98 protein-coding genes, 2 tRNA genes and 1 other RNA gene (2 of these 101 cut by a window edge) are annotated in these 115,343 nt (G+C 58.5%); 45 read left to right on the plus strand and 56 right to left on the minus strand.

Annotation, left to right across the window (positions count from 1 at the left end; translation table 11 throughout):
- The 9 genes from OHL20_RS14735 to ftsA form a co-directional block, all read left to right on the plus strand.
- Nucleotides 1-221, plus strand: partial view of a hypothetical protein gene (locus OHL20_RS14735; protein WP_263383935.1) — the 3' portion only. Its footprint begins 424 nt before the window's first position; the window shows 221 of its 645 coding nt (coding positions 425-645); its start codon lies off the left edge, out of view; its stop codon occupies nt 219-221.
- 116 nt (nt 222-337) lie between these two features.
- Nucleotides 338-1,474, plus strand: coding sequence for a phospho-N-acetylmuramoyl-pentapeptide-transferase (gene mraY, locus OHL20_RS14740; protein WP_263383936.1), 1,137 nt, complete (start codon nt 338-340; stop codon nt 1,472-1,474).
- 47 nt (nt 1,475-1,521) lie between these two features.
- Entirely contained in the window at nt 1,522-2,880 is a 1,359-nt protein-coding gene (murD, locus tag OHL20_RS14745; RefSeq protein WP_263383937.1) for a UDP-N-acetylmuramoyl-L-alanine--D-glutamate ligase, read from the plus strand.
- A gap of 13 nt (nt 2,881-2,893) precedes the next feature.
- Nucleotides 2,894-3,985: a putative lipid II flippase FtsW gene (gene ftsW / locus OHL20_RS14750; protein ID WP_263383938.1), complete on the plus strand. Its 1,092-nt coding sequence runs from the start codon at nt 2,894-2,896 to the stop codon at nt 3,983-3,985.
- The gene (gene murG / locus OHL20_RS14755) at nt 3,986-5,080 is read left to right on the plus strand and encodes an undecaprenyldiphospho-muramoylpentapeptide beta-N-acetylglucosaminyltransferase (RefSeq protein WP_263383939.1); all 1,095 of its coding nucleotides are present in this window, start codon (nt 3,986-3,988) and stop codon (nt 5,078-5,080) included. It abuts the gene before it with no gap.
- Nucleotides 5,081-5,169: 89 nt separating this feature from the next.
- Entirely contained in the window at nt 5,170-7,596 is a 2,427-nt protein-coding gene (locus tag OHL20_RS14760) for an Orn/Lys/Arg family decarboxylase (protein ID WP_263383940.1), read from the plus strand.
- Nucleotides 7,597-7,683: 87 nt separating this feature from the next.
- Nucleotides 7,684-9,081, plus strand: a complete 1,398-nt coding sequence (gene murC, locus OHL20_RS14765) for a UDP-N-acetylmuramate--L-alanine ligase (protein ID WP_263383941.1) — start codon at nt 7,684-7,686, stop codon at nt 9,079-9,081.
- A 135-nt stretch (nt 9,082-9,216) separates the two neighbouring features.
- Nucleotides 9,217-10,569, plus strand: coding sequence for a cell division protein FtsQ/DivIB (locus tag OHL20_RS14770; RefSeq protein WP_263383942.1), 1,353 nt, complete (start codon nt 9,217-9,219; stop codon nt 10,567-10,569).
- Nucleotides 10,566-11,795 (plus strand): cell division protein FtsA, encoded by a 1,230-nt coding sequence (gene ftsA, locus OHL20_RS14775; RefSeq protein ID WP_263383943.1) that lies wholly within the window; start codon nt 10,566-10,568, stop codon nt 11,793-11,795. The genes OHL20_RS14770 and ftsA overlap by 4 nt, the downstream gene beginning before the upstream one ends.
- On the opposite strand, the gene OHL20_RS14780 is transcribed toward ftsA, so the two are convergent.
- The 10 genes from OHL20_RS14780 to OHL20_RS14825 all read right to left on the minus strand — a co-directional run bounded on the left by OHL20_RS14780 (nt 11,792) and on the right by OHL20_RS14825 (nt 24,337).
- Nucleotides 11,792-12,892, minus strand: coding sequence for an SDR family oxidoreductase (locus OHL20_RS14780; RefSeq protein WP_263383944.1), 1,101 nt, complete (start codon nt 12,890-12,892; stop codon nt 11,792-11,794). The two genes, ftsA and OHL20_RS14780, sit on opposite strands and share 4 nt — an antisense overlap.
- 45 nt (nt 12,893-12,937) lie before the next feature.
- The gene (tsaE, locus tag OHL20_RS14785) at nt 12,938-13,375 is read right to left on the minus strand and encodes a tRNA (adenosine(37)-N6)-threonylcarbamoyltransferase complex ATPase subunit type 1 TsaE (protein ID WP_263383945.1); all 438 of its coding nucleotides are present in this window, start codon (nt 13,373-13,375) and stop codon (nt 12,938-12,940) included.
- Nucleotides 13,372-14,958 (minus strand): NAD(P)H-hydrate dehydratase, encoded by a 1,587-nt coding sequence (locus OHL20_RS14790; RefSeq protein ID WP_263383946.1) that lies wholly within the window; start codon nt 14,956-14,958, stop codon nt 13,372-13,374. The genes tsaE and OHL20_RS14790 overlap by 4 nt, the downstream gene beginning before the upstream one ends.
- A 31-nt stretch (nt 14,959-14,989) precedes the next feature.
- Nucleotides 14,990-16,183 (minus strand): penicillin-binding transpeptidase domain-containing protein, encoded by a 1,194-nt coding sequence (locus tag OHL20_RS14795; protein ID WP_396272573.1) that lies wholly within the window; start codon nt 16,181-16,183, stop codon nt 14,990-14,992.
- Nucleotides 16,184-16,349: 166 nt separating this feature from the next.
- Nucleotides 16,350-17,888, minus strand: a complete 1,539-nt coding sequence (gene ftsZ / locus OHL20_RS14800; protein ID WP_263383948.1) for a cell division protein FtsZ — start codon at nt 17,886-17,888, stop codon at nt 16,350-16,352.
- Between the two features lie 180 nt (nt 17,889-18,068).
- On the minus strand, nt 18,069-18,869 hold the full coding sequence (locus OHL20_RS14805; protein ID WP_263383949.1) for a class I SAM-dependent methyltransferase: 801 nt from the start codon (nt 18,867-18,869) through the stop codon (nt 18,069-18,071).
- 3 nt (nt 18,870-18,872) lie between these two features.
- Nucleotides 18,873-19,244, minus strand: coding sequence for a metal-sulfur cluster assembly factor (locus OHL20_RS14810; protein ID WP_263383950.1), 372 nt, complete (start codon nt 19,242-19,244; stop codon nt 18,873-18,875).
- Between the two features lie 2 nt (nt 19,245-19,246).
- The gene (locus OHL20_RS14815; RefSeq protein WP_263383951.1) at nt 19,247-20,179 is read right to left on the minus strand and encodes a polyprenyl synthetase family protein; all 933 of its coding nucleotides are present in this window, start codon (nt 20,177-20,179) and stop codon (nt 19,247-19,249) included.
- Nucleotides 20,180-20,195: 16 nt separating this feature from the next.
- Nucleotides 20,196-21,803, minus strand: a complete 1,608-nt coding sequence (locus OHL20_RS14820) for a hypothetical protein (RefSeq protein ID WP_263383952.1) — start codon at nt 21,801-21,803, stop codon at nt 20,196-20,198.
- 35 nt (nt 21,804-21,838) lie between these two features.
- Nucleotides 21,839-24,337 carry a penicillin acylase family protein gene (locus tag OHL20_RS14825; protein ID WP_263383953.1) on the minus strand — a complete coding sequence of 833 codons (2,499 nt, stop codon included), beginning with the start codon at nt 24,335-24,337 and terminating at the stop codon, nt 21,839-21,841.
- A gap of 273 nt (nt 24,338-24,610) precedes the next feature.
- Between OHL20_RS14825 and OHL20_RS14830 the strand changes: the two genes are divergently transcribed.
- Nucleotides 24,611-26,236 (plus strand): Na+/H+ antiporter, encoded by a 1,626-nt coding sequence (locus tag OHL20_RS14830; protein ID WP_263383954.1) that lies wholly within the window; start codon nt 24,611-24,613, stop codon nt 26,234-26,236.
- A 2-nt stretch (nt 26,237-26,238) separates the two neighbouring features.
- On the opposite strand, the gene OHL20_RS14835 is transcribed toward OHL20_RS14830, so the two are convergent.
- Complete coding sequence (locus tag OHL20_RS14835; protein ID WP_263383955.1) at nt 26,239-27,249, minus strand: CPBP family intramembrane glutamic endopeptidase; 1,011 nt, start codon at nt 27,247-27,249, stop codon at nt 26,239-26,241.
- Nucleotides 27,250-27,402: 153 nt separating this feature from the next.
- On the opposite strand from OHL20_RS14835, the gene OHL20_RS14840 reads away from it, so the two are divergent.
- Nucleotides 27,403-28,380, plus strand: coding sequence for a DHH family phosphoesterase (locus tag OHL20_RS14840; protein ID WP_263383956.1), 978 nt, complete (start codon nt 27,403-27,405; stop codon nt 28,378-28,380).
- Between the two features lie 49 nt (nt 28,381-28,429).
- Here the strand turns inward: OHL20_RS14840 and rseP are convergent, their stop codons facing one another.
- From rseP to OHL20_RS14865, 5 genes are all read right to left on the minus strand, one after another.
- Nucleotides 28,430-29,782, minus strand: coding sequence for an RIP metalloprotease RseP (gene rseP / locus OHL20_RS14845; RefSeq protein ID WP_263383957.1), 1,353 nt, complete (start codon nt 29,780-29,782; stop codon nt 28,430-28,432).
- 57 nt (nt 29,783-29,839) lie between these two features.
- Nucleotides 29,840-31,036 (minus strand): 1-deoxy-D-xylulose-5-phosphate reductoisomerase, encoded by a 1,197-nt coding sequence (gene dxr, locus OHL20_RS14850; RefSeq protein ID WP_263383958.1) that lies wholly within the window; start codon nt 31,034-31,036, stop codon nt 29,840-29,842.
- A 51-nt stretch (nt 31,037-31,087) separates the two neighbouring features.
- Nucleotides 31,088-31,951 (minus strand): phosphatidate cytidylyltransferase, encoded by an 864-nt coding sequence (locus OHL20_RS14855; RefSeq protein ID WP_263383959.1) that lies wholly within the window; start codon nt 31,949-31,951, stop codon nt 31,088-31,090.
- Nucleotides 31,952-32,033: 82 nt separating this feature from the next.
- The gene (locus OHL20_RS14860; protein WP_263383960.1) at nt 32,034-32,957 is read right to left on the minus strand and encodes an isoprenyl transferase; all 924 of its coding nucleotides are present in this window, start codon (nt 32,955-32,957) and stop codon (nt 32,034-32,036) included.
- A gap of 179 nt (nt 32,958-33,136) precedes the next feature.
- The gene (locus OHL20_RS14865; protein WP_263383961.1) at nt 33,137-33,670 is read right to left on the minus strand and encodes a helix-turn-helix domain-containing protein; all 534 of its coding nucleotides are present in this window, start codon (nt 33,668-33,670) and stop codon (nt 33,137-33,139) included.
- A 185-nt stretch (nt 33,671-33,855) separates the two neighbouring features.
- Here OHL20_RS14865 and OHL20_RS14870 point away from each other — a divergent pair, with 185 nt between their 5' ends.
- On the plus strand, nt 33,856-34,467 hold the full coding sequence (locus OHL20_RS14870; RefSeq protein WP_263383962.1) for an HD domain-containing protein: 612 nt from the start codon (nt 33,856-33,858) through the stop codon (nt 34,465-34,467).
- On the opposite strand, the gene OHL20_RS14875 is transcribed toward OHL20_RS14870, so the two are convergent.
- Nucleotides 34,464-34,814 carry a DUF3592 domain-containing protein gene (locus OHL20_RS14875; protein WP_263383963.1) on the minus strand — a complete coding sequence of 117 codons (351 nt, stop codon included), beginning with the start codon at nt 34,812-34,814 and terminating at the stop codon, nt 34,464-34,466. The two genes, OHL20_RS14870 and OHL20_RS14875, sit on opposite strands and share 4 nt — an antisense overlap.
- Nucleotides 34,811-35,446, minus strand: a complete 636-nt coding sequence (pncA, locus tag OHL20_RS14880) for a bifunctional nicotinamidase/pyrazinamidase (protein WP_263383964.1) — start codon at nt 35,444-35,446, stop codon at nt 34,811-34,813. The genes OHL20_RS14875 and pncA overlap by 4 nt, the downstream gene beginning before the upstream one ends.
- A 51-nt stretch (nt 35,447-35,497) precedes the next feature.
- Here pncA and OHL20_RS14885 point away from each other — a divergent pair, with 51 nt between their 5' ends.
- The 4 genes from OHL20_RS14885 (at nt 35,498) to OHL20_RS14900 (ending at nt 40,371) form a co-directional block, all read left to right on the plus strand.
- The gene (locus OHL20_RS14885) at nt 35,498-37,231 is read left to right on the plus strand and encodes an acyl-CoA carboxylase subunit beta (protein WP_263383965.1); all 1,734 of its coding nucleotides are present in this window, start codon (nt 35,498-35,500) and stop codon (nt 37,229-37,231) included.
- Nucleotides 37,232-37,566: 335 nt separating this feature from the next.
- The gene (locus tag OHL20_RS14890) at nt 37,567-39,825 is read left to right on the plus strand and encodes a transferrin receptor-like dimerization domain-containing protein (RefSeq protein ID WP_263383966.1); all 2,259 of its coding nucleotides are present in this window, start codon (nt 37,567-37,569) and stop codon (nt 39,823-39,825) included.
- Between the two features lie 199 nt (nt 39,826-40,024).
- Nucleotides 40,025-40,111, plus strand: a tRNA-Leu gene (locus tag OHL20_RS14895).
- Nucleotides 40,112-40,191: 80 nt separating this feature from the next.
- Nucleotides 40,192-40,371 (plus strand): hypothetical protein, encoded by a 180-nt coding sequence (locus OHL20_RS14900; RefSeq protein ID WP_263383967.1) that lies wholly within the window; start codon nt 40,192-40,194, stop codon nt 40,369-40,371.
- Between the two features lie 316 nt (nt 40,372-40,687).
- Here OHL20_RS14900 and OHL20_RS14905 read toward each other — a convergent pair whose 3' ends face one another.
- From OHL20_RS14905 to OHL20_RS14930, 6 genes are all read right to left on the minus strand, one after another.
- Nucleotides 40,688-42,238 carry a hypothetical protein gene (locus OHL20_RS14905; RefSeq protein WP_263383968.1) on the minus strand — a complete coding sequence of 517 codons (1,551 nt, stop codon included), beginning with the start codon at nt 42,236-42,238 and terminating at the stop codon, nt 40,688-40,690.
- A gap of 418 nt (nt 42,239-42,656) precedes the next feature.
- Nucleotides 42,657-42,851: a helix-turn-helix transcriptional regulator gene (locus OHL20_RS14910; protein ID WP_263383969.1), complete on the minus strand. Its 195-nt coding sequence runs from the start codon at nt 42,849-42,851 to the stop codon at nt 42,657-42,659.
- Nucleotides 42,844-43,269: a hypothetical protein gene (locus OHL20_RS14915; protein WP_263383970.1), complete on the minus strand. Its 426-nt coding sequence runs from the start codon at nt 43,267-43,269 to the stop codon at nt 42,844-42,846. The genes OHL20_RS14910 and OHL20_RS14915 overlap by 8 nt, the downstream gene beginning before the upstream one ends.
- Before the next feature lie 305 nt (nt 43,270-43,574).
- A complete protein-coding gene (locus tag OHL20_RS14920; protein ID WP_263383971.1) occupies nt 43,575-46,298 on the minus strand; it encodes a TonB-dependent receptor in 2,724 nt (907 codons plus the stop codon).
- 1,366 nt (nt 46,299-47,664) lie between these two features.
- Entirely contained in the window at nt 47,665-47,973 is a 309-nt protein-coding gene (locus tag OHL20_RS14925) for a hypothetical protein (RefSeq protein WP_263383972.1), read from the minus strand.
- 209 nt (nt 47,974-48,182) lie between these two features.
- Entirely contained in the window at nt 48,183-48,602 is a 420-nt protein-coding gene (locus OHL20_RS14930) for a hypothetical protein (RefSeq protein WP_263383973.1), read from the minus strand.
- A gap of 400 nt (nt 48,603-49,002) precedes the next feature.
- On the opposite strand from OHL20_RS14930, the gene OHL20_RS14935 reads away from it, so the two are divergent.
- The 5 genes from OHL20_RS14935 (at nt 49,003) to OHL20_RS14955 (ending at nt 52,908) form a co-directional block, all read left to right on the plus strand.
- Nucleotides 49,003-49,470 (plus strand): hypothetical protein, encoded by a 468-nt coding sequence (locus OHL20_RS14935; protein ID WP_263383974.1) that lies wholly within the window; start codon nt 49,003-49,005, stop codon nt 49,468-49,470.
- Nucleotides 49,471-49,984: 514 nt separating this feature from the next.
- Nucleotides 49,985-50,689, plus strand: coding sequence for a hypothetical protein (locus tag OHL20_RS14940; protein WP_263383975.1), 705 nt, complete (start codon nt 49,985-49,987; stop codon nt 50,687-50,689).
- 357 nt (nt 50,690-51,046) lie between these two features.
- Nucleotides 51,047-51,138 (plus strand) — tRNA-Ser (locus OHL20_RS14945).
- 450 nt (nt 51,139-51,588) lie between these two features.
- Entirely contained in the window at nt 51,589-52,344 is a 756-nt protein-coding gene (locus OHL20_RS14950) for a hypothetical protein (protein ID WP_263383976.1), read from the plus strand.
- A gap of 138 nt (nt 52,345-52,482) precedes the next feature.
- The gene (locus OHL20_RS14955) at nt 52,483-52,908 is read left to right on the plus strand and encodes a hypothetical protein (RefSeq protein WP_263383977.1); all 426 of its coding nucleotides are present in this window, start codon (nt 52,483-52,485) and stop codon (nt 52,906-52,908) included.
- 243 nt (nt 52,909-53,151) lie between these two features.
- On the opposite strand, the gene OHL20_RS14960 is transcribed toward OHL20_RS14955, so the two are convergent.
- Nucleotides 53,152-54,078 carry an oxidoreductase gene (locus OHL20_RS14960; protein WP_263383978.1) on the minus strand — a complete coding sequence of 309 codons (927 nt, stop codon included), beginning with the start codon at nt 54,076-54,078 and terminating at the stop codon, nt 53,152-53,154.
- Nucleotides 54,079-54,149: 71 nt separating this feature from the next.
- Between OHL20_RS14960 and OHL20_RS14965 the strand changes: the two genes are divergently transcribed.
- Nucleotides 54,150-54,794, plus strand: coding sequence for a TetR/AcrR family transcriptional regulator (locus tag OHL20_RS14965; protein ID WP_263383979.1), 645 nt, complete (start codon nt 54,150-54,152; stop codon nt 54,792-54,794).
- Nucleotides 54,795-55,092: 298 nt separating this feature from the next.
- Here the strand turns inward: OHL20_RS14965 and OHL20_RS14970 are convergent, their stop codons facing one another.
- The 3 genes from OHL20_RS14970 to OHL20_RS14980 form a co-directional block, all read right to left on the minus strand.
- Entirely contained in the window at nt 55,093-56,367 is a 1,275-nt protein-coding gene (locus OHL20_RS14970) for an RNA polymerase sigma factor (RefSeq protein ID WP_263383980.1), read from the minus strand.
- 69 nt (nt 56,368-56,436) lie between these two features.
- Nucleotides 56,437-57,141, minus strand: a complete 705-nt coding sequence (locus OHL20_RS14975) for a hypothetical protein (RefSeq protein WP_263383981.1) — start codon at nt 57,139-57,141, stop codon at nt 56,437-56,439.
- A 79-nt stretch (nt 57,142-57,220) separates the two neighbouring features.
- Nucleotides 57,221-57,580: a YciI family protein gene (locus OHL20_RS14980; protein WP_263383982.1), complete on the minus strand. Its 360-nt coding sequence runs from the start codon at nt 57,578-57,580 to the stop codon at nt 57,221-57,223.
- Between the two features lie 368 nt (nt 57,581-57,948).
- Between OHL20_RS14980 and OHL20_RS14985 the strand changes: the two genes are divergently transcribed.
- The 4 genes from OHL20_RS14985 (at nt 57,949) to OHL20_RS15000 (ending at nt 61,156) form a co-directional block, all read left to right on the plus strand.
- The gene (locus tag OHL20_RS14985; protein ID WP_263383983.1) at nt 57,949-58,113 is read left to right on the plus strand and encodes a hypothetical protein; all 165 of its coding nucleotides are present in this window, start codon (nt 57,949-57,951) and stop codon (nt 58,111-58,113) included.
- Between the two features lie 152 nt (nt 58,114-58,265).
- Nucleotides 58,266-58,442 (plus strand): hypothetical protein, encoded by a 177-nt coding sequence (locus OHL20_RS14990; protein WP_263383984.1) that lies wholly within the window; start codon nt 58,266-58,268, stop codon nt 58,440-58,442.
- Between the two features lie 350 nt (nt 58,443-58,792).
- On the plus strand, nt 58,793-58,978 hold the full coding sequence (locus OHL20_RS14995; RefSeq protein ID WP_263383985.1) for a hypothetical protein: 186 nt from the start codon (nt 58,793-58,795) through the stop codon (nt 58,976-58,978).
- Between the two features lie 555 nt (nt 58,979-59,533).
- Entirely contained in the window at nt 59,534-61,156 is a 1,623-nt protein-coding gene (locus tag OHL20_RS15000) for an amidase (RefSeq protein ID WP_263383986.1), read from the plus strand.
- A 222-nt stretch (nt 61,157-61,378) separates the two neighbouring features.
- Here the strand turns inward: OHL20_RS15000 and OHL20_RS15005 are convergent, their stop codons facing one another.
- Nucleotides 61,379-62,788: a hypothetical protein gene (locus OHL20_RS15005; RefSeq protein WP_263383987.1), complete on the minus strand. Its 1,410-nt coding sequence runs from the start codon at nt 62,786-62,788 to the stop codon at nt 61,379-61,381.
- A 264-nt stretch (nt 62,789-63,052) separates the two neighbouring features.
- On the opposite strand from OHL20_RS15005, the gene OHL20_RS15010 reads away from it, so the two are divergent.
- Both OHL20_RS15010 and OHL20_RS15015 read left to right on the plus strand, forming a co-directional pair.
- The gene (locus OHL20_RS15010) at nt 63,053-66,469 is read left to right on the plus strand and encodes a TonB-dependent receptor (RefSeq protein WP_263383988.1); all 3,417 of its coding nucleotides are present in this window, start codon (nt 63,053-63,055) and stop codon (nt 66,467-66,469) included.
- Between the two features lie 92 nt (nt 66,470-66,561).
- Entirely contained in the window at nt 66,562-67,914 is a 1,353-nt protein-coding gene (locus OHL20_RS15015; RefSeq protein ID WP_263383989.1) for an alkaline phosphatase family protein, read from the plus strand.
- A gap of 10 nt (nt 67,915-67,924) precedes the next feature.
- On the opposite strand, the gene OHL20_RS15020 is transcribed toward OHL20_RS15015, so the two are convergent.
- The 5 genes from OHL20_RS15020 to OHL20_RS15040 form a co-directional block, all read right to left on the minus strand.
- Nucleotides 67,925-70,039 (minus strand): FUSC family protein, encoded by a 2,115-nt coding sequence (locus tag OHL20_RS15020; RefSeq protein WP_263383990.1) that lies wholly within the window; start codon nt 70,037-70,039, stop codon nt 67,925-67,927.
- Nucleotides 70,040-70,042: 3 nt separating this feature from the next.
- The gene (locus OHL20_RS15025) at nt 70,043-71,257 is read right to left on the minus strand and encodes an efflux RND transporter periplasmic adaptor subunit (RefSeq protein WP_263383991.1); all 1,215 of its coding nucleotides are present in this window, start codon (nt 71,255-71,257) and stop codon (nt 70,043-70,045) included.
- A 3-nt stretch (nt 71,258-71,260) separates the two neighbouring features.
- Nucleotides 71,261-71,548 carry a YtcA family lipoprotein gene (locus tag OHL20_RS15030; protein WP_263383992.1) on the minus strand — a complete coding sequence of 96 codons (288 nt, stop codon included), beginning with the start codon at nt 71,546-71,548 and terminating at the stop codon, nt 71,261-71,263.
- Nucleotides 71,545-72,972: a TolC family protein gene (locus tag OHL20_RS15035; protein ID WP_263383993.1), complete on the minus strand. Its 1,428-nt coding sequence runs from the start codon at nt 72,970-72,972 to the stop codon at nt 71,545-71,547. Before OHL20_RS15035 ends, OHL20_RS15030 begins: the two co-directional genes overlap by 4 nt.
- A gap of 130 nt (nt 72,973-73,102) precedes the next feature.
- Entirely contained in the window at nt 73,103-73,300 is a 198-nt protein-coding gene (locus OHL20_RS15040; RefSeq protein WP_263383994.1) for a hypothetical protein, read from the minus strand.
- 528 nt (nt 73,301-73,828) lie between these two features.
- Between OHL20_RS15040 and OHL20_RS15045 the strand changes: the two genes are divergently transcribed.
- Nucleotides 73,829-74,290, plus strand: coding sequence for an NUDIX domain-containing protein (locus tag OHL20_RS15045; RefSeq protein WP_263383995.1), 462 nt, complete (start codon nt 73,829-73,831; stop codon nt 74,288-74,290).
- Between the two features lie 85 nt (nt 74,291-74,375).
- Here the strand turns inward: OHL20_RS15045 and OHL20_RS15050 are convergent, their stop codons facing one another.
- From OHL20_RS15050 to OHL20_RS15060, 3 genes are all read right to left on the minus strand, one after another.
- The gene (locus OHL20_RS15050) at nt 74,376-74,579 is read right to left on the minus strand and encodes a hypothetical protein (protein WP_263383996.1); all 204 of its coding nucleotides are present in this window, start codon (nt 74,577-74,579) and stop codon (nt 74,376-74,378) included.
- 132 nt (nt 74,580-74,711) lie between these two features.
- Nucleotides 74,712-75,854, minus strand: a complete 1,143-nt coding sequence (locus OHL20_RS15055) for a citrate synthase (protein ID WP_263383997.1) — start codon at nt 75,852-75,854, stop codon at nt 74,712-74,714.
- Between the two features lie 93 nt (nt 75,855-75,947).
- Nucleotides 75,948-77,021 carry an NAD(P)/FAD-dependent oxidoreductase gene (locus OHL20_RS15060; RefSeq protein ID WP_263383998.1) on the minus strand — a complete coding sequence of 358 codons (1,074 nt, stop codon included), beginning with the start codon at nt 77,019-77,021 and terminating at the stop codon, nt 75,948-75,950.
- A 131-nt stretch (nt 77,022-77,152) separates the two neighbouring features.
- Here OHL20_RS15060 and OHL20_RS15065 point away from each other — a divergent pair, with 131 nt between their 5' ends.
- The 4 genes from OHL20_RS15065 to OHL20_RS15080 all read left to right on the plus strand — a co-directional run bounded on the left by OHL20_RS15065 (nt 77,153) and on the right by OHL20_RS15080 (nt 81,519).
- Nucleotides 77,153-77,983 (plus strand): hypothetical protein, encoded by an 831-nt coding sequence (locus tag OHL20_RS15065; RefSeq protein WP_263383999.1) that lies wholly within the window; start codon nt 77,153-77,155, stop codon nt 77,981-77,983.
- 655 nt (nt 77,984-78,638) lie between these two features.
- Nucleotides 78,639-79,817: an acetyl-CoA C-acetyltransferase gene (locus OHL20_RS15070; RefSeq protein ID WP_263384000.1), complete on the plus strand. Its 1,179-nt coding sequence runs from the start codon at nt 78,639-78,641 to the stop codon at nt 79,815-79,817.
- A 35-nt stretch (nt 79,818-79,852) separates the two neighbouring features.
- Nucleotides 79,853-80,617 (plus strand): class I SAM-dependent methyltransferase, encoded by a 765-nt coding sequence (locus OHL20_RS15075; RefSeq protein WP_263384001.1) that lies wholly within the window; start codon nt 79,853-79,855, stop codon nt 80,615-80,617.
- 281 nt (nt 80,618-80,898) lie between these two features.
- A complete protein-coding gene (locus OHL20_RS15080) occupies nt 80,899-81,519 on the plus strand; it encodes a hypothetical protein (protein WP_263384002.1) in 621 nt (206 codons plus the stop codon).
- A gap of 193 nt (nt 81,520-81,712) precedes the next feature.
- Here the strand turns inward: OHL20_RS15080 and OHL20_RS15085 are convergent, their stop codons facing one another.
- Together OHL20_RS15085 and OHL20_RS15090 are read right to left on the minus strand one after the other, a co-directional pair.
- On the minus strand, nt 81,713-83,203 hold the full coding sequence (locus tag OHL20_RS15085) for an L-serine ammonia-lyase (protein ID WP_263384003.1): 1,491 nt from the start codon (nt 83,201-83,203) through the stop codon (nt 81,713-81,715).
- 31 nt (nt 83,204-83,234) lie between these two features.
- The gene (locus OHL20_RS15090) at nt 83,235-83,588 is read right to left on the minus strand and encodes an MmcQ/YjbR family DNA-binding protein (RefSeq protein ID WP_263384004.1); all 354 of its coding nucleotides are present in this window, start codon (nt 83,586-83,588) and stop codon (nt 83,235-83,237) included.
- A 78-nt stretch (nt 83,589-83,666) separates the two neighbouring features.
- On the opposite strand from OHL20_RS15090, the gene OHL20_RS15095 reads away from it, so the two are divergent.
- The 4 genes from OHL20_RS15095 (at nt 83,667) to OHL20_RS15110 (ending at nt 89,616) form a co-directional block, all read left to right on the plus strand.
- Nucleotides 83,667-85,259, plus strand: coding sequence for a YifB family Mg chelatase-like AAA ATPase (locus OHL20_RS15095; RefSeq protein ID WP_263384005.1), 1,593 nt, complete (start codon nt 83,667-83,669; stop codon nt 85,257-85,259).
- A gap of 354 nt (nt 85,260-85,613) precedes the next feature.
- The gene (locus tag OHL20_RS15100; RefSeq protein WP_263384006.1) at nt 85,614-85,835 is read left to right on the plus strand and encodes a DNA-directed RNA polymerase subunit omega; all 222 of its coding nucleotides are present in this window, start codon (nt 85,614-85,616) and stop codon (nt 85,833-85,835) included.
- Nucleotides 85,836-86,016: 181 nt separating this feature from the next.
- The gene (gene rho / locus OHL20_RS15105) at nt 86,017-87,267 is read left to right on the plus strand and encodes a transcription termination factor Rho (protein ID WP_263384007.1); all 1,251 of its coding nucleotides are present in this window, start codon (nt 86,017-86,019) and stop codon (nt 87,265-87,267) included.
- A gap of 300 nt (nt 87,268-87,567) precedes the next feature.
- A complete protein-coding gene (locus OHL20_RS15110; protein ID WP_263384008.1) occupies nt 87,568-89,616 on the plus strand; it encodes a putative bifunctional diguanylate cyclase/phosphodiesterase in 2,049 nt (682 codons plus the stop codon).
- On the opposite strand, the gene OHL20_RS15115 is transcribed toward OHL20_RS15110, so the two are convergent.
- A complete protein-coding gene (locus tag OHL20_RS15115) occupies nt 89,613-90,275 on the minus strand; it encodes a riboflavin synthase (protein WP_263384009.1) in 663 nt (220 codons plus the stop codon). The two genes, OHL20_RS15110 and OHL20_RS15115, sit on opposite strands and share 4 nt — an antisense overlap.
- 9 nt (nt 90,276-90,284) lie before the next feature.
- Entirely contained in the window at nt 90,285-91,433 is a 1,149-nt protein-coding gene (gene ribD, locus OHL20_RS15120; protein WP_263384010.1) for a bifunctional diaminohydroxyphosphoribosylaminopyrimidine deaminase/5-amino-6-(5-phosphoribosylamino)uracil reductase RibD, read from the minus strand.
- A 246-nt stretch (nt 91,434-91,679) separates the two neighbouring features.
- On the opposite strand from ribD, the gene OHL20_RS15125 reads away from it, so the two are divergent.
- Nucleotides 91,680-92,186: a hypothetical protein gene (locus OHL20_RS15125; protein ID WP_263384011.1), complete on the plus strand. Its 507-nt coding sequence runs from the start codon at nt 91,680-91,682 to the stop codon at nt 92,184-92,186.
- Between the two features lie 15 nt (nt 92,187-92,201).
- On the opposite strand, the gene ftsY is transcribed toward OHL20_RS15125, so the two are convergent.
- The 7 genes from ftsY to OHL20_RS15160 all read right to left on the minus strand — a co-directional run bounded on the left by ftsY (nt 92,202) and on the right by OHL20_RS15160 (nt 99,257).
- Nucleotides 92,202-93,215, minus strand: a complete 1,014-nt coding sequence (gene ftsY / locus OHL20_RS15130; protein WP_263384012.1) for a signal recognition particle-docking protein FtsY — start codon at nt 93,213-93,215, stop codon at nt 92,202-92,204.
- Between the two features lie 93 nt (nt 93,216-93,308).
- The gene (locus OHL20_RS15135; protein WP_263384013.1) at nt 93,309-93,527 is read right to left on the minus strand and encodes a hypothetical protein; all 219 of its coding nucleotides are present in this window, start codon (nt 93,525-93,527) and stop codon (nt 93,309-93,311) included.
- Nucleotides 93,528-93,604: 77 nt separating this feature from the next.
- Nucleotides 93,605-94,597, minus strand: coding sequence for an NAD(P)H-dependent glycerol-3-phosphate dehydrogenase (locus OHL20_RS15140; protein WP_263384014.1), 993 nt, complete (start codon nt 94,595-94,597; stop codon nt 93,605-93,607).
- Nucleotides 94,594-95,205 (minus strand): glycerol-3-phosphate 1-O-acyltransferase PlsY, encoded by a 612-nt coding sequence (gene plsY, locus OHL20_RS15145; protein ID WP_263384015.1) that lies wholly within the window; start codon nt 95,203-95,205, stop codon nt 94,594-94,596. Before plsY ends, OHL20_RS15140 begins: the two co-directional genes overlap by 4 nt.
- Nucleotides 95,206-95,247: 42 nt before the next feature.
- Complete coding sequence (locus OHL20_RS15150) at nt 95,248-96,513, minus strand: competence/damage-inducible protein A (protein WP_263384016.1); 1,266 nt, start codon at nt 96,511-96,513, stop codon at nt 95,248-95,250.
- Nucleotides 96,514-96,786: 273 nt separating this feature from the next.
- On the minus strand, nt 96,787-97,983 hold the full coding sequence (locus OHL20_RS15155; RefSeq protein WP_263384017.1) for a PAS domain-containing protein: 1,197 nt from the start codon (nt 97,981-97,983) through the stop codon (nt 96,787-96,789).
- Nucleotides 97,984-98,186: 203 nt separating this feature from the next.
- The gene (locus OHL20_RS15160) at nt 98,187-99,257 is read right to left on the minus strand and encodes a Vgb family protein (protein ID WP_263384018.1); all 1,071 of its coding nucleotides are present in this window, start codon (nt 99,255-99,257) and stop codon (nt 98,187-98,189) included.
- Between the two features lie 197 nt (nt 99,258-99,454).
- On the opposite strand from OHL20_RS15160, the gene OHL20_RS15165 reads away from it, so the two are divergent.
- Both OHL20_RS15165 and OHL20_RS15170 read left to right on the plus strand, forming a co-directional pair.
- Complete coding sequence (locus tag OHL20_RS15165) at nt 99,455-99,916, plus strand: hypothetical protein (RefSeq protein ID WP_263384019.1); 462 nt, start codon at nt 99,455-99,457, stop codon at nt 99,914-99,916.
- 244 nt (nt 99,917-100,160) lie between these two features.
- Nucleotides 100,161-100,541, plus strand: a complete 381-nt coding sequence (locus OHL20_RS15170) for a VOC family protein (protein WP_263384020.1) — start codon at nt 100,161-100,163, stop codon at nt 100,539-100,541.
- A 9-nt stretch (nt 100,542-100,550) separates the two neighbouring features.
- On the opposite strand, the gene OHL20_RS15175 is transcribed toward OHL20_RS15170, so the two are convergent.
- The 4 genes from OHL20_RS15175 to OHL20_RS15190 form a co-directional block, all read right to left on the minus strand.
- Nucleotides 100,551-101,057: a phosphatidylglycerophosphatase A family protein gene (locus OHL20_RS15175; RefSeq protein ID WP_263384021.1), complete on the minus strand. Its 507-nt coding sequence runs from the start codon at nt 101,055-101,057 to the stop codon at nt 100,551-100,553.
- A gap of 11 nt (nt 101,058-101,068) precedes the next feature.
- Nucleotides 101,069-102,226 carry an FUSC family protein gene (locus OHL20_RS15180; RefSeq protein WP_263384022.1) on the minus strand — a complete coding sequence of 386 codons (1,158 nt, stop codon included), beginning with the start codon at nt 102,224-102,226 and terminating at the stop codon, nt 101,069-101,071.
- A gap of 179 nt (nt 102,227-102,405) precedes the next feature.
- The gene (locus tag OHL20_RS15185) at nt 102,406-104,064 is read right to left on the minus strand and encodes a hypothetical protein (RefSeq protein WP_263384023.1); all 1,659 of its coding nucleotides are present in this window, start codon (nt 104,062-104,064) and stop codon (nt 102,406-102,408) included.
- A gap of 253 nt (nt 104,065-104,317) precedes the next feature.
- Nucleotides 104,318-106,057, minus strand: coding sequence for a MutS-related protein (locus OHL20_RS15190; protein ID WP_263384024.1), 1,740 nt, complete (start codon nt 106,055-106,057; stop codon nt 104,318-104,320).
- Between the two features lie 170 nt (nt 106,058-106,227).
- Between OHL20_RS15190 and ffs the strand changes: the two genes are divergently transcribed.
- From ffs to OHL20_RS15205, 3 genes are all read left to right on the plus strand, one after another.
- Nucleotides 106,228-106,325, plus strand: an RNA gene (gene ffs / locus OHL20_RS15195) — signal recognition particle sRNA small type.
- A gap of 569 nt (nt 106,326-106,894) precedes the next feature.
- Complete coding sequence (locus OHL20_RS15200) at nt 106,895-107,887, plus strand: beta-ketoacyl-ACP synthase III (RefSeq protein ID WP_263384025.1); 993 nt, start codon at nt 106,895-106,897, stop codon at nt 107,885-107,887.
- A gap of 88 nt (nt 107,888-107,975) precedes the next feature.
- Complete coding sequence (locus tag OHL20_RS15205; protein ID WP_263384026.1) at nt 107,976-108,656, plus strand: DUF2306 domain-containing protein; 681 nt, start codon at nt 107,976-107,978, stop codon at nt 108,654-108,656.
- Between the two features lie 246 nt (nt 108,657-108,902).
- On the opposite strand, the gene OHL20_RS15210 is transcribed toward OHL20_RS15205, so the two are convergent.
- From OHL20_RS15210 to OHL20_RS15225, 4 genes are all read right to left on the minus strand, one after another.
- Nucleotides 108,903-109,604 (minus strand): YqaA family protein, encoded by a 702-nt coding sequence (locus OHL20_RS15210; RefSeq protein WP_263384027.1) that lies wholly within the window; start codon nt 109,602-109,604, stop codon nt 108,903-108,905.
- 133 nt (nt 109,605-109,737) lie between these two features.
- Entirely contained in the window at nt 109,738-110,598 is an 861-nt protein-coding gene (locus OHL20_RS15215) for a menaquinone biosynthetic enzyme MqnA/MqnD family protein (protein ID WP_263384028.1), read from the minus strand.
- A 40-nt stretch (nt 110,599-110,638) separates the two neighbouring features.
- Nucleotides 110,639-111,151: an RICIN domain-containing protein gene (locus OHL20_RS15220; protein WP_263384029.1), complete on the minus strand. Its 513-nt coding sequence runs from the start codon at nt 111,149-111,151 to the stop codon at nt 110,639-110,641.
- A 45-nt stretch (nt 111,152-111,196) separates the two neighbouring features.
- On the minus strand, nt 111,197-112,735 hold the full coding sequence (locus OHL20_RS15225) for a GGDEF domain-containing protein (RefSeq protein ID WP_263384030.1): 1,539 nt from the start codon (nt 112,733-112,735) through the stop codon (nt 111,197-111,199).
- A 227-nt stretch (nt 112,736-112,962) separates the two neighbouring features.
- On the opposite strand from OHL20_RS15225, the gene dprA reads away from it, so the two are divergent.
- Nucleotides 112,963-114,087 carry a DNA-processing protein DprA gene (dprA, locus tag OHL20_RS15230; protein WP_263384031.1) on the plus strand — a complete coding sequence of 375 codons (1,125 nt, stop codon included), beginning with the start codon at nt 112,963-112,965 and terminating at the stop codon, nt 114,085-114,087.
- Between the two features lie 252 nt (nt 114,088-114,339).
- Nucleotides 114,340-115,343, plus strand: partial view of a type I DNA topoisomerase gene (topA, locus tag OHL20_RS15235; protein WP_263384032.1) — the 5' portion only. It continues 1,921 nt past the right edge of the window; 1,004 of the gene's 2,925 nt are visible here — the first part of the coding sequence; its start codon is at nt 114,340-114,342; the stop codon falls past the right edge of the window.

A 115,343-nucleotide genomic window follows, 5' to 3' on the forward strand; every position in this document is an offset into this window, starting at 1 on the left:
TCGAGGCGCCGTCGGGTCCGTGGTTGAAGGGCTTTATGGCCGAGACCTCGGAACGCCTGAAGCAGGTGGAAGACGGAGAGCGCAGTAAGGGGCCAGACTTATTTCCTGTTGCCGAGGAGTTAGTGCGGCAGGCCGAGGATGCGGATCACGACACCCATCTTGCGTTCGAGCTGGTGATGGCTGCGGATGCGCTCTGCTTTGCGCTGGAGAATGGTCTATAGGGTGGTACATCCTGTTTCTCTGATGGATAGAGCAAGCGGCTGGACGCGACGACTGTTAAGATAGCCCTGACCCCTGCGGCGCATCGAGGAAGGCCGCGGGTCCTGAGGCGGACGTTTTGCTCTATTGGCTGCTGTACCAGAAGCTCTTTCCTTACTTTCGGCTGTTCCGCATCTTTCGCTATCTCACGTTTCGCACGGTCTTTGCAAGCCTGACGGCGTTGCTGATTGGCTTGCTGATCGGGCCGTTCGTCATCGAGCGGCTACGCGAGTTTCAGATCGGCCAGTACATTCGCGAAGATGGTCCGCAGTCCCATCAGAAAAAAGGCGGCACCCCGACGATGGGCGGGGTATTGATCTGCATCTCGATCCTGGTGCCGACGCTGCTGTGGTCGGACCTGTCGAACCCGTTTGTGTGGCTGATTGTGCTTTCGACGACGGCGTTCGGAGCGATCGGATTTACGGATGACTACATTAAAACCGTTCGACGGAACAACAAAGGACTTTCTGCCCGGCAGAAGCTTGGACTGCAGTTCTTAGCGAGCGCTGCGGTCGCGGTCGCCCTTACCGTGATGGACATGCATGGGGAGTATTCGACGCGGCTGGTCGTGCCATTTTCAAAGCGGTTTCGGCCGGACCTGGTCTGGCAATGGTTGGGTCATATTCCCCACATGGGGTGGCTTGCGTTCCTGCCGTTTGTCATATTCGTGATGCTGGTCATCACCTTCTCGAGCAACGCCGTGAACCTTACGGACGGGTTGGACGGGCTCGCGATCGGATGCACGATCATTGCGGCGGGTGCGCTAACGGTGCTGACTTATGTGAGCGGGCATGTTGTCTTCTCGGACTATCTCGAGCTGCAGCGGATGCCAATGGTGAGCGAGCTAACGATCTTCTGCGGGTCGATGGTGGGAGCCAGTATTGGTTTCCTTTGGTACAACGCCCATCCGGCTGAGGTATTTATGGGCGATGTCGGGAGCCTGGCGCTTGGTGGCGCGATCGGGACCGTAGCGGTGATCATCAAGCAGGAGTTGCTGCTGCCTTTTATTGGCGGTGTGTTCATCATGGAGGCGGTCAGCGTGATGCTGCAGGTAGGGAGTTACAAGCTGCGGGGCGGAAAGCGTATCTTTCGAATGGCCCCGCTGCATCATCATTTTGAGTTGGGTGGATGGTCGGAGTCGAAGGTGATTGCGCGGTTCTGGATTTTGGCGCTGGTGTTTGCGCTGCTGGCACTGACTACATTGAAGCTGCGCTGAGTCTCGTGGCGGTCGCAAAGAATAAGCAGGACCGATTTAGGAGAGACATGGAACTGAAGGGTAAGCGGGTGTTGGTAGTGGGACTGGGGAAGTCGGGGCTGGCGGCGGCCCTGTTTCTTCGGGAGCAGGGGGCGCGGGTTACGGTGAGCGACACGCGAAGCTCGGTGGCCCTGGCGGGAGAAATCCCAGCGCTGCTGGAGGCGGGGATCATGGTGGAGGCGGGCGGCCATGGGCTGTTGACCTTTCGGCGGCAGGATTTGATTGTGGTCTCTCCGGGGGTGCCGCTGGATACGCCTGAGGTGAAGCAAGTGATGGCGTTTGGGCTACCGGTGATTGGGGAATTGGAGCTGGCAAGTCGGTATCTGCATGGACAGGTGGTGGCGATTACAGGGTCGAATGGAAAGACGACGACGACGAGCCTGGTCGGAAAGATCTTTGCGGATGCCGGGCGATCTACACAGGTAGGCGGCAACATTGGGCTGCCCGTAATCGAGTTGATCGAGAAGAGTACGGCGGAGACGGTGAATGTGCTCGAGGTTTCTAGCTTCCAACTCGAGACCGTGGTGGACTTTCATCCGCAGATCGCGGCGATCCTGAACCTGACGCCGGATCATCTGGACCGGCATGGGAGCTTTGAGAAGTATGCCGCGGCGAAGGAGAAGATCTTTGCTCGGCAGACCACTGAGGACGCGCTGATCCTGAATGCGGATGATCGTGCGGTACAGATGTGTGCGGGTAAGACGAAGTCGCGGGTCTTCTGGTTCAGCGGAACGAAGGTCGTGCGGCAGGGCGCGTTTGTGCGTGACGGCGTAGTCGCGTTTATCGGGAAGGAGGCTGGGACTACCGAGCCGGTCATGCCTGTTTCGGAGATTGCTTTGAAGGGCGCGCATAACATCGAAAATGTGCTGGCGGCGGTGTGTATGGCTCGTGTGGCCGGGATCTCGGCGGACAGCATACGGTCCTCGGTGGCGAGCTTTAAGGCCGTCGAGCATCGGCTGGAGTTCGTGGCGAAGGTCTCAGGGGTTGCGTATTTCAATGATTCAAAGGCGACCAATGTCGATGCGGCGATGAAGGCCGTAGCTTCGTTTGAAGGTGGGGTTCACCTGATCCTTGGGGGCAAGGACAAGAACTCTGACTACGCTCAACTGGCTCCGCTGCTGCGGGAACGAGTGAAGGCTGTTTATACCATTGGTTCGGCGAGCGAAAAGATTGTGCGGCAGCTTGAAGGAGTCGTGAAGATGGTGACAGCCGAAACATTGGAGAACGCCGTCGCGGCTGCTGCGGAAGCGGCTGAGCAGGGCGATACGGTACTGCTGGCACCGGCCTGTTCGAGCTTCGATCAATTTGAGAACTACGAGCATCGCGGCCGCGTGTTTCGCGAGCTTGTGCATGGATTATCGACGTAAGGGTGTGGCGTAGATGGCGAAGCGGGTTGGCGTCGATAAGTGGCTCTTCGGAACGGTGCTGCTGCTGGTGTTGTTTGGGCTTGTCATGGTCTTCTCCGCTTCGGCGGTGATGGCGCAGGCAAAGTACGGCTCGCCGTATCGATTTGTAACGTGGCAGGCGATCTGGGCGCTGCTGGGCCTGATTGCGATGGCAGTATTAATGCGGGTGGACTATCGACGATTCAACAGTCCCCGTGTGGTGTTTCCTGCAGTCGCCGTGACGACGTTACTGCTGCTTGGCGTGTTCGCGATGGGTGGAATGAACGGAGCGCATCGCTGGATTCGGTTTGCAGGCGTGACGCTGCAGCCGTCGGAACTGGCCAAGCCGGTGATTGTGCTATTTCTCGCGTATTTTCTGCAGACGCGGATTCACCAGATGGATGACTTGAAGGGTACGATTCTGCGGGCTGTGGCAGCGCCGCTCTTCTTCGTCGTGTTGATTTTGAAAGAGCCAGACCTCGGCACCGCGATGGTGTGCGTTGCGGTGATGGCGCTGATGCTGTATCTGGCAGGAGTACAGACGCGCTATTTTGCAATTGGTGCCGTGATGGCGACGCCTGTGCTGTATTTCATGCTGTTTCATGTGGCGTGGCGGCGTGCCCGCATGCTGGCGTTCATCGATCCTGAGGCCGATCCTCGCGGGACAGGATTCCATATCCTGCAATCGCTGATCGCGGTGGGAACGGGCGGCTTTCATGGATTGGGTTTGATGGAGGGACGGCAGAAGCTGTTCTATCTACCAGAACCGTTTACGGATTTTATCTTTGCAAACGTATGCGAGGAGCTTGGGCTGATCGGCGCGGTGCTGGTGGTCGGTTTGTTTGTGGTCCTGGGATATCGCGGGCTGCGGGCGGCGTTCCTGTCGACTGATCCATTTGCGCGATTCCTGGCGTTTGGAATTACTACGGCGGTGTTGATCCAGGCGTTCTTCAATATGAGCGTGGTCCTGGCGCTGCTGCCGACAAAGGGAATTACATTGCCGTTTATCTCGGACGGCGGCACTTCGGTATTTATCACGCTTGCCAGCATGGGCGTTCTGCTGAACGTGACGCGCGAGATCGATTAGTTGGCGAGTGACAGGGAATTGCGGGTTCTGATCGCTGGTGGTGGCACAGGTGGGCATGTGATCCCCGCACTGGCGATTGGACGCGAGTTGCGCGATGTTGCAGGGGCCGAGGTGCGCTTTGTGGGTACGGCGCGCGGCCTCGAGACGAGGCTGGTTCCCGAGGCTGGATTCCCACTCGAATTGATCCACGTAGGGCAGCTCAAGAATGTTAGCGTTATGACGCGGCTGCGGACGCTTACAGATCTGCCAAGGGGCTTGCTGCGGTGCGTCGCGCTGCTGCGAAGCTATCGGCCACAGGTGGTCGTGGGCGTAGGAGGGTATGCCTCCGGGCCGGCAATGATGGCCGCCATTCTGCTTGGAATTCCAACACTGGCTTTTGAGCCGAATGCGGTACCTGGGCTGGCGAACCGTCTTGTGGGAAGGTTTGTTACAGCGGCAGCAGTCAACTTCGCTCTGACTCAGCGGTATTTTCGGGGCGCGGTCGTGACGGGGATCCCGGTGCGGCGCGCCTTCTTTGACATTCAGCAGAAAGCAGAGGGTGAGGCTCCACGGCTGCTGGTCTTCGGTGGCAGCCAGGGGGCTCGCGTGCTGAACCAGGTGATGCCGAAGATCGCAGCGCGGCTGCTGGTGAACGTTCCCGGCCTTACGATCGTGCACCAAACCGGACCCCATGGCGAGGCGTCGACCCGCGAGGCTTACGAGGCAAGCGGTGCAGACCCGGCGTGCTGGCAGGTAAGCGCTTATCTGAACGAGATGCCAAAGCAGTTTGCGGAAGCCGACCTGATCTTTTGCCGAAGTGGAGCGAGCACGATGGCGGAGCTGGGAGCGGCGGGAAAGGCCTCGATCCTGGTTCCGTTTCCACAGGCTGCGGACGACCACCAACGAAAGAATGCCGAGGTCTTTGCTGGAGCTGCTGCGGCATTAGTGGTGCTTGAGTCTGACCTGGAGCCGGAAATGCTCTTTACCCACCTGCGGAACCTGCTGGGAAATCCAACGGAGTTGCACCGGATGGGACAGAGAGCGAGGGCGCTGGCCCTGCCGGATGCGCTCGGAGTCATCGGGCGACTGGTCGTCTCGATCGCACGGCGGAGTTAGGCCGCGATACCCCGGCTGCGGCGCCCTGTCACATGCCAGAAATATCCTTTGGCGATTCCTTGTAACATCGAAGGTGAAGTGAGAGGTGTATGAGCGAAGGCCGTTGGGTGCTGTTGATTGCAAGTGAGGTGGGTGGTACGGATTCAGTATCGGACCGGGCGATGGAACGCCTTGTCGATGCGATAGGCGAAGAGGGCTACGAGGTCGTCAGGACCTCGACGCCGGAGGACGGCTTGTCGCTCGTCACCTCCGATCCTTCGCACAGTGCCATTCTGCTGGACTGGGACCTTGAAGGAGAGAATCAGTTTGATGAGCCTGCCGCGCTGAAGATCCTGCGCGCGGTTCGTCGCCGCAACAAAAAGATTCCGATCTTTCTGATTGCTGACCGCACGCTGGTGAGCGAGCTTCCGCTGGAAGTGGTGAAGCAGGTTCACGAATATATCCACCTCTTTGGCGACACACCAGCCTTTATCGCCAATCGTGTTGACTTCGCCATTGAGCGCTATCACGAGCAGTTGCTGCCGCCGTACTTCCGCGAGTTGAAGAAGTACAACGACCAGGGAGCATATTCGTGGGACGCACCCGGTCACATGGGTGGTGTGGCATTCCTAAAGCACCCGATTGGCATGGAGTTCCACAAGTTCTTCGGCGAGAACATCATGCGGTCGGATCTTGGGATTTCGACGGCTCCGCTGGGCTCATGGCTCGACCACATTGGACCTCCGGGCGAATCGGAGCGCAATGCTGCGCGGATTTTTGGCGCGGACTGGACCTTCTATGTGCTGGGCGGTTCGTCGACCTCGAACCAGATTATCGGCCATGGCGTGATCGCACAGGACGACATCGTCCTGGCGGATGCGAACTGCCACAAATCCATCTGTCACTCGCTGACGGTGACGGGCGCGCGGCCGGTCTACATGAAGCCAACGCGCAACGGCTACGGCATGATCGGCCTGGTCCCGTTGAAGCGGTTTCATCCCGACTTCATCAAGGGATTGATTGAGAAGAGCCCCCTGACGGTTGGAGCACGGTCGCAGGTGCCGACGTACGCCGTGGTAACAAATTCGACCTACGACGGACTCTGCTATGACGTGAATCGGGTGGTGACGGAGCTGGCGAAGTCGGTCCCGCGAATTCACTTCGATGAGGCGTGGTACGCCTACGCGAAGTTTCACGAGATCTACCAGGGTCGGTTTGCGATGGGCGTACCGGACGACATGCCGGAACGACCGGCGATCTTTGCGGTGCAATCGACACACAAGATGTTGGCGGCGTTCTCCATGGGTTCGATGATCCATGTGAAGCTTAGCCCGCGCGCTCAACTCGACTTCGATCAGTTCAACGAAGCGTTCATGATGCACGGGACAACCTCACCCTTCTACCCGCTCATCGCGTCCCTTGATGTAGCAGCGGCGATGATGGATGACCCCGCCGGACCGACGCTGATGAGCGAGACGCTGCAGGATGCGATCAGCTTCCGCAAGGCGATGTCTTCGATTGCGCACAGGCTGCGCGAGGCTGAGGAGGGCTGGTTCTTCCGGCTCTATCAGCCCGAACACGTCTTCGATCCGCTCGATGGAAAGACCTACCTGATTGAAGAGGCTGCGGACGGCCTGCTCACAAATCGTTCGAGTGCCTGGACGCTGAAGGCTGGCGAAGAGTGGCATGGCTTTCTGGACGAAGACATCGCAGATGACTACTGCATGCTCGACCCGACCAAGGTAACAATCCTGACGCCCGGTGTAAATGCGCAGGGTGTGGTCAGCGAGTGGGGAATCCCTGCGGCGATACTCACTGAGTTCCTGGATGGTCGACGAGTCGAAATCGCGCGCACAGGCGACTACACCGTCCTTGTGCTCTTTTCGGTTGGAACCTCGAAGGGTAAATGGGGCGCGTTGCTTGAGAACTTGTTCGAGTTCAAGCGCCTTTACGACTCTGAGGCGCCGCTTGAAGAGGCGATGCCGGAGCTTGTGTCGCGCTTCCCGCATCGGTATCGAAACGTGAGCCTCAAGGAGCTGTCGGACGAGATGCACCTCGTCATGGGTCAGTTGAATCTGTCCGGGCTGGTCAATGAAGCGTGCGATGAAGATTTTGACCCAGTCTTAACGCCGGCGCAGACGTACCAGAAGCTGCTCCGGAACGAGACCGAGAAGATCCGCTTCAGCGATATGGCCGGGCGAATCGCCGCGGTGATGTTGGTGCCGTATCCTCCGGGCATTCCGATGAGTATGCCGGGCGAGCGCCTAGGTGGTCCGGACAGCCCGGTCATCAAGCTGATCCTCGCGATGGAAGAGTTCAGCAAGCGGTTCCCTGGATTTGAGCGCGAAGTGCACGGCATCGAGGTGGATGCCGAGGGCAATTACTGGATGCGCAGCGTCATCGAAGCCCAGGGTAAACGCCGGAATGGTAACGGCAAGCACCGGCCGCCAAGCTCGGCTCCGCCAGTGAAGAAGCGGAAGCGTGCGGTGACGCCGCCCCTGAGTGAACCGCCGCACGGTCCGAATACAGAGCGGTAAGTCTGCTCCGGCGCACAAGCCACACTGATAGAGTGGAAGGCTATGTGCCGGAGCGACTCCGCGCCTCTGAAAGCGAGATGTTGCCCCATGTTTGTGCCTGGTCATTTTCTCTTAGCTTCCTCGCAGCGCGTCCACTTCATTGGGATCGGCGGCATTGGAATGAGCGGTATCGCGGAGATACTCCTCACGATGGGTTACCCGGTGTCGGGTTCCGATCTGCGTCGCTCGACGGTTACGGACCGGCTTGAGAGCATGGGCGCGCGCATCTTTGAGGGCCATGTCGCCCTGAATGCTGCGGCGAGCGATGTCGTGGTGACCAGTTCTGCTGTCTCCACAACAAATCCCGAGGTCGTGGAGGCACGTGCGCGCAAGATTCCTGTGATCCAGCGTGCGGAGATGCTCGCCGAATTGATGCGGTTGAAGTACGGAATTGCCGTGGCGGGCATGCACGGCAAAACAACAACCACGTCGATGATCGCGGCTGTGCTGGCAGGCGGGGGGCTTGATCCCACCGTGGTGGTCGGCGGCCGAGTCAATGCACTCGGCTCGAATGCGCGCCTGGGGAACTCGCAGTATCTTGTCGCGGAGGCGGACGAGAGCGATCGATCCTTTCTCAAGCTATCGCCAATCCTGGCGGTCATCACCAATCTGGATCGCGAGCACATGGATTGCTATCGCGATATGGATGATGTCGAGGCGGCCTTTGTTGAGTTTATGGACAAGGTTCCGTTCTATGGAGCGACGACGGCTTGCGTCGACAATGCGATGCTGCGTGCCGTGCTGCCGCGAATCAAGCGGAAGGTCTACACCTATGGTGAGAGTGCGGATGCCGATTTCCGCCTGCAACTCCTCGCCAAAGAGCCGCACTGCCATGCCACCTTTGAAATGAACTACAAAGGGCTCGTGCTTGGGCCGTTTCATCTCCATGTGCCCGGGCGGCATAACGTGATGAACGCTGCGGCTGCAGTGGCGATTGGCATTCAGCTGGGCGTGCCGCCTGACCAGATCGCTGCCGGACTGGAGACGTTCCGCGGAGTCGATCGCAGATTTCAGCAGAAGGGAATCGTTCGGGGAGTCGCTGTGGTCGACGACTACGGCCATCATCCAACCGAGGTTCTGGCGACCCTGCAGGCCGCTCGGGAGTGCGGGTACAAGCGCGTCCATGTGCTCTTCCAGCCTCACCGGTACACCCGAACGCGGGACCTGATGCCGGAGTTTGCGGCGGCCTTCAAGGATGCTGACACGGTGCAGGTCCTCGATATTTATGCAGCCAGTGAGTCGCCGATTCCCGGGGTCGACGCACCTGCACTGGTAACGGCAATCGCTGCTACCGGCTCGACAAAGGTCGCCTACGCCCCGGGCGTCGGCGATGCGGTGGCGGCGCTTGTAGCTCAGGCACAAGTCGGCGACGTGATCCTGACCCTTGGTGCGGGGAGCGTCTCCCATGCCGGAGGGCTGCTGCTTTCCGAGTTGGGGAAGTCCTGACGAGTTCCTGAGTCGATACTCCCCAAAGAAGGTGGCCGCGCTTGAAAGCCAGCAGGATATAGTCAGGGTGGCGATTCTTCGCGGCCTTGCTCAGGCGTGCGATCAGGAAACCTCATACCGAAGCGCGGAACGGCAATGCTGGATGAGCCGGAGCAGGACTACGCTCCATCATCCTCGCGGTCCGGCGCTCCCCGGCGGGCCTCATCGAGGACGCCAGCGAATCCGCGCCACGACTATGGTGAGGACTTCGCAGGCGAGTATGACGGTGCTCGTCCGCCGGACGAGAGTCGCCCACGCCAGCGAAGCCTGAAGCTGAAGGTACGTACGCGTGTGCCCCAGAGCCTTGCTGGCCGCATCGCCACAGGTCTGGCTCTCCTGCTCATTCTGGGGACCGGGATCGCGCTGCTGATGCTGACCCGCACCTTCCTGCTCCACGACAGCCGCTTCATGATTCACTCGCGCTCGGCCATCGAGATTCAGGGCAACAAGCACCTGACGCAGGCCCAACTGCTCGATATCTTTGGCGATGATATTGATCGAAACATCTTTCGTGTCTCCCTCACAGATCGGCAGGCAGAGCTGGAAGCTTTGCCGTGGGTGCAGCACGCGACGTTGATGCGGCTACTTCCAGGCCGTCTTCGTGTTTCGGTTGTTGAGCGCATTCCGGTAGCTTTTGTCCGGCAGGGCAGCCACATTGGCCTGGTGGATGGGAATGGTGTGCTGCTCGACATGGCACCCTCCGGGACAGCGGCCCAGACCGAACCCCACTACTCGTTTCCGGTTGTGAGCGGCTTGTCCGCCAACGACCCGGCGTCTACACGCGCGGCGAGGATGAAGATCTACGAGCGGTTCCGGTCAGACCTGGATTCGTCGGGCGAGAAGGTCTCCGAAGTGTTGAGCGATGTTGACCTCTCGAATCCTGAAGATGTGAAGGCACTGATCCCGGCAAACTCTTCCGAGATCCTGGTGCACTTCGGTGACGATCACTTCCTTGAGCGCTATCGTCGCTTTCAGGAACATCTGCCTACATGGCATACACAGTATCCAAATCTTGCCTCCGTGGATATGCGCTACGAGCGAGAGGTGGTGCTGGACATGGCAGGCTCCGCCGCCGCAAAGGCTGATGTGGTAACTAACGTGAAACCGGCGACGCCAACGGTAAAACCGGTCGCCGCAGTACCTCATCCTGCTATCGTGCGCGGGATTAAAAAAGCGCCAGTGAAGCCGACGGTTCATCCTCTGGTGAAAGCATCGTCGCACAAGCCGGTAGGAGCGCCCAAAGCAAAGCCTCATGCGGCTGCACCGGTCAGCAAGCCTGTCGTGAAGCCCGCCACACCGGCAGCGGCCATCCCAGTGGCGAGTGCGCCTCAACCTGCGGCTTCGTCTGCCAGCGCTGCAGCCCGCAGCGGTTATCTTGCAAAGCCGGCGGCAGGTAAGCCAGCGATTTCGACTGTTCCATCTCATGCTCCCCAGGTACCCTCGCGATGAATCAGAAGCAGACCAACTTAATAACCGTTCTCGATGCCGGCAGCCAGAAGAGCATCGTCCTCGTCGCGGAGTTGCAGGATGGCGTCCTTCGCTATCGCGGCCACGGCATCGAGCCGTCGCTCGGGATGCGCAAGGGACTGATCGCCGAGCTTGGCCCTGCTGCCGAGGCGATCAATCGCGCCGCGCTGACTGCAGAGCGCATCGCCAAAGAGGGAATCGAGACGGCGGTAGTCGGCATTGGCGGCACGCATGTTCGGGGTGTCAACAGCCGGGGCGGCATCAGCATGGGTAGCCGCATGCGCGAGATTACGCGCGAAGAGGTGAAAGCAGCCGTCGACCGCGCGCGGTCCGTTGCCCTGCCTCCTGATCGCGAGGTGCTGCATCTCCTGCCGCAGGAGTTCATTCTTGACGACCAGGCCGGTATTCACGATCCGATGGGCATGGTGGGGAACAAGTTAGAGGTCAATCTGCATCTTTCGACCTGCTCGGGTGGTATTGCCCAGAGTGTGGTGACATGCGCGAATCGAGCCGGGCTCGAAGTCGAAGATACCGTCTACGAAGGGCTGGCCGCAGCCGAGGCAGTTCTTTCGCCCGACGAGCGCGAGCTTGGTGTCTGCGTCATGGACATCGGGGCAAGCACGACGGAGCTAGCAGTTTTCTTCGAAGGATCGATCGCTCATACCGCTGTACTTCCGATTGGTGGCGATCATTTTACGAATGACCTTGCTGTCGGCCTGCATGTAAGCGTGCAGGAGGCCGAGCAGTTGAAGCATGTCTATGGAAACTGCGTTGTCACCTCCGTGCCGCAGCTAAACGAGATTGAGATTGGTGGTGATCTGTCTGTCTCGGGCGGTCAACCGGCACGCATGGTGCGGCAGCGGTTCCTTGCAGAGATTCTTGAGCCACGTGCGCGTGAATTGTTTACCCTGCTCCGCAATAACCTGCGTGATGGTGGGGTTCTCGAAGCGCTGGGTGCTGGTTGCGTGCTTACAGGCGGCGGAGCCAACCTTGCCGGTCTGCTCGACAATGCTGAGAGTCTGCTGCGGGTTCCCGCTCGGATTGGATATCCCGTACCCCTCTCGCGCATGCCGCCTGAGCTTGCAAAGCCGGAGTATTCGGCAGCCATCGGGATGCTGCTATATACCCACCGGACACAGATCCGGCGGGCCAGCGAGGAGCAGGGACTTCGAGCGAAGCTGAAGGCAATCTTTGCCGGCAGCTTCTAGTCGAAGGATGGGATGATGCGGTCGCGCCTGAGCCGGTCGAAGAGGCTGGTAAAGGATGTCGGCGTGTCCTGATAGATCTCAAATCCGAGCTTTCTGCTCTTGCTCATATCGTTCACGCATTCAAGCTCGCGCCCCAGATCTCCGTCGGTATGCCACCACGATGCAAGCTTGTCGACATTCGGCTCGGCAAGACCATACTTCGCTGCCATCGTCTTCCAGATAGAACCTGCACCGGCCATACGCGGGGCGAGCGGTGAGATGGGTTCCGGTGGCCCTGACGCCTCCACCCCAAAGTAAGCGGCAAGCTGCGGCCACAGCCAGCGCCAGCGGAATATGTCGCCGTTGACCACATTGAAAGCCTGATCGCGGGCCTGCGGAGCGGTCGAAGCCCACTCAAGATGCTGCGCAAGCAGTAGTGCGTCCGTGACGTCGGTCAACGCGTTCCATTGCAGATGAGAGCCGGGGAAGATGAAGGGCTGACCAGTCTCGCGGCAGATCGACGCATACACTGCAAGTGTGACACCCATGTTCATCGCATTGCCGAGTGCATAGCCGATCATGCTGTGCGGCCGGTGAACGCTCCATCCAAACCCGCCGCGCTTTGCAGCCGCGAAGAGGACATCTTCCTGGGTGTAATAAAAGTTCTCACCGGGCAGACGCGGCGTGTCTTCGCGGAAAGGCGTCTCCGCTGACGTTTGCCCGTAGGCCTCGAAGGGTCCGCGATACTGTTTCGTCCCTGTGACGAGAGCCGCATGGGTAAGCTGGCTTGTACCTTCCAGTGCAGCGAAGAGGTTCTCGATCATTGCGCCGTTTACCTTAACGTTCTCCGTTTCGGTCTCCTGCCGCAGCCAGGTACAAAAGAAGACGTGCGACACCTTGATGCCGCTTAGCGCGTCACGAAGAGAACTCGGCTTCAGCAGGTCAGCGGCTACGGGGAGAATATCGGGGGATGTGCCGGGGTTACGGGCAAGCCCGTAGACCTTCCAGCCGTTGGACGAAAGATGTGCAGCAAGGTTTCTGCCAGTAATGCCAGTCGATCCGACGACTAAGGCGGTGCGTTGCTCCGTACCCGAGATGCTGGTTGATGCGGTATCCATCTACATACAGATGCTGTAGGAGCTGAGAAGACGCTGGTGAGAAGCCTACTTTACGCGCACAAAGAACATCCGCTCATCACCGTCGCCGTGTTCGATGGCGATTTCTCCATCGGCTCTGGCGACGATGCTTGGGAACTTCTCGCCCCACTCGACGAGGACGAGTGCATCAGGTTCGGCGGCCATCTCATCGATGCCAAGCGTCAGAAGCTCGCGCTCGGTTTCGAGACGATACAGATCCAGATGATAGAGGCGAATTGTTTTGCCCTGATAGGAATGAACGAGCGTAAACGTCGGACTGGTGACATCCTCTGGCTCGGCCGCACCAAGGAAAGTGGCGATTCCTTTCACCAGCGTGGTCTTGCCGGCACCCAACTCCCCGCGAAGCACGATCAGCTTTGGGGCAGGAAGCATAAGCTCGGCGACATTCTGACCGATGGCCAGCGTGCCGTTGACGGAGCGCGTCTTGAATCTGCGTTCGATCATGTGTGAAGGCCAGTCAGCCACGTAAAGCCGTTTGCGTCTTTAACTCGATAGCGAAAGGCATCGGTTAGATGAGCAAGCGTATCGGTTGCGAGAACAGTGTGCTCGTCCATAGCGTGCGCGGCAAAGTCGGCGGCGAGTCCATGGAGGTAGACCGCAGCCTCAACAGCACGCGCGACATCGGTGGGGAACTGGCCAAGCATCGCGGCGACAATGCCTGTGAGGATATCCCCGCTACCACCCTTGGCCATCGCCGGATTGCCCGTGGTGTTGACGGCAATCGCCCCATCAGGGTGGGCTATCATGGTGCGCCACCCTTTCAGAATCAACGTCACCTGGTGCTTCGTTGCAAACTCGCGGGCAAGGTTGATCCGGTCAGACTCGACCTCTTTCACCGTCTTGCCGAGCAGTCGCGCCATCTCGCCGGGATGAGGTGTCAGCACAACGGTTCGGCCGTTGCCGTCGAGTAGCTCGGTGCGGCCTGCAAATGCGTTGAGTGCATCGGCATCAATGACGAGGGGCAGCGTCGTCTTAGCGACCAACTGTCGTGCAAATTCAGAGGCCTCGCCATCGGTCGAGAGCCCGGGACCTATTGCCAGAACCTTGATACCCTTCAGTAATTTCTCGAGCTTCGTATCTTCGAGATTGGAGAGAGAAGCCGCACCTGCAACCTCCTCAAGCGGAGTCACCATGAGTTCGGGAGTGATGAGGGCTACCGTGTTCATGATCGAGATCGGTACCGCAGTCGTCACAAGGCCCGCGCCGGTGCGAAGCGCGGCTAAGGAAGACATCGAAGGTGCGCCCGCTTTCCCGTAGCTTCCGCCGATCAGCAGGATATGACCGAACTTACCCTTGTTCGAATTGACGTCGCGCGGAGCCTCGGCAATTGCCTTCGAGCTTCCGGCCCAGCTAAGGCCAGAGGTGGATTGAATTGCTTCTGCAGGAGAACCGATCGCAGCGACGACGACGGGGCCGAAGGTGCGCTCCGTAAGGTGACCAAAGACGTGCGCCATCTTCGACGTCGTAAACGTCACCACGGCGTCTGCGCGGAAGGCGCCCTCGGCGTTCTGTGAGGTGGAGTCGGCATCCCATCCGGACGGCAGATCGACAGCGACAACCGGGGTCTTCCGTTTGGTTAAGAGATCTCGTGCTGTGACGGCCAGACCGCGCAGTGGAGGCTTGAATCCCGTGCCAACCACGGCATCGATAAAAAGGTCAGTGTCCTCAAAAGCAATGAGCAACGCGGCTTCATTGGGGATCTCGATGATCTCTGCATGAGGGGTGGAATGCTGAAGCTGTGCAAACGCGGATGCTGCTTCACCCTTCAGCTCACCGGGGCTACCCAGCAGAAGAACGCGCATCTGGCGTCCCGCCTGGGCTAGAGCGTGCGCTGCAACAAAGCCATCGCCCCCGTTGTTACCCTTGCCGCACAGAATCGATATACGAGAGGCGTCTGGATACTGGCTGAGGCAGAACGTGGCTACAGCACCTCCAGCAGCAGCCATAAGGTCGGACAGAGGGATGGCGAACTCCTCCGCAGAGCGCCGGTCGATGGCGCCCATCTCTTCTGCGGTGACTATCTTCATGATCTCTCCAGACGATTGGTGCCAGTGCTGCTTAGCGCGTGCCGTTCAGTGCGACTGTCTGAACCTTGGGCGTGAAGTAGCTCTTATCGTAGAGAGCGCGATAGAACTGCCCAGTCAGTTCAGCGGCTTTTGGTCCAAAGGTTGGTCGTCCACCTTCGAGAAAAATCACCGTAACGATACGACCAGTCGGCGTCTCGGCATAGGAACCGAACCAGCCGAACCGGGTCCCGTTGTTCGAGCATGTACCCGTCTTCCCCATCACGGGAAATTCGCTGAAGTTGGCTTTGAGGGAACGGGCCGTTCCATTATTTACGGCGCCAGCCATGCCAGGGATGATCTCCGGGAGGATCGGCGCAATGTTCAGGATGCGCTTTACCTTCGGGTTGAAGCTTGCAACCTGCTCCTGCGTCTCAGGATGCTGCAGATAGTACAACGTGCCACCGTTCGCGATGGCCGAGACGATTGCGCCGAGTTGCAGAGGCGTCATCGAGATGCTCTCGCCAAATGAGCACATCCGTCCTACGCCGCCCATCTTCTGCGGTAGTTCCTGGTCGGGATAAATGCCGAGTTGTTCGCCCTGAATCTGATAGCCGGCGAGTTCGCCGAGGCCAAACTCATTCGCGTAGTGCTTCACGCGCTCGAAGCCAAGCGTACGGCCCAGGACCTCAAAGAAAGGATTGATCGATTTAGCAAGTGCGTAAGTCAGGTCGACCCGATATCCGCCACCAAGGCTTACTGGAGTGTCCCTCTTGATCAGGCCTTCTTCAAGCGCAGCCAAAGCGACGGTCAGCTTGATAGTCGAGCAAGGTTCTGCCCCGCTTGAGAGTGCGAGCTTCTGATTTACCATCGCGAGAATGCGCCCGCTCGATGGATCGATTGCGAGAGCCGTGCCGTTCATGTTTCCGAGAGCCTGAATGGCTGCTGCACGTACGGTCGGATCTTCTCCAGCGGTAACATCGCCCAGTGTCAGGTTGTCCGCGTTCTCTGCGAAGGAGCTTGCTGAAAAGCGTTCCGAATAGCGTGTACGGCGAACCGCAAGAACAGCTCGTCCGCCCCGTCTGCCCCGCGCACCGCGTACCGTGACCACGACCTTCGAGCCTCGGGCGCGGCTTACTTTCCCATGCGCTGCCGTGGCCTTTGTTCGTCCCACAGGTCTGGCGGCAGCATGTACTGACTTCGCCCGCACGGGAGCCCGATGAGTCGAAGCAAACAACGGTGTACCCATCGTGCATGCCAGGATGGTACACAGCAGTACGTTGCAAGCCCGGCCCATCATCTGCTTTGATCCCACGTTGCTCTCCCGAGACGACACTCGTTCAGCGTCTGCCCTGCTCTAACTTTACTTGAATGCAGGCTTTGCCGTGTCCGCGGGTCGGTGTGACCTGTCAAACCTAGTTGCCGCGACGTAAGAAAGCGGGTATATCGAGTTCGTCGGACTCCCGCTGGTCCACCTCGACGGTGTTCGCGGTAACAAACGACGGATTCCTCACAACCGGCTCTGCCACAAGGGGCTCCCAGGGAGCGGTGCTCTTTGGCACTCCGGGCTGGAGATCGACCGACAGGCGGAAGTCGTGTTCGCTGACCCGCCGCGGTTCCGAACTTCTTTCGGGAGGAACTGATGAGAATGTCTCCCGTATCCGCGGCGGTTCGAGCTCGTGGGAGGAGCGAAAGAAGTCGTCGTCGAAGACAGAAGCACGTACCGGGATCAGGGCGTCCGTCACTGGCGGTGCGACGCGCTGCTGCTGTTCTTCAGGTTGGGCCGGAGCTTCGGGAGCAGCCGGCTCAGGATCCGGAGAGCCTGCGGGCTTCACGTCCAACTCATTGGCGGTCTCGCTGGCAAACCGCGCGATGGGTGGCTGCGGGATCGAATACCGCTTGATGGGCACATCCTGACGGCTGCCAGGAAACGCTGGCTCGGCGTGCATGCGATCGCGACGAATCGGCAGCTCTTCCTGACGGAAACCCGTCGCGATCACGGTGATCTTCACCTCGTCACCCATGTTCTCGTCCAGCACCGCGCCGAAGATGATGTTTGCATCCTCGTGGGCGGCGTTCTGGATGATGCTCGAGGCTTCATTCACTTCGCTGAGCTTGAGGCTGCTCGAGCCGGTGATGTTGATCAGGATTCCGCGTGCACCATCGATAGCGCCCGCCTCAAGCAGAGGAGAAGCCATGGCCGCAACCGCAGCGTCGACCGCACGGTTGCTCCCAGCCCGCGAGGCCGTGCCCATCACGGCGTAGCCCATGCCAGCCATTGTGGTCTTCACGTCGGCGAAGTCACGGTTGATGACGCCAGGAATGGTGATGATGTCCGAAATACCTTGAACGCCCTGCCGCAGCACGTCATCGGCAATCCGAAATGACTCGAAGAAGCCCGCATCCTTTGCAACCGCAAGCAGTTTCTCATTGGGGATCACGATGAGCGTGTCGACAGACTCGAGCAACTCCTGCATGCCTCGCTCAGCCTGCATCATGCGGCGCTTACCTTCGAATGCGAACGGTCGGGTGACGACGGCGACGGTGAGTGCGCCCATCTCGCTGGCAAGCGAGGCGATCACGGGAGCGGCTCCTGTGCCTGTCCCTCCGCCGAGACCGGCGGTCACGAAGACCATGTCCGCGCCCTCAAGCGCCTCGATAATCTTGTCTGAATCTTCCAGGGCAGCGCGGCGGCCAATATCAGGATTTGATCCTGCCCCAAGGCCGCTGGTCAGCTTGACACCAAGCTGCAGCTTGACCGATGCGTTCGAGACCTGGAGAGCCTGTGCGTCTGTATTGGCAGCGATAAACTCTACGCCTTCGAGATGGGCCGCGATCATGCGATTGACAGCGTTATTACCGCCACCACCGACGCCAATGACCTTGATGCGCGCTCCATTTGGGACCTCATCCTGATAATGGATGCGAATATCGTCGTTCGGCAGATTGTTCATCGTGTCAGCACTCCTGATGCTTGGTTCTGCTGCGTCTTCCTGGATAGGATGCAGTCGTCCACTCAATTCTCACACCTGAATTGCCGGTGCAAAATTTAGCTTTGCAGAGTGAACCAAGCTTGGTTCGGGTACGGGTCATTGTGGGCAGGAATGTTACCGGCATCCGTGCTTGTGGAGGTTCTAGGAGGTCGTCCCAGACCGCCCGACGTAGCGATAGATCGCGCACTCCTCATCGCCTGTGGAGCCGTACTCCTTCTGCATCGCAATCGCTGCAACATCGGCAGCATGATCCTCCCGCGACATACGGACAGCACCCACCCACAGACGTTTGAAGCCTGGGTTCCGGTCCAGAACGATCGCACACTCCGCATTGACGTAGAGCAGGTCTAACTCGCCAGGACGATTGGCAAACTGCGTCTCGATGCGCCGAAGCAGCGCCCGGAGCACAGGGGCCTCGAAGGGGTGAAAGAGGAAGAGAAGCGTTGGGGTACGCGGAAGCTCGAACTCAAGAGCATCCTGCTCAAGCAGATCGATCGGTGCAAGTTGTGGCGCAGTCGGGTCGGTGACGTGACTCGTAAGCCAATGATCGAGATTCTGTCGTGCAATCGCCGCCATCGCGGGATTCAGTTCGATTCCAACGACCTGCCGAAAGGGCAGTTCACTGGCAACCAGCATGGCGCGGCCCTTGCCCGCGCCAATATCCACAAACGTGTACTTCGCGATCGGCTCAGGTGGCGGCGTCGCGCGCCATTCAGCGACGAGAGCCCGCAAAATGCTCGGCGCAACGCCGTAATAGGCCGTTACATGCTCGTCGTTCGGATGACCCGTCACCAGATTCTTGGCCGGAACAAGGCCGCTTGTGTCGACTCCATGAGCAAGGTCGAAGGGGTGAATCGGCTGGTCGGTAGCGACCAGCAGATCTCTCGGGCGCTGGGCTGATTTGGGCGCGAGACGTGGTCCGCTTTGAGAGGGAGGAGGCATGGCTTAGCGGATTTGCACCAGGGCTGGATTGCCGTCGAGGCCAAGTGTCCGTCGCCCGGTGGGCGTGATGTCCTGCGGAGTCCACTGCGGCGTGTGCACAATGTGGACCGTGGTCCCGCTGATCGTCTCGAAACCAGCAAGACGGTTAGCTATCTGTGCGCGAAGTTGCGCCTCAGCATCCTCGGTTGGATTGCTCGGCGTCAACGTGACCGCAACCCGATGCTTCTCGGGGACGCCGGGAATGCTGGCGCCCGGCGCATTCAGATCGCGCTCGATAAAAATCGTTTGCACAAGGCCGAGATCGACGATGTTGCAGGGGATCTCTGGATCGTAGCAATCGCGTAGCGCGCCTCGAACTTCATCTTCAGTCAGCATGGCTAGTTCTTGCGTTTCGTCAGGTATTGCGCAAGTGTCTTGAGCGGCGTCGCCGCTTCACCAAAAGGAGCGAGCGCCTCAAAGGCATCTGCGATCAGCTGGTCAGCGTCACGAATCGACTGGTCGATACCGAACACGGCCGGCCAGGTGGCCTTGATGCTGGCAGCATCCTTGCCCGCTGTCTTACCGAGTTGAGCAGAATCCTGCGTCATGTCGAGCACGTCGTCGACAATCTGGAAGGCAAGCCCTGCTTTCTCGCCAAAGATACGCAGCCGACTGATCGTGTCGGCGTGTGCCCCCGCAGACCCGGCACCGTAGATGCCTCCTGAGACGATGCTCGTCGTTATGAGGGCGCCCGTCTTCGAGCGATGGATCGATTCGACAAGCTCTGCAGTAGGCGCCTTGCCCTCGGACTCAATATCGACCACCTGGCCGCCAATCATCCCCGGAGCAAGGACGCTCGCTCCGCCAATCCCCGTGCTGACCGCCGTGGATATGTCACGCAGGATGGCCACCGTTGTTTCCGGGGTTGATGCGAGTGCAGCGATGGTCTGGAAGGCGAGCGTCTGCAGCGCGTCACCAGCGAGAATCGCGATCGCTTCACCAAAGACAACGTGGCAGGTCGGTTGACCGCGACGAAGGTCGTCGTTATCGAGCGCGGGAAGGTCGTCGTGAATCAGGGAATAGGTGTGCAACATCTCGAGAGCGGCGCCGAGGTCAGCAGCACCCTCCGGAACCTGGCCCGTTCCTGCCACCATGCGTGCAGCTTCGATGCAGAGGATGGGTCGGAGACGTTTGCCGCCCGCGAACACGCTATGCCGCATCGCCCGGTGAATGGAATGAGGCACCGTCTGAGGACCGGGCAGCAGCCGCTCCAGGGCAGCATCGGTAAGCGCCGCACCCGTAGCAAGTAGTTCTTTTACGTCAGAAGGCATTAAGTTTGATGATAAATCAGCGCAGCCGCCGACGTTGGTAGAGCAGGAGGCCCAACACGCAAAGCGAGGCGGTCGAGATCACCCATCCGGCCGTCTGGTCAGGTCCGCGGACATAGGTCGCGTCCACATGCAACTTTCCGGCGGGTACGGGAATCGCGATCAGCCCGTCCTCCCGTGCAAATCGGGTCGGGACGATCTGCTCGTTGAGGCTTATCTGCCAAGCCGGGAAGTCGCGAAGGTTCAGGATGAGCGTCTGCGGCATGGGCGAGACCAGGTCTATGGGCAGATGGAGAGGTCCGGGAGCGCCCGCCGATGCGGCACCCGACGACCCGTCAGCGAGCCAGAAAGGCGGGTTGGACTTCTTCAGAGCATCGTTGTCGCCGGTGATCGGCGTGTATTCATCGGTAGCGTCGGTGCCCGCTGACGAATGGTAGAGCGCAAGGCGAGCGGCGACGGTATCCTCCGGGTCGCAATCCTGCCGAAAACCTCTGTAGGCGGTAAGTGTCAGCAACGAAGCTGCGGCAAGACTCACGAGAGCGGCGGTGATCCCGGTAAAACGAAGTCCTCGCAACGCGACTGTCACGCTGAGCGCAAGGATCGGCATCAGGATAGCGAGAAACCGCCAGGGAAACTGCAGGAAGGCGAGCTCCGGCGCATGTCGCCAGATAGGAGCTGACAGCGGGGTAAGCAGCAGAACGATGATCGTGGCGAACATCACAAAGGAGCTCAGCATCGGACGGTCCTCTGCGGACTGCCGTTTTCTCAGGAGGGCGACAAGAAGCGCGATGAGCGTCGTCGCTACCAGCCCTACAGCGAGCAGCGAAGCGGTCCGGAGTACAGCATCGTGATCAGGATCAGGTGTGTGATGGAAGAGATAATTGTCCGAAATGCGCATCCCATCCGTAATCGCCATTGCAATCTGGACAGAGCGGCGCTCATACGCTGCGGGAAGAATGTAGAAGGCTCCGAGGCCAAGCCCGAGCAATGTCCCGGTAATCGTCCTGGTCGCTAGTTGTAGCGGCCCCTTGTCTCGCTCACTGAACAGCCGGGCCAACGTAAGCAGTCCAAGACCGTAACAGCCGATGACGGCTGCCGGAGCGTTGGTCAGCCAGAGAAGCGCAACGGGCGCGGCGATTCCGAGGACGGTAACGTTCCTCCGAAGGATGCCGTGCAGCAACAGAGGGAGCCACGCCGCGGCAAGCAGTTCTGCGTAAGCCGTCCGCTCATACGCGGTAAAGAGCATGTAGGGGTTTGCAATATAAAGCGCCGAAATGAAGAGTGACGTCAACGGAGTGGCAAAGCTCCGCAACAGGCGATAGCACCCCAGTCCCGCAGCCGTAAGCGCAAGCCATGTGTAGGCAATGGGCGTTATGGTCCACGGGAGTACGAGGCCCAGAACGGCACCGATCGTCCACGAGAGTGGAGGGTAAAACACGAAGCGAGGTTCCCCCGCGTTGAACGCCGGCGTAAACGCCCATTGCGGGTGCAGGTTGCCATGCTGGAACTGCGTTGCCGCTTCCATCCAGCTCAGGATATGAAAGTCAAAATCGTGACCGCAGGAGCAGCCATTCCAGATCAGAGGAATGATCGCGATTAAGGCGACCAGCGGCAGAATAAGCAGCAATCGCCAACTCGCTCGAACTCCTTCCTCCTCGTTCCTCATCGTGGCATGAGGGTGAGCGTGTGAGCAGTTGCAGCCTGAACGGCATTTGCGGTGTAGGGAAGAGGGAACGTCTTCCCTGTGTACCAGGCTTGGAATTGATCTATGAACCACGGACTTGCCGGGTCACCAGATTGTCCAAGCACCAGGTTCAGCGTCGAATGGTCGAGGTCAGAGAGGTCTGCAGTAAAGCGCTCCGACGGCCCAAAGGTCCTGTAAACCTGTTTGACCGTCGAGGTATCGCCGCTCTGTGGCAACGACCCCGTTCCAGTTGGATAACCCATGAGGCGTTTCAGCAGTGGCGAGGAGGCGAGTACCGGATGCTCAATATCGACCGGATGGGCCTTGCCATATTGCCAGGTTGCCAGGTCCGACGGGGCATGGTCCACGCTCATCCCTTTATCGACGGCATCCGCCAGCAGATCGTCCCATGTGGCATAGCCTGAGGGGAGCCAGCGCGCAGGCGTGTGCATGATGAGCTGCTCTTCTGCGAATGACTTTTCGCCCCACGTATACAGGGCCGCCGATTTTCCCAGTTTCGGCGTCAGGATGAGTACCCACAACTCAGCACGCGCTGCGTCCACGATTGCGGGCGCAGAGGCCTTTGCATCCACGTGTCCGTTCCAATCGCGCAGCAGATCGGCAGCTTGATGGAGCCGCTTCTGCCTGCTCCCACTCAGGCTGGCATGATCGATGGCGTAGGCAAGCCGCTGGGCGATGACGCGATCCAGATCAGAGTACACATCGGTCTGCAATGCGAGCATGTCGGCCGAGGTCATGTGAGGGTTTGCGGCAAGCACCTTCCAGATCCGCTCGTTGCGGTAGGGTGCGGCCCAGTCCAGCGTAATCGGGTAGCTAAAACCATCCGGAACAACACGTGCATTCGCAGTCGCGAGGATGCCGCCCGCAGGGTCCGCGACATGGGGTAGCTGATCGTACGGGACGTATGGAGCCGTCGTGGACCACTCATTTGCGGTCACACTGGCATCTGCAGGGATCGCCGAAGGTGGGGTGGGATGCGAGGGATCGCCGCGTAACGGAATACGGCCGACAGCATGGTAGCCAATATGACCCTGATCGTCAGCGAACACCATATTTTGGGAGGGACCGCCAAATGCTGCGAATGCGGCAGAAAGACTAGCCCCATCACCTGCGCTATTGATGGCAAGAAAGGGAGAGGTGATGTTCGCCGGATCGTAGATTGTCCAGCGAAGTGATATCGGTCGCTTTTCGCCGGGATAAAGGCTGGAGATAATCGGTGTCAGCAACTTGCCATGCATAGTCTCTGGAACGTCGAGCGTGACATCCAGTCCATGGTGAACGCGGATAAGCTCGCTCTGGTGCTGCAACGGCTGCCACCCGCCGTCAGCCGCTTGAAATTCGGCGCTCGAACCGGAACCACGTAGATGCTCGACAGTCAGGTCCTGAACGTCAGCCCCCAGGTTTGTGAAGCCCCAGGCAACGTGATCGTTATGACCGACGATGACGAAGGGTGTTCCGGGCAGAGTGACCCCTGCGGCATGGAAGCTGCCGGCTTGCAGGTCAGCCTCATACCAGATTCCGGGTACGCCGTGGCTGAGATGCATGTCGTTTGAAAGCAGAGGCTTGCCGGAGGCAGATCGCGACCCCGAAACGACCCAGTTATTTGACCCGGCGCGACAGCCTTCACATGTGGCTGAGCCAGCCAGAAGCGCATCTCCGGCGAGAAGATCCTGTGTGTGTTCCGCGCTTCCGAGAGCATGCTTGTCGGGAAGACGGAGCTTCGTCTGAGATTCATCGAGCGGGATCTGCTCTATATCTTCAACAGGAGTGGTCAGGTCGACGACTGGCTGCACAACGGGATGGTCGCGCCATGAACCGACAGGATAAAGATCGGCGACCAGCTCCTGCGGGAGTTTGGCGGCGATCACTTCCCGGTCAAGCTTTTCGGGAAAGGTATTGGTGAGGTCCTGAAACATGGCGAGACCTACGAGGAGCGAATCGCGTGGCACCCAGGGGGCTGGGGAGAAACCCAGGAGGCGGAACTCTACAGGTAGGTGACCCTGCTGGTCAGCCATCGATGCATTGACGCCGCGTGCGTACACCGCAAGCCAGTGAAGTTGATCAGGCGGCAGAACAGCGACAGCTCTATCGGCCGCAGCTCGGATCTGCAGGAGCCGCTGTGCGCGGTCATGTGGCAGGAGATCCTTCCCGAGAATCTCGGCAAGCGTTCCAGAAGCGTGGCGGCGGAGGGTCTCCATCTGCCAGAGCCGATCCTGCGCCGTGACATAACCCTGGGCAAATACCAGGTCATCCAATGACGAGGCGCGAATGTGCGGAACGCCGTGCATATCCCGCAGAACGGTAACGGCCGACGCCGGACCGGAGACAGCTATGGTTCCATCAATCTGCGGAAGCGAGTTACGCGCAGCCGCACGGAGCCAGAAATGCGCTGTTACAAGACCCGCAATCACAGCGAAGCCAACCACAAGCAACACTACGCCGAGAATCGAAAGCATTGAATACCGTCTGCGCACAATCCCCGACAAACGGCCTTGTCGAGACATTGCCGGGAGAATCGGAGACCCGAATGCTGCCTCCGCTGCATGGCGGCGACCGAGCGAGGTAGGATCAGTATCGCTCACCGCTGCATCTTCAGAAGAATCGTAGTCAATAGGGTCGATGTAAGCCATGCGCTAGCAGAAGTCTAAATGCAGATGCGCCATGGTAAGAAGACCCGGAATACTGCAACGCCGCTGCTATGCTTTCGGAAGAGGTAAAGGAGATGGCGGATGTTCGGTAGCGCGGGTGTTCACGCAGCCCAGACAGTCTTCCTGCTCCTTCTGGTCATGGTGGCTGTGTTCGCCATCGTAGCGCGAAGGCTTAACGTGTCGTATCCCATCGTCCTGGTGGTGGCTGGGCTGCTCATCAGCTTCGTCCCTCATGTGCCTCGCATTCCTCTAAACCCTGATCTTGTCTTTCTTATCTTCCTGCCGCCGCTCCTCTACTCGTCTGCATGGGTCACGTCATGGCGTGAATTTCGAGAAAACCTTGTCAGCATCACCATGCTCGCAGTAGGGCTCGTCGCATTCACCGTGTGGGGTGTCGCCGAGTTTGCCGATCGCTTCATTACCTTGCTCGATTGGAAGTCAGGCTTTGTATTGGGTGCTGTTGTAGCTACAACTGATGCAATTGCCGCGACTTCGATTGCCCGGTCGCTTGGTCTTCCACGTCGCATCGTCGATATCCTTGAAGGTGAAAGCCTTGTCAACGATGCAACCGGCCTTTTAGCTCTCGAGTTCGGGTTGCGTATGGTGGTGCAGGGCAATACGCCCACCGCAGGTGAGGCGCTTGCCCGCCTGCTTTACCTCATCGTTGCAGGAATCGGAATAGGGCTCGCCATCGGTGTCATCATGGCGTGGTGTGAGCGCTTTATCGATGACGGACCGATCGAGATCGTTCTGAGTCTAATCGTTCCATATCTAGCCTACCTTGCCGGCGAGGAGGCCCACGCGTCCGGTGTACTGGCAGTCGTCGCCTGCGGCCTGTATATGAGCCGCAAGAGTGTAACGATCTTCTCGCCGACCGTCCGCACACAGGTCTATGGTGTCTGGGGAGCGCTCACGTTTATCCTGAACGGCGTCGTCTTCGTGCTGATCGGGCTACAACTGCCCTACGTGCTTGCCGGCATTCGCGATCTGAGTAGGACAACCCTGCTTGAGTATGGTGCGATCTTCAGCATCATCCTGATTGCCTTACGTCTGCTATGGATTTTCCCGGCAGCACAGATCGCCTACTTGATCCGAACGCGCATCCTTGGGAAGACCGAGCAGCGGCCCGGCGCTCGCAGCGTCTTTGTTGTCGGATGGACTGGAATGCGTGGAGTAATCGCTCTTGCGGCGGCCATCTCGCTTCCTGAGACGCTCGCCAGCGGCGCCCCTTTCGCGGCCCGTAACCTGATTGTGTTTCTCACCTTCAGCGTCATCCTCGTAACGCTCGTTCTACAAGGCCTGACGTTGCCACCGCTTATCCGTGCGTTGGGCCTATCCGGTGCAAGCGGGACGAACGCCGAAGAGTGCGATGCTCGCCGAACCATGTTGGAAGAGGCTCTTGATTATCTGGATACGGAGCGCGCAATGGACGGCGGCAATTTCGCCCACGTCTACGACGACCTCACCCATCGGTATCGTCATCGACTTGCGGCAGTCGGAGGTACCGACGGAGTGAATGATGAGCATGAGCACAGCCCGGCGACCTATAACCGCCTGCGTGCAATCGCCCAGGGAGCAGTCCAGGCCGAGCGCAGGGCGATGATCCGGCTGCGCGACGAGGGACATCTCAGCGACGAAGCGTTGCGATCCATGGAACGCGAACTCGATCTGCAGGAGATTCGCTACGAATCTGCCGCGCTGGATTAGCGCTAGATCGTCTCCAGCAATGGCTCCGCAGATCGCGGTAGCGTAAGAATGATCGCAACCGCAACCGCAGCCATCACCGGCAGTATGTAGATACTGCCCTCAGGTCCAGTCAGGCCGCCGCTCAGCACAGGCCTCCCAACGGCATGCGTTGCGAAGAGATGAAACTGCACCATCGTGCCACTATCTGCTACGCCATAGAGGAAGGACTGGGCCCAATCCCATGAGGTATGAAAGCCGATTGCCCACCAGAGCGAGCCGGTTCGCCACAAGCTCAGGCAGAAGACCAGCCCGGCGACTCCAGCAGAGAGCAGACCAATCGGTGACTCTCCAGGGTTGGAACCATGCCCCAATCCAAACAAGAACGAGAGCAGAAATGCCGCCGCCCAGAAGCCAAGTGCTTTGCTGTTTGTCGGGTGTAGCGCCCTGAAGATTCCAGCGAAGCCACGCGAAAGTGTGAACTGCACATAGCCACGCAGCAGATACTCCTCAAACAATGCAACGAGGAGGAAGCCGCCAAGCCACACAGCCGCGTATCGAAGGATCGTTGCGCCAGAGAGCAGACGGTTGTCGAAGACAAGTAAGCCCGTGCTCCTCAATACGAGAACAAGCAGTGACAGGAAAGCGACTCCCCATCCCAGCCCGGCAAAGAGTCGTGAGACCTTGCGTGTACCGCCAAAGCCATAGGCCCCGACAGGTCTCCGCTCGATGCGCGACATGATCCACGTAGCGAGAACTACAGCAAGCAGAGGAACACCTTCATTCAGATACGAGGAGCGCGGAGCCTGCTCGTGAGGGCCGGAGGTCCTGTGCGCCGCGGCCGGGGCATGATGCACCTTTACCGTAATGAGTCGCGCCACAGAGACAAGCGCAGCGAGTAAGGCCACATAGATCAGCAGACTCCAGCCCGCGCGCAGACCATCAGGCCCGAAGAAAATAGGGTTACGTTCAGGAGGAAGGGGACGACCTGCTGAAAGTATTGGTGCCTCTTCAAACGCAGGCGTGTCATTCGTCAAAGTAGATTCCTCGATGGAAGTCTATACGGAATCCGGAACGGTCATGTTCCTCGCACTCGCGTTTACTTGACACGGCAACTGGTGCGTCTATCCTTAGAGATTCGCTGCTCGCGACTCATAACGCGCAAGCTGCTGTATTGAAGGGATACTCTCTTGGACTGCCGCGTCTTCTATCACGATCATTGTTTTGACGGTGCCTGTTCAGCCTCGCTCTTTACCCGCTTTCACCGCGAGTGCATTGGAACAGCCGATACCTTCTCCTACTACGGCCTCGTCCATCGCGCCGGAGCCCTCTTCGATGACAGCGCCTTCGTCGCCGGTGAGAACGCCATCGTGGACTTCAAGTACCTGGCCTCCCCCAAAATCAACTGGTGGTTCGACCATCACCTCAGTGCATTCCTCACTCCCGAAGACCAGCGCGACTTCGAAGCGCACCAGGCCGACGGCACCGAGACGAGCCGCAAGTTCTACGATGCCTCGTACGTCTCCTGCACCAGTTTGATCGCCGACATAGCGACGGCGAAGTTTGGCTTCAATGCCGCACCCTTGGCCGAGCTGATCCATTGGGCCAACATCGTCGATGGCGCGAAGTACGAGAGCGCACAGGCGGCAGTCGAGATGGGCGAACCCGCCATGAAGCTCACGATGGTCATTGAGAGTAGCCCCGATGAAACACTGGTCCAGAAACTCATCCCGCTGCTCACCGAGATGCGCCTTCAGGAGGTCCTCGACCAGCCATTCGTGCAAGAGCCGCTCGGACCGTTGATGGAGCGCCATCGCCACGCCATCGAACTGATTCGCGAACGCGCCTCACTGCACAAAGGCGTGATCACCTTCGACATTACGGACCACCCCACCGAGGGCTACAACAAGTTCATCCCGTATTATCTGCACCCGCACGGCACCTACAACGTCGGCTTAAGCAAGTCGAGCTTTCGCACAAAGGTCTCTGTAGGAACGAATCCGTGGACACCACTTCCAGCCTCCGAACTCGTCAACCTGGCGGCGATCTGCGAGCGCTACGGTGGTGGCGGCCATGCGCGTGTCGGCGCAATCAGCTTCCCTCCCGATCGCGAAGATCAGGCTCGCGCCGCAGCGAAAGAAATTATCGAAGAGCTTCAGGAAGCATAAGGCTCCGGCAGGTCCCGTCTGAAGATTCGATGCGACCTGCCTACCTGATTTACGGCTTGAGCTTACTGAAGATGGAGAGCTTGGACAGATCGTTGAAGATGACGAGGACGCCAAAGATCAGGATGCAGACGATAGCCACCTGCATCAGGCGCTCCTTGATGTCCTGGTTGATGTCGCGCCGCATCGCGCCTTCGATCCCGAGCATCGTGATCATCCCGCCATCGAGAACAGGGAACGGCAGCAGGTTGAAGATCCCGAGATTGATGCTGATGTAGGCCATCAGGCTGATGATCGGCATCCAGCCGGGCATCTCCACTGCCTGGTGTACCTGCTGGCCGATACCGATTGGGCCGCTCAGGCTGCGCACCGACACATGGCGCGTGAACATGCCTTTAAGCACCTCGACGATCAGGGTCGCATACTTCATGTTGACGGTGTACGAGGCGGCCATGGCCTTGCCAAGGGGCAGCTTCTCAACCTTGACCGGTGGCTGTACCGGCAGGAAGCCGAGCCGATAACGGTCGGTTCCATCCGAAGACTTGGCCAGTTCAGGAGTGATCTTGATTGGCAGCGGCTGTGACCCGCTCCGGAGAATGCTCAAATCGACCGGCTTGCCAGCCTGATCCTGCAGGTAGGCGAGAAGCGCCGGTACCGAATGCAGGGACAAACCATCAATCGTGGCAATCTGATCCTTCGGCTGGAGCCCTGCGCGAGCGGCAGGCATGTTCGATTCCAGCTCAGCGACCTGGACCGGCGTGCTCTGCATCCTCGGAATCAGACCAAGCTTGTCCGGCGAGAAGTTCTCCGCGCCATTCTTCGACTCGACGAACAACGTCGTATCGACCCGCTTGCCATCGTGGATATAGGAGAAGGGAACCGTCTGGTTCAGATTCAGCATGGACCGGATCACGACCTGATCCCAGGTAGGATTCTCGATGGTCGCGTAGTGAACGATCAGATCGCCCGAGTGAATGCCTGTACGCGCGACGGGGGTGTTGAGCGGCACGTAGTCCGTCTGTGCCGGCGCGTCGTGAAACTCCTCAACCTCGTTATGGAGCATCGAGACGCCAGTCATCAGGAGGAAAGCAAGAATAAAGTTGGCGACCGGCCCCGCAAGCGCGATCAGGACGCGCTGCCAGCGTGGGTGAGCATTAAACTCGCCGGGATCGCCAGATGGCGCCTCACCAGGAACATCGCCGGCCATTTTGACGAAGCCACCGAGCGGGAGGAGGGAGAGGCGGTAGTCGGTGTCGCCACGGCGAAAACCAAAGAGCCGCTTGCCGAAGCCGATCGAGAAGACTTCGACCCGCACGCCACACAGCTTGGCAACGGCAAAGTGGCCGAATTCATGCACCAGCACCATGATGCCAAGAACGATGGCGAGTTCGATAATAGTCGACATAAAGCGCGAAAACCTCAGTGCTGCTTGGTGGTGCTCGTAAAGCGCGAACTCGGTACCTTAGCGGATCAAGGCTGACGACCGACGTACGATGACCTCGCGGGCAACTTCCCGGGCCGCCAGATCGGCCTCCAGCACCTGCTGGATAGACGTTGGACGAACACCCGAGGTGTGCGCGAGCACCTCTTCGATTGTACGCGGGATACCCATGAATGGGATTGCCCGGCTCGGGTCCGGGTCCAGAAAGGCCGCTACAGCGATCTCATCCGCAGCGTTCAGGGCAATGCAGGCTTCGCCGCCGACTGCCGCAGCCTCATAGGCCAGTCGCAGGCAGGGAAACTTTGCCAGGTCCGGCTGGGAGAAATCCAGATGACTGAGGGTTGCCAGATCGAAGGTCAGGTCCGATCGCACTCGCTCGGGATACGAAAGCGCGTAAAGGATCGGGAGCCGCATATCCGTCACCGAGATCTGGGCCAAAATACTGCCGTCAACGAACTCAACCAGCGAGTGGACCGTCGACTGCGGATGTACCGTCACCCGCACCCGCGCCGGAGGGAGATCAAAGAGCCGGCAGGCCTCGATCACCTCAAACCCCTTATTCATCATGGTTGCGGAGTCGATGGTGATCCGTTGACCCATCACCCACGTCGGGTGTTTCAGCGCCTGCTGCGGGGTTATATGTTCAAACTCAGGAGCGGGCGTATTCCGAAAGGGGCCACCCGAGGCCGTGAGCCAAACCTGCCGCACCTCGGCCGGAGTTCCCCCACGCATCGCCTGATGGACCGCATTGTGCTCAGAATCGATCGGCAGCAATGCGACGCCATGCTTTTTTGCTGCGGCAATAATCAGCTCGCCTGCAGCGACCAGGCACTCCTTATTGGCAAGCCCAATCGTCTTGCCGGCACAAATGGCCGCATACGTGGCCTCAAGTCCTGCCACTCCCACAATGGCCGACACAACAAAATCTACCTCCGGAAGCGTGGCCGCATGAACTGCTCCTGCCGACCCATGACCGACTTCAATTCCGGTAATGCCCGCCTCGCTTAGCCGTCCCGCGAGCACCAGTGCAGCCTCTTCCGAGGCAAGAGAGATGAACCTGGGTCGCCAGCGCTGGCACTGCGCGAAGGCCGCATCGATGTTTCGTCCTGCAGCGAGAGAGACAACTTCGTAGCGGTCTGGATACGACTCGCAGATCGAAAGTGTGGAGTGTCCGATGGAACCGGTCGAGCCGAGGATCGCTAACTTCTTTACATTCACAACGGCTATTTTCGCAGAGTTGGGCTATCGACGGGAAAGAAGTATCAGCAGCTAAAACCGGCCCAGCCCGAAGTAGTCCTTGATCAACAGGATGTACCAGAGCACTGGAGCGGCGACCAGCAGCGCATCGATGCGGTCGAGGATCCCTCCATGCCCCGGCAGCATCGTCCCCGAGTCCTTAACTCCGGCACCGCGCTTGATAGCCGATTCGAGCAAATCACCCGCCTGCGCAGCAATATTCAACAAAATGGCGAGCGCCACCGACTGCCAGATCGGCTGGGCGATATGCAGAATCATATTGCCGCGCACCGTCAGTGCATCGCCAATCCAGACCACAGCCATCCCCGCCAGAACGCTGCCAACGACCGAAGCAATCGCTCCCTCGATCGTCTTCCCCGGGCTCAGTCGCGGCGCCAGCTTGTGCTTGCCAAAAGCGCGTCCCACATAAAGTGCAGCAATATCGCCAGACCAGACGCACACCATAAGGAAGAGAAGCAGCGCATGCCCGTCTTCCTGGTTCCACATCAGTGGAATCAGGGTCAACGGGTAGGCGATGTAGAGAAGACCAAACAGCCCCTGCGCCGTGTCGGGCAACACTTGAATCAGTGGCGCACGAAATCCATTCCATGCAAAGAGCGCGAGGGTAAGCGCACTGAGAACAGGAAGCTGATCCTCAACCGGAAAATTCTGCAGCGTGACCACGAACGCAAGCGCAGTCCCAAGCGCCATCCACCAGATGGGGATGCGAAGCGTCGCTCCGTGCTTTCGAGCGCCGACCGAAGCAAGCTGTAGATATTCGTAGGCGGCCAGCTCAGCAACGATCGCTGCGCACAGCGTAATCATCCAGAGCTTGCCGAAGAAGATGAGAGCGAAGACAGCAACAATCAGGACAACAGCGGTCAGAATGCGTTTCATAAGGGCTCAGACAGGATATACGGACAAAGGGGTCCACCCGTTCCCACTTCGTCGTAGTACCTCATCCGCCAAGACGCATCAATCAAGGCCGTGTCAGCACTGGGCCTGCGGTAAGGTGATCTTTGATCTCCGCCGCAACCTCTTCTGCCGGTTCGAGATTGCTGAGGTCCTCGTCCGTAAACGCATCGCCGAGGCCACCGAATCGCCGCTCGCGCCGCTGATAGTTGGCGATCGCCTCAAGCAGGTGCAGCCCCCGAAAGTCCGGCCACAGACGATCCGTAATGAAGATCTCCGAATACGCAATCTGCCACAGCAGGAAGTTCGAGATGCGCTGCTCCCCGGACGTCCGAATAACCAGATCCGGATCAGGCATATGCGCCGTGTAAAGTCCCCCGCTAAGGTGGTGCTCGTCGACACGGGATTCAAGCCCATCAACCTGCAGCAGGTCTTCAAGCGAACAGCCGCGCCGGTGCGCCTCTTCAATCAACGAAGTAAGCAGGGCACGCGTCGAGTCGACAATCTCCGAGCGCGAGCCGTAGTTTAACGCCAAAGTCAGGGTCGTGCCGGTATTCTTTGCCGTAGCCTCGGACGCCCACTGCATCGTGTCCTGAACCTCGGTCGGCAGCTCGTGCGTGCGACCGATGTACGCCATGCGAACGTTGTTATCGTTCATTCGCTGCACGTTGCCGGTCAAATAGTTACGAAGCAGCTTCATCAGAAAGCTGACCTCGGACTTCGGCCGCCGCAGGTTGTTCTCAAGCGAGAAGGCATAGAGCGTCAGCCAGGGCAGGTCGATACGCGACGCTGTCTCGACAACAAACTGTACAGACTCCGCACCTTGTTGGTGGCCGAGGAAGCGTTTGAGCATGCGCTTGCCAGCCCAGCGCCCGTTGCCGTCCATGATGATGGCAACGTGCTGCGGAATCTTGGCGGGATCAAGCTGCCGGTAGACACTCTGCTCCTCGGGAGAGAGTTCATGGACGCGGCTCGGGGAGTTTGCGCGCAAAGCGACCTCAAAGACTGAAGAACTGACGCTAGCACACCATTATCCGCTCCGCAATCAATCGGAGGGGACAGTGGCTAGACGCGATCTTCAGTTTACCGCGCGAGAGCTTAATCTTGCGTGAAAGCAGCTTCCGCCGCCCAAACCATTCGTTATGTGTACCTGCACACAGAACGAATGATCTAAGCAGTCCGACGATGACCCGCAGCAAGCTCGCGAACATGGTTCAGGAAGATCGACCGCTGCAGATCGTCAAGCTGCGAGGTATACATCGCAATCTCCGCAAGGAAGGGATCGGCCATCAGAACCGCAGTTTCATCGTGGTGACGCGTGGTCGCATCGCGCAGCAGGGCCGAAATATCCACCTGTAGCGCACGGGCCAGGCGATCAAGCGAGGACAGCGTCGGCATCGCCTTGCCATTCTCAATCTTGGAGATATAGGTGCGGGGAACGCCCATCCGCGCCGCAAGCTGACGCTGTGAAAGATTGCGCACATGGCGCAGATCACGCACAGCAGTCGCCACCTGCAAGCCTTCGACGGCTGCCGGCTGAGCGGGAACAAGCATCAGGGGAGAAGGGGTCGGCTCCGGGACCTCGACCTCGAGGGATTTGTGGCAGCGACGGCACAGTACATTTGCCGTGCGAAACTGCACCAGGTTGCACTTGTCACAACGCAGTACTTCACGTTGCTCGACGGACGCCATCATGGTTGCCATAAGTTGTATGTAGCGGACGGACCCAGAGCAAGGACCGTGTCGCACGTCCGATAACGGACAGATGCGATGTGCCTAGAGTGACACTGGGTAACTGAAGAGTCAAGGGGAAACCCGTTGATTATTATCGAATTGCCTGAGAAACCCGAAGTGGAACCAAGGTAGTAACTTGCTGGAAGGAGTTGTCTATGAGCGAGCAGTTTTCACGGGAGAGGGCATTGAGCCTCCTCGAAGAGTGGACGAAGGGCGAAAGTCTCCGCAAGCACGCCCTTGCCGTCTCGGTATGCACGGAATCCTATGGTGTCCTCGAGGCGAATCAGCTTGGACTCACCAGCCCTCAGGCTGAGGAACTAGCCGACCGGTACGCCGCCGCCGGCCTGCTGCACGATATGGACTACGAGCGGCATCCGTCGCTCGAAGAGCATCCGTTTGTCGGCGTCACCTTCCTGCGGCAGCAGGGCTGGCCCGAGGAGATCCTGCATGCGATCCTCGCCCACGCCGATTACTCGGGCACGCCGCGCGAGTCACACCTCGACAAGGCACTCTTCGCCTGCGACGAACTCGCCGGCTTCCTCACAGCCTGCGCGCTGGTGAAGCCGACAAAGTCCATCATGGACGTCGAGGCGAAGGGCGTCCTCAAGAAGATGAAAGACAAGGCATTCGCCCGCGCGGTCAACCGAGAAGACATCACCGAAGGCGCAGCGCTACTCGGTATTCCGGTCGAGCAGCATATCGACAACTGTCTCCGCGCCATGCAGTCCCACGCCGCCGAACTAGGTCTCAGCGGAGGCACTGCCTAGTTACACCCACGCAGCAGCGCCAGGTAGAGCAGCGAAAGCACAACGCTCCCCGCGATCCCAATGGCGAACAGCGGCATCCCAGTCGTCGGTGTAGCCGCAGACTTCGAATTCTCCTGCGGGTTCAGCGGGTTGTACGAGACCGGAAACGCCGCGCCCTGCTCCATGTACTTCGGAGCAGTAAACGTATCGTTGTAAGTCTTGCCATGCGCATAGTAGCTGAAGCTGATCCGAAATGGCCCGCTGTCCGTCGCGAAGCCAAGCGTCAGTGTGTTCATCCGCGCAAACTGGTACGTGCATGCGGTGACAACCGCCTGCGTCTCCAGCCAGGGAACCTCCGGCGTCTTCACAGGGCAAGCAACTCAGCAGATTTGATCTTCACAATGCCTGCCGACGCTAGAGCTGCATTGGTTTCGTCCACCGATCCCGGTAGATCGACTGCGCGGCAGGCATCCTCAATCACAATCGTCTCAAAGCCAGCCGCCTTCCCATCCATGGCCGAGAACCGCACGCAGAAGTCATAGGCAAGACCGCAGAGGAAGAGTCGTCGTAATCCCCGTTCCTGCAGGTAGCCTGCCAGACCGGTCACCGTACTGTGATCGTTCTCCAGAAACGCGGAGTAAGAATCGATATCCACCCGGAAGCCCTTTCGCAAAATCAGCTCAGCCCTCGTCACGTCGAGAGCAGGGTGAAACGCAGCTCCGGCCGAACCCTGCAAGCAATGATCGGGCCACAGCGCCTGTGGACCATACGGTGCGTCCATCGTCTCGTAAGCCGCGCGTCCGTCATGCGTCGACGCAAAGGAAATATGCCCCGCCGGGTGCCAGTCCTGCGTCAGCAGAACGTGGTCGAACCGCTTCGCCAGCCGGTTGATAATCGGCACGACAGCATCCCCATCGGCAATCGCCAGCGCGCCGCCGGGACAGAAGTCGTTCTGAACGTCGATGATGAGAAGAGCGTCAGTAGCGGCGAGCCGATCCATGCCGCCAGTATGACACTGTATCGTGCTAAGCTGGCGTGCTCTGAGGTACGGATGACCGACGAAACGAAGACGACAACCAGGACGATGCGCTCTGTGATCGAAAGCAGGCTCCAGCTTGACGCGCCAAAGTGTCGAGCGAACCACGACGCTCTCCGCGCCCTGCTCTCGGCAATGCAGCAGGAGCAGGCGGCCATCCAGCTTGGCGGCGGCGCAAAGGCTGCCGATGCGCAGCGGGCGAAGGGAAGGCTTACGGCCCGCGAGCGGCTGGCCTTGTTGCTCGACGAGGGCTCCAGCTTCCTCGAACTTGGTCTATATGCCGCTCATGGCATGTACGCCGAGTGGGGCGGGGCACCGGCAGCGGGAGTTGTCGCGGGGATTGGACGAGTCGGCGGCCGCCTCTGCATGATCGTGGCAAACGACGCCACCGTGAAGGCTGGAGCATTCTTTCCCGCAACCGCCAAGAAGGTGTTGCGCGCGCAGACCATTGCTCTGGAAAACCACATACCAACGCTTTACCTGGTAGATTCGGCAGGCGTCTTCCTTCCGCTCCAGGACGAGGTCTTTCCCGATGCCGACGACTTCGGGCGGGTCTTCCGGAACAACGCCGTCATGAGCGCGCAGGGCATCCCGCAGATCACCGCAATCATGGGCATGTGCGTCGCCGGTGGAGCTTACCTGCCGGTCATGACCGATACGGTGCTCATGACCGAAGGCTCAGGACTCTTCCTCGCCGGGCCAGCCTTGGTGCAGGCGGCCATCGGCCAGAAGACTCCGGCTGAAGATCTGGGCGGCGCCGCGATGCACGCCGAGATCTCGGGCACGGTCGACTTCAAGGAGCCAACCGACCAAGCCTGTCTCGAACGCTTGCGGTCGCTGGTCGGTAAACTAGGCGGCCCGCAAAAGTCTCCCTTCAGCGTGATCCCGTATGACGCGGTCGCAGACGCCCCGAAGTATGACGCAGAGGATCTCTACAGCCTCATCGACCCAATACCCGGCGCAAGCAACATCTACGACATGCACGAAGTGATTGCCCGTCTTGTCGACCGGAGCGAGTTCGATGAGTACAAGGCGGACTTCGGTCGAACGCTACTCTGCGGCTACGCGCGGATCGGCGGCCACGCCGTCGGTATCGTCGCCAACCAGAAGACAAACCAGTCGCAGACCGTCGCCATGGGTCCGCAAGCCGGTACGAAGCGGACAGAGTTCGGCGGTGTCATCTATACCGAAAGTGCCCAGAAGGCCGCCCGTTTCATCATGGACTGCAACCAGGGCCTCATCCCACTGATCTTTCTACACGACGTCAACGGCTTCATGGTCGGTAAGGATGCCGAATGGTCGGGCATCATTCGTGCCGGGGCAAAGATGGTCTCGGCTGTCTCGACCAGCGTCGTGCCGAAGATCACCGTCATCGTCGGCGGCAGCTTCGGTGCCGGACACTATGCCATGTGTGGCAAGGCCTACGATCCCCGTTTCATCTTCGCGTGGCCCACAGCGCGTTACGCGGTCATGAGCGGAGCCAGCGCGGCGAACACGCTTGTCGAGATTCGCGTGAAGCAGATGGAGCGAGGCGGCAAGACCATCTCAGACGACGAGCGCAAAGCTCTTTACGATGAAATTCGCGCAAAGTATGAGGCACAGGCTGACCCACGTTACGGCGCAGCACGCGGCTGGATCGACGCCATGATCGATCCAGCCGAGACCCGCTCGATCCTGATGACGACGCTCGAAGCCTGTGCGCTGAACCCCGAGGTGGCGAAGTTCAACCCAGGCGTTCTGCAAACCTGAGCGTAGGCACCTCCACATTTCCGTCGGCAACTATTTGACAAATCGAGACCCCACCAAGGGCCTCCACTCTCTCAGTGCCCGCTCATGCCTCGTACTTAGCCGTACTTCGGCACACCTAAGTCCGAACCTAACCCACCTGTTTTGAAGACTTTCGTACTTCAGGTACGGGGGGAGGGGGTACCTCGAAGCCAGCCTCAAAGAGGGTGTGCACGGACGAACACGTGACCACAAGAAAGGTCGAAGTTGAATCGCTGCGGCTTTCCCGTCGCCTCATGCGTATTCTTACTTCAGACCCCGATTTGATCTCCAACTATCTGCTCCCTTTCAGGAGGATTATGCGCCGTACTGTTGCTGTGGCTCTTACGCTTGGCCTTTCGTCTCTATTGCTGGCCCAGGAAACCTCGACTCCCGCATTGCTCGGCTTCAGTGCCGCAACCTCAAGTACCGAGCAGCAATGGGAGAAGAAGTTCCGCGCCCTTCCCGAGGCCAAACGGATTCACGACAACATGGAACACCTCGCAGCGCATCCGCATCACGTCGGTTCGCCCTATCAGCGCAAGAACGCAGAATGGGTCATGTCACAGTACAAATCCTGGGGTTGGGACGCGCACATCGAGCAGTTCGACGTGCTCTTTCCCACGCCCAAAGAGCGCGTCATCGAACTACTGGGTCCAACTCCGTACAAGGCAAAGCTCGACGAGCCTCCACTTCCAGGCGATCCCTACACGAAGGATCGCGCCGATCAGCTTCCCGGCTACAACATCTACTCGGCCGATGGCGATGTAACCGCCCCGCTGATCTACGCCAACTTCGGCCTTCCAGCCGATTACGAGGAGCTTCGCCGCAACGGCATCTCCGTCAAAGGAGCCATCGTCATCACGCGTTATGGCGGTGGTTGGCGCGGACTCAAGCCGAAGCTCGCCTACGAACAAGGCGCTGTCGGCTGCATCATCTACTCCGATCCGCTCGACGATGGTTACGGAAAAGGCGATGTGCTGCCAAAAGGCCCGATGCGCAACGCAGACGGTATTCAGCGCGGCAGCGTGAGCGATACGACGATGTTTGCAGGCGATCCGCTAACGCCCGGAATCGGCTCGGTCCCCGGAGCGAAGCGGCTCAAGATCGAGGACTCACCGGTGATCATGAAGATCCCGGTTCTGCCAATCGGCTACGGCGATGCGCTCCCTCTACTCTCGTCGCTCGACGGTCGCGTCGTTCCAGCCGCATGGCGCGGAGCGTTGCCAATCACCTATCACTTCGGTCCAGGTACAGCGAAGGTCCACCTCAAAGCCACATTCAACTGGGACACTCGTCCCGTGCTGGACGTGATCGCGACCATGAAAGGCTCAGAAGAGCCCGATGTATGGATCGTCCGCGGCAACCACTACGACGGTTGGGTAAACGGAGCAGATGATCCAATCTCGGGCCAGGCGGCGCTGCTGGAAGAGGCGAGGTCACTCGGAGAACTGGCGAAGCAGGGCTGGAAGCCGAAGCGAACATTGATCTACGCCGCATGGGACGGTGAAGAGCCAGGTCTCATCGGATCGACCGAATGGGCAGAAACACACGCGGATGAACTGAACAAGCACGCAGCGCTCTACATCAACTCGGACGAGAACAACCGCGGCTTCTTCAACGCAGGTGGATCGCACGCGCTCGAGCAGGTGATCAACGATGTCGCGAAGGACATCACAGATCCAGAGACCAAAACCTCCATCTGGAAGCGCCAGCAAGCGGCCAGGCTGATGGGCGGTCGCGGCGCAGCAACAGAAGGCGGAGCAAGCCGCGCTGACGTGTTGAAGCGCGCAACGCTCTCGCTCGGCGCAATTGGCAGTGGATCAGACTTCGCGACCTTCATCGATCACCTCGGCATCGCTTCGGTCAACCTTGGCTTCGGCGGCGAGGATAGCAGCGGAACCTATCACTCAGCCTACGACACGCCTTGGTTTATCGAGCACTTCGGCGACAAGGACGCACTCTACGGACCAACGATGGCCCAGACAGCAGGCACACTCGTGATGCGAGTAGCCGATGCCGATGTGTTGCCCTATGACTTTACGATCCTGACGGAGACCGTGCGTGGCTACAGCACGGAGCTGAAGGCTTTGATAAAGACGATGCAGCGCGATGCGGCAACCCAGAAGCGCAATATGGATTTGGGCTTGTACGCGCTGATGGCCGATCCTCAGAAGCCGATGGAACTTCCGGTGACGCTGACTTCGCCGCCAGACTATGACTTCACCGCCCTCGATGCTTCGATCGCATCGCTGGACAAAGCTGCGACTCACTTCCACGAGGCAGAAGCAGGCATGATTACGCTTACCCCGGAAGCGCGTAAAAGCCTCAACGCACACCTTGCATTATCAGAGCGGAAGCTCACGAGTGAGGCAGGCTTGCCACGACGTCCGTGGGTGAAGCATGTGCTCTACGCACCGGGAGTCTACACGGGATACGGAGCGAAGACCATGCCAGGTATTCGTGAGGCGATTGAAGAAGGTCGATACGACGAGGCGAAGCAGCAGATGACGATCGTGACGAAGGCTCTGAACGACGAGGCAGCGTACGTGGAAGGAATCGCTTCGAGCGCGAAGTAGCTCACGAATACAATTCTGATTGCCGCAATTGTGATGTCAACTTCAGAGCCTAAGCACGCAGAGCGGCAAGTAGGTTTGTATGCAGCAAAGTTTGTCTGTACAACCCGCCGAATCGAGGCCGTGCCACAAATTCCAGTTTCAAGAGTTTTGAGCCGAGTCCTGCGATGCGGTAAGCTACTTGAGGCACGACTCACGACGAGCCGGGATGGCGGAATCGGCAGACGCAGCGGACTCAAAATCCGCCAAGGGCAACCTTGTGGGGGTTCAAGTCCCCCTCCCGGCACCAAAAATATTAGATTCTAAACATCACAAAATAAACACTTACACGATTGACTTGCGGGTTGACACCTGTCGTCCTGAGGGCGAGTGACGTCCAAAACGGCCTTCGGTACAGTTACGGTACAGCGCAGCGGAGGCACGACAAAGTCTTCGCCCGCTCCAGTCGTCACCGACCCAGGAACATCATCCGGAACAACCAACATCCTCGTCACTGCTACCGCAACGGGGACCATGCACACCGCAACGATCGCTCTGACAGTGCAGTAAAGCAAACCAAGCTAAGCCGCAAACACTAAAGTCGAGGCAAGCAGAGGATGTTTTGACGCAGGTCTTCCGGCATCCCTGTCTTCCTTGCATTGTCGTCTGTGATTCGATTAAGCCCTTTGTATCTGCCGCATCGTTCTGATGAAGTCTCCTGAGGCGAAGAGCCTTGGGAGGTCTTGCTTGCTTCAGCAGCGTAACGATCATGCGCAACGCCTGTAGGCCTGCCGCAAGTCAGCTTTCCGACAACTCCGATATGCATCAGCGCTCGTGCAGGTCCACTCTGGAGAGAGGCGCATCGCCCGTCACCGTTCGAGACCTGCTACCGCTCTGATCTGTCGTTTCTTTGCCATACTTCAGCAGCGTTTGAGAACTGCTTGAGGCGGTGATAGTGCTGACGGATGTATTGGTCATAGGCAAAGAAGTGATTTTCACCGTATCCGCGTTCCTTGGGGAAAGCCTCATAAAACGACAGCGGGCTCAGCACCAGCAGAGGAATTCGATACGTCTCCATCGCCGCGATGGACCGGTCAACGTGCTCCGGACGGTAGTACTCCCATGGTCCCGGCGCCTGGATAGGACCCGGAGTCTGCAGGCCCAGAGGAAGCGACATCGCCGCAATGCCGAGGTAAGGATCACCGGAGTGCGTATGTTCGGCCATCCAGAGATAGAGATCGTATTTGTAACGATCGGAGATCGCGGTACGTCCTGCGGAAAGATCGAGATAGTACCAATGGCTCTCCTGCTGCCTAATCGCCAGTAAGAGGGCGATAGCCAACGATAGTGCCACGGTCGTCTGGCCAAACAGCCGGTACCAGCCGCTGGATTGGGCGATGAGCCACGCGAGAAGAATCGTCGCCGGGAAACATACAGCCGAGGCCCGCATCATGGACAGGCTTGGCACGATGCCGAGGAACATGGCCAGCCCGATAATCGTGATAAGAATGAGCCGATCGCTTACCTGCGGGGGAGCACGCTTCAGCTTCGGAGAGAGCAGCAGGACGGCATAGACCAGGGGCACCACGAGGTAGAGGTAAATTACCACCACCCACTTCAGCAGGCCGGGGTGGCTGCCGAGATCCACCAAAGGCGAGCGCCAGTCCTGCCCTGGGGTGGTGGAGTAAAAGCGCAGCGGAAAGAGGACGACCCATCTCCACCACTCTCGAAGTCCAAGTTGCTGCATGTAGTACCCGTTGATAGCCAGGAAACTAGCCAGCGCCGTTGCGCAGAGGACAGCGCATCCCCTCCATGCTGTGCTTCTTGGCACGCCAGACCGCCGCGAACGCCACACCACGTAGATGAGGAAGCCCGCCGTGACCAGGGCTCCTTTGCTCTGCGTAAAACTGGCAGCGATGCCGCAGAGGAGACCGCCAACGGCCACTCGCGGCAATGCGATCCCACGGAGCAGGACCACAAGAGCGGCAAGGGTGGCCACCGTGCTGAACCAGTGATGAGTAGCATCCAATCCGCCGAAGAGGCCAAGGCCCAGAGCCAAGAGGCCCGGCGCCCATACGAATCTGCTGCGCAGAATACTGCCTGCTGCAAGCGTAGTAAGCAGAACCACGACACCGGCAAGGCAGTCCATCAACAGGTTCGGAATCCAGAGGCGTATGCCGAAAAGATGAAACAGCACAGTGTAGACGAGGTCGGTGCCGGCCGGCATCAGCTCGAAAAAATCCCGATAGGGCATCTGCCCAGAGATCATTCTTGCGCCGTTGGTCGCGTACAGCAGCTGATCTCCCCAAAGCATCACCGGGGTATGGAAGAGGACAAAGTTCCGGAGATAGCAGAGGACGAAGGTCAGGACGGCCAGCGCCGCAGCGATCCCCCATGGACGTGTGGGATCATCGGGTTCGACGAAAGCCGAACTCATCACGCGCATCCTTCGATTAGCTGTCTGCGCCTGTTGATTTGAGGCTCGCCAGCGTCGCGATTGCTGCTATCAGGCAAACGATTGATAGTCCTATACAAAAACCAGTGCCCATGAAGTAAGGCGGGTCACTCAGACGATGTGCCTGCCGCAACGGGAGCAATGCAAGGGTCGGAAAAGTGGCCAGGATTGTTCCACACGCTGCCAACAAAACTGTCCGACGACGTCTCGATGAAAGCGGCTTCCTCATGGCGATACCCTACCACCGAATCCTCGTCAAGGCGAGAAGCTCAAGCTCTCGTTGGGTGAAGTTAACCGCGAATGCGAGTTCAACCCGCGGCCCTTTCGGCGACGCCTGATCCCACTCAGGTGGAGACGACATGTTGCCGTCTCCGCCCGGAAGAACCCAACATGAAACCTGTCACTCCCCATACTGAAACACCTCCTCGATCCGCTTGCCGAACAGCTTTGCAATCCGAAAGGCCAGCGGTAGCGAAGGATCGTACTTTCCCGTCTCAATCGCATTCACGCTCTGCCGCGAAACCTCCAGCTTCTCCGCCAGAAACGCCTGCGACCATCCATGCTCCGCGCGTAGGTCCTTCAGCCGGTTATGCATCGTCCCGCACCCGGTTCCGGATCCACTGCACCATCTTCGTCAGCCCCATCGCCGCACAGAAAATCACAAACGCTACAAATGGTTCCAGCGGACTCGCCTTGGCAAACGCCCGCAGAAAATCGTTGACCAGCAGCGTGATCAACAGGGCAGCCGTGCCAATCAGCAACGACTGCATCGTCATCAGCCGCTGATACTCATCCGTCTCGTCGCTCAGGTACTTCGCCAACCGAGCCACCATCCCCACCAGCGGAATCGTTGGCACCAGGGACCAGAAGTACAACCAGAACACGCCGTCCGGCACATGATGCTTCACGCACCATGCCGAAAGAAAAATGAGCAATCCGTACACAATGCCCAACGCCATTGAATCCCGCCGATACGTCTTATACGCCTTAGTATTTGCCTTGAAGAACAACATGATCACCTCCAATTAGTGACAAGCAAACTTTACGTCAAGCTTCCTTGTCATGTCAAGGGTGCTTTACTAAATATCTGATAAATTTCCTCTGCCCTTCAACTGCGCGACACTTAGTCGTGCAGGATGGAGCCTCCTGGAGTCATGGATTCAGTAACTTTCAACATGTTTCCGAAGACGCAGTTTCGCGGGCACCATTGCCTGACAGGTCGCGATTGGTCACGACTGAAGACCGGCCCGGCTGGATCTGCAGCAGCGTTAAACAGATCAGACAGGGACCCAAGTCAACATCACCGCATCCTCTCTTTTTAGAAGCGGAATGAAGTATGCAGGAGAATGATGCGATTGGCAGCACTCGTGAGGCCGAACAGGTTGTTCGTAGAGATGGAGCGTCCGAAGAATGGAGAACTCAGCACCCCGATTGGAGTTCCCCCATTGGTGGTGTTGAGGACATTGACTGCGTCGAAGCCGAAGCTGAGATTGTAGGCAGGGTCGGGCCTTGCCGGTGCGGGCTGCCCCGCCTTTACTGTGGTGGCAGGCTCAGCAGGACGTGGGCCGAACTTGACCTGGCGGCTGACTCCCATCGCAAGAAAAAGAAGTCGAGGAGCGATGCCATAGTTATGCGGAATAATCGCCTCTCCGGGCTGAGGGTTAGCGTCGAAGGTGCCGAACGGAGTTGCGTAAAGAATGGAAGTAGGTCCTGGATTAGTCGCAAACGCAGGCCGGTCATTGAACTGCGTATCGTTGTTCCGATCCGTTCCAGTGGTGATATCGAAACGAGAGTGTGAAGAGGCGGCCAGGAACATTTCGGAGGAAAAGTTGAAGGGAAGCTTCACATCGGCATCAGCAAAGAGGCGCTGTCCGACGGGTCGGAAGCCGAGGCCCGAGGGGCCATAGTCGGCGGAGACGTTATACGGCTGTGACGGAAAGCTCGCCGCACCAGAGGTATCGGCTGTGTCTCGGCGCGCACTATAGAAGGCAAACACTGACAGTCGTTTGGTGAGCTGCAGGTTGGTATTGAGGTTCAGGCTCTGGGCCTTCTCGATGCCGTCAGACGCAAACTGGTACACGTCAGAGGAACCCCCTAAGGGACGAGCCCCACTGCCACTGATTGCAGCATTGACGTTCTCCGAGTTGTACTGATGCACACCGCGAACGGCATAGTACGTGGCGTTCACGGAGCCAAGCTTGCCATCTTTGCCAAGCGATCGCTCGATAGAGAGGCTGGCGATATTTTCTGAAGCCACACGTAGATGAGGGCTGATGCTATACGGCGTTGGTGCAACACCACTAAGTTGGGCGACAGACGGAATGTTCGGATAGAACGAGGGATTGTTGATCAGAAAAGCCTGCTGACTTATCCCGTTCTGACGGATCGAGGTCAGGATATTTCCGGGTGCGAAGCGTTGGTAGAAGATCCCGGCACTGCCTCGAATCGTAAACAAAGCGGGGTGCTTTTCCGTCTGACCGACGGCCCAGGTTATGCCTGCACGCGGTGCGGGATTGAAGTGATCCGGGATCGCCGTCTGGCTTTCCAGCCGCAGGCCGAATACGGCGGTAATATTCTTTCGGATCTTCCATTCATCTTCAGCGTAGGCACCCAGATCGCCCGTGGTCAGTTCGGCGTTTGCCTTGCCAGCCGTGAGGCTGAAGAGGCTGGGGGTTCCGGCCTGGTATGCGGCGAGCGTCGGGAAGGTGTATTGACCATTAAAGTTGGCGGTAGAGATATTCGTCTCGTGCAGCAGCCGATAGCGCGCACCGGTGCGAAGAAAATGATTGCCAAACGAAAAGGAGAGATATTCCTGAAACTCAAACTGATCCTGACTATCCTGCGAGGCCTGGGTGGGAGCGCCACCACCATTGAAGGCTCCCTGCACCACAATGGTAGGCGCCGTCGAAGCAGGTGTTTGCGAGAGGCGCGTCCGTAGATATTGGAAGCGGGTTTCGGAGACGATCTTGGGGCCGACAAGCTGTGTATTGCCGATTTGGAAGGTCTGCACCGTGGTGCTGGTATTGATCCCTTCAGAAGGGAGAACAAGGAGGCCCACGCCGCTGTTCGTCGCATCCGACTTGCTGTATTCGTACCGGGAGACCAGCGTGTTCTTCGTGTTGAGCTGACGGTCGATGCGGAGGCCGGCCGTAGTATCCGTAGTCGGTGCCGACACGGCGATGGAAAGCTGACTTCCATCAGGATTGAATGCGTTGACGACGGCATTGTTCTGCTGATCGTCACGCATTCCCGACAGGAACGCAGACGTCTTTTTTCCAAGCGGTCCACTGACATCGCCTCGGCTAAAAAGGAGATAGTAGGGTGGCTGCTCGCCGGTATAGGGGTTGAGAGAGTTGAAAGCCTTCGTGCTCCCGGACGAAGAGAAATTGCCGTGCACCTTGTCGCTACCCGGCTTCGTAAAAATTTCAACTCGACCATAGCCAAGGTCTTCATACTGTGAGGAAAAGGGATTCTGATTGATGCGGATCTCGCGAATGGTGTCCTTGGGAGGGAAGCGTCCTCCACTGAAGCCGTCGACGTAGATACTGCCGCCACCCTCCCCACCACCGCCGGCCATGGCGAGCACCTGTTGCTGCATCGTGTTGTCGTTATCCGAAAGGGTGTTGAGTTGATCCCCACGAAAGATCAGCGAGCTCTTGTTATCGGCAGCAGCAGTGCTCGAGGCTGCATTCGATGGAACGTCGATCTCGTCCAACGTCGTGGCGATGGTAAGACGCAGATCGAGGAGTATCGGCCGTGTGCCAAGGGTAATAGTGCGACTCATCCCATCGAAGCCAACGGCGGATACGGCGACGTCATAGGTCCCAGCCGGCAGCGAGATGCTGAAGTGGCCCATTGGATCGGTCGTAATCTGGCTGACGCCGGGCGAAGCACCCAGGGAACCATCCGGACCTGCGCTACCGGCAACTGAGATCGCGAGGACGGCGTGAGGTATAAGAGCACCGGACGGATCTGTAATGGTTCCGCTCAAAGTCGTGACCGCGGCCGGTGCAGCGCTCGAAGCCAGTGGCTGCTGGAGCAAGGACGAGACCTGCGCGAAACCCTGCAAAGGAAGGGCCGGCAAAATTGACGAAGAGACAACCATCCAGCGTAGAAGGAGCTTGCACCAACAAATATTCACGAACACCCGGGGTACCGCATGAAGAGCCATTGATAACTTGGTAGATGTGTACAGCTTAGACGGTCCACACGGATGAATGTAAGAGTGACGTTTACAAATGTTGTCATTCCCATCGATGCTACGCAACAGATCGACGGCAGATAGACCAGGTCGGCGATAGCAATAATGCCGAATATAAAGGCCAAACCGTTAGCCCCGGCTTAGGGTCAACACCATCGACTAGCAAATCCTGCAAAACCAACTTTCGGCAACTTCGGCCGTTATTGCCGAAAACGCCGTTTTCCACGAACGACGCGTCGCCGGTATTCTCAGGGCATGAACTATGCGACTGTGGTGCCCGAGTTGTTCAGCCGGTTTCCTAAACTTGAGGCTACCTATCATGCAGAGTTCGCATATATGGGAGACGACGAAGCCATTCATTACATCGTCTTCGGCTCAATCCTCATACCTGCTTTAACAGCTGCGTTGGAGGAGGGGGATTTGGGGGTTATCCTTCCGATCTGTGCATTCCTAGAGGATGCTTCGGTTGCTGCCCGGCACGACAACTTCTTGGGGGACCTAATGAAGGTCGAAGTGGCCGAGTGGCTTGGATGGGCGCCAAACGAAGAGCGACTCGCTCCTTGGCTCGGTTTAGAGACAAAACGCTTATGTAACTACATTCCCGGTCTTGCTACGCAACGCCTTCAGCTACGCGCTGAAGCCAAAGCAAGCAACATCTCTCGACGGATAGCCGCAACAATCAAGAGCCTATGGCCTACATGAAACGGAGACCTTCCGCAAAGTCGGTGTTTCGTCAACCTGGGGCGGCCGGACTCCGGATTGGGATCTGAACAGGGGGAGGTCGCCTTGAACTTTGCCATAACGCCGTTTTGCAGCAGTGAGATGACTTAGCGCGCTCCCCTTCAGCTGCGGACTGGTCTGTAAGGATTCTCACCCCAACAAGATCAACTTTAGGCCACCGCAGATTAGAAGTAACCCGGCAACGACGAAGACGATCCGTCCAGAACGTTCCGAGACTTTGCGATTGAAAGTTGTCATAGCATCTGGGTCACCCGCAGAAAATTCGCCCCCTCGTATACCTAGAGCTACGCCAGCGATGCCTCCAATGATAAGTATCACTCCCATGAAGTCAGTGTATTCCCGGGGATGGCACCGCATAGGCGCCGTTTCCGCAAAGTCGGTGTTCTCGGCAACTTCGATCGTTATCCCCGCAAACGCCGTCTTCAGGGAACCTGTTCATTGCTGATACGGCTGTGCCCTACGGACTCTATCTCTCCGCCGCCGCTTGACGCCTCAAGTTCAACCACCAGTAGAAGGGAAGACTGAAGGCCATGCCTCCCAGCAGCGATAGCAGAATAAACCAGTACCACCGGATGGGCCCGAGGGGCCGCACGGCAAATAGATACGCAAGAACTCCCATCGCGAGGAAGGCGTCGAGCATGAAGGAGGACGCGAGTAGGTTGTGGGTCACTCCTCCGCAACCGTTTGTTTGATGAAGCGAGGCGTAGAGAAACATGTTGTTCGGAACCACTAGACCGAGAAGAGCGACTACAAATAGAAGCCACCGCTGGTTCATTCGTTTCCCGACCTCCACGTTTTGCGAATGCCCTACGTTCCTGCATTTGGCCTTCGCTGTCAAACCTTTTATCGATGTGAATGGTCGATGAGCTTCTGCTCCCAAAAAGTCAAGGTTTTCGGCAATCACGACGTTTTCGCTCGTCCTAGCCGGTCGAATTTTCCGAAAACGCCGTTTTCCGGGGAATCACCGCTAGACACCATCAGCACTCAGAAGTGTTTGGCATTTCCGATCATGAAGTCCAGGTATCGTCTGCTCGCCTCGTTGTGCTCCAAAGGGATCAGGTATGTTCCATTGGCTAGCGAAATCCATCCATCTCCGCTCTTCTGAGTGATGACGATCTCATCTTGAGTTCGTGGGACCGTTCCAGCGTAAGGAATGAACGGCCCATGCTGACGCACAACTCCATCAACGTTTGCGATTACACATTGGACGGCATTGGGATCGACAGCACAAGACTCCCATAGTCCTCGACCGTTCGGCCCTTGTATGTAAGTCGCGTCAGGAGATATGTTGGCTGGACGTGGCGGAGCGTAAGGACTTCGATGTGTGATGTAGAACCTTGCACCGGCGACGGCAAACCAGCAGACCATGGTGACCGCCGCTACGACTAGCAACCGACGTTTCACTCCCTTGTCTCCTCGGAATGATCGTACATCCTCGAAAGTCGTCTTTTCGGAAACTCGAGTCTCAAGTGTGCAGATCAGCTTCTAGCGGCAGACCACAGTTCGCACATCGAGATCGAAATGGCATGGAAATCGTTGACTTATCGCTTCGGAGGAAGCTTCGTCTGCAACGTGGACAGCGCCAATTCACAAGCAAGCGGCCTTGATTGAGCCACAACGCTCCATATATCAGCAAAACAGGTAGAAACCATCTTTCGCCCAAGAGCTGGGAAGCTCCTCCAACAACAAACGGGAAGGCTATGAACATCAGGGCTGTAGTTACTTGCAGGATATACAAGCCCTGCCATCTTTGCTGTTCCATGTCCTTCATTCACCCTGAAGAAGTGTACTTGCTTGAAAGTCGGTGATTTCGGCAACTTCGGTTGTTATTGCTCAAAACGCCGTTTTGCTTGCCATTGCCGATTGGTATGCTTTCACGATGAGTCGAATGCTGTCTGGATTGGAGTACTTCGCGGCGGGTTTGGTCGGATTGGTAATGGCGTTCGTCCTTACCGGTTGCGTCAGTTACGTCGTCTTTCCCAAGGACGGACCGCTTGGTGAAGGTTTCGCAATCATGCTCATCTACCTCATTGTTGTTTGCGCATGTATTCCCAGTTATGCAATTTTGATGAGCCTTCACCGGAGGGGCCGCAGAGATACCCCGGGCTTGATTGCCTCCGAGGTCATTTTGCGAGCCTCATTCTTTGCCGCAGCATGTATTGTCTGCTTCATGGCGATAAAGCTTCCGACAACTATCGTGACGAAGTGGGTGACCTGTTTGGCAGCCGTACCTCTTGGTGTATGGGCTATCAAACCGATCCCAATTTTTTGAATGTCGGGCTTTCGGCAACTTTGATTTATTGTTTCTGAAAGAACCGTTTTTCATTCCTCACGCCTTGCGGAGGCCTACACTGGTGGAACTACCCAACTGCCTGATTGTTCTGCTAGACCAACCATCTACTAGGCTTCAACACGTTGTCGTGGCTTGCACGGGCCTCGTGGGTATTCTGCAAGGTCTTCTATCTACCAACGCTAAAAACGAAGAGACATACGAAAGTCGTTTTCAGTTCTGGTTGGCTAGTAGGCAGAGACAATTTTACTGCGCGGTTGGAGCGCTGCTTATAGTCTTTGCCCTGTAGAGATTTCTTGGCGGTGGCAGCTGACGGTCGCCGTTGCTCCTCGAAAGTCGGTGTTTTCGGCAACTTCGCTTTTTCTGTGACACATTGGCCTACGAGTTAGCCATTTGTGATACGCTTAGGTTAGTAGGAAATATCACAAGCTCGGCTACCCAGCCGGGCTTGTTGCGTTTAACCAGCACCCCAACCAGAGCAACAAGGGAGATCACCATGTCCGAATCGACGTCTGAAGCCAAAAAGTCCTACCAGTGCCGCCACATCTTCACCGACGGCCACCAGTGCGGCAGCCCTGCCCTCCGCACCCAGAAGCTCTGCTTCTACCACCACGCCAGCCGTCAGCCCGCCGCCCACAAGACCGTCCACGGCATCACCTTCATCGCCCTGCCCGCACCCGACGACTTCCACGCCATCCAGCGCGGCCTCTCCGAAGTCCTGCGCCTGCTCGCCTCGAACGGCATCGACGACCGCCACGCCACCGCCCTCATCAAGGGACTCTCGGTTTGCAGCGCCAACCTCGCCCGCGCCGCACGTCACGCCAGGTCCATGCCCGCCGCCACCGAACTCGTCCAGGACTTCATCCAGGACCCCCTCCTCGGTGTCCTCGCCCCCGGACCGGAACCAGAAGCCTCCATCGAAGATCCCATCCCCGACTACACCCCCGTCCAGACCCCCCGCCCCACCCTCGAATACACCACCACCCACGAAGCCATCGCCCTGGCCAACGCCCAATGGGACGCAGCCCAAAAGCAGCTCGCCGCCCACGCCGCAGCCCGGGCTGCAGGCAAGTCCGAACAAGTCCAGACCTATCCCACCCCGAATCAAGACTTTGGACCTCAGAAAAAAATAATACCGAAGTCCGCCCCCTCGGCCTTCCGCCCCGAATCCCCAGCTCGCCCAATAGCCGTCCAAGCATGACTCCCGTGGTTTCACCGCTGCGCTGAATGCGTTTGACGCTGACGAGCCATCGAGCGTGGCACTGTTCAGTGGCTTGAGAGAATAAGGCAGCGTGCAAGGCGTGATCAGAAGATCGGACCACCTTGAGCGACCCTGAGATAACCTGCCTTATCTCGCCATTGCCATAGACACATATTCGACAGTAGACTGAAAAGGACCGGTCGATTTCTGCTGTTCGCATATGCTCCGCTCAACTCACGTAAGTGCCCTGACAGATAGGTCACACAGAGTGTGAACGGAGCTCGTTGAGCAGCAGGATCTGAGGGCAACTGAACAAAGCAGATGCTTCCAGCTTGTTCAGTTGACCTGACATAACGCGGAGAGTTGGCAGAGCCCGGTTGAATGCACCTGACTCGAAATCAGACATCGTCGTAAGGCGATCGGGGGTTCGAATCCCTCACTCTCCGCCAAACAATCTTGCAAGCTCCCTTGAATCAACATAAGCCCAGCAAAATGAATTGCTTAGCGAAGTGTATGAAGTATGTATTTCCCCGCTGATAGCTGCTAACTCCGGCGGGGCCGTGCAGGTGCCGGACTACGCCCCGGCAGAATCGCACGTCCAACAGCAGACCCGCGCCGAGAAGAGCAGCTTCAACCCGATCGCCTTGTGGCTCATTGAAGGACATCGTCTCCTCTACGCTACCGTGTCGTGGTGCAGAAAACAAAACAAAGAGCGTTGCCAGCCACGTCTCGTTCCCTGTGTGCTCATGTAGGTTGCTTGCGGGAATGACAGAAAAGAAGTGCAGGTGCCTAGGCGATGGCTAGTTCTTTTGGCGTTTCGTGGACTGTGATGGTGGCTGGGGATCGCAGGTGGTCATAAGCAACTGTGGTATCACTCTTGTATCAGCCTGAGGAAACTCATGATTCGGAACGCGCGCGATGCAAGCTGGAGCTGGATCAAGTTTTCTCTCGCGACAGTAGCGATCTATTTTGCCCTCCAGGCCTTGATCATTTTGGCCCATGAGCATGCGCATAGCACCACGGCTTGGCTTCTTGGCTTTTCACGCACCCCGTTCACCGTGATCCAGGGGAATTTCGTAACGATGCGTGGCTGGGACGAAGGGGTTCCCTACGATCAACTGTTTCCTGCATCCGGAAATCCGGCCGAGGCGGCGATCGGCGCTATGCCCCTGTTGATGCATGTAACCTTCGTAGTCGTCAGTCTCTCTCTGCTTGAACTACCTAAAGCAGGTAAGCGAAAGGCACTTTTCTATATTCTTTACTGGTTTGTCGTGATCAACCTCGCTGAACTCGTCGCCTACTTGCTCATGCGTCCTTTTGCTGGCAGCGGAGATACGGGACGTTTCAACCAGGGACTCGCTATTTCTCCGTGGTTTCTCTTTGTGGGCGGCATCTTATTCCTGCTTATCGCATGCTGGGTGCTTCTATTCAGGGTGATGCCGAGACTTGACCGGGTCGTGGGCTTCAGCCAAAGGCTTCACAAGACAGTAGTGTGGATGACAGCGTTTTTCATGTTCCTTTGGGGAAGCGGAATACGGATTTTGTCGCTCTATCCAGACCGGCAGTGGAAATTCGGCCTCATTGGCTTAGCTGGATTTGCTGGCTGGGTTTTGGTGGACCGTCTTCGAAGTTCTCCTAAGCCTGCTTCGCTGTGACGTGCTTCGTCGGTGTCTGACAGAAAACGGCATTCTCGGCACCAACGACCGACGTTGCCGAAAACCATGACTTTGCGGCAGATTCGAATTTGTCAGCTCTTCTCCCGAACCAAGGTGTAGAAAGGCTGTGGAGATGAAATGAAAATCAGTGCGGTTCGGTTCAACTCACTCTCCCTGCTGATATACGTTCGCGTGGTCCAACTGCTTCTAGTAGTGTTTAGCCTTTCGATGTTGCCGCAGAAATCCGAAGGTCTCCTCCCATGGGGCTTCCCGCTCCTCATGATCATTTTCCAGATCGCTGCATTAGGGTTCGTTCAAGCTGAGGTCAACGATCAAGGGATTTCCTATCGCAGGTGGATAGCTTGGAAACTCATCTCCTGGAATGAAGTTGAGGGAATAAGTCAGAACACGCTGACTAAGCAGCTCGTTTTACGAGCCAAGAATAGGCCGGTCTGGCGACGCTATCTCATACTCTGCAGCCCAAGGTGCACTGTCTCCGACACCGCTTCTGAAAGCCTAGGTGTCACCAAGATTCAGGCTCTAATGAGAAGTGAACTTCCCTGAAAACGGCGTTTGCGGCAATGACGAAAATGAATTTGCCGAAAGCGGGCTTTGCGGGACTCCGCTCACCGTCCGGTTGTTCGGTTCAGATCGAGGACCGGGTGTGACAGCCTCAGCGACAAAGAGGCATGTCGCCCTGTACAAACGTCGGGTTCGAGGGCCATCCGATTTTCCGTTCTTAGCTCCTGAAGCAATTCGCCCAGGTGTTTCCACCCGAGCGAATTATCAGTTCAGGGCTGATTTTGTTCAGTGACGAGCGGCGACCATCTTCTGAAGACCTTCGGCGTAGGCGGGGCCGGCTATCTTGTCGAGTTCTGCCAGGATGTGAGCGGGGACGGTGATGTCGGCGATGGCGAGGTTTTGCTTGAGGTGCGCTACCGAGCTGGTGCCAGGGATCAGCAACATATTGGGCGAGCGCTGGAGCAGCCATGCCTGCGCGAGCTGCGTGGGAGTGACGCCAAGCTGTTTTGCCGCGTCGTCAAGTGCAGAGGTCTGCAGCGGGGTGAAGCCGCCTAGTGGGAAGTAAGGGACATAGGCTATCCCCTGCTTCTCGAGCGTATCGAGCAATGTCTCATCGTCGCGGTGTGCGAGGTTGTACATGTTCTGGATGCAGACGATCGGGGCGAAGCGTTGCGCCTGCTCCAGGTGGTCGGCAGTCGCGTGGCTGAGACCGATGTGGCGTATCTTACCCTGACGTTGCAGGTCGGCCAGGGTCTCCATCTGCTCGGTAATGTCGCTCGCGGTGGGTTTGATGAAGTCGCCCATGAGACGCATGTTGGCGATGTCGATCGCTTCGATGCCCAGGTTTCGGAGATTGTCTTCAGTGGCGCTGATGAGGTCTGCACGCGACTGTGCGGGATTCCAGGCGCCCTTGTCATCGCGACGCGCTCCAAGCTTTGTGACCAGCGTGAGATTGGCCGGATAGGGATACAGGGCTTCCTTGATGAGATGGTTGGTGATGTGCGGCCCATAGAAGTCGGAGGTGTCGATGTGGTCGACGCCTGCCTCGACCGCGGCTCGAAGGACGGCAAGCGCGGCGTCCTTATCTTTCGGCGGCCCGAAGACTCCTGGACCAGCGAGTTGCATCGCTCCGTAGCCGATGCGATGAACGGTGATCTCGGTTCCGGGGAAGGTAAAGGTGCCGCCGAGTTGCTGCGTGGTCTGGATGCTCATAGGTGTCGATCCTTTTCTTGGTTGCCTTACGTATGGTTAGATGAAGCAAGCTTCAGATTAGGAGTTCGCATTTGGCGCAACGTGTGGAGATGGTGTTAGAGCCGCGGAAATCGCCTGTGCAGGCGCGGTCGACGGCGAGCGTGGATGCCATTCTGACGGCGACCATTCAGGTTTTGTTGAACATCGGCAAGGAAAGGCTGACGACGACGGCTGTCGCGGCGCGGGCAGGGGTGGCGGTTGGCACCCTCTACCAGTATTTCCCGAATAAGAGCGCGTTGCTGCAGGCGGTGTTGTTGCGCCATATGAATCATGTCGCGGAGACGGTGGAGGCGGCGTGCTCGGCCCAGCATGGCAGACCGGTGGAGGAGATGGCGGAACCCCTGGTTACAGAGTTCCTGAGAGCAAAGATGCAAGACGTGCGGGCGAGCGTCGCCATGTACGCGGTGAGCAATGATGTGGATGGGGCGATGATCGCCAAGCAGACTGGGGTGCGGGTTCTCCGGGCGATGGTGGCCATGCTCAGGACGGCGCGGGAGCCATTGGCAGATCCACTCCTCGCAGCTTCCATGGTGCAGGGAGCGATGGCGGGAGTGAGCCGGCGATTGTTGGAGTCGGATGATCCTGAAGCTCTGCTGCGGCCGATGCGGGCGGAGTTGATTGTGTTTGTGGGTGGGTATTTAGAGAACTGCACAGGACGTTCGGGGCTGCCGCTGTAGGAACGGCGAACTCTCCTTGAGCACCAATCCCCCTTCATAGAGGCAATCAAGTAATCGGCAACTGGAGAGCAAGCACACTTGAGCTGCGGGCTATGACGTTGGTCCGGAACCGCAATTGCGGCAATTTCGGCTCTTGTCAGAAGCCTCCGGAGTTTCGACCTTGCCGATAACACTGACTTCGCGGCAGAGTCTTCGTCTAAGGGGTCAGACTCTATCGATGTGTGACTTGGCGATTTGTCGTTAATTTAGAAAAGTGCTCGTCCCGAAGAGCGCTTTACGAGAACTGAACCGGTCCACGTCAACGGGCGCTCTTCTCCATCTGCCTAATTTTCTTCGCCAACATTTCCTGTTCCCGCAAATTTTGAGTCATGCCAATGGCACTCTGGAGTTCTTCACGGGCCTCGAGGAAGTTGCCCATTTTCATGAGCAGGTCTCCACGAACGCTGCGAAAGAGATGGTAGCCGGCCAGCACTGAGTTGCTAGCAAGGCTGGAGGCTCGATCAAGCGCGTCAAGGCCTGCGGCCGGCCCTTGCGCCATGCCGACGGCTACTGCGCGGTTCAGCGCAACAATGGGTGAGGGGTTGATCTGTAGCAGGGCGTCGTAGAGAGTGACGATCTTGCCCCAGTTTGTATCTTTGTCGGTGTGGGCCTGCATGTGACAAGCGGCAATCGCTGCTTGCAATGCGTATGGTTTTGCGCTTCCTTCAAGATGCTGAGCGCGCTCAAGTGCTGCTATGCCCCGCTGAATTTGCATGCGGTCCCAAAGGGAACGATCCTGATCTGGTAATAGAACTGCCTGGCCGTCTGGTCCTCGTCGAGCCGCGGTACGCGATGCTTGCAACTCCATGAGCGCCATCAGAGCATGGACTTCTGATTCTTCAGGCAAGAAATGCACCAGAATGCGACCGAGACGCAGTGCCTCGTCGGTAAGCGCGGCTCGCATCCATTCATCACCTGATGTCGCTGTATAGCTCTCGTTGAAGATCAGGTAAACGACGGTGAGTACGGAAGCTACCCTGTTTCGCAACTCGTCTCCGGATGGTGTCTCAAAGCGGATGCGAGCTTCAGAGAGGGTTTTCTTTGCGCGAAAGATCCGCTGTCCCATCGTCTTCTCGGGTACGAGGAAGGCGCGGGCAATTTCTTCAGTGGTGAGCCCGCAGATGAGGCGCAGCGTGAGCGCTGTTCGCGCTTCCAGCGTCAGCACTGGATGGCACGCGGTGAAGATGAGGCGCAGAATGTCATCATCGATCACCTGGTCCATGGAGTACTCCAAAGCTTGTCCAAGCTGCTGCTGTTGCCATTCAAGTTCGCGGGTGATCTCCCCGTGTTTCTGTATGAGCATGCGACCACGGCGCAAGGAGTCGATGGCGCGCCGTTTGGCCGCTGTCATGAGCCACGCACCGGGATTATCGGGGATGCCTTCTTTGGGCCAGAGTTCGAGCGCAGTCACGAGTGCATCTTGCGCGATCTCTTCCGCAATGCCCAGATCGTGCGTCACCCTGGCAATGGAGGCGATAAGCCGTGCGGCCTCGATCTTCCACACGGCTTCAATCGTCTTCCGCACATCCGTCATGCCTGATAGCTTACGGGGTTACGTTACCCAATAGCGATGTCGCGTTGTGGACGGTCCCCTCCCAGCCCTTCATGGGTGGACATGAGGGGTTGCTTGAAGAGCTTCCGTTCCGTCTGACCATCGTTGCGTTGTAATGACGAACTGCGTCAGGTGTTCCATGGGGTCTGCCACCGCGGTGATGGGAGAAGCCGACAAATTGGCTCCCCATATCGCGGGGTCGGTATCGGAATAGAAGAACATGAGGTGGGAAGGCCAGTGTGGCACGGCGCTTCCACCGAATCCCTCTTTCGACATCATGTAGCACATGGCTCCGGGTTCCATCGGCGGCAGTTCTTTTGTCTCTACGGCGGAGGCAATCGCCCCTGCCAGTTCCACTTTCGTGCGTCCGGCCAGGATCCATCCGGTTTCTCGGGTCAGGCGCAGCAGGTAAGAACGAGCGGCGGGCGCATTAGCACACATGGGCACGCGCACATTCGGATCCCAGAAGTCCTCATCCGGCGCGGATGTAAAGGAACGTCCGACGATGCAAACGAAGCCATTCCTACCTTTGATCGCCGTTTCAAAACCGTGAAGTCCGAGGACCAACACGTCTGCGTCGCGAGCGATGGCATCCGGTGCGGCGGTTCGCGCAAGCGCGATTTCTGCAGTGCGATCGGCCATGAGGTATTGGTCGGCGGGTGCCATCTTTGAGTAGGTGGTTCTGCTCTGAGTTCTTGCTTGCTGTGTTGTCGCGAGTGCAGCGAGCAACGCGATGGTGAGTAACTTTTTTCGCATGAGGTGTCCTTGGAAGACCTTGGGTAGAGGCCGCCATTCAGCGCTAGTGCGCCGCAGGCGATGGTTTTTGATATATGGTCTAGCTTTTGTCGGGTCTCATTCTGATGAAAGCTCGGACCTCGACGGGGACCCGGCAGGCGACGACGGCTTTGCGTCCCCAGGCCAGCGCTTCGTCCAGGTCAGCGCACTGAAGGATCCAGAAGCCACCTATATATTCCTTCGCTTCGAGGTATGGGCCGTCTGTCATAGAGACGTGGCCGTCGGGCTGCTTGTGCAACGACTTAGCGCGGCCTACAGATTCCAGACCGCCTGCAAAGAGCCGGGCTCCAGCGGCATCCATCTCCTCGTTGAGTGCGCCGATGTCACGAATCATCGCTTCCCCTTCCAGCGATGGGTTGTAGTTCTCGGGGTGTTGAATGGCGATAAGATATTGAGGCATGTCTTCTCCTATAAGAGTCCTTCAGGCGGGTTTCTCTTCCCGGCCTTCACTATAACGACGCATGGTTCAGCTAGAATTCGACAATGTAGACCACAATTGTGATCTTTCTTTATTGGCGACGACGTGCACTCTTCGCACACCTGCCAACTCTGTGCGTTTGAACAGCCGAGGTCGACGGTTTTAGCGCTATGCCCCTACCAAATTTGCCTCCCCCTACACTTGGATCACTGAATCGACTCGACCTGTGTCTGCTCACCTGTATGGCTAAGGATGTCGACTAGCGCCAACAGGCCAACGCACTAACCGAGCAAGGATGACGGGCAAACTCAGGATCGGCGTGCGTGCCTACAGGCTCTATGACCGCTAGAATGGCAACCGTGAAAGAGGATGACCTTCCTGATAAACTCTCGCCAGTCTATGGTCTTGCCGGTCCGCATAACGTTGAAGAGCTCTTCTTTACGTGCCAGATCGGTGCGCGATTGTGGCGTGAGTACCATGCGGCGCACCCTGGCTCGCCTGAGAGGCCACCGTAACACCGGAGAACAATCCAGACGTGGGAGGAGCCTCGGCAGCCTATTGGAACCATGTAGGTGATTGGGATAGTTGCAACGAGGTATGAACTAAAGGCCCGTTATGTGCGATAGCCGACCGATTAACCAAGTAGCCTCCATGCGTCCAGTGGGCCGTGAACAACCAATCAATCCCGCGCCTTATTGCGGCGGAGAGGCTGAACGGCGGCGTCATCATCGCGTTTGATGATGGCAAGTGCGCAGTCTATTCAGCGTCTCTCCTCTATACCACCCTGGGCCAGGCTGAGATCGTGAGCACTGAACTAGAAGACGAAACGCCTGCACGGGAATGAAAGAGAGAAACGTTCAGGAGAATCCCTTCGGGGATATGACCCAGCAGGGCAGCATTCCCTCGATGAGTTCAAGCATCAAAGCTTGAATATGCTTACCCCGCAATGCTCCGGAACATTCAGCGAACAAGTCCAACAACAGCTTCGCGACAACGCAGGCCAAGCCCGTCATTCGGGTCATCTATGCAATGGATGCGGCCTTCCGATGAGTTCCCGCTTGGTCAAAGGGGTGTGGATTCCGGAAGAGCATTGGAAGTCGGTTGCCTATCCGTTGACGAACAGAAGAGAGCTTCGCAAAGAGAAATGGCGAGGCTAATCGAATCTGACTCGGTCCACTGCCAGGCATGCCCAGGATGACTGAAGAATTGTTCCGCGAGATCCTCGCAGCCGCAAAGAGGGACATCGAAACCCTCCAAATAGAAAAGACCCTGATTGACAGCGAAGGCGCGCCCACGTCGGCTGAGTGCTCCTCGATTGAAGGTATTCAGGTGGCGCTGAAGTTCCTGGTGTCATCCTTGCAGGCGGAGTTACCTAAATAGCCATGTGTGGTCGCTACTATCATCGATCCGACAAAACAACGCATCACGGAGGCGTTTCGGGCCGGCCGCTTCCGCCTGACTTTGGATTGCATCCGGACTAAAACATCGCTCCGAGTACCATGCAGCCCGTCATCCGGGCTGACGCTGAAACGGGAGAGCGCGTTCTGGCGCTCAAGCGCTGGGGCTGATCCCGGCGAAGATTGCTGATCCCGACTCTTTCAAGATCTATACGACGAGCAAGACCCGTGCCGAGAGCATTCCTGATAAACCTATCTGGAAGCGGCCATTTCAGCATCGTTGTATCTCGCGCCCAGGTGCGCAATGTTTGTCCAGAGCTTTACTTTCGCTGCAATGTATCCTTTGAGGCGAACGTGGTAAAAGAGCAGTATGTTGAAGGATCTGCGTTTGGCCCGCTTTGTGGCGATAGGGATAACTGTCGGAAGCTGCTCACATTTGTCATACCCAGGACAAGCGCAGACTGCTCCCCCACCAAGTACCTTCCCTATACCTCTCCAGACGAACGTACCTCGCTTGGAAGTCAGGCAGCAGATGAGCATGGATCGAGACCTGCTCGAAGTCACGGTTCCTCAGTTGCATGCTCTATACGCGAAGCACCGCTACACAGTAGAACAAGTCACGCGGTGGAACCTGGATCGAATCGCGCGATACAACGGCATATACCGATCGGTGCAAACCGTCGATGTCGAAGGTGCGCTCGCGACGGCACGTCAGGAGGACGCGGACAAGGAAGAAAGACACGCAGCACTGTGGGGTGTCCCCATGGTCATTAAGGCGAACACAGCTGTCAAAGGCATGCCGGATACGGATGGCTGGGAAGGATTCGCAATTCCTGGCCACGCGTTCATCGCGCCGAAAGATGCAACCGTCGTAAGTCGCCTCCGAGCTGCGGGCGCTGTCATTGTCGGGATAACGAATATGCCGGACTTTGCCGCAAGTGATACGAACCGTTCCACAGCCTTTGGACGCACCGGTAACGCATACGATGTCAGGTTCTCACCCGGTGGTTCGTCGGGCGGCACCGTCACCGCCATTACGTCGAACGAGGCGGTATTGGGCACAGGCACTGACACGGGAAACAGCATACGTATGGTCGCCGGGACCAGTGCCGTCGTCGGTCTGTTTCCAACGCGCGGCCTGGTCTCCATCGCAGGCATCGCGCCATTGGACTGGTTGCTGGACAACACGGGTCCGATCGCACGCGACGTGACGGATGCAGCCATTGCGCTTGATGTCATGGCTGGCGAAGATGTGCAGGACTTCAAAACGGCTGGATCTGCCGCGAAGGCGCAGGCTGGTCCGTATACGAAGTACCTGAAGGCAGATGCGCTGAAGGGAAAGCGCTTCGGTATACCGGCGTTCATCTTTCAAAGTAAGGGAACTCCGTTGCAACCCGAGACGAGAGCGATGCTGCTGCTCACGATCGACTTGGTGCGCAAGGCAGGTGCCGAGGTAGTAATCGAAGAGGACCTACTCCCGCTATCGTTTCTCGAGGCCGAAAAGAAGGTCAACACTGGACTGTACCGGCGGGATGGCGCAATGCAATGGTTGCAAAGCTTCGGACCCGAGGAATACAAAGATGACGTGCAGTACAAGAAAGCCACCGGTCGTAGTTTGCCACCGGTCTTCACGGGGGTGAGTGGGTCCCTTGATGATCTGGTTGAAACTGCGAGTACACCACCTTCGAGCACTGCGTGCATGCCTCCCGACAGCGCGTGCGTCGCATCTGACCGCTCCCACAAGCAGCCAGCGCAGGCTGTTTTGAAGGAAGATCCGAGCGCCCGGCAGAACTACTTCGGCCCCAGGGATGCAATGCTGCAACAGTATGTCGACGCACTGGACCGTTTCCACCTTGACGGCCTGCTCTATCCTACGGCGCAGATGCCGCCACCGGATGAGACCATGCCGCAGGAAGGCAAACTCTCCGGTGGTCCCCACTCAGAGACTGCGTGGGTCAATAAGATCGGTGTGCCGGCAATCGCTCTGCCTGCCGGATATTACCCGAACGGATTACCGTTCGGGCTTGAGATGAGCGCACGTCCATGGCACGATGGTGACCTGCTGGGATGGGCTTACGGCTTCGAACAAGCGACCAGGCTTAGACGTCCGCCTGTGCTGGTCGAAGGTGGTCTGACTACTGCTGGACCATACAGGCAGTGAGCAATGCTCTACAGCTAACGTAGACCGAACAGGGCTGCACGCCCCCGTTCTTGATGGTTGGCCTCTCGCCTGCCTTTACCTGTAACGCCGTAGTGTACTCCGTCAAGCCTTCCTCAAGCGAAGCCAGTGGTCACCACGGCGGTCCTGGATTTTGAACTGCCCTGAGCCAATTCGAGTTTGTGCATAGATACGCTGTGCCATCGAACGGAATGCAGGAGAGGTTTATTCGTGCACATGAAGAGCAATCAATCGTGCTGGTTTGGCGCTCTCGCTAATCGCCCCGACAGTGTCGCTCTCCAGCAGCATCTCAAAGTGCGGCAGCGATCCATTGGGCTTTCGAATTTTGTTGAGAAGCGGCAGCAGTCGGTCGTCATCCATCGCCAGGTCGGCAGCAGCCTCTGTGCCCGGCATCGACAGACCTTCCAGAATAAGTACGTTTCCGGTTCCACTGAGATTTGGCAGAAACGCGAGGACGGCATAGGCCTTCGTCCGCGTTGCAGGGCTGTACGAGTTGTACTCCTGCGACTCCCCAGGTCGAGGCTGCTTGTTAACAAACGTAGAGTGTCGCTCCGGATTATCGATGCTGAACACGAAATCCATGCTCGGCTCAAACAACTCGACCCATGGAACAGCCTCCTGTGCCCCGATGATAATCAGGTTGCTCGACTTGAAGTCCTCCAGGCGCATGTCGCGGGCGTAGTGCACCAGCGTCCGTTCAGGCAGAGCCTCAGGCAATCGGAGCAAATGTGCCAATGTCATAGCATCCACCATCGAGGTATATCTACGGCCGGCCAGAAATTCTGCAAAGTGCGGTTCGACCTGCTCCACAAACGGTAGCTGCTTGCTCAGATCGTGGCTCAAATAGTCATGCAGGCTGACGTAACGCCTCGTCGTCGCATGAAACAGAACCATTCCTGAATCACCGAGGACGATGCGGGTAGGCTGATCGTCGGTAAAGAGCCTGCCCCATAACGGATGATGTCGACTGACAAGAAAATGGGAACGCAGATGGAATCCGAACGCAATGCTCAGAATAATAAGCAGCAGCGCCAACACCGCGATCACGAAGCGATGACGCCACACCGTTACGGGAGTGGTCTTCAGTGCTGTTGTTAAGGCGGAGGGCCCCGGCTCTGCAAGACCTTCGATGTAAGTACTCCCTGGACCTTCCGCAGGAGCTTCGGTTTCCGTTTCACTCAACGCAGCCACGAAGAAAGCGACTGGGTGGTCCTCAGGCGGAGAGCCTGCGGGAACCGCCAGAAAGATTGGCACATAGCCACCGCGGGGCACGATGAGGTGAAGTGGCTCATGCCGTCCCGCCCGTTGAAAATACTGTTCAAGCCGGCGTCGCAGGCGTAGCGCATGGGACCGTACGATCGTATCGGCGGCAGTATCGTAGTCGGGCGCACGTCCGAATACCTCAACCCCAACGTGCTGCTCGCTCAGGATTCGGCTGCGCCCTTCGAAGCTCACCTTACATATATAGAGAAGAAACTTGGAGAGCTGCGGCGAACGGATAAAGTCCGGACTGGCAAGTATGCGCGTTACCAGCGCTCGTGCGGCGTTATCCTTATCGTCCACCGGACCATCAGGCTCCATCGCCATGTCATCGACGGATGCACGTGTACTCAACTTCATGTCCTCATGTGTTCAGCTTTACTCTAGCGGTCCTATCGTTACGTAACGATGAATCACCTCGTTTCACCTCAGCAAATCCAGCTCTTCGACATGCCCTCCGCTCCTTTACTTGCTTCGCGCCCAATGAACATTCCAGGAATCACCGTGAAATCACTGAAGTTCCATAAACACCTTCCACTACGTTCAGCAAGGCGAATAGCAACTGCTTCGCCATTCCCAAGAACAAGTGGCGCTCGTTGACGAGCAGAGGATAGATCAATGAATCAGAAATTTTTCGGGTGGCTTCACCTTGCGAGCCTTCTCATCCTGGTGACACTTTGTCGCCTCGGCATAGGCCAGGATACCGGCGCAAACCTTCTAGGCGTCGTTCACGATGCTGCAGGCGCGACGGTCAGTGAGGCGACTGTCGTTGCGACCAGTGCCGCGACGAATGCACACGTCACAGCAACCTCGAACCTAAAAGGGGAGTACTCCCTCCTGAACCTGACGCCCGGCACCTACTCCTTGAACGTACAGGCTGCAGGCTTCCAGAGCTACAGCCAGACCGGCATCCGGCTCGACCTCGGCCAACACGCCAGTCAGGATGTGACGCTCAGCGTGGGCCAGATCCAGCAGGCAGTCACTGTCAACGCCGATGTCTCGGGCGTCGATACGGTCTCGTCCGTCGTCAGTGATGAAGTGAATGGAACCTCGATCCGAAGCCTGCCGCTCAACAGTCGCAACCCCTACGACCTTCTCGTGCTCGCCCCCGGCTTCTCCGGCTCCATCGGCAACGACTACAACGCCGTCAGCTACTCGGTGAACGGCGGCCGGCAGGGCTACACGGATACCCTCGTCGACGGCACACCCGCAGGCTTCCCCACCGTCAACGGCAACGCCGGCATTGGTATCTTCCCGTCCGTCGACGCCATCGGCGAGTTCCGCCTCCTCGCACAGAACTATCCCGCCGAGTTCGGGCGCAGTCTGGACGGCATCCTCAATGTCGTCTTCAAGTCAGGCACCAACCAGTTCCACGGAACCGCCTTCGAATTTATTCGCAACAACGATCTCGATGCGAACAATTACTTCGCCAAGCTCCATGGAACACCGCTCCCGCCCTTCCGCCGCAATCAATTTGGCGGCATCCTCACCGGACCCATCGTGAAGGATCGCACGTTCTTCCTCATCTCGACGGAACTCCTGCGTGAGAACGACTTCGCCTCGCTTACGACCACCGTTCCAACGCTGGCGCAGCGTAACGGAGACTTTTCCCAGACTCTCGGCGCCAACGGTTCGCTCATCACCATCTACAACCCCTTCTCGACCCGTCCCAATCCTAATGGCTCCGGCTTCATCCGCGACGCCTTCGCAGGCAATAAGGTTCCCGCCTCGATGATGAGCAACGTCGCCAAAAATGCACTCGGTTTCTACCCCCTGCCGAACATCGCCGGCAATTCCATCACCAACGCGAACAACTACTTCGCAACCGGAAGCACCATCAACCAGACCACTGCGTGGGACGTACGCGTCGATCACACCCTAAGCGACAAGCAGAAGATCTTTGCCCGCTATTCCAATCGTTACTTTGACAGCAACCCGCAGCCCCTCTTCCCCAAGGCTGACGCCGTCGCAGAAGGTCTGATCAATGGGGAAGACTTCAGCCGCGGCCTCACCTTCGGCTACACCGCAACACCCAACTCCCGCACCATCGTCGACGTCCGCCTTGGATTCGCCCGTACCCTCTACAACTACTTCAACGACAGCCTCAACTTCCAGGACAGCGCCCTCGGACTGCCCGGCACCCTCGACGCCGCTGGCGGCACAGCCCTCTTCCCCGTCATCTCACCGGCAGGGTATGTGGGCCTCGGCAACAATGGCAATCGGCATAACGCTTTCATGACCTACAGCCTTCTCTCTTCCGTGACCCTCGTTCGCGGGCCGCACACGATCAAGGCAGGCTTCGATGGTCGCCTCATCCGCGTCAATGATCATGAAAGTGCCGACAGCTCCGGCAACTTCTCCTTCGGCACCAACTTCACCCAGGGTCCGAACCCCAACGCCGCCAGCGCCAACACCGGCAACGGACTTGCGTCGCTGCTCCTCGGCACCGGCACCGGCGACCTCATCCAGGCGTACAAGGATGATGCCTCGCAAAGCTACTACTTCGCTGGCTACGCACAGGACGATTGGCGCGTCAGCCCCAAGCTGACCCTCAACCTCGGTCTTCGGTACGATATCGACACCCCGCGCACCGAGCGCTTTAACCGAACCAACTACTTCAATCCGTCCATTGCCTCTCCGCTGTCCTCCGTCGTTCCCGGCCTTCAGGGCGGTCTGGTCTTCGTCGGAGTCAACGGCAACAGCCGCCACCAGTACCACATCGACGCCAACAACTTCGCCCCTCGTGTCGGCTTCGCCTATGCGGCGGAGAAGACCACCGTCATTCATGGTGGCGCAGCCATCGTCTACGGCCCTTCGGCTCAAGCCGCCGCCGGAACCGTCGGACCGTATGGCTTCCGCGTCCAGAACACTTGGGTCAGCACGCTGGACGGCATCACCCCCTTCAACACTCTCGATAATCCCTTTCCGCAGGGTTTTCAGACTCCGCCCGGAGCCTCGCAAGGACTTCTCACCGGTGTAGGAGGCCAGATCGAGGGAGCCATCCAGAACACGCCCACCCCGTACACCATCCAGATGAACCTCGACGTGCAGCAGACGTTGCCTTACGACACGATCGTAGACATCGCCTATGTCGGTAATCGCGGACGCAAGCAGCAGCAGAGCAGGGAAGGCGGTATTGACTTCGACCAAGTTCCTACCTCCGATCTCTCTCTCGGTTCACACCTCAACGATAGCGTCGCCAACCCATACTTCGGTTCCATCACGACTGGTGCCCTGGCTGCCGCTACAACATCACGAGGACAACTGCTTCGGCGCTACTCGCAGTTCACCAGTGTTCTTCCACTCTTCCTCTCCGGCGGCGACGATCAGTACGACGGTCTGCAACTTCGTCTCAGCAAGCGCTTCGAGTCCGGCCTGCAACTCCAGGGCTCCTACGTCTGGGCGAAGAACTTCGACAATGGCACCAATCACCAGGACAGCTTCCGTCCGCTCGCCGACTACGCCGTCAGCTCACAGGACATCCACCAGCGCTTCATCATGAGCTACATCTATCAGCTTCCCTTCGGACGAGGTAAAAAGTTCGGCGGCAGCATGAACGGCTGGGAAGACCTCCTCGCCGGTGGTTGGCAGGTCAACGGCATCACCACCCTCCAGGGCGGCACACCGCTCCAGATCTCTGCCAGCAACTCGCTCTCGGGCTTCGGCTTCCAGACCCTCTATGCCAACACGAACGGTCTCAACCCAAGGCTTACCGGCGACATCCACCAGCGTCTCAGCAAGTACTTCAACATCGCCGATTTCAGCCAGCCCGCACCCTTCACCCTCGGCAACGGACCGGCCTACTACAACACCGTTCGCAACCCCGGCCTCAACAGTACCGACCTATCGCTCCTCAAGGAGATGCATCCTGTGGAGAGGCTACGGGTACAGTTTCGTACAGAGCTCTTCAACGCCTTCAATCACGTTCAGTTCGGCTCACCAGATACCGGCGTCACGGATGCCTCGTTCGGACAGATCACCACGCAGAGTAACTCACCCCGTCAGCTTCAATTTGGCCTGAAGCTGCTGTTCTAAACTCCACCGGGAGGCGGGCTCCCCGCTCGTCTCCCTCACACAAGCAACGGCTCTATCATTCTGCAACGAAGTTTTTCTAAGGACACGAAGCCTTGATCCGACCACTGGCACTCTCCGCCCTTCTTCTCATCGGCACCGCAGGCAACACCATCGCACAGAAAACGCCGGACGCAGCGCATCAGCCCATCGTCGTCCTCATCACAATCGACGGCTTCCCAGCGCGAGCTTTGCTGGACCCGCGCCTTCCCATGCCGACACTCCGCAAACTGGCCGCCGATGGAGTTGCCGCTACCGCAATGCGGCCCATCAACCCGACCGTCACCTGGCCGAACCACACCGCCCTGATCACCGGCGTCAACGCCAGCCAGCACTTCGTCATGGCAAACGGTCGCATCGAGTTCCCCTCCGACGGCGGCGCGCCCGCCGTCAAGCCATGGGTCGATAAGGCTAAGCTCGTTCACGCCCGCACCCTGTACGACGCAGCCGCGGAAAAAGGTATGACGACCGGTCAGGTCGACTGGGTCGCCATCTACGGAGCCAAGGGCGTCAACTGGCAGTTTGGCGAGAAGCCCGACATCCGCGATGCCATCCCGCAGGAACTGATCGCAAGCAACATCCTCACCCGCGACGAGGTCGAGCACTTCGGTGAGAAGAGCACCCCGGCGTGGCGTGACGAGGTCTGGACCGATGCCGCCGTCGACATCCTCGAGAAGCACACCCCCAACCTCCTCCTCTTCCACCTGCTCGAGACCGACTCCATTCAGCATCAGTACGGTCCACTCACACCCGCAGCCTACGCGGCCTATGCCTACGCGGATCATTGCCTCCAGCGCATCGTGGACGCCGCTCGTACTGCCGGCATTCTCGACCGCACTACCTTCATCATCGCCTCCGACCACGGCTTCACCACCGTAACCCATTCCATCAGCCCCAACGCCGCTCTACTCGAGCAGGGCCTGCTCACGAAGCAGGGCGATAAAGTCGCTGGACAGGTCTGGGTCAAAGCAGAAGGAGGTGCAGCCGAGCTCTTCATCCGCGACCCCAGCAAGCGTGCCGAACTCATCCCCAGGCTCAAGGCCTACTTCGCCGCTCTTCCCGGAGTCGCCACCGTCTACACCAACGACGAGGCTCGCGCCATCGGCATACCCGCCGACACTGACACCGACCAGGCACCCCAGCTCTACCTCGCAGCCGCCCCGGACTACGCCTTCACCGATGACACCAACAGTCCGATTACGAAGCCTGTCTCGCCCCGCGGTCAGCACGGCTACATCAACACCATGCCCGACATGCAGGCTCTCTTCGTCGCCTCTGGAGCAGCGATCAAATCGGGCGTCGTCCTCGGCGACATCACCAACCTGCAAGTCGCGCCTACAATCGCAAAGATCCTCGGCCTGCAGCTTCCGGATGCCAGGCAAGTGGCGCTTGACCAAATATTGCGCTAAATCAGAATCATCAAGCAATTTGCGTTGGCGCAGCACGCGATCCCCCGGGGGATGGCTTCATGTCGTCTGTGCGTCGCGGCAGGGAAGTCTCTACCTGGTGCGTGAGATAGCTGAGAATCTTGCGACTACTGGCGGCGATAGGCGCGTCGTGGCTCGCGTCGGGTGATGGCTCCTCCGCAACGTCGAAGTCAGTGCTCAGAGTGTAAGGAGCATCAGAATCGATGAGATCGGATAAGCGCTGCAACGCCGCGAGGTTGTCTTCCTGCAAACGCTCCGCCAATGGCGAAAGCCGGCCGGCCGACGTACTGAGACGCATGTGCGCCAGGGTGATCTGCATGAGAAAGAAGGTTCTGAGCTCGGGCTGCCAGATGTGGATGGCGGCGCGCCATTTGAGCGCTTCTTCGCGACCTTCGTTGAACTCGAAGAGAACTGCGTCGGCGAGGATGCGAACCTGGGAGAAGTTTTCGTTCACGGCATCACGCTGACCACGAACAATCTTGAGATACTCCGCCTTGGACTCGCCGGGGACAGTCCCGAGGTAGTCCATGATGAGGCGAATGGTATGCAGAAAGGTCGTCCGCATGGCCATGGCTGCGGTACCGGACTGTGCCTGGTCAAAGAATATCCACATGGCGAAGAGACCGAGGATGATGCCATCGACGTTGTCGCGTGCGGGAGTAAGTTGGACAGCCGGGCCGAAGGTTCTGAGTTGCACGAGATCGAACGCGAAGGCGATCTGCAGGCCCAGGTAGGAGATGCGCGGGCTTGATGTAGCGATCCAGGCGGAGAAGGCCGTGACGGCTGTGAACATAAGGCAGAACGGGACGATGGAGTCAAAGGCGGGCAGCAAGACGGACTGCGAGAGGATGCCAAAGAGCAGGCCTCCTGTGATGGCGCCTAGGAAGCGGAGAATCTGTTTTTGCCGCGACGAGCCTGCCGTGCTGAGCGCGGTAATCATGCAGGTCGAGATGCCCGAAGAGACACCCTTCCAGTCAAAGAGGTGATAGAGAACGTAGCAGATCATGGCTGCGCCGGCGCCGCGAAGAGCGAAGCGGACATGCTCTGGATTGGTGAAGGCATCGCGTTTGAGGATGGGCGGCTTCGGCGGCTTTTCGAGGATGATGTATTCGTTTTCGGGGTCTTGTTGTTCGATGGCCTGATTGATGAGCTCAATCGTTATCGAGAGCAAAGGCACGAGCTTGGTTGGGGGACCATCGGCTCGATAGCCTTCGGGGAGGGGAGGAGCCGGTGAGGTAAAGTTCGTCGCCCGCAGTCGATCGAGTTGCACGGCGAGCGCGGCGAGCTGCCGCTGTTCCTCATCGGAGGGCTTGTCTGGTGTGACGAGGAGGACAGCCGTGAGATCGACGAGCCGACCCACCAGTCCAATCAGAACTGCCTGCCGCGCGTAGAACTCAGAACCTGATTGAAGGCGAAGGAGATTGCGGCGGAGGAGGCCGGTACCGATGTCGGAGAACTGGCGCACCTGCGCCACGGCGGAGGCCGGTGGATGAGCGGCAGCTGCGAGGACTCGGGACACCGTCTCGATCCTGCCGTTCAAGCCGTCTTCGAGCGGGGAGCTGCGGTGAAAGGCCGCAAATATGAGTTCGATCACGACCGTAATGGTCGCTGCTACGAGAACGGAGAGCGCGGAGTAGAGCGTAAGGCTGAGTTGCAGGTCGACGTTTGCTGGCAGGTCCCACAGTGGGATGGCAGCGGTCATCAGAAAGCCGAAACCGGTGGCTACGCGATACTGCGAGGCCGTGCTGATAAAGAAGAACGTAAGCAGCAGGCAGGCGCCGACCCACAGGAAGTGGAGCAGGGGGGAGCCGGTAAACAGGAAGATGCCGAGCAGGATGATCGCGAGCGCGCCGCCGATGGCACCGATCAGACTGACGGCACTCTCGAGAGTATCGCCCGTGCTTTCGCGCGAGATAAGCAGCGTGTAGTAGACGCCGAGAGCGGCGCTGGGGATACGGAAGACCATGACCCAAAGCATCATGAGCACGGCGGCAAGCGTCATGCGCAGGATCATCCAGTTGCGGCCAGGATACGGCTTCAGCTCCTGCTTCAGGTATCGCCAGCCGGATTCAATCGACAAATCGAGGTCGGATCCGGGGAAGGCCATGGCCTACCTCTTCCGGTGCAGGATGACGTTCGACGATTCGCCGATGCGGAGAAAATCGGCGGGCGGATTCAGGATACGAATGCGGACGGGGTAGCGCGAGGCTAGATGAACCCAGTTGAGGGTTCGCTGCGCATCCGGCAGGCCCTCGGTGAGGCGCCCAACGGTATCGGAGTCCGGGGTGACGCCGAAACCGATGCTTTCAACCACGCCATTGAGCCTCTGGGTGGGATGCGACATCGTGTAGACCTCGACAAGCATGCCGGGTTCGATGTGCTGTAGCTGGGTCTCGCGAAAGTTGGCGACAACCCACCAGACGCGCGTATCGATAAGGGTAAAGACCTGCTGCCCGACGTGGGCGTAGGCCCCTTCAGAGATGCGAAGATTGGTGACGCGCGCGTCGAATGGCGCGTAGACGCTGGAATGATCGAGGTCGTACTGCGCGCGTCGGACCGCTGACGCCCGCGACTCCCGCTGTGCGGTGAGTGGGGCGAGAATATCGACCGCAGCCTGGGACTGGCTGTACTGGGCACCACTCTGGGTAACCGTAGCGATGGAGCCAGTCTGTTGCGCGCGTGCTGCCTCCAGCCGCGCGCGGGCCGATGCAAGTTGAGCCTGCGCGAGCAGAACCGATTGTGCCCGGGAATTATTGAGCGTACGTGCCTGATCGATTTGATCGGCGGTGACGAAGCGTTTCTCAAGCAAAGGCTGGAGTCGCTCAAGGTTGCTCTTGGCATAGCTCGCCTCGAGGGTGCTGCGTTCGACCTCTGCCCCAGCCTGCTGGACTTCAGCTTCGGCTTGCCGCACGCCCGCGACCGAGCGCAGGGAGGCGGCCTCGGAGGAAGCGATATTGGCGTGCGCCGCACGTGCGGCCGACTGCTGCGATTCGATGTGACGGCTCTCGTTGGCGATCTGGCCCCCGAGTGCTTCCTGCTGCGACTGGGTGTTCTGGAGTGCGTATACGTACGGTGCGTCATCTATTTTGAAGAGCAGATCGCCAGCGTGGACCTGCTGGTTGTCCTTCACGCGCAACTCGGTGATAGGGCCTTCGATCACTGGAGCCATTCCTATGAAGTTGGCGAAGACCTCTGCGTCATCGGTACGAGGATCGACCGTCGTGAGATGAATGGTGATGCCAGCGCAGACGATGGCGAGCACCACGACGGACGCGCTGAGGAACTTGCCTGCGAGGGTCTGCTTTTTTACCTGTGGAGTTTCCATCGGCTATCGCACCCCGAAGAGGACGAGCCAGAGTGAGAGACAAAGGAGCAGCGCGAGGCTTGGATAGACCACAACCAGGGGTGCCAGTTGATGCTCCCAATCGAGGCGCCGGAGGATCCAGCGAAGAAGCAGCGTGAGGAACGAGGCGACGACGATACAGAAAGCCCACGAAGGAAAATAAGAACCAAGGATACTGAATGATGGGTTCTGCGCGCAGCCGGTGAGCGCAGGAACGAACATGATGAAGGATGAAAGAGAGAGAGACCGGCGGCTGTGCGCGGAGTGAATCATGGCCTGGGTGTCTCCTGGGTATGCAGCAATGTTCCCGTGCGATAGCTGATCTCTGCGAGGCCGTCGAGTATGGCGACCCGCGAAGCTACATCTTCAAAGCGGGCCGCGGCCAACTGACGCTGCGCGGTAAGGACGTCAACGATATTGCGCACTCCATATTTATAAGATTCGAGTGACTGATTGTACGAATCCTGGGAGGCGCGAAGCAGTGCGGTGGCAGCATCGCGCTGGCGGAATGCAGTATCGGCATCGACAAAGGCCTGCCATACTTCGGCTTCGATACGATCGTGCAGCGCACGCAATGATTCTTTTTCACGCTTCTCAGCGGCCTGTGCCTGTGCCGTTTGCGATCGTCGACGATTCCCGTCAAAGACATTCCAGTTCAAGGAAACCTCTGCATCATAGATTTGCCCTGTAGCGTAGGCTCCGGGCTGTGCGGATTGGAGGCCCCACGCGCGTAGCTCGCCCAGATTACCGGTAAACGTAATGGAAGGATAATAGCGGCTGCGCGCCTCACCGACACCCGCCTTGGCGGCTTCAATCGAAGAGAACTGCCGCAGAAGGTCTGGCCGTTCCTGTAGTGCTGATTCGATAAGCTCATGGCCGCTGGACGAGAGCGTCGTCGGGATCGTCAATTCGTCGATGCTTTGGACGTCGAAGGGTTCATCTGGCGGCGCAGTGACGAGTGCGGCGAGGTTGCCCAGCGCCTTGCGTTCATTGCCGAGTCGAAGTTGCAACTCGTAGTTTGCCTGGGCGGCCGTGCTTTTTGCTTCGGAGAGATCTGGCAGGGTTGCAAGTCCATTGTCGAAGCGAGCCTGGCTTGCGTCCGAGACCGATTGGGCGGAGGTCAGGTTGGCCTCAGCTGCGACCCGCTGGCCCTTGGCATCGAGCAGCAGGTAGTAGGCGTGCATGACGGCAAAGAGGAGTTGGCGATGTGCTTCGTTGAAAGCGAAGGAAGCGGCCCGTAGCAGGTTGCGCTCCTCTCTTACTCGGTTCAGCCGCCCATTGGCGTCAAACAGCGTGTAGTTCAGCTTGGCCTGGACCTCGCCGATGCCAAGTTGCTGGATGACGAAGGCGTTGTACAGCAGCACGCCATTCCGATTGGTGAGCGCCGTAAACCCAACGTCGAGTTCCGGATAAAGTGAGCTTTGCGCCACCTTGAGTGTCGCTGCCTGCTGTCGGGCAGCCTGCCACGCCTCTCGCGTCTCCGGGCTGTGCGCCTCAGCAAGATAGATGAGGTCCGGCAGCGAATACCGACGGTCACGATCCAGACGAAGCTCCTGCCCTGTACTGTGCGCAGCTTGCTGTGATACTGCCGACTCAGACTTGCTGAACCAGGGGAGCTCGGGCGCGGCAGGAAGATCCTGGGCAGCGACCGTTGCGGCGAAGATTAAGGTGCAAATGAGAAGTAACGTTCGTTCCATATCTCTTGTCCCCAAGAACAGCCTGGACCAAAGTCGAGCTCGACTCGGTAGCCAACCATATCTCAAGACTAAATGGACGCACGCGGCGATCGTCGCTGCTGTGCATCTGATAGGGCCAGACTCACGCGCTTCACTGAATCTTGAGCCAGCCAACATCGACAAATGAGTCGTCGTCTGAAACGCGCTCGCATTGATCAGCAATGTTGGAAACGATCAGCCAGAGAACCGACTCGATTACAACCCAGCTTCTCGCAAACTTCAGCTCATCGCCGAAAACGCCGTTTTGCATGAACGAGAATCCAATCAAGTAGGCTAAATGAATGCCCATAGGGTCGCCTACGTTTGTCCGCAGCGTTCCACTGAGACTGCTTCTGCTAGGTCTTGGTTTCGCCTTAGTGGCAGCTCTGACACAGGTATCAGCGAGGAAAGGCTTCCTGCGACTGTCTGCCTCTGTTACGGTCGCCCTGGCATTAGCGGTCGGAGCCGTTTCACAGGTGATCGATGACAGACATTTCCGGTCGTGTTGTCTAGTGCTGGCAGCAGTGTGCTTCCTTATTTGGACGGGAGCCCGGACGTATAAGCGAGATCCCGAAGGACGGTCGCCTGCTACGACCATGATCTAATCCAGCTTATTCCTCGAAGGTTTTCGGCAACTTCGTTTTCTTCTTTCCGCAAACACCGTTCTTCAATAACGGCCAGACCCTAAGGGGCCCAGGGTCTAAGTCTCAAGTGGTGTTGTAGCAGGCTGGAGTCCCAAAGCAAGAACGAAACGACCGTATAGAGATAAAGTGCAAAGAACATGGCCGTGGTCCATGTAATTAAGGAAACTAGCTGGATTATTAGGGGACGGAGGAACATGCCGAAGCGAAGTGCTGGACTTCTCATGTATCGGAACTTGCATGGGAAATTAGAAGTGTTCCTGATTCATCCTGGAGGTCCTTACTTTGCTCATAAAGATCACGGTGTCTGGGCCATACCGAAGGGCGAGTACGGTGGCGACGAGGAACCACTAGCTGCAGCGCAACGTGAGTTTCAGGAGGAAACGGGGTTTGCAGCGTCCTCACCCTTCCACCCGTTGGAGACCATTCGTCAGAATGGGGGGAAGTTGGTCATAGCGTGGGCATTTCGAGGTGACTGCGACCCAACTCAGCTTGTCAGCAACACCTGCTCTATCGAATGGCCACCTCGATCGGGGCGACGCATCGAAATTCCCGAGGTGGATCGAGGCGCGTGGTTCACACTGGCCGATGCACGAAAGCACATCAGAAAAGATCAGGAACCGCTTCTTGATCGGTTAGAAAAAATACTAGAGGCTTAGCCCTGCTCCAAATCCTGACTAGGAGCAGAGCTATGGTTGTGCCCGCGCAAACCAAGAATCAAGGAATTCCTTAAGGGCTAAACGGCTAAACAGCTTTGCGTTGGAAGCTGGTTTTCTTCGTGCCGGTGAATGAATCCTTTGCCTTGAAAGAAGCCATAGATGCTCCAGGCGAGGGTTTTGCACCACTCTTTATATGAGCAGCTTTCTCTTTTGCTGCCTGTAACTTTTGCGCAGCCCGGCCCAGTCCACCAATCTTTACTCCGCCTGCTTTAGGAATGAAATCGCTCATATACGGATTTTCTCATGATCACAAGCGAGTTTCACTATCCATCTTTTGCTGCACGTTGCAGGCATAAAGCTGAACGGCACCCAGAGACGATCTTTGTCGTGACCGACAGCGCTGTCGTGACGTGCAGCTCAATCAGCGCTGGTCCATAGGTATGTAGGTCGCGGGGTACTCGGGGCCGACATAATCGGCGCGGGGCCGGATGAGGCGATTGTCATCGTGCTGCTCGATGACATGGGCGGCCCAGCCTGAGATGCGGCTCACGGCGAAGATAGGGGTAAAGAGATCAATGTCGATGCCGAGTGTGGTGTAGGTAGAGGCGGAGTAGAAGTCAACATTTGCGTTGAGCTTCTTCTCTTCTTTGACGAACAGCTCAATTTTGCGGGAGAGGTCGAACCACTTGGTGCTGCCCGCAGCGCGGCCTAGTTCCTCAGACATGCGGCGGAGGTGGGTGGCTCGGGGATCTTCCGTGTGATAAACGCGGTGGCCGAAGCCAGAGATCTTCTTCTTCTCCGCAAACATTTTCTTCACGTATTCGACCGGGTCTGCACCTTCCTTATCGATGGCGTACAGGAGGCGCATGGTAGCCTCGTTGGCTCCGCCATGGAGAGGGCCTTTGAGGGCGCCGATGGCTCCTGTGATGGCGGAGTGGATGTCAGCGAGGGTCGCGGCGATGACGCGGGCAGCAAAGGTGCTTGCGTTCAACTCGTGGTCGGCGTGGAGGATCAGTGCGATATCAAGAGCGTTCGACGCGGTCTCGGAGGGCTTTTCACCGTTGAGCATCCAGAGGAAGTTGGCAGCGTGCGATAGGGAGTGATCGGCCTCGATGATGGTCTTGCCCTTACGAATGCGATCAAATACGGCGACGATCATGGCAATCTGAGCCGTAAGTCGAAAGCTCTTGCGGACATTCGCGTCATGGGAGCTATCGGCTTCATCGGCATCGTAAATGCTCAGGAGCGAAGTCGCAGTGCGAAGGACCTGCATCGGCGTGGCATACGAGGGAACGCTGCGCAGGAGATCGATGACCTTCGGATCGAGATGACGGGCGTCCGCGAGTGACTTCGAGAAGGAGGCTAGTTCTTTAGCGTTGGGGAGCTTTCCAAACCAAAGAAGGTAGGTAGTCTCTTCGAACGTGGAATGTGTTGCGAGTTCGTGGATGTCGATGCCGCGATAGGAGAGGACGCCTGCGTCGCCGTCGATCCAGCAGATGGCCGAGGTGGTGGCAACAATGCCTTCGAGTCCCTTAGAGCCTTTGGTTGCGACGGAAGTTGACATGACACTCTCTCCTGCCAGGGGGAAATCCTGAGCATCTTCGGTTATAGCGCAGGGGAGAAAGCGTTGTCACGGTTTAGTGGGCGAATATCGGCTCTATTGGGCGATCCCGTCTTTTGCGGGAAAACGCTGGGGTGAAAAGGGGGTGAGATCAACCTCTGATTCTCGGCCAATGATGATCTGAGCCAAAACTTCAGCGGTCGCAGGCGCGAGGAGAATCCCGTTACGGTAATGCCCAACAGCGACAAATTGATTCGAGTCGTCGGTGAGTCGTCCGAGGAGCGGAAGAGCATCTGGTGTGCCCGGGCGAAGTCCGGCCCACCGGTCGACTGTGGGGCAGAGTTTCTCATCGGCCAATTGTGGCAGGAGCCGTGCGGCTTGATTACGGAGGTATACAAGGTCGACGTCGTGGGTTGTGGTATCAAAGCCGACGTCTTCGACGGTCGCTCCTATGAGAGCGTGACCCGCACGAGGGCCTTGTGTTCGCGGGACGATGTAGATGTCTGTTGTTCGGATAACATCACGCAGCTTTAAGGATGAAGGCAGTCCTACGGAAAGCATCTGGCCTTTACGCGGGATAACCGAAGTGAGGCTCCATGCGCCTTGAGTGTGGACCAAATACGGTGTGTCGAGAGAACCGGTTGTGGTATCGAGGCGGATGTTGCGATTTGAGTCGACGGCGGAGCGTAGCGCGGTGTGCTCACGAATCGTAATGGTGGTGTTTCGAACGGCGGCGAGGAGAGCGGCAGCGAGTTGGCGCGGGTCCACACTACGCTCGTCGAGCATTTGGAAGTGGTTTGAACCTGGCGTGAGTGCGGGGAGCATCGCGGAATCAAATGCGTTGGCGTAGCTTGGGTGAGCTTGAAAGGTGCGGCTGGTCTGAAAGGGGACAGCGCATCCTGAGAGGGCTTCGATGGAAGAGAGAAACTGCGGGTAGAGCGCAACACTTCGCTCGGAGAGGGGTTTGAGTTGCGAGGGGTTCTCTGGGTCTTGGGCAGCCAGCATTCCGGCGGCAGCGATGCTGGTATGGGAAAGCGCGGTGTCGCGGTCGAGGACCGTGACACGGGCACCGCAGCGATGAAGCTCGAGGGCCAGCGCGAGACCGATGATACCCGCTCCTGCGATGCAGACATCAGGAGACGCCTCTAAGTTTTGCCTTGCACGCCGCATAGAGAGAGTTTAGATGGACTGTTGAGGGATATAGTTTCTGTGAGCTGTTTTCGTGCGGTGCTTCGAGTAAAGCCGAACGTCCAACGATACGATTGATTACTTAGACTTGAGATCTGCCAAGGAGAGCGTGAATGAGCGAAAGCGAATACGGAACAGAACGATCGGCGTCAGGGGCGTTTATTGCGGTGGTGGCGATTGCCTTGCTGCTTTCGATTGGCGCGCTGGTTTGGTGCTACGGATTGCAGAATCACCTCGGTGTCGCGGAGAAACGTCTGGCGGATGCGGACCAGAAAAATGCACTTCTCTCGGACAAGCTGGATGCGACGAATGCCAAATTGCGCGCGACGAGCGAGACGATGGGTCAGAGCGTTGGCATCACCCAGCGGCAGATCGAAGCAAGGACTGCGAGTATTATCGCTTCGCAGAAGACCGAGACAGCACGCCTGGAACAGCAGCAGGCTGCAACACAGAAGCAGATTGGTGCTGTGTCGACGGATGTGGCGAGTGTGAAGACGGACGTCGGCGGCGTGAAAACGGATGTCGCATCGACTAAGACCGACCTCGAGTCGACGAAGTCGCAACTCAATCGCGTTGTTGGCGATGCCGGCGTGATGAGCGGGCTGATCGCAACAAACCATGGCGAGTTAGAGATCCTGAAGCACAAGGGCGATCGGAACTACTTCGAATTCACCTTGCAAAAGGGCGCTAAGCCGATGCTGGTCTCCTCGATCAAGCTGCAGCTGAAGAAGGTGGACGACAAGCGGTCGCGGTTCACGCTCAATGTAAGCGCGGACGATCGCAACATTGAGAAGAAGGACAAGAGCCTCGATGAGCCAGTACAGTTCTACTCCGGCAAGGACCCGTTGCTGTACGAGATCGTCGTCAACTCAATGGAGAAGAACAAGGTTTCCGGATACCTTTCAACCCCGAAGAATGCACCGCAACCGGCTGCTGCGCCGTAACGAAGACATCACAAACGCAGAAATGGGGACGCTGCCTGCGTCCCCATTTCTGCGTTTGCCTGGTTGGATTACTTCTTCTTTGTGGCTGCCTTTTTAGCTGTCTTCTTTGCTGCCTTTTTGGTTGCCATTTGCCTGTTCTCCCTAACGATCAAGCATCGGTGCCGCAACATGCTGCATTGCAGCTAACGAAGGTATAGTTTTGTGCAAAATAAGTGTCAAGGAAAAAAGTACAACCTCGCAAAGTATTTTTTAGAGGAAGAGATTTTGGGATCACATTCAAGCCATCTCTCGACTCAGAGGTGATGATGAAAGCGTTCCATGTGAGGCAGAAACATGCCGGCAAGACCTGCCAGAAAGTCTTGCAAGGTGTGGGCGATCATGAAAGCGCTAAGTTTGCCGCGCTGCACAGTGAGCAGCGTAAGCGACGACTACAGATAACCCTTCGTACGCTTCAAAGAGCACAAAAAATGGCGGCGATGGCGATACCCGAAACGAAGCAGTCAGTACGGTAAAGGACGATCAGTGTGCTTATGTGCCAAGCAGTAGCGAGGCGCGGTGCAGGTGGTGGTTCGATGTGTGCCTGAGCCATATGAGTGTCAGTCGAGAGGCATGAACCGTATACTACGGCGTTGCTTGCTGTTGCCTGGAGGCTGTGATGAACGATGTGGTGATCGTGTCTGCGGTGCGGACTGCGGTAGGTAAGTTTCAGGGTGCCTTGTCGGAGATGAGCGCGGTGCAGCTTGGTGCGATTGTGGTGCGCGAGGTCGTGTCTCGCGCGGGGATTTCACCGGCAGAGATAGACGAGTGTCTGATGGGATGCGTGCTGCCTGCAGGACTTGGGCAGAATCCAGCTCGTCAGGCTGCGCTGCAGGGTGGACTTGCGGATACGGTCTCGGCGATGACGTTAAACATGGTCTGCGGTTCGGGATTAAAGGCCGTTGCGCTTGCGGTGCAGAGCGTGATGACCGGTTCTGCCAGGATCGTTGTCGCGGGCGGAATGGAATCCATGTCGAATGCACCTTATCTGTTGCCGCTAGGACGCAAGGGCTTTCGGATGGGCGATGCTACGGTGGTCGATTCGATGGTGAAGGATGGATTGTGGTGCGCCTGTGAGGACTTCCACATGGGAATGACTGGCGAGCTCGTGGCCGAGAAGCATGGCATCACGCGCGAGGAGCAGGATGCGTACGCGCTTGCTTCGCACCGGAAGGCTGCTGCAGCTTGGCGCGAAGGGCGATTCGATGCCGAGGTTGTGCCGGTTGCAGTGCCTTCGCGCAAAGGCCCGCCTGTAATGTTTGCGAAGGATGAGAGTGTTCGTGAGGATGCTTCCCTTGAGGCTCTAGCGGCACTGCGGCCTGCGTTCAAGAAGGATGGAACAGTTACGGCGGGAAATGCTCCGGGTGTGAACGATGCCGCGGCTGCGGTTCTCGTGATGTCGGCTGCTCGGGCGAAGGCTTTGGGGTTGAAGGCGATGGTGACGGTTCGTGCGCAGGCGACGAGTGGCGTTGCGCCGAAGTGGGTAATGCTCGCTCCAGTGACTGGTGTGCAGAAAGTGTTAGAGCGAGCGGGTTGGTCGATCGACGAGGTTGACCTGTTTGAACTGAACGAGGCGTTTAGTGTGCAGGCGTTAGGCGTGATGAAGGAGCTTGGGCTTGATGCGTCGCGGGTGAATGTCAACGGAGGTGCTGTGGCGATTGGACATCCGATTGGGGCGAGTGGAGCACGAGTGCTGGTGACGCTGATCCACGAGATGATGCGTCGCGATGTTCGCAAGGGTGTTGCTGCGCTTTGTCTTGGTGGCGGGAATTCAGTGGCTTTGGCGGTGGAGCGATAGGAGGTGAAAGGCTCAACACCGACTATGCTTCGAGTATGACGGTGCATGCGGAGCGGTTTACAGGTCGGGTCGAGGAGTATGAGCGGTATCGTTTGCGCTACTCGCTTGCGGTGTTGACGTTGTTGCGCGAGCGGTGTGGTTTGCGTGAGAGGGATGTTGTCGCCGATGTTGGGGCTGGAACGGGAATGCTGTCCGAGTTGTTCCTGGAGAACGGGAATGCTGTTGTGGCGGTTGAGCCGAATGCTGCGATGCGGGTTGTGTGTGAGCGACTGCGCGAGAAGTATCCTCGGCTTACAGTAGTTGACGCTTCGGCTGAGGTTACTTCGCTAGGTGATGCTTCAGTTGACTTCGTGACTGCGGGGCGAGCGTTCCACTGGTTTGATCCGGCGCTTGCGCTTCCAGAGTTTCGTCGGGTGTTGCGTTCTCGCGGATGGCTTGTTCTGGTTGCGAATGGACGGAGTGTCGGCGACTCGGAGCAGGCTTTGGAGTATGAGCGGATTCTGGCTGAAGAGGATGTCGATCAGAAGGACGTTGCGAGTCGGTACAAGATGCATGACGTTGCAGCTGCTTTGTTTGCTGAGGGCTCGCTGATTCAGGAGCAGTTGCATGGTGAGCAGCGACTGACACTTGAGGAATTTCTTGGACAGACGCAGTCGTATTCTTCGGTTCCGCTTCCTGGAGACGCGAAATATGAAGGCATGCAGCGTGCTCTGCGGGAGCATTTTGCACGGTGGCAGCGAGAGGGTGTGCTCACAATAAGGACCACTTGCCTGCTGACCTGCGGCATCCTGGGAGCCTGAGTACCCCCCGTACCTGGAGTGATAAAGTCTTCAAAACAGGTCAGTTAGGTGCGTACTTGTATGATTTTCAGTACGATTTAGTACGACTTCGGGGAAGTCATACGACTTTATGTACAGTTCGTGCCGAACAAATTGAGGTGGGGCGTGAGGGTTATCACGAATCGGCACGGATGACGCGGCTTTCATTGACACCTCTGGATTGTCTCAGGCGTCGACGATTGAGGCTTGCTGTTGGGCGGCATATGATCACAGCTTGTTTCGGTGTGATCAATGGAGTGTCTATGCGGATGGTTTTGCTTGCTTTGATTGTGGCGTCTGGGGTTGCGGCAGCGAGTGCGCAGCAGGATGCCCCACGTGTCTATGAGGCCACTCGCAGCAGTGAGTCCTATCGCAGGGCGGTGCTGGAAACGTACACGAGTTACGAGACCTCGTTGTCGACACACTGCCCTAAAGTTGACGTAAACATGAACACGAGCGACGCCAAGGTGCTTGGACCTTTTGTGACGGATGCGAACGGTTCCATCGTGTCAGGTCATTGGAGGGAGACTACGGAGGGAACGGCTTGCGGAGAAAAGCGACTCTATAACGCTTCAGTCGTCATTCGCGACGGTAAGTCGCAGGTGCTTTCGCTGTTTCCGGGTCACTCGTATGCAAGTGCGGTTCTACAGCGCGACGGGGTGCAGTATGCGGCCGTTGGCGCTGGCGCGGGACAAGGGTGTATGGCAGAGGTCCTGGATACTGTGCTGCCGGATGGGGAACCGAGTGGACCGAAGCTTCCCTGGGTGGAGAAGTGGACGGTGCGGGCTTGTGGCAAGCGATCTGTGGTGACGATGCACTTTGTGCCGGATGCTACCGGGACGACAATCAACGTTGCGCTGAAGGAGACGGTTGCGCTGCCGTGATGGAGTCTAGCTGTCGATAAGTGAGGTGAACGGCGATTGCAGGTGCAACGAAGATCTCTGCGAGATGACCTGGAACGAGCACACGCAGGTTCCTTTGGGAATGAGAGAAAGAAAGGCAAGGGTAAGCGCAGGTCCTTCGGCTTCGCTCAGGATGACAGCTTTGGGTGGGGTGCACTCGGCTGATTCTTTGCAGCTAGCACTCGATGATGTTGAGGGCGAGGCCGGCTAGTGAGGTTTCTTTATAGCGGGATTGCATGTCAAGGCCGGTCTGGTACATGGTGGCGATGACCTGATCGAGCGAGAGTTTGTGGTCGCCGGTCTCGTGCATGGCCATACGGGAGGCGTTGATGGCTTTGACGGCGCCCATGCCGTTGCGTTCGATGCAGGGGATCTGGACGAGGCCTCCGATGGGATCGCAGGTCATGCCAAGGTTGTGCTCCATGGCGATCTCGGCGGCGTGCTCGATCTGGGCGTTGGTGCCGTTGAGGGCGGCGACCAGCCCTCCTGCGGCCATGCTGCAGGCTACGCCTACTTCGCCCTGGCAGCCCACTTCAGCGCCGGAGATGCTGGCGTTCTCTTTATAGAGGATGCCGATGGCGGCGGCGGTGAGGAAGTAGCGGATGAGGCCTGCTTCCTTCTCTTCGGCGGAGCCTTCGGTGAAGCGTAAGTAATAGTGAGCGATGGCGGGGATGACACCGGCTGCTCCGTTGGTTGGGGCGGTGACGACGCGGCCACCTGCGGCATTTTCTTCGTTGACGGCCATGGCGAAGACGGTGACCCAGTCGATGGGAGCCAGCGGGTCGGTTGAGCCTATGGTGTTGAGACGTTCCGCGAGTCGGTGCGCGCGGCGGCGAACGTTGAGGCCTCCAGGGAGAATGCCCTCGGTGGCGATGCCGCGTTCGGTGCTTTCGCGCATGACCTGCCAGAGAGCCAGGATGCCGGAGCGGATTTTATCTTCGGAGGTTGTGGGTGCGTCTCTTAAACGCAGGTCCCCGTCGGGAATGACAGAAAGAAAGGCAGGGCGTTTGATGTTGAGGGTTGAGTCGCTGAGGAGGGCGCACTCGTTGGCGAGGAGTAGTTCGGCAATGGTGAGACTGTTGGTGGCGGCGGTGGTGAGGAGATCGTGCGCGCTGGCGAAGGGGTAGGGAACTGTGCGGGTGGAGGCTGGAGCGTTAGCGCTTTGCTGGATCTCGTACTCGGCCTGCGAGAGGATGAAGCCGCCGCCGATGGAGTAGAAGATGCCTTCGCTGAGTAAGGTTCCTAAAGAGTCGGAGGCGGAGAACTTCACGCCGTTGGGATGAGTGGTGGCGCCCGGAGTTGGATACATCTGGCTACGGTTGAAGTGCAGGTGTTCGGCCTCGACGAAGCGGATGGGCTGGGTGCCGCCGAGGGTGAGCGTGCCGGTGGTGCGTATGGCGGCGAGCAGCGTTGGGATCGTTGCAGAGTCGATGGTGTCGGGAGCTTCGCCGAGGAGGCCGAGGAGGATAGCTCCGTCGGTGCCGTGGCCGATGCCGGTGAGGGCGAGCGAGCCGTAGAGATCGACCGTGATGGAGCTTGTGCGCTGGAGTAGATCGGCCTCGGTGAGGGTCTGGACGAAGCGCAGGGCGGCTCGCATTGGACCGACGGTGTGGGAGCTGGAAGGGCCGATGCCGATTTTGAAGAGTTCGAAGAGGCTAGTGTTCACGTCAGCTTGATTGTAGGCGTTTGGGCACCGACTATTGCGGAGTCCGCTTCGCTTTGCTGCTGCTCTTCCTGGCTACGACGTTGTGATAGGCGGTGGTCAGTGCGCCGAGCAGGGTTGCTTCATCGACCGCGTCCAGGTGGACAAGCGTGGCGCCGCCGAGACCCCACGCTCCGGGGACAGGCTCGAAGATGCCGGGTAACTCCGCGATGAAGGCGGCCTGCTGCTCAGGCGTCAGTTTCACCATGCCGCAGCCTCGCGCCTGCGCGGCAAGCGTAGCGAAGATGTGATTGTTGATGCGGAAGTCGGGCTGATTGAAGTGAGAGCTCTCGATGGCGTCAGGCAGGCTGAGAGCGAGTTTGCGGAAGAGGGCGATGGCTGCAGGCATAGGTTTGAAGTAACCTCCTGGAGACGTAATGCTACACTTGCGGCACTCTACTGCCTCATCGCATCATCAGGCCAAACCATGCTTTTTAAAGTTCGCAGCGCTGCCGTTTATGGAATCGACGCGCATATTATCGACGTCGAGGTGGACTACTCGGGGATCAAGACGGCCCAGGAGGAGTTTCATACGGTGGGACTGCCGGATGCGGCGGTTCGAGAGAGTCGCGACCGGGTGCGATCGGCGATCAAGAACTCCGGGTTTGACATGCCGCCGACGCGGATCACGATCAACCTTGCTCCAGCGGACCTGAAGAAGGAAGGGTCAGGGTTCGACCTGCCGATTGCGATTGGGATTCTCGGGGCGTATGGGGCGCTTCACATCAAGGACCTAAGTGACTTTTTGCTGGTGGGCGAGCTTGGGCTGGATGGACAGCTGCGGGCGGTGCAGGGGATGCTGCCGATTGCGGTGGCTGCTCGGGCGAAGGGGATCAAGAACCTGGTGATTCCGGCAAGCAATGCTCGGGAGGCTGCTGTTGTGGAGGGTGTGAACGTTTACCCGGTGAGCAGCCTGCTGGAGGTGCGGGAGTTGCTGAACTCGGCAGCGTTTGGGTCGATCACTGCGGTGCCGCTGAAGGTGGAGACGACGGAGCTGCTGAACGAGATGCAGCACTTTCCGTTCGACTTCAAGGATGTGCGTGGGCAGCATGTGGCGAAACGGGCACTCGAGGTGGCGGCTGCGGGTGGGCATAACATTTTGATGATTGGACCACCAGGGTCGGGGAAGACGATGCTGGCAAAGCGGCTGCCGTCGATTCTGGCTCCGCTACGGTTTGAGGAGGCGCTGGAGACGACGAAGATCCATTCGGTGGCGGGAGTGCTGGATGCGGAGCAGGGGCTGGTGACGCATCGGCCGTTCCGGTCACCACACCACACCATCTCGGATGCAGGGTTGATCGGGGGCGGTGCTGTGCCTCGGCCGGGTGAGGTGTCGCTGGCGCACAACGGTTTGCTGTTTCTGGATGAACTGCCGGAGTTTCCGCGCAACGTGCTGGAGGTGCTGCGGCAGCCGCTGGAGGATGGCATGGTGACGATCGCGCGAGCGGCGATGAGCCTGTGCTTCCCGGCGCGATTCATGCTGGCAGCGGCGATGAACCCTTGTCCGTGTGGCTATTTCAACGATAAGAGCAGGGAATGCATGTGTACGCCGCCGATGATTCAGAGGTACGTGTCGAAGGTGTCGGGGCCGCTGCTGGATCGGATCGACATCCACATCGAGGTGCCAGCGGTGCAGTACAAGGAGTTACGGGGCGGGTCGGCGGCTGAGGGATCGGCGGAGATTCGGGCACGGGTGCTGGTGGCGCGGGAGAGGCAGCGGGAGCGGTTCGAGGCGGGGGCTGAACGAACGAAGGGAACACCGCGGACGGCATCGAAGCCGGTGTACGCGAATGCACAGATGAGCACGCAGCAGATTCGGATGTATTGCGAGCTTTCGTCGGATGCGGAGCGGTTACTGGAGCGGGCGATGCAGCAGCAGGGACTCAGCGCGCGGGCGCATGACCGAATCCTGAAGGTGGCGCGAACGATTGCGGATATCGAAGGTGCGGACTCGATTGCGGTAAAGCATATTGCGGAGGCGATTCAGTATCGGACGCTGGATCGGAGTTACTGGTCCTAGGTTGCGGAAGGCCGCTGGTCGATGAACATTCTATTTCTGGAATATCGATAATCGGAAGTTCCCGAAATAAGTATTGACCTTATCTGTCAGACAGGTTACTTTCCAATAGGTCGAGGTTGTTGCACTGAAGTTTGCACAGTCTTAGCCGAGGAGCAGGAATTGCTGCTTTTCCGTCGTCGGGTCTGCATTTTGTTGGTCCGGTCAGGAATTGGAGTCGCCCCGCTAAAAATTGAGTCTAATCGTTATGGTGAGCCTGACGTGAGTTGTCTTCAGGCTGCACCGTATCTGTTGATATTCGAGGTATGCGTGGGCTATCCTGCGCGACCTCTTCGAGGATAGAAAGAGGAGACACTTATGCGCTCAGATCTTATTTTTGGAGCACTCACGCACGTCACGAATCGCTATCAGCTTTGTCAGCTGGCTTCCAAGGCGACCCGTAAGCTGCACAAGCCGAACACCCGTCTTCAGGACACAACGAACGAGGTCCTTGATCGTTTTAAGGACACAGTTCCCATGGACGAGGGCAGCGAAGCACCTGTCGAGAAGGTACAAGTTCAAGAACGCCGCGCGGCTTAGTGCGCGGCTAGTTCTTCCCACCCAAGATTTGTATTGCTCCAGTTACCTATCTGCCGTACACTTCAGATTCATCAGTCAACATTCTGCATTTCACTGAGCTTCGGCCTTCCGCACGACCCCCTCGTCACGCAGATTTCGCCTCCGTTCCAAACACCCTCCCTCCAAAATTCCCAGGTAAAACATGACGATTTCTGAACTGAAAGAGCACAACATCGCGGAGCTGAGCAAGCTTGCGCGTGGACTCGATATTGCGGGCACCAGCGGTCTTCGCAAGCAAGACCTTATCTTCAAGATTCTGCAGGCGCAGAGCGAAAAAGAAGGGCACATCTTTGCTGAGGGCGTCCTTGAGATCCTGCCCGATGGCTATGGCTTTCTTCGCTCCCCTGACTACAACTATCTGCCCGGACCTGACGATATTTACGTCTCGCCATCGCAGATCCGCAAGTTCGACCTGAAGACGGGCGACACCATCAGTGGCAATGTGCGTCCTCCCCACGAGGGCGAGAAATACTTCGCGCTGGTCAAGATCGAGGCGATCAACTTTGAATCGCCAGAAGAGACGCGTAACAAAATTCTGTTCGACAACCTGACACCGCTTTATGCGCAGGAACGAGTGAAGATGGAGACGGTTCGTGAGCACATCTCCGGCCGTGTGATGGACCTGCTTACTCCGGTGGGCAAGGGACAGCGTGGCTTGATTGTTGCTCCGCCGCGCACCGGCAAGACGATGCTGTTGCAGTCGATCGCGAACAGCATTACGGCCAACCACCCCGAAGTGGTGCTGATTGTATTGCTGATTGACGAGCGTCCGGAAGAAGTTACCGATATGCAACGTTCGGTCAAGGGAGAGGTTATCTCTTCGACCTTCGATGAGCCCGCAGCCCGCCACGTACAGGTCGCCGAGATGGTGATCGAGAAGGCGAAGCGTCTCGTAGAGCACAAGCGCGACGTAGTGATCCTGCTTGATTCGATCACCCGCCTGGCTCGCGCGTACAACACGATTGTTCCACCTTCGGGCAAAGTGCTCTCAGGCGGTGTTGATTCGAATGCGCTGCAGCGTCCGAAGCGCTTCTTCGGTGCCGCTCGTAACATCGAGGAGGGCGGATCGCTCACAATTATCGCCACCGCCCTGGTTGACACCGGCTCGCGCATGGATGAAGTGATCTTTGAAGAGTTCAAGGGTACGGGCAACATGGAAGTCATTCTCGACCGGAAGCTGGTCGACAAGCGTGTCTTCCCGGCGATTGACATTCAGCGTTCCGGTACCCGTAAAGAAGAGCTTCTGATCCCCAAGGAAGACCTTCAGCGGACCTGGATACTACGTAAGGTTTTGAATCCACTATCACCTGTCGAGGCAATGGAGTTGTTGACGGACAAACTGGCCAAGACCCGAAATAATCAGGAATTCCTTCACAATATGAGTTCACTGTAAGGTAGCTCGAAAACCTGAAACGAGAGGTGCGGCCTATCTGGCCGCGCCTTTCCTTTTGTGGGTCGGCACGTTTATTCACGAGATTCCTGTAAACATTGAATGTAAGCACTTGCATACAACCAATTAATCCTAGATACTTTCGTAACATAGAGGATTGCTGCCCATACCTTATGGAGCGTGGAAGGGGTCGGCTGGATGCATGGAACTTACAACTACTATTTAGTGCTTCTTTCTTTAGTTGTTGCCGTTCTCGCCTCGTATACATCGCTAGATCTGGCTGCCAGGATCCGACTGATCGACGTGAGCGGCCCGCGGTATCACTGGTTGGTGGGTGGGGCGATTGCACTCGGGCTGGGTATCTGGTCGATGCATTTTGTGGGCATGCTTGCGATGCAGATGCCGATGCGCATAAGTTATGACCCGTGGATTACGGCTTGTTCGCTATTGCTTGCCGTAGTCATTTCCTACTTCGCTTTAGATGTAATGACACGTTCGGAACTGACCATCGGCCGACTTGCACTGGCAGGTCTGCTGATCGGACTCGGAATCGCGGGCATGCACTATGTCGGGATGATGGCGATGCGCTTGCAGCCGTCATTCCACTATCGTCCACTTCTCGTTCTGATTTCAGTCATAATTGCCCTGGTATTTTCGTGGGCCGCTATCTGGATTGCTTTAGCGCTGGATGACGAGCGGCAGCATTACATCCTCTTGAAGCGTTGCATTGGGTCCGTTGCCTTAGGTGTTGCTGTCGCTGGAATGCACTACGTTGGCATGAACGCGGTGGTGTTCCCGGTGGCGGCCACAAGTGATGTCACGAAAGGGCTTAGTACTGATTCTCTGTTTTCGATTGTTTGTGTCTTCTCACTTTGCGGACTTGTGATGACGCTCATCCTCTCTACCCTGGAGACACGGTTCGATCGTCTCCTGATGAGCTCGAATCTCTCCCTCGAAGACGCCAACAAGCGGCTTCAGGTGCTTGCGACTATTGATACCCTTACTGGCATTCCCAATCGAAACTCCTTCATCGAGCTGACGAATGAACGCATTTTGCGCGCAGAGCAGAACTCGCAACCGTTCAGCTTGATGTTTCTCGATCTTGATGGTTTCAAGACGATTAACGACTTTATGGGCCATGCTGCGGGTGATGAGCTGCTGCGGTCGATGGCGTGGGAGTTATTGAATCGGGTCCGCAACGGCGATATTGTGGCCAGGCTTGGGGGAGACGAATTTGTCATTCTGCTGGAAGGGGTCGGCGATCTAAGCGACATAGGGCCCGTGGCTGCAAATGTGTTGGAGCGGATGCAGAAAGACTTTGTGATCCATGGAATGCCGTTGCGCGTGACTGCGTCGATGGGCGTTGCGACCTATCCTAAGGATGGCCTGACCGTATCGGCGCTGCTGAAGAGCGCCGACACGGCGATGTACGACGCGAAGCAGCATGGAAGAAACACGTACCGCCTCTTCAATCCTGAGATGACGGACACCTCGGCGCGAGTACTGCGCATTCACCGAGGCTTGGCGGATGCCCTGGAAAAGGATCAGTTCACGCTGGCCTTTCAGCCCAAGTTTGGTGGTTTACAGAACAAGCTGGTTGGGGCGGAGGCACTGATTCGCTGGAGGCACCCGGAGCTAGGCGATCTTTCGCCAATGGACTTTATTCCGATCGCTGAACAGACCGGCCAAATCGCGCAGATCTCCGAGTGGGTGGTTGGCGAAGCCTGCCGCCAGATGAAGCAGTGGGAACAGCATGGACTTGCTCCGCTGAAGGTTGCAATTAATCTGTCCCCGGAACAATTGCGACAGGCCCACTATGTCGAGCGAATCCTTGAGATTATCGGTAAGTACGGGATCGAATCCCACAGGATCATGTTTGAGGTAACCGAAAGTGTTGCGATGAAGGAGCCTGCGATGGCGGGCGAAGTCATCCGCCAATTCCAAAAGGCAGGGTTCGAGATAGCTCTTGATGATTTTGGCATCGGTTACTCGAGCATGGCGTACCTGCAGCAATTTCGTGTAAAGCAATTGAAGATCGACCGCTTTTTTATCAATGCTCTTGACGATGAAGGTGAAGAAAGTCAGGCAATTGTGTCGGCGATGATCGCCTTGGCTCACTCTCTCCATATGACGGTTGTAGCTGAGGGTGTCGAGACGATGACGCAACTCGAGAAGCTCAACGAGCTCGGCTGTGACGAGCTGCAGGGATATCTCCTGTCAAAGCCACTGAATGCAGCGCTGTTTGAGGCGTTCCTGCGGGAACAGGGAAAGCTGGATAAGAAGTTGTTCGAGGAGACTTTGCTCGGTATAGGTCTCACTTCTATCCCACCGCTGGCTGCGATCGTCCACTAGTAGCCATTGGCGATAAGGTATTGCTCCGTGAGTTTGAAGCCGTCAGGCGCATGGTCGTGTCGCTCGGCATATCGCGCGAGCACATCTGTTTCGATGTTGACGAGGACGCCCGGTGTGAGCGTGTGAAGGCTGGTCGCGACGTAGGTGTGGGGAATAATCGCGATCTCGACAATGTTTTCATCTAGTGAGGCGACCGTCAGCGAGATGCCCTCGACGGTGATGGATCCCTGGGCGACGACGAAGCGGGCGAGATCGCTGGAAAGCTGGAGTCGCATCCGCCAATCGGTGTTGACCGTTCCCGGTGTAATGGGATCGAGCGCCAGCAGGACGGCGGTGCCATCGACATGACCCTGGACGACGTGGCCGCCGAGGGGTGAGCCAGCCGGCGTGGGCAACTCCAGATTGACTGAGTAGCCTTTGCGAAGGTTGCCTAACGTCGTGCGGGCCAGTGTTTCTGCTGCGAGATCTGCGGAGAAGCGTGGTGGGAAGGCATCGGGTTCTATGTTGAGTGCAGTGAGACAAACCCCGCTGACGGCGATGCTGTCGCCGGTGTTGAGGTGCGCGGCGAGAGTAGGTGCGGCAACGGTGATCCGGGTAGCTCCGTCAGTTGGAGTGAGCCCGAGGATGGTGCCTACAGATTGGACGAGGCCGGTGAACATGCTTTCAGCTTAGCGGATTTCTATCGACGGAGTGGAGATCCAGGGATCGTGCAGATAGCCGGTGACGCAGGCGTCGGGACCGAAGCTGGTGCGGTTCACGCGGGTGAGCGACTGCTCGAAGAGAAATGGGGAGGCGATGCCTTGAGCGAACGGGATGGCATGATCACCGAGTTCCGTCTCAGCGTAAAAGAGGACGGCCTTGTCAACGAGGTTTTGGGTAAGGAAGGCTCCGTTGAGGCGAGAGCCGCACTCGAGCAGAAGGCTGAGGAGCTTGCGTTGGCCGAGTAGCTTGAGAACGGCCGGGAGGCTGATCTGGCGGTTGTGTTCGGGAAGGACTTCGACCTGTGCGCCGGCTAACTCAAGGCTGGTAATGCGTTGCGTTGGCACGCCGGTGCCGCAGAGGATGAGGAGGTCCTCCTTGGCGGTGCGGACCAACTGGGAGTGGATTGGCGTTTGCAGGTGGGTGTCGAGGACGATGCGGAGGAGCGGACGGCGGCGGGGAAGGCCGGTGCGGTCGGTGAGAGCTGGATCGTCGGCCAAGACGGTGCCGATACCTGTGAGGATGGCGTCGGTGCTGTGGCGAAGCTGCTGGACCTCGGCGCGAGCAGCAGGGCCGGTGAGCCAGAAGGGTTGGGTGCCCGTGCGGGCGGCGGGTGGGGGAGCGAGCTTGCCGTCGACGGAAAGCGCTGCTTTAAGGGTCACGAATGGAGTGCCGTGCTGGATGAAGTGGGCGAAGGCTTCGATGAGATTCCGAGCGTGCTGTTCGTGCACGCCGATCGTCACCTGAATGCCTGCATCGCGGAGCTTGACGATGCCTTGACCGCTGACGAGGGGGTTTGGGTCTTGCGTCCCGACGACTACGCGCGCGATACCGGCGGCGATGAGGGCATCGGCACAGGGGCCAGTGCGGCCGTGATGGCTGCAGGGCTCGAGGGTGACGTAGGCTGTCGCACCGCCTACGGTGTGGCCCTTGGCAGCGGCATGTTTGAGGGCGGCTATCTCGGCGTGGTCTCGTTGTTCGAAGAGGTGTGCACCTTCGCCGATGACTTTTTCACCACGGACCAAGACACAGCCTACCTGCGGATTAGGCGAAGCAAGGGCGGCGGTCGCGGCGGCTAGGTTGAGGGCCTGCTGCATGAACTGGCGATCGTCACTCATCGGCGGAGAACCTTCAACGAAACACTATCCTGTCTTGCCCAATTGGCCATTTGTGCTATTACGGCCTTCCCCATTCGCAGATGGTAAAGTTTGCCATTGAGGTCAAGGATGAACGGAAGTGATGTCAATAAGAAATTGGAACGTGGACTTTTTCCAGTCTCCATCAAGTTTTTAAAAGCTACACCAGGCTTTAGTGATCTACAAAGGCCATCGGACCTAACCTTTGCAACAGGCGTGTTGGATTCGGTGAGCGAGCAGTCGTATCGCATCGACGCCGCCTGGGACTCCAAGACCGGTACGATGACCCTCAGCAAGAACGCTGCAGGGGAGGGCCTGTGGATACCGTATGTTGGCAACGGAGCATCTGTCTCAGCCGGTATCGCCCAGATGAGCAAGCGTGGACTTGGAACCTATACGCCTACCGTATTGGGCGGTGGTGGAATCAGCTGGGTGGTGACTGGGCCTTTTTCAGGGTGTCATTCTGCTGTCTTCAGCGTAGGCAATGACAAGGTCTTTGCGCATATCGTGACGCAAGCGAGCGGATATACGGCGGATACCGTGGCGAACCAGGTTGCGAACATCGCGCTGCAGCTCGGAATACCTGCGCCTGCTGCGACAGCCTATCCGCAGGTGGCCTCTGGGCTTGGAGAAGGCTTTGTCTTCTGGATGCGGATCGGAGCTACCTGGTATCGGCGCGTGGTGTACGCCTTCGCAGGCAAGGTCACCTCAGTCGAAGCCAAGACAACGATCTAATTCATCGGTCCCGAGTTAGTCGAGGAGGGAATCGATGAAGCTGGTGGAGTCGAAGGGGATGAGATCTTCAATCTTCTCGCCGATGCCCGCATAAACAACCGGGAGCTTGAGTTCGGTCGCGATGGCGAGGACGATGCCGCCCTTTGCGGTGCCGTCGAGCTTCGTGAGAACGATCCCGGTTACGTGCGCGGCCTCGGTGAAGAGGCGGGCCTGCGTGAGACCGTTCTGGCCGGTCGTAGCGTCCATGACGAGGAGAGTCTGATGAGGTGCGCCGGGGATAAGCTTCTCGGCGGTGCGGCGCATCTTGTCCAGCTCCTTCATCAGGTCGGTCTTGGTGTGGAGGCGGCCTGCGGTGTCGACGATGAGAACCTGGGTTCCGCGTGCCTTGGCTGCGGTGCAGGCGTCGTAGAGTGCGGCTGAGGGATCACCGCCCTGCTTGGTCTTGATGAGTGGAACGCCGGAGCGAGTGGCCCAGACTTCGAGCTGCTCGATGGCAGCAGCGCGGAAGGTATCGGCAGCGCAGAGAAGCACTGTGCGGCTATCCAGCCCAGTACTGAGGAGGTTGGCGAGCTTGCCAGTGGTAGTCGTTTTGCCGGTACCGTTGACGCCAACCATCATGATGACCTCAGGCGGCAGGGAGGGGTGAGCAATGGGCTGAACGACGCCATCGAGGATCCGTTTGAGCTCGGCCTTGAGGAGATGCTTGAGCTCGGTGCCGCCTTCAATGCCGACGCGCAGTGCCCGTTCGCGGAGATTGGCGATGATCTGCGTGGAGGTCGCAGCACCTATGTCGGCTGCAAGGAGGAGCGGCTCGAGATCGGAGAGGGTGCTTTCGTCGACCTCTCGGGTGAGGGCGATGAAGCCACCGAGAGAGTCGTTGAGGCTCTCGCGGGTGCGCGTGACCGCCTGCTTCATGCGGTCGAAGAAGCCGCGTCTCTGCTCCGGCTCGGCTGGCTGACTCGGGGTCAATTCGGGTTCGGTGGGCTGGTCGGGTTCTGGTTTGCGTTTGCCGAAGAGGTTGAAGGCCATGGAGCTTCTAGTTTAGCGGATGAGGTTGGCGAGGAACCTCCGAAGCCGGAGTTTGCCGTGGGAGACGCCACGCTACGCCGAATGGGTGCTCGCCTAAGTTTCTATCGTTCCGGACGGTGTCTGAGGAGCGACGAATGAGGTCGGGTGAGACTGGTGAAGTCTTGGGAGGAGCTTTCGGCCGGTGTCGCTCAGGAAGAAGAAAGCTCCGACGCAGAAAACAAGGATCGTCGCAGCGAATAGGATGACGATCAGTAGGAAGTTCGGGCCTTTTGGATATTTGCGGTAGTCGGCGGTGGAGGTAGGTTCGGTCATTCCTGTTTAGATGCGATTGCGCCCGAGCACGAGAGATCGACCTATCCGTCCCGCATCTTCCTGCGTCTTCTAACGTGCTATTCGTCGCGGTTAGGACGGGACATAAGTTCGCGGATAGCTTCGCGGGGGTTCTTGTTGCGATGGAGGATGGCGTCCATCTGGCTGGTAATGGGCATGTCTACAGCGTAGCGGGCGGCCAGGCCGAGCGCTGCGGTGGTGCTGCGGACGCCTTCGGCTACCTTGCCGTGCAGGCCGGCGATGATGTCCGAAAGCTGGCGGCCTCGACCAAGTTCGATGCCTACGGAGCGGTTGCGGGAGAGCGATCCGGTACAGGTGAGGACGAGGTCGCCGACTCCTGAAAGTCCAGCGAGCGTCTGGCGATGGCCTCCGCAGGCGATGGCGAGACGGGTGATCTCGGCAATACCGCGCGTGATGAGGGCTGCGGCGGAGTTATGGCCCAGGTCCAGGCCGTGGACGACTCCGGCGGCGAGGGCGATGACGTTCTTGAGAGATCCGCCGAGTTCTACTCCGGCTACATCGTCGTTGGTGTAGAGACGGAGCGAGGGCGAGGTGAACTCGCGCTGGATGGTCAGGCTGACTGCGGGATCGAGCGAGGCCACGACGACAGCAGTGGGAGCGGCTGCAGCGACCTCCTGGGCGAAGGAAGGTCCGCCGAGAGCGGCGAAGGGATTGTTCGTGATGGAGGCGATTACCTGGGACATGCGGAGGAAGGTCGTCTCCTCGATTCCCTTCGAGGCGCTGACGAGGATCTGGTCGCTGGTGAGGAGTGGGGCGATCTGCGTGATGGTGCTGCGAAGGTGCTGCGAGGGCGTGACGCAGAGGATGATGTCTGCCTCGAAGATGCTGCCGACGAGATCGGAGGTGACACCGATGCCTGCGGGAAGCGTATATCCGGGAAGGTATGGCAGATTCTCGCCGTGTTCGTGGAGTTGTTCGGCTAGAGCTGTGGAATGGGACCAGAGACAGATCTCGTGGTCGCCTCGGCGTGCGAGCGAGATGGCTAGGGCAGTTCCCCAGGCACCTGCTCCGAGGATGGATATGCGACTCATGCTACTGCCTTTCTGGACCCGAAGCGGCTCTCAGTACCTGCGAGGAGACGGCGGATATTGGCGTGATGCTTCACGATGATGATGAGTGGGATCACGAGGAAGCCTGTGATGACGATCGGGGTGCGGTAAGGCACGAAGTAGAAGGCGAACAACGGCAGCGTTGCTGCGGCGATCACAGAGGCGAGCGAGACGTAACGGGTAAGCAAGACGATGATCGCAAAGACGGCGACGATGGCGAGTGCGGTTGGCCAGGTGAGAGCAAGGAAGACGCCGAGAGCGGAAGCAACGCCTTTGCCTCCGTGGAAGCCGAGCCAGACGGGAAAGCAATGGCCAAGGATCGCTGCAATGGCTGCGGCGACTGCGAGATCATAGTTGGAGGGTGCGAGGTGTCTGGCGATTACCACCGCTGCGAAGGCCTTGCCGAGATCGAGCAGGAGCGTTGCGATACCGAGACCCTTTGCGCCGGAGCGTGCAACGTTCGTGGCTCCGATGTTGCCGCTGCCGAAGGTGCGGATGTCCTGCTTGCGGAAGATGCGAACGAGGAGATACCCGAAAGGGATTGATCCAAGCAGGTAGGCGATCGCGATAGAGGTGAGCCAAGGGTTCATTGTGTCGAGTGTCAGTTTAGCAAGTGAAGCATCAGGGTGGCGTTAAGCCGCGGAAAGGAGGTGACGACGGATCAGTTCAAGAGCGTGCTGACTTGCCCACCAGCGGATGCGTTCGCGGTCTCCGGTGAGGTTTAGTTCGGTGACGTTGGTTTGCTGGCCGTCGGCGAGGGCGATGTAGACGAGGCCGATTGGCTTGTCGGCATCAGGTCCTGGAGCTCCTGGACCTGGACCTGCGATGCCTGTGATGGAGATGCCGAGTGATGCTGCGGTTCGGCTGCGGATGCCTTCTGCGAGCGCGATTGCAGTCTCGGCGCTTACTGGACCTTTGGTGGAGATGGTTTCTGCTGGAACGTCGGCGAAGATGGTCTTCAGGTTGTCGGAGTAGACGACAGCTCCTCCCAGGAAGTAGCGCGAGCTTCCGGCGATTGCGGTGAGGCGCTGGGCGAGAAGACCTCCGGTGCAGCTTTCGGCTGTCGCGAGGGTGAGATGTCGCATGCCGAGCATGAGGAGGACGACCTCCTCGAGGCTTTCGCCCTGGGAGGAGAAGATCGCATCGTCCATCTCGTCTTCGATCCTGGCGGTGAGTTCGTTGACGCGGGCTTCGGCCTCTTCGAGTGTCGGCTTGGCGGCGAGGAAGTGAAGCTGGATCTCGGCGGAACCGGCGAGGATGGTCGTCTCGATGTCGGAATATTCTTTGTAGATGGGCGCGGTGCGTGCGTCGACCTGCGACTCGGGGATCAGTGCCATGCGCAGGAGACGTTTGGCGAGATGGCGCGGTGGAAGATTGGCGGCAAGTAACGGCTTGCATGCCTCTTCGAAGAGGCCTTTGAGCTCCTTCGGCGGACCTGGAAGGAGGATGACGATCTTGCGATGGCCGTCGATGATGGTGTCGAGATATTGTCCTGGCGCGCTTCCGTTGCGGTTCTCGAGGATGGTTGCGCCTTCGAGAACGTCGGCCTGGTGAGCGTTGTTTGGCGGCATGATCATGCGACGAGCGGCGAAGCGCTTGTAGAGGGCGGTGAGGATTTCGGGGTCGCGGCGAAGCGTGATGCCGAGAGCTGCGGCTGCAGCTTCGCGGGTGAGATCGTCCTCGGTTGGTCCAAGACCTCCAGAGAAGATGACGATGTCCGCTCGTGCGATGGCGACCTTTGCGGCTCCGGTGAGATGCGCGATGTTGTCGCCGACGATGGTCTTAAAGGCTACGGAGACACCGAGCGTGTTAAGTTCGCCGGTGAGATAGAGCGAGTTCGTGTCCTGCCGAAAGGGTGTCAACATCTCGGAGCCTGCGGCAATAATTTCAGCGATCATGATGTTTGTTTGGATGCGACCTTCGAGCAGATGTGAGACGAGCGTTTGACGCGAGTGTTGTCTGAGTTCGGGGGTACCCCCCTCCCCTGTACCTCAAGCACCAAAGTCTTCAAAACAGGTGGTTTAGGTGGGTACTTAGTCTGGCGAAGCAATAGTACGTTGCGGTGCGATCAGGGGCAAGCATGTGTAGGGGAGCGATGTTTGTCAAGTTCCCTACTCCTGTAGTCTACCGGGCAATTGCGTGTCGAGGGTGGTCACGTTTCGCCAGCCCTTTCACTTCGCCAGAGGCGAGGGCTTCTGCCGTGCTGCGCGTTTCTTGGGAGGGGCCGGAGTCTCCGTGAAGAGAACTTCGAGCGAGGCAACGGTGATGCCGTAGACGGTCCCGTTCGCGGAACGTGCCGGAGCGTAGTTGACCAGCCAGCGACGAGGGGTGTGGGGCGTGGCAATGAGCCTTCCTTCGACGACGTGTTTCTCGATCGTCTCCCCGGCTGCGACTCTTGTGAGGAGGGCGCGAAGCTCCGTGGAGGGGGTCGTGTTGAAAGCCAGGTTCAGGGCCTTTTTGCCGAGGAGCTCCTCGGCGGGCAAGCCCAGGATCTCCGCATGTCTGTCGTTCAGGCGCAGAAATCGAAAGTCTTTAGCATCCAGAAGAGCAAGGCCGATGGGGACATTGCGATAGACGGCGTCGAGCTCAGCCCATTGATCGTAGAGTTGGGCTTCGCGCTTTTCACTGGTCTGACGGCCCAGAACATGGTCGGTGACCTCGGCAGCGAGAACCATGATTCCTGTGACTTTACTTGCTACGCTACGGATGGGGTGATAGATGAGGTCGAAGTAAAGGCTCTCCTCACGTGCTGCGTTTCCTTTAAAAAGAGTGGTCGGGACCTCTTTGCCGACGTACGGCCTGCCTGATGCGTAGACGCTATCCAGCAGTTTGTAGAAGGGTTGACCTTTGAGGTCGGATAAGGCTTCGCGAATGGGCTTGCCCAGAATATCGGAGGCATCCCGGCGGATGAGAGCAACAAAGGGTTGGTTGATGAAGATGCAGTGATGCTGCGGACCGGCAAGCATGAGGAGGGGCATGGGCGCCTGGATCATGAGTTCATAGAGTCCACTGACTTGAAACGGATCGAAGACGGAGGTGGGAGGTGGGGGCAGAACCTCGTCGTTCTCTCGACGACTCATCGACCTGCGTTCGCGAAGACCGAGGAGGGCGAGTTGGTCCGAACTAAAGTTCACGTCCAGCCAGTCAGGCGAGGAAGCCGGATTCCGGACGGTTTCGAGAATTGCGGAGAACAGGCGCGTCGTGTCTTCTACGCCGACGTTTGCAGAGATCAGACGCAGGAGGAAGGCTTCCTCATCTTCATAGGTTCTGATGAGCGCAAGTGGTTCTTTGTGAGAGGGCTTCTGGGAATCCAACTCAGCCTTCACGAAGAATCGTCCGTCCTCGGTGACCCCGAAGGCGACTCTCAAAGCAGCCCTCCTTACCATGCGGTTACGTGCAGTGCTAGTGGAGAAAAAGGGGCAGAGTGCTCTAGCGACTCGGAGGAGGATGTTACTAACGTTTCGCTTTGTCGGCTTGGAGACATAGTACGCCCTAAACGATGGATGAATAATCAATCCACCGCCATAGAATTTGCTGATGGCAGAGGCGGCGTAACTAAGAGAAAAGTCGACTAGATAAGGCGGCGGCCTTCGATGTCGAGGGCTATGTGGAAGAGGGCGTCGCGGGTGGCGAGGGTGGCGTTGCCGTCTTCGAGGAAGGCGAGGCCGATGAGGTTGGGACCGGAGACGGCGAGGGTGGCCTCGCGGGTAGGCGTGACGCGAACGATGCCGCGCTGGCCGTGGAGGCTGGCGGCTACGAAGAGGTTGCCGTCGACATCGAAGGCCATGCCCTGGGCGCGGCCTAGTCCCTGGTAGAAGACGGTGATGTTGCCGTCGCGGTCGATGGAGTGGATGGCCTGGTTGGAGGAGGTAGTGGGTCCGGTGACGAGGAGGTCGCCGGCGTCGTTGAAGGCGAGGTGGTAGGCGACGAAGGAGGGCTCGAGGGTGGCGAAGACGAAGATCTCGCCGCTGGCTCCCATGGAGTCGGGTTTGCCGATCTTGAAGATGGTGCCGGAGCGGTCGCCGACGAAGAGGTTGCCGTCGCGGTCGAAGGCGATGCCGGTGGCGAGGCCGAGGCCCTCGGCGTAGGTGGAGACGGCGCCGCCGGGGGAGACGCGGTAGATGGTGCCTTCGGCGCGGGAGCTGGTGTAGAGGTAGCCGTCGGGGTCGAAGGCGAGGCCGGTGGGGTTGAGGAGGTCGCGGACGAAGGGGCGGAGCTGGAAGTCGCGCTCGATCTTGAAGATGGAGACGGGCATCTGCTGACCGCGCGAGCCGGAGAGGGTGGCGTAGACGTTGCCATCGAGATCGACTGCGGGGTTGGCGACGGGGTGCAGGTTTTCGGCCATGGGGACGGCGACGCGAAGCTGCACAGGATTGCTGGCTTCGCCATTGCGGTGGAGGACGACGTCTCCCGAGATGGAGCCCTCGGGGATGCGGAGGATGGCCTGGGAGCTGCGGCTGAAGGTGGTGCGGGCGGGGGTGTCGCCGATATTGGCGGAGGGGAGTGCGTCGGTGCTGGCATTCGGGGCACCAAGATTTCTACCGTGGAGGGCGACCTCGCCTCCGGGCATGGCGGCGTGCGGGTGGACGTGGTCGATGTGCGGCGCGGTGGGGCTGGGCTCGTGATGGAAGAGCGATGGCATTGGATCTAGTTTACGGCAGGCGAAGAGGCCTACGCGGCTTGCACAGCCTGGCGCGAACGAAACGGATTATTGGTGCGGGGGGTGCAGCGCAAGGTCCGTGGAGCCTGTTTTCCGGATAGGCGGCATCAGGGAAGCTCGTGAAGAGGGTGCTGGTATCCTCGAAGGCGCTCCTACCTTTCAAAATTATTTGAGGCCTAATGTCACGTCTGTTGTCACTATGGCTTCCTTTCTGCCTGTTCTCCGCTCTTCCTCTTACGTCAACTGCGAGTGCCCAGATCTCCGTTTACGGTACCGGCGCGGTCGCCAGATACGGGCTGAAACCTGTCAACTCCTCAACTCTTTCCTTCAAGTCGGGTGCGCCGGGCTTTGTTGTTGGAGCCTTCTACAACTTTCCGATCGAGAGCCGGGTCACGGTGGGTGTTGACGTGCGGCTGGCCGAGAGTCCGGGTGCGAAGGGCGGCATGGCCAGCGCGGTCGCTCTTCGCGTCGGCTTTGTACCCCATCATGTGCCACTCAGGCCTTACTTCGAGATCGGCGGAGGTGTGCTCAGGACCTCTACCAATGCTGAGTTGGTGACCGATGAAGTTCGTCCCGGGACCTATACCAACGGCGCTGCCATCTTTGCATTCGGTCTCGATATTCCCGTCACACTCGATTGACATCCGCGCACTAGATATTGGGTCTGAGGCGAGCGATTCCAGTGGGGTTGGGTATGCGGACAGCGGTATCGTGTTCCATTTCGGCCGACGCTAGAGCGCATCGCGTTTCATGCTCTCGATCGACCTGGAACATACAGTTCTCCGCGTAGGCGACATCCTGTAAGCTTTCCCCGACAACTTCGGTTGTCGGGGCTTCTTTCTGGAATGACGCCGGACTTCGTGTAGTTGATTGATCGGAGGGGTGATGGGGCTGGAGACGATAGGGCAGGTCGGCATTGTGGTGCGGGATCTGGCGCAAGCTAAGGACTTCTACCAGCATGTGCTGGGAATGAAGTTTTTGTTTGATGCCGGAAGCATGGTGTTCTTTCAGTGCGGATCGGTCCGGCTAATGATTGGGACGGCTGAGGCGGGGAAGCCGTTTGTGGCTGCGGGCACGATTCTCTACTTCAAGGTTGCGGACATTCAGGAGTCGCATGGCGCGCTGGCGGCGGGCGGGGTGACGTTTGTTGCGCCGCCGCATCTTGTGGCGAAGATGCCGGGGCATGATCTGTGGATGGCGTTTTTGAAGGATCCGGATGAGAACGTGATTGGGTTGATGAGTGAGGTTGCGCGGGCTGAGGTCTAGGGAATTCGCTTAGAGGAAGAGCAAGGCGATGTGGGCGCAGGCGAGGGCGAGGATGCCTGCGGCTACGTCGTCGAGCATAATGCCGGTGCCGCCGTGGAGGCGCTCGAGCTGGCGGACGGGCGGCGGCTTGAGGATGTCGAAGAGGCGGAAGAGGAGGAGCGAGAGGGCGGCGTGTCGCCAGTCGGCGGGGATGGCGATGAGCGCGATGAGCTGACCGGCTACCTCGTCGATGACGACGTGGCCGGGGTCGTCGCGGCCTGATTCACGGGCGACGATGGTGGCGGCGGGGATGCCAATGAGGGTTGCGGCCAGCGCGGCGATGATGGTGCCGAGGGTGAGTTGGAGCGGCGTGGGGTGGAGGGTGTGGGCTACTCCGAACCAGAGGAGGACGGCGGCTACGGAGCCGTAGGTGCCGGGGCCGGGGCGGAGGAGGCCTGCTCCGAAGAAGGTGCCGACTAGCCAGGCCCAGGTGGTGCGGATTTTGGGGAGGGTTGTTAGGGGTGTCTGTTTGGCCATGAAGCTTTAGTCTACGTGGCGGCGGGTTGTTCTTTGTGGCGGCGGAGGGCGTCGAGGTGGATGGCGAGGGCGATGAGGCCGCCGGTGATGGTGCAGACGGCGCGGCGATGGGCGATGAGGGCTCCGGGAAGCTGGTTGAGGGAGAGCAGGAAGACGATGTACGAGGTGAGGCAGAGGGTAAAGAGACCGTAGTTGACGGTGTTGGTGGCGTAGGCGCAGAAGGCGAAGGCGGCGGCGAGGATGGCGAGGTAGATGGGGTCGGGGTGGATGTGGACGAGGAAGAAGGTGGAGAGGACGGCGCCGACGAGGGTTCCGCCGATGCGGAGGAGGGCGCGAGTGAGGGTCTCGAAGAAGGCGGGCTTCTGGACGAGGAGCGCGGTCATGGGAATCCAGTAGCCGCTCTGAACTCCGGCGCGCCGGTAGACCTCTGCCGCGAGGGTGACGGTGATGGCGAGACGGAGGGCGTAGCCGAAGCTGGTGGCCTGGCTGAGGCGTGGGAGCGCTTTGGGAATGGCGCGGAGTTGGGTGAGGAGGGTGCGGCGGTCGATGCGGTCGGGCTCCTCGATGTGGAGGAGGTGGTTGACGCTGACGCCACCGGCGTAGGGGAGTTGCAGGAGATTGTTCTTCAACTCGGGGAGGAGCTTGAGGAAGAGGCTGGTGACGAGAATCTGGAGGCCTCCGCCGAGGAGGATGAGGAGGCCGCGGATGAAGGCGTGGTAGAGGTCTGCGGGGAAGGCGGAGGTGACGAGGAGGGTGACGACGGCCTGCTGGCCGACCCAACTGATTCCGGCGGCGCGGGCGGTGAGGAGGCCGTAGATGAAGCTCCATGCGGCGGCTGCGGCGAGGAGGGTGAGGCCGCGATGGCCGACGATCATGCCGGCGACGGTCGAGAGAAACATGACGATGGTGGCGGCGATCATGGGCCAGAGGCGGGAGTCGGCAATGCGCTGGTTGATGCCGAAGCCTACGGTCATGGCTCCTCCACCGGCGATGAGGCCTGCGGAGGGATGGCCGACGAGGACGCCTGTGACGAGGCAGAGGGCGATGGAGATGGAGCAGATGAGCGGAACGCGGAGGTAGAGGTGGGTCCAGTCGAAGGTGTACAGGTCGGCGAAGTAGCCGTGATGGGCGACCTGGGCGACGGGCGGGGTGGAAGGTGTGGTGGCCACTGTGTCTATTTTCTATGATGCCTTGGGTTGAGACGGTAAGCGCCGATGCAGGTTCCGTTCGGTGGCGAAGGCAACCGCAGGTCCTTCGACTTCGCTCAGGATGACGGTATGTGGATGCTCGGCAAGAAAGAACGGCGACCCTATGTGGGCCGCCGTTAGAAAGAGATTGCAGGTCGACGTTACTGGTGGAATAGCTTCAGCTTTGCGGGTACGGTTCCGGGGGTGAAGGTGACGCCGCGAAGGACTTCAGCGAAGCCTGCATCCTTGATCTCCATGAAGGGCATAAGGGCTCCGACAGCGGGGCTGGTGTTTGAAATGAGATCAGCGAAGGCTACGAGCTTGTTGGGGTCGGCACCCTGATCACCGCCGCCACTGACGGTTGAGGTAATGGCGTAGATGACAGCGACCGTGCCCTCAACTCCGACAGCACCGGCGATGTTGCGGATGCCGTCAGTGGCCGGGGCCCATGGCAGGTTGGTTGCGGGGTTGTTTCCGGTGGGATAGTTGGCGACGGTGTAGGGGATGCCGAGCTTCAGGCCGGAGTTCAGCGTGTAGGCAAGGCTCCAGAGCTGTGTCTGGGGGTTGAAGACCCACTTCTGGAGGCCAGCGGTGGTCTGTGCGGCGGCAGCAGCGTAGGGGGTGGTTCCGCTGAAAGTACCGTTGCCTTCATCCGCTACGTAGAGGGTGTTTTCGTTGGCGAAGAAAAGGCCGAAGGGGAAGCTCGGGGTCTTGGCCGTCTTGGCTGGGGTGGATGGGAAGCCTGCGAGGATGCACATGTTGCTGGGTAGGCCGGTGGTGGCGAGGGTGGTCGTGCTATACGGGATTGAGGTAGTTGGAAGCGGTGCACCAGGCTTAGGAAGACCGATGCCGTTGGGGCAGGCGCCGCCTACGGTGTCGACGAAGTAGACGGTGTTGACCCCGTTGCTGCCGCTGCCCTTGGTGTAATAGAGGACGTTGTTGAAGACGGTCATGCCGCGGAAGTTATCGTCTTTGCCGATCTTGTCTGCAGCGACGCCGAGCTGGGCGATGCTAAAGCTGGCGACGGGGGTGGGGAGGCCGGGAGCCTGGGGAACTTCGCTGCCCGTGACGGGGGTGATGATCTGCGCGCCTGCTCCGGCGACGACGCCGTAGGGCTGGGGGTTGGCTCCATCGCCAGCGTTGCCGGCGGTGTAGTAGAACTCGTCGCCGCCGTAGTTGTTGAGGATGGCGACGCGGCCGTTGTTGCCGCTGTAGGCGTCAGTTTCAGTGATGGTGAGGTCGCCGGCCTTGTTGATGCGGGCGACGGCGCGGTAGGTGGGAACCTGTCCGTCTGGATTGGTCGGGTCGATCGCGCCGGGGGTGTTGGAGTTGGAGACGTCTACGGTGTTGGGCGCAGCGACGTAGCCCATGAAGGTGATGAACTTGTTGTCGAGGGAGAGATTGAGGCCGATCTCAGACTTGGAGCTGAAGCTGGTGACGAGCTTCTTGTTGCCGGTGCTCGGGATCTCAAGCGTGTTGATAAGGGTGCCCTCGACGGCAAGCTGGTCGAGGTAGATCTTCGAGGTGATGCCGAAGGCCGGGTCATAGAGAACATCGTTGAAGACCTGGGGATAGGTGCCGTTGTAGGGCGCACCGGTCGATGCGGAGCAGGCGCCGAGGGTGGTTGCGCAGTTCGGGGGGAGGATGGTGCCAACTTTGACGGTGTTTGCCTTGCTCTCATAGACGCTGCGGCTGACGACGAGATTGCCGGGCGTGAACTGCTGTGCGAAGGCAGGGAGGCTGGGGATGAGGGCACAGAACGAGAGGGTGGCGATGCCTTTGGCGAGAAGGCGCGACGATACGGAACGACTGGGCTGCATGGGTTCTCCTGGAAAGCGACCTCTCGTCTGAGATGGGCCGCGGAACTTACGCTAGCAGTCGTTTGGGAGGCGATTGTTACAGCAGATTGAATGTGAACGGGAAAGCATTCCGGGTTACCAGAAATCGGCTGGCAGGACGTTATTTTGGGTACTTAAGGCCTGGCTTTGAGTGCCGGTAAGAACTGCACGATCTCCTGCGATTTCAACGACTTAAGCTTATCTTAAGGTTGATGCTGGGGTGCGCTTATTGTCTTCAGGAGGGGTCCTCTAATGAGGTGGTCTGGGTACCAGGGTCTTCCTCGGCAACCCGAGACGATTCGACGTCGATTCCGATGAGGCGGAGGATGGCGAGGGCGTTTGAGGTGGGGTTGACGCCGGGTTTGAGGCGGTAGTCGAAGGCGAGGGGGTCGGCGGGATCGGGGCTTGCCATGTGGAGGTTGACGGCGTGCAACGTGGGCTCGGCAGCCATCTCGGTAAGGGTGAGGTCGTGGGTGGATAGGGCGCCGATGGCGTTGTTGCGGAGGAGGGCGGTGGCGACGGCCTGGGCGGCGATGCGGCGGTCGAGGGAGTTGGTGCCGCTGAAGATCTCGTCGATGAGGAAGAGGATGGGGCGCGGCTGAGCGGACGCCTGGAGGATGGCGTGGAGGCGCTCGACCTCGGCGAGGAACTTGGACTTGCCCTCGGCGAGCGAGTCGGTGAGGGCGATGGAGGCGCCGATAGTGAGGGGCGAGAGGCGAGCGGCGGTGGCGCGAATGGGTGCTCCGGCGGCGGCGAGGACGGCGTTGAGGCCGATGGCGCGGAGGAGTGTGGATTTGCCAGCCATGTTGGAGCCACTGATGAGATAGAGGCTGGTGATTCCGTTGAGGGCTATGTCGTTGGTAACGGCGTCGTGTGGAAGCAGGGGGTGGGCGAGGGCGGTGGCTTCGAAGGTGGCGGTGCCGGTGGGGAGGATCTCCGGGTAGATGTTTTCGGGGTGCTCGTAGGCGTAGGTGGCTAGGGCGTTGAGGGATTCGAACTCGGCCCAGGCCGCGAGCCACTGCTTCATGGCGGCGGCGTTCTGACGCTTCCATTTGGCGATGGAGATGGCGGCGTGGGTGCCGACGGAGAGGAAGAGCGAGAGGACGAGGGAGATGTTCTTGGTGCGCTGCTCAACGACGGTGAACTGGCGCTGCATCTGGGCGAGGAGCGGGACGGCGTTGCTGGGCTCCCGGGAGCGTCGTTGGAGGGCGACGAGGCGTAGGGCGGTGAACGGCTCGGCCTGGAGGAGAGCGAGACCGTCGCGGAACATCTCCATCTGATTTGCAAGGCGCGAGGAGGCATCGAGGACAGGAACGACGCGTTTACGGATGGAGAGGGCGATGGCGGACTGGATGGCTAGGACGGCGAGAATGTTCAGCCGGAGAATGGACCAGGGAGCGAGATTCAGGACGCCTGCGAGGGTGAGGAGGAGGTAGGTGGAGGTGGTCGCGAGGAGAGCGATGCGATAGGCGGGATGGAAGAGGGGCGGCGGCTCGTCGAGCCACTGGTCGAAGAAGTCGGCGGGGACCTGCTGGAACTCCGTAACGCCGAGGAGGTGGATCTGTTCGCGAAGGGTGTTGCGGGGGACTAGCTGCTCGATGGCCTGCTGCCGCTCGATGGTCGCTTCGCGATCTGGTGAGTGGAGGAGGTCGTTCGCGAGTCCACGTTGACCTACTCCGGTGCGAACGGTGGCGAGAAGGCCAAACAGGGAGTCAGGCCCAAGAATGGCAAGGTCATGGTCGTAGAGGTGTGCGGCTGTGCGGAAGATTTCGCCAGTATGTCCGGACTGGGGGTTCTGTCCGGCGACTCGAAGAGATGCCGACCTATATAAGCTAACAAGTCTTCTCTTTTGAGCAATTTGCCGACCTATTAAGAAGTATCGGTATAAGTAAATGGCAATCGCAGAGGTTAGTATTGCCAGGGGCCAGGCTGGAAGAAGGGATCGCAGGTAGAGAACGAAATTTGCCGTCGCCAAACCAACTAGAACGAATAATATGCGCCAAATTAATGATGTTTTAGATTGAGATGTCGCAAGTTCGCTTTCGAGGCTGGCGAGGCGATCGGTATAGAAGATCTCAGCGGGGGCGGTAGGGGTGTGCGTCATGGACTGGAGTTCAGCATACCTGCGATGGTAGACTCAACGAGTGCCGGGTCCTACGCGACGTAATCCCGCCAACCCCGCCAGGTCCGGAAGGAAGCAACGGTAACGGGCTAGTATGGGCGCAGTAGGAGCCCCGGCATTAATCCTTCCTCACGCCAGTTCATTCGCGGTTACGCAATGGCGCAGTAGGAGCCCCGGCGTTAGATCCTTCCTCACGCCGATTTGTTCGCGATTACGCAATGGCGCAGTAGGAGCCCCGGCATTAATCCTTCGCTCACGCCGATTGTTCGCGATTACGCGATGGCGCAGTAGGAGCACCGGCACTAATCCTTCCTCGCGCCGCTTTATTCGCGATTACGCGATGGCGCAGTAGAAGTCCCGGCACTAATCCTTCCTCACGCCGCTTTATTCGCGATGACGCGATGGCGCAGTAGGAGCCCCGGTACTAATCTTTTCTTCAGGGCCACTTCATCCTACAAAGTGATGAGGCATTGCAGTTGACCTGCGAGGCTTTGAGGCGCGGTCACACTCCTCTCTAAATCTATAAGCTGCTGCCGCTGGTGCAGTTTCTAGTGACAGTTTTGCGTCTCCAGACGAGAATGGGCGTCTGTATGTGTGAGCGTTCCTTTGTAATAGTTTTGTATTCTGGTGAGATGTCGGTAGGATTTGGCGTAACGAGGTAATCCTTTGAGTTTGAAGTTGAGACCGCAGATGCGGTCAGGAGCAAAGATAAGTTCGATCGGGGTGTATGTACCGCCGAAACTTTTGACGAATGCCGATCTTGAGAAGATGGTGGCTACGAATGATGAGTGGATCGTTGAACGGACGGGGATTCACCAGCGGCACATTGTCGAACCTGGGGTGGCGACGAGTGACCTGGCGGCAGAGGCGGCGCGCTGTTGCCTGAAGCGGCGTGGGATCGAGGCCAGCGAGGTCGAGATGATCATCGTGGCGACGGTGACGCCGGACATGATGTTTCCGGCTACGGCCTGCCTGGTTCAGGAAAAGATCGGTGCCACCGGCGCGTGGGGATTCGATCTTTCGGCGGCGTGCTCAGGGTTCATCTATGCGCTGCAGCTTGGGGCAAAGCTGATCGAGTCGGGTGTGCATAAGAAGGTGATGGTGATTGGGGCCGATGTGATGAGTTCGATTCTGGACTACACAGACCGGTCGACCTGCATCCTTTTCGGAGATGGGGCCGGGGCTGTTCTGCTTGAACCAACCGAAGAGGGCGAGATCGGCTTTGTGGACTTTGTACACGAGATCGATGGTTCCGGGGGATCTTCGCTGTACATGCCTGGCGGCGGAAGTCTGCACCCTTCGACTGCTGAGACAGTGGCGGCGAAGATGCATTTTGTGCACCAGGAGGGCGGGGCAGTGTTCAAGGTGGCCGTGCGGAAGATGGCGGAGTTGAGCGAGACGCTGCTGACCCGGAACGAGCTTACGGCTGCGGATCTCGACTGCTTTATCCCGCATCAGGCGAATCGGCGGATTATCCAGGCGACGGCGGAACGGCTTGGCTTGCCCGAGGATAAGGTCGTGATCAACATTGGAGAGTACGGCAATACGACGGCGGGAACGATCCCGCTGGCGATGAACACGGCACTTGACCGGGATCGGTTGCACAAGGGCGATACGGTCTTGCTGGCCTCCTTCGGCGGCGGATTTACAGTGGGGACGACGCTTCTGCGCTGGGAGATGTAAGCGGCTTCGCTAAAGGGGAACGGAAGGTAGTTACGCTGCGTAGAGGTGAACACGGGCCAAGTAGATTCGGAGATTTCAGGAGGCGGGCATGGCGCACGATCCGATCTGGATGAGGGTGTTTCTCGGGGTTCATATAGCGGCGGGGGCTTCGTCATTTCTGCTGGCTCCGGTTGCTTTGGCTACGGCAAAGGGTGGCAAGGCGCATCGACGTTGGGGAATGGTCTACCTGTGGTCCATGGGGATCGTCGCGGCGACCGCTCTGCCGATGGCGCTGTATCGACCGGTGCTGTTTCTCGCGCTGGTGGCGGTATTCAGCTTCTACGCAGCGTTCTCCGGGTATCGCGTGACAAAGCTGAAGGCGCTGGTGCGGGGTGGGTCTGCACAGCCAGTCGACTGGATCGCGGGACTTGTGACTCTCTGCTCGAGTGCGGCGCTTGCTGGGCTGGGTGCATTCAAGCCGGCGGCGGTGCAGAACCTGGGGATTGTCGCAATCGTGTTCGGTTTTCTCGGAATGAGGTTAGCGGGGTCGCAACTCTGGTCGTTTGTACGGAAGCCTTCCGAGAAGATGTTCTGGTGGTACTCGCACCTTGGCAACATGATTGGGAGCTATATCGCGGCCTGGACAGCATTCTCTGTGGTGACTCTGCCGCATTTGATCCCGGGCGGGATCTACCTTTGGCTCTGGCCCACGGCGATTGGGGTTCCGGCTATTGTTTTGACGACGGGATACTACAAGCGGAAGTTCGCGCCGAGGGCTGTTGTGGCCTAAAACTGAAGGCTACCGCGGCTTTGCGCGGAGGAACGCGGATTCAGAGACGATCGATCCTTTGGAATTCTTATGGCAGCGGACTGGAAATACTCTCAGTGCGCCGGCAGAATACTGTACTAAGTCACCTGTTTAGTGGACTTTGCCTACAACTCCCCTGTAATGAATACTTTAAGGTGACTTGTAGCGCTAAGTCGCTGACGTTGAAGGGCTTAGGACTTCACCGGATTTGAAAAAGGCGTCATCTTCTCAGGCCTGGGCGGGGTTTTTGCGCTGGATGCCCATCGAGCGCGAGGTCTTGTAGAGCTTGTAGAAGGCGATGGCGCAGCTGATGAGGATGGCCGACCAGAGGACGACGAGGATGGTCGTTGCCCACTTTTCGGTGAAGTGGTTCCAGAAGCGAAGGACCTGTCTGCCGTACTCGACGCCCAGCCATGCCGCGGCGGAGTGACGGAGGCCGCGGCTGATGGTGAAGGTGGTGAGGAACTTGCGCCTGGACATCTTGAGGGCTCCGGCGGCAAGGACGAAGGGGCTGAGCGGCATGGGCGGTGGCAGGATGGCGGGGAGTGCTACGGCGAGGATGGCATGGTTCTCCATCCATCCGCAGACGCGCTTGAAGATGCGGGGTGGCACGTTCTTCTCAAGAAAGGCCATGCCGCCGGAGTGACCCACCTGGTAGCTGAGATAGCCGCCAATGGCGGAGCCGGCTGTCGCGAGCGCCACGAGCAGGATCAGGTTGGAGTGCTGCGCGGCGAGCACGATGATCATGATGTCGGTGATGCCGGGGAGCGGCAGGGGGACGAAGGAGGAGTCCACGACGGAGACGAGGAAGACACCGAAGATGCCGAAGTGGATGAAGAGATGGAGAAGCTTGTTGGGGTGGTGCGCCACGGGAGCGAGAGCCTCAACTGCGCTGGAGGCGATGGATCGTGCAGTAAGGATGAGGCTCATGGTGGATAAGACGTGAGTTAGAGGCTGGAAGTCGCGTTATTTGATTTTATGGCGATCTAGAGGGAGGCCTAATCCCGATAAGAGCGGATAAACCGATCCAATCTTGGATGAGGCTGGTGTATGTCGCCGGGTGCTAGAGGAAGTTCAAGGGGCCTAGCGGGGGCAGCGCGTTGATTTCGGCGGCGTAGGTGCGGAAGAGATTGACGGCTTCGATGCAGGGTTTGGTCAGGGTGTAGTGGATGTTTCGGGTGAGGTAGTGGTGGATAGTCGTTGGGGTCAGGGGTATGCGGGGAGTCCACTCGGCTACGAGAGCTTCGGTGTTGAGGAGACCGGCGTCGCGGGAGTGTTGGAGGTCCTGGACGAGCTGGGTCGGGGTGATGCCTGTTTTGGGCAGGGCCTCGGGGCGGACGGCCCAGACAGCGGCTACCCAAGGGAGTTGGGTGCGGGTGTGCCACTCGTGGGCGAGGTCGAACCATTGGCAGGGTCCGGCGGACTGCTCGATCTCGTCGCGGGCTTCGAGGGCGAGCAAGGCCGGGTCGCCGATGAGGAGGGCGGCGTCGGCTTGCTGAAGCATGGCGATGGGATCGGCAGCGGCGGGAACGAAAGCCGGGTCGGTGCCGAGGAACTTGCGGAAGAGAACCTGGGTGTAGGCGAGGGAGCTGCGGGAGGCGGTGTCAGCGGCTACGGTGCGGACGGTCTCGAGGGTATGTGGAGCCTTAACGATGAGCTGGATGGAACGGACACGGTCGAGTGAGGCGATGGTGCAGCCGGGCACGATGGCGAGTTCGGGCGTGAGAGCGGCGATGGGGATGAGGCCAAGGTCGGCGCGACCGGAGAGTAGCTCGGCTGCACACAAGGAGGGTTGCGTGTAGTGGAGGTCGTACCGCTCGGCGAGGTGGGTGTTCGTCGGTGGGTGCTCGAAGTCCCACATGAGGGGAGCGGGATTGAGGAAGTTGATTGCGGCTACGCGGAGCTTCGGTGAAGAGTGGGACACAGAGGTTAGATGATCCCGGGGCTCGCAGGGTGCGGAACGGCTACATGGTGAAGTGATCGGGTATGTCGACGAGTTGCCACTTCTGGGCGGGGGTCTGCTTCCAGGGAGCTATTACGACGCGGAGGTCGCCGTGGCCGTCGGCGTCGATGGCCGTGAGGACGCCCGACTTGTCGGGTGCCTCGATTTCGTAGAGGCCGTCGGGAAGTGCGATGAAGTGAAGGCTTTCTGCCTGCTGATTGGTTGGTGTTGAGGGCATCTGGACCAGGGGCCGGGTGGGGGCAGCGGGCTGAATCTCAAAAGACTTCGCGGTGAAGTAGTTGACCAGCCGCGTGCCTTCTGGCGTGGGTTCGAAGTGCCAGGCCATACACTTCCAGGTTTGGTAGGGGTAGAGGACGATGGGTTCGCCGTCTTTGTTGCTGGCTTCGCGGGGTCGCAGGAAGAGGCCGTATTGTTGGTTGCGAAGGCCGTGCGAACCTTGCGGCTGCGCGAGGGTGGGTAACGGCTGAGAGTGGAGAACAGGCATCGCGATGAGTAGAAGAAGCGCGGCGATCATGGGTCTGACTATATATCCTGTCTCGCCTGGTTGCGACCCGGCGCGTCAGGAGTGCAGGTGGTACTCAGGGAGTGGATGGTTGTCTTCGGAGGGCGGTGTTTCTGCCGCTTCTACGCGATTACGACCGAGCCGCTTGGCGCGGTAGAGAGCCTGATCGGAGAGTTCGAGCAAGGTCAGGACGGAGACGTCGGTGGTGGGTGTGGTGCTGGCGACTCCGATGCTGACGCTCTGGCGTCCGATGGGGCTGCCGGAGTGTTCGATGGAGGCAGACAGGACGGACCTGCGAATGAGGTCGGCTATCGACAGGGCTTCCTCGGCGCTGACACCGGGCAGGACAGCGGCAAACTCCTCGCCACCGAGACGGAAGAGTTTGGCGGAAGGGCAGCAGAGAAGGGCATCGGCGATGGAGGTAGCGATACGGCGGAGGCAGACGTCCCCGGCGAGGTGGCCGTAGATATCGTTGTAGGTCTTGAAGAGGTCGACGTCAATGGAGAGGATGGCGAGGTGCTGGCTGGTCGCGTTCGAGCGTAACCATTCGGCATTGAGTCGTTCGTCGAAGGCACGGCGGTTGCCTTGACCGGTAAGAGCGTCGATGTTTGCGAGTTCACGGTAACGGGCCTCACTCTTCTCGAGGGAGGCTAGCAGACGCTGGCGCTGTTCCAGGAGGGCGGCTACAGGAAAACTGGTGAAAAGACCCACGGCCAGAAAGATCTGAACGACGACGATGCGGTGGAGCATGGTGGAGTTCGGAATCAGCATCAAGGGACCGTGCCCGGTGACGGTGAGCGAGATAGCGGTGCAGGCCATGACGAAGACGGAGAGGACAGCACCAGGGAAGCCGAGTCGAAAGACGACGAAGAGAAGGGCGGGATATATGGCAAAGATCAGCGGATCGTGGTCGTGGTGGAAGACGACGAAGGTGGCGGTGGCTGGAATAGCGAGGGAGAGGAGGGTTTTTGGTAGTTGTTTCGGCTGCAGCACGGTGAAGAAGCCGGGGCGCTGCAGGATGTAGACGAGTGGAGCAACGATGGCCATGCCAAGGCAGTCGCCGAGATACCAGGTGCGGACCATCTGCCACCAGGGTCCGGTGGTCTGGAAGATCATGAGCCAGAAGGTGCCGAGAAAACTGCAGATGAGGGGACCGACGACTACGGCAACAATCAGAAAGCCGACAAGGGGCCTCAGTCGCGAGAGTTTAAAGGGCTGACCGAACCATTGTGTGAGCAGGAGCGAAGCAAGGATGACCTCGATGGAGTTGGCAACGGAGACGCCGAGTGCCAGTAGGAATCGATCGCCGTAGATCACATCGGCCAAGGTATCGGCGATAAGGCCGATGAGGAAAAACCAGGGCCAGATGGCGCGGGGTCGCCGGATGATGATGGCAAAGAGGAGTCCGTTGCTGAACCAGATGGTGGCGACGCCCTCAGAGTGCCGGGAGAGATCGATGCCAAGCCAGGAGAAGAGGAGCATGACGAGGAAGGTGCCGAGCAACTCGCGCCAGAGGGATAGGGAACGAGCGGGCGGATCGGCATCCGAGGTCGGGCTTGAATCAAACTCCGCGGTCGTTGGTTGTAGTGGAGTCATGAGGGATTATCGTAGTGCAAGTTCGCACGGAAGTAACTCTATTTCATGCGTTCAGCAGAAGCTGATGTTCCGCCTAACTGGCAAATGCTTGACTTGGAACGGAGCGGGGGCTAGGCTCTGCCGTCATCCGGTGAGTATCGGCAGTTCTCCAGAGAAGGTGGCGACGGATGAGTGCAAGTGCACAGAGTTTGAGTACGGCAGGTCTAGAACGAGCACGACTTGGATGGATGGCATTGATCCTGACGCCGGGTATGGGGGCGATCCGTACCCTCAAGGCGATGCAGCGATTAGGGCAGGCAGAGCGGCTGTTTGAGGCTAGTCTGACTGAACTTGAAGGTACTGGTATGCCCGCAGGTTCGGCACAGTTCGTGTTCGATGGACGAGCCCTTGCGGCCGCCGAGGGAGAGGTGAAGCGGGTGCGGGATGCAGGTGGAGATTTCCTTACTCCTGAGGACGAGGCCTACCCGGCACGACTGCGGGAGATCTATGATCCTCCGGCGGTACTTTGGATTCGGGGCGATGCGACGCTACTGGGGCGGGCTGGGATCGCGGTTGTGGGAACAAGGCACCCCACGCCATACGGCGCTGGTATGGCCGAGATGCTGGCGCGGGATCTGGCGAACAGGCGGCTCACGATCTTGAGCGGGATGGCTCGGGGAGTTGATACGGCGGCGCACAAGGGCACGCTGGATGTTGGTGGAAAGACAGTGGCGGTCTGGGGAACGGGGATTGACGTGATCTATCCGAAAGAGAACAAGAAGTTGGCGGAGCGGATTGTGGAGAGTGGCGGAACGATCGTGAGCGAATACCCGATGGGGACCTTTCCGGCTCCGCAGAACTTTCCGATTCGGAACAGGATCTTGAGTGGGATGAGTGTGGGCGTGCTGGTGATCGAGGCGGCGGAGTACTCCGGTACGCGGATCACGGCGCGTTGTGCGATGGAGCAAAATCGCGACGTGTATGCGGTTCCAGGGAACGTGACCAACAAGAACGCGTGGGGACCCAACACCTTAATTAAGCAGGGGGCAAAACTTACAGCAACATGGGAGGATGTGTGGGAGGATCTGCCATCGGAGGTGCGCGTAGAGCTCGAGGGCGAGCTGGCGGCGGGTGGTGGTCCTGAATCGAAAGCGGGCGGGGCAGCATCTTTATTTACCGAGACTGTGATGCCGGCTCATGAGAGGCTGGTCTTCGATCGGCTGCGGCATGACGAGGCAATGCAGTTGGACTCGCTGATTGAGGAGCTCGAGGCTGAGTTGGGGTCAGCTGAAATATTTACGGCGCTGTTTGAGTTGGAGTTGGCCGGACGGGTGAAACAGTTGCCGGGCAAGAATTATGTGCGGTCCTTCTAGGGACAAAACAAGTACATATCGGTGTGGATTGAACAGATTAGGAGTGGTTGGAAGAACGTTCGATCTGTGTCGGACGCCGTCCCCTCGATGGTTATTGGTTTAGTACCAAAGTGACGTTTTGAGGGTGGAACCGTCCCTTGGAGCTACAGGTGGAAGATGACGCGCGGAACAGAAGCGTGTTAGGTTCGCAATGAATCAGGAAGAACGGAACGGATTGCTACGGCGGTGCGTTCTGGTGAGTGAAGGGAACCAATGGGAAAGTCACTTGTGATCGTAGAGTCGCCGGCGAAGGCGAAGACGATCAATAAATATCTCGGCAGCGATTACGTGGTGGAAGCCTCGATTGGGCACATCATGGACCTGCCTAAGAACGATATCGGCGTGGAGCTCTTGAAGCGTACCTTCGAGCCGACGCTGATTGTTTCACCGGGCAAGGAGAAGGTCGTCGACCGACTGAAGAAGCTGGCGGCGAAGGCGGACATGGTGTACCTGGCGCCTGACCCGGATCGCGAAGGTGAGGCCATTGCGGCGCATCTCGCGATGCAGTTGCTGCCAGTGATGAAGGACAAGACGAAGATTCGGCGGGTGACCTTTAACGAGATCACGGAGAAGGCTGTGAAGGCGGCGTTCCTGAATGCACGGGACGTGGACGAGAATCTTGTGGATGCGCAGCAGACGCGGCGTGTGCTGGATCGGCTGGTGGGCTACCAGATCTCTCCGCTGCTGTGGGATAAGGTGCGACGTGGGCTTTCGGCTGGACGGGTGCAGACGGTAGCGCTGCGACTGATTGTCGAGCGCGAGTTGGAGATCAATGCGTTTGTGCCGGTGGAGTATTGGACGATCGATGCTCTGCTGAATCCGGCGAAGGGTGTGCAGGACTTTACGGCGCGCATGGTGGGGATTGAGGGTAAGCCGATCCGTGTGGCAAACGGCGTGGACAAGGAAGGCAAGGAAGTATTTCTTGCGAATGCACTGCCCGATAAAGAAGCAGTCGATGAGGTTGTGGCGCAGCTTGAGACTGCGAAGTGGACTGTTCGCGGGGTCGAGAAGAAAGAGCGGCGGCGTAATCCGCAGGCTCCGTATACGACGAGCAAGCTGCAGCAGGATGCGGCGGGGCGGCTTGGCTTCAATGTGCGCCGAACGATGGGTGTTGCGCAAAGGCTCTATGAGGGCGTTGAGATTGGCAAAGAGGGAACTGTCGGTCTGATTACATACATGCGTACTGACTCGACGCGGGTTTCGCCGGATGCGATTCT

Source organism: Granulicella arctica (assembly GCF_025685605.1).
In the GTDB taxonomy this organism is placed as follows: Bacteria; Acidobacteriota; Terriglobia; order Terriglobales; family Acidobacteriaceae; genus Edaphobacter; species Edaphobacter arcticus.

What these genes read in the sequence shown, in the direction of transcription:
- murD (WP_263383937.1), top strand. Translation starts at nt 1,522, where the DNA reads ATGGAACTGAAGGGTAAGCGGGTGTTGGTAGTGGGACTGGGGAAGTCG.
- ftsW (WP_263383938.1), top strand. Translation starts at nt 2,894, where the DNA reads ATGGCGAAGCGGGTTGGCGTCGATAAGTGGCTCTTCGGAACGGTGCTG.
- OHL20_RS14760 (WP_263383940.1), top strand. Translation starts at nt 5,170, where the DNA reads ATGAGCGAAGGCCGTTGGGTGCTGTTGATTGCAAGTGAGGTGGGTGGT.
- murC (WP_263383941.1), top strand. Translation starts at nt 7,684, where the DNA reads ATGTTTGTGCCTGGTCATTTTCTCTTAGCTTCCTCGCAGCGCGTCCAC.
- OHL20_RS14770 (WP_263383942.1), top strand. Translation starts at nt 9,217, where the DNA reads ATGCTGGATGAGCCGGAGCAGGACTACGCTCCATCATCCTCGCGGTCC.
- ftsA (WP_263383943.1), top strand. Translation starts at nt 10,566, where the DNA reads ATGAATCAGAAGCAGACCAACTTAATAACCGTTCTCGATGCCGGCAGC.
- OHL20_RS14780 (WP_263383944.1), bottom strand. Translation starts at nt 12,892, where the DNA reads ATGGATACCGCATCAACCAGCATCTCGGGTACGGAGCAACGCACCGCC.
- tsaE (WP_263383945.1), bottom strand. Translation starts at nt 13,375, where the DNA reads ATGATCGAACGCAGATTCAAGACGCGCTCCGTCAACGGCACGCTGGCC.
- OHL20_RS14790 (WP_263383946.1), bottom strand. Translation starts at nt 14,958, where the DNA reads ATGAAGATAGTCACCGCAGAAGAGATGGGCGCCATCGACCGGCGCTCT.
- OHL20_RS14795 (WP_396272573.1), bottom strand. Translation starts at nt 16,183, where the DNA reads ATGGGTACACCGTTGTTTGCTTCGACTCATCGGGCTCCCGTGCGGGCG.
- ftsZ (WP_263383948.1), bottom strand. Translation starts at nt 17,888, where the DNA reads ATGAACAATCTGCCGAACGACGATATTCGCATCCATTATCAGGATGAG.
- OHL20_RS14805 (WP_263383949.1), bottom strand. Translation starts at nt 18,869, where the DNA reads ATGCCTCCTCCCTCTCAAAGCGGACCACGTCTCGCGCCCAAATCAGCC.
- OHL20_RS14810 (WP_263383950.1), bottom strand. Translation starts at nt 19,244, where the DNA reads ATGCTGACTGAAGATGAAGTTCGAGGCGCGCTACGCGATTGCTACGAT.
- OHL20_RS14815 (WP_263383951.1), bottom strand. Translation starts at nt 20,179, where the DNA reads ATGCCTTCTGACGTAAAAGAACTACTTGCTACGGGTGCGGCGCTTACC.
- OHL20_RS14825 (WP_263383953.1), bottom strand. Translation starts at nt 24,337, where the DNA reads ATGCTTTCGATTCTCGGCGTAGTGTTGCTTGTGGTTGGCTTCGCTGTG.
- OHL20_RS14830 (WP_263383954.1), top strand. Translation starts at nt 24,611, where the DNA reads ATGTTCGGTAGCGCGGGTGTTCACGCAGCCCAGACAGTCTTCCTGCTC.
- rseP (WP_263383957.1), bottom strand. Translation starts at nt 29,782, where the DNA reads ATGTCGACTATTATCGAACTCGCCATCGTTCTTGGCATCATGGTGCTG.
- OHL20_RS14855 (WP_263383959.1), bottom strand. Translation starts at nt 31,951, where the DNA reads ATGAAACGCATTCTGACCGCTGTTGTCCTGATTGTTGCTGTCTTCGCT.
- OHL20_RS14865 (WP_263383961.1), bottom strand. Translation starts at nt 33,670, where the DNA reads ATGGCAACCATGATGGCGTCCGTCGAGCAACGTGAAGTACTGCGTTGT.
- OHL20_RS14870 (WP_263383962.1), top strand. Translation starts at nt 33,856, where the DNA reads ATGAGCGAGCAGTTTTCACGGGAGAGGGCATTGAGCCTCCTCGAAGAG.
- pncA (WP_263383964.1), bottom strand. Translation starts at nt 35,446, where the DNA reads ATGGATCGGCTCGCCGCTACTGACGCTCTTCTCATCATCGACGTTCAG.
- OHL20_RS14885 (WP_263383965.1), top strand. Translation starts at nt 35,498, where the DNA reads ATGACCGACGAAACGAAGACGACAACCAGGACGATGCGCTCTGTGATC.
- OHL20_RS14890 (WP_263383966.1), top strand. Translation starts at nt 37,567, where the DNA reads ATGCGCCGTACTGTTGCTGTGGCTCTTACGCTTGGCCTTTCGTCTCTA.
- OHL20_RS14905 (WP_263383968.1), bottom strand. Translation starts at nt 42,238, where the DNA reads ATGAGTTCGGCTTTCGTCGAACCCGATGATCCCACACGTCCATGGGGG.
- OHL20_RS14910 (WP_263383969.1), bottom strand. Translation starts at nt 42,851, where the DNA reads ATGCATAACCGGCTGAAGGACCTACGCGCGGAGCATGGATGGTCGCAG.
- OHL20_RS14915 (WP_263383970.1), bottom strand. Translation starts at nt 43,269, where the DNA reads ATGTTGTTCTTCAAGGCAAATACTAAGGCGTATAAGACGTATCGGCGG.
- OHL20_RS14925 (WP_263383972.1), bottom strand. Translation starts at nt 47,973, where the DNA reads ATGAACCAGCGGTGGCTTCTATTTGTAGTCGCTCTTCTCGGTCTAGTG.
- OHL20_RS14940 (WP_263383975.1), top strand. Translation starts at nt 49,985, where the DNA reads ATGTCCGAATCGACGTCTGAAGCCAAAAAGTCCTACCAGTGCCGCCAC.
- OHL20_RS14950 (WP_263383976.1), top strand. Translation starts at nt 51,589, where the DNA reads ATGATTCGGAACGCGCGCGATGCAAGCTGGAGCTGGATCAAGTTTTCT.
- OHL20_RS14955 (WP_263383977.1), top strand. Translation starts at nt 52,483, where the DNA reads ATGAAAATCAGTGCGGTTCGGTTCAACTCACTCTCCCTGCTGATATAC.
- OHL20_RS14960 (WP_263383978.1), bottom strand. Translation starts at nt 54,078, where the DNA reads ATGAGCATCCAGACCACGCAGCAACTCGGCGGCACCTTTACCTTCCCC.
- OHL20_RS14970 (WP_263383980.1), bottom strand. Translation starts at nt 56,367, where the DNA reads ATGACGGATGTGCGGAAGACGATTGAAGCCGTGTGGAAGATCGAGGCC.
- OHL20_RS14975 (WP_263383981.1), bottom strand. Translation starts at nt 57,141, where the DNA reads ATGCGAAAAAAGTTACTCACCATCGCGTTGCTCGCTGCACTCGCGACA.
- OHL20_RS14980 (WP_263383982.1), bottom strand. Translation starts at nt 57,580, where the DNA reads ATGCCTCAATATCTTATCGCCATTCAACACCCCGAGAACTACAACCCA.
- OHL20_RS14985 (WP_263383983.1), top strand. Translation starts at nt 57,949, where the DNA reads ATGGCAACCGTGAAAGAGGATGACCTTCCTGATAAACTCTCGCCAGTC.
- OHL20_RS14995 (WP_263383985.1), top strand. Translation starts at nt 58,793, where the DNA reads ATGACTGAAGAATTGTTCCGCGAGATCCTCGCAGCCGCAAAGAGGGAC.
- OHL20_RS15000 (WP_263383986.1), top strand. Translation starts at nt 59,534, where the DNA reads ATGGATCGAGACCTGCTCGAAGTCACGGTTCCTCAGTTGCATGCTCTA.
- OHL20_RS15010 (WP_263383988.1), top strand. Translation starts at nt 63,053, where the DNA reads ATGAATCAGAAATTTTTCGGGTGGCTTCACCTTGCGAGCCTTCTCATC.
- OHL20_RS15020 (WP_263383990.1), bottom strand. Translation starts at nt 70,039, where the DNA reads ATGGCCTTCCCCGGATCCGACCTCGATTTGTCGATTGAATCCGGCTGG.
- OHL20_RS15025 (WP_263383991.1), bottom strand. Translation starts at nt 71,257, where the DNA reads ATGGAAACTCCACAGGTAAAAAAGCAGACCCTCGCAGGCAAGTTCCTC.
- OHL20_RS15030 (WP_263383992.1), bottom strand. Translation starts at nt 71,548, where the DNA reads ATGATTCACTCCGCGCACAGCCGCCGGTCTCTCTCTCTTTCATCCTTC.
- OHL20_RS15035 (WP_263383993.1), bottom strand. Translation starts at nt 72,972, where the DNA reads ATGGAACGAACGTTACTTCTCATTTGCACCTTAATCTTCGCCGCAACG.
- OHL20_RS15040 (WP_263383994.1), bottom strand. Translation starts at nt 73,300, where the DNA reads ATGGGCATTCATTTAGCCTACTTGATTGGATTCTCGTTCATGCAAAAC.
- OHL20_RS15045 (WP_263383995.1), top strand. Translation starts at nt 73,829, where the DNA reads ATGCCGAAGCGAAGTGCTGGACTTCTCATGTATCGGAACTTGCATGGG.
- OHL20_RS15050 (WP_263383996.1), bottom strand. Translation starts at nt 74,579, where the DNA reads ATGAGCGATTTCATTCCTAAAGCAGGCGGAGTAAAGATTGGTGGACTG.
- OHL20_RS15055 (WP_263383997.1), bottom strand. Translation starts at nt 75,854, where the DNA reads ATGTCAACTTCCGTCGCAACCAAAGGCTCTAAGGGACTCGAAGGCATT.
- OHL20_RS15060 (WP_263383998.1), bottom strand. Translation starts at nt 77,021, where the DNA reads ATGCGGCGTGCAAGGCAAAACTTAGAGGCGTCTCCTGATGTCTGCATC.
- OHL20_RS15065 (WP_263383999.1), top strand. Translation starts at nt 77,153, where the DNA reads ATGAGCGAAAGCGAATACGGAACAGAACGATCGGCGTCAGGGGCGTTT.
- OHL20_RS15070 (WP_263384000.1), top strand. Translation starts at nt 78,639, where the DNA reads ATGAACGATGTGGTGATCGTGTCTGCGGTGCGGACTGCGGTAGGTAAG.
- OHL20_RS15075 (WP_263384001.1), top strand. Translation starts at nt 79,853, where the DNA reads ATGACGGTGCATGCGGAGCGGTTTACAGGTCGGGTCGAGGAGTATGAG.
- OHL20_RS15080 (WP_263384002.1), top strand. Translation starts at nt 80,899, where the DNA reads ATGCGGATGGTTTTGCTTGCTTTGATTGTGGCGTCTGGGGTTGCGGCA.
- OHL20_RS15090 (WP_263384004.1), bottom strand. Translation starts at nt 83,588, where the DNA reads ATGCCTGCAGCCATCGCCCTCTTCCGCAAACTCGCTCTCAGCCTGCCT.
- OHL20_RS15095 (WP_263384005.1), top strand. Translation starts at nt 83,667, where the DNA reads ATGCTTTTTAAAGTTCGCAGCGCTGCCGTTTATGGAATCGACGCGCAT.
- OHL20_RS15100 (WP_263384006.1), top strand. Translation starts at nt 85,614, where the DNA reads ATGCGCTCAGATCTTATTTTTGGAGCACTCACGCACGTCACGAATCGC.
- rho (WP_263384007.1), top strand. Translation starts at nt 86,017, where the DNA reads ATGACGATTTCTGAACTGAAAGAGCACAACATCGCGGAGCTGAGCAAG.
- OHL20_RS15115 (WP_263384009.1), bottom strand. Translation starts at nt 90,275, where the DNA reads ATGTTCACCGGCCTCGTCCAATCTGTAGGCACCATCCTCGGGCTCACT.
- ribD (WP_263384010.1), bottom strand. Translation starts at nt 91,433, where the DNA reads ATGAGTGACGATCGCCAGTTCATGCAGCAGGCCCTCAACCTAGCCGCC.
- ftsY (WP_263384012.1), bottom strand. Translation starts at nt 93,215, where the DNA reads ATGGCCTTCAACCTCTTCGGCAAACGCAAACCAGAACCCGACCAGCCC.
- OHL20_RS15135 (WP_263384013.1), bottom strand. Translation starts at nt 93,527, where the DNA reads ATGACCGAACCTACCTCCACCGCCGACTACCGCAAATATCCAAAAGGC.
- OHL20_RS15140 (WP_263384014.1), bottom strand. Translation starts at nt 94,597, where the DNA reads ATGAGTCGCATATCCATCCTCGGAGCAGGTGCCTGGGGAACTGCCCTA.
- plsY (WP_263384015.1), bottom strand. Translation starts at nt 95,205, where the DNA reads ATGAACCCTTGGCTCACCTCTATCGCGATCGCCTACCTGCTTGGATCA.
- OHL20_RS15150 (WP_263384016.1), bottom strand. Translation starts at nt 96,513, where the DNA reads ATGATCGCTGAAATTATTGCCGCAGGCTCCGAGATGTTGACACCCTTT.
- OHL20_RS15160 (WP_263384018.1), bottom strand. Translation starts at nt 99,257, where the DNA reads ATGCCATCGCTCTTCCATCACGAGCCCAGCCCCACCGCGCCGCACATC.
- OHL20_RS15165 (WP_263384019.1), top strand. Translation starts at nt 99,455, where the DNA reads ATGTCACGTCTGTTGTCACTATGGCTTCCTTTCTGCCTGTTCTCCGCT.
- OHL20_RS15170 (WP_263384020.1), top strand. Translation starts at nt 100,161, where the DNA reads ATGGGGCTGGAGACGATAGGGCAGGTCGGCATTGTGGTGCGGGATCTG.
- OHL20_RS15175 (WP_263384021.1), bottom strand. Translation starts at nt 101,057, where the DNA reads ATGGCCAAACAGACACCCCTAACAACCCTCCCCAAAATCCGCACCACC.
- OHL20_RS15185 (WP_263384023.1), bottom strand. Translation starts at nt 104,064, where the DNA reads ATGCAGCCCAGTCGTTCCGTATCGTCGCGCCTTCTCGCCAAAGGCATC.
- OHL20_RS15200 (WP_263384025.1), top strand. Translation starts at nt 106,895, where the DNA reads ATGCGGTCAGGAGCAAAGATAAGTTCGATCGGGGTGTATGTACCGCCG.
- OHL20_RS15205 (WP_263384026.1), top strand. Translation starts at nt 107,976, where the DNA reads ATGGCGCACGATCCGATCTGGATGAGGGTGTTTCTCGGGGTTCATATA.
- OHL20_RS15210 (WP_263384027.1), bottom strand. Translation starts at nt 109,604, where the DNA reads ATGAGCCTCATCCTTACTGCACGATCCATCGCCTCCAGCGCAGTTGAG.
- OHL20_RS15220 (WP_263384029.1), bottom strand. Translation starts at nt 111,151, where the DNA reads ATGATCGCCGCGCTTCTTCTACTCATCGCGATGCCTGTTCTCCACTCT.
- OHL20_RS15225 (WP_263384030.1), bottom strand. Translation starts at nt 112,735, where the DNA reads ATGACTCCACTACAACCAACGACCGCGGAGTTTGATTCAAGCCCGACC.
- dprA (WP_263384031.1), top strand. Translation starts at nt 112,963, where the DNA reads ATGGCATTGATCCTGACGCCGGGTATGGGGGCGATCCGTACCCTCAAG.